Genomic DNA, 99403 nt, shown 5'->3' on the forward strand with positions numbered 1-99403 from the left:
CAGTGAAAAAGCTGACTCGTTCTACTGAATTTTATGCTCGGACGCTATTCTCGGTCAGCCTCCTAGGCGACAAGTGAGCGAAGCCCTGTGAGCCTACAAGTAGTAGGTGATCAGGGTGAGCGAACGCTGGCAACAACATATCATCTTGAAAGGCGATGGGTATATGAAACCCTGAAGGCCTCATTGCCAGAGGATGAGGCCTTGCTGTTTATGGATGCAGTCCATCCAACGCAAGCGACTAAAATCACCTCGGGATGGATTCGTAAAGGGGTTGATAAAATCATCAACACGACGGGGAGCCGTACCCGGTTAAACATTGTTGGTGCGATTGAACTGAACAACTTATCAGGGGCTGTTTTCGATCAGTTCAAGACCGTAAATGGTGAAGCTATTATCACTTTTTTTAGAAACGTTCGGTCTGCTTATGCATCAATGTCAGTGATCCATATGGTGCTTGATGGCGCTGGTTATCATCGCTCAAAAGAGGTCGTTGAGGAGGCTGAAAATTTGGGAATAAAGCTGCATTATCTTCCACCTTACAGCCCAAATCTGAACCCGATTGAACGGTTATGGAAAGTGATGAATGAACATGCCCGAAATAATCAATACTTCTCCAAGGCGAAAGATTTTCGACAAAAAATCAATCAGTTTTTTGATGAAACATTATCCAAAATAGGTGCTTCTTTAACCAGCAGAATTAACAATAATTTCGAGATGCTAAAGTCTGCATCTTGAATTCACTTGGGTATAGACGTCCACCAGCAGGGCATCAACATCCGCTTCCATCAGGAAGGGATACCGACTATCACTAATGAGTTACAAGGAGACGTGACATGGCCATAAAAGTGACCGGCAAAGCCACCCGCACCTACCTCGAAGACGAGAACTGCATTCTGGTGCATATCCCCATCAAATTTATCAGCCGCAAGGGCAAAAGCCAGATCACCACTCCCGATGGTCGTCCGGCACTGGAAGAAGTCGATCCAGCCTTGAGGAATGCTCTGGTCAGGGCACATCGATGGTTGAAGGCTTTGAAATCGGGCAAAGAGCAGCACCTGAAAATGCTGGCCCAGAAAGAAGGGATTACCAGTGTCAGCTATGCCTCCAGAATCTTACGCCTGACCACCCTGTCACCAGAAATTCAGGAGGCCATCATTGATGGCAGAAGCTTGGGTGGGCTGACGCTGGCTGATTTTATGAAGCCCTTCCCCCTGCTCTGGTCAGAGCAGAAGAAGGCTTTGGGGATACCGGAGGATTGATGTACACATTCTCTATTTCAAGCAACCTTAAGCGTTACTGAACGACCCAGTTTTTGTAGCATGTCCACCAATGCATCAATAGTGAACTTGCTGGCTTTTCCGGTCATCACATCAGAGACTCTGGGTCTGTTCACATTTAACAGTCGTGCAGCTTCTTCCTGTTTAAGCTGGCGATCCTTGATGGTGTTTGTGATTTCTGTCATTAACTGAATCTTCAGATCAGCTTTAATCTTCCCTTCCGCTTCTTCTTTGAGTTTTTTTGCTTCTTCAGGAGCAAAACCCAGATCAGCAAAAACGTTACCACCTGATGGTGTCGTATGTTGAACATTTCTCGCACTCATCCGTCCTTCCTCCTTTTACTTTGTTCTGCCAGAACCTGCTTGTAACGGCGGGTTGCCACCTGCTTGTCGTGCTTACTGGTTTGCTGGGTTTTCTTTTGAAAACTGTGCAGCACGTATACGGCTTCCTCAAACTTGGCCACATACATCACACGAAAAGCACCACCCTCTTCCGAGATGATAATCTCCCTGACACCCGCTCCCACTGTCTTGAAGTCCTTCCAGCGTTCGGGATCAAGGTCGTGCTGCACCCGGCTTAACTGATAACCCGCTTCTCGCCTGGCCATGTCTGGGAATTCAAGCAGGTCTTCCAGGGAGCTACCCATCCAGAGAATCGGTTTTTCGTTATCCAACAGCTTAGCGCTCTGTATAAAATTTTGTACATTTTAGAACAGAATAGTTCCTGTGTGGAGAAAAAACAGTAAAAAATAATCAAAAAGTTCGCTGAACGTTCCCTGCACATATCGCTAGTAAAGTGCAAACTAAACACCCGTTTGAATGACCAAAAACCGCCTGCAACAGACTGATTATAAAAGGGAATTCAAAGAGCGTACTTCAAAGTGGCCGAAGTACGTTATTTAGAGAAGAGAGAGAAAAAATAGCCCGAAAATGGCCGAAAATCGCCTTTTTCAAGAATTTCCCAGGTACGCAGTTATAAGACAGTGGAAGATTAAAAAACAGACAGGGAGCCAGAAAAAACCAACCCCCAGAACAACAAAAAGCCCTGCTTTCTTCGAGAAATACAGGGCTTTTTGAAGATGGCGCACTCGGAAGGATTCGAACCTTCGACCGCTCGGTTCGTAGCCGAGTACTCTATCCAGCTGAGCTACGAGTGCGTTGTTCTTTTTTCAATTCTGGCGGTGGGCGGGGAACCGCCCACAAACATTTATGATAAAGCCACGCCAACGCTCATTTATCACTGGGCGTTAGGCTACTCGCATTCCCACGCTCGAAACATGGGAATGCGACAAGGTTTATTGATAGCACTCCTTAACTTCTTTCAGAAATTCGGATTTGACCTTCAAATCGCCAGCCTCACTTTTACACCCCTTGATCAGCCACGGCGGTCTGGGATGATAAGGTACACAAGCAGGTATGTCTGCAATAACCCCCTTAGCCTCCCCATCCAAAACTTTGATTTGAATGCGCAAAAACTCACCCCAAGAACCGTCAAAACCAGTCAAAACTTGACTTACAACAACACGACTTCCTTTTTGCACCAGCTCTGTAGGTGCTCGTTCATCAGTAAGCTGAAACTTTTCGTTTCCTGCGATCATATATGCTCCGACATAGCCATTGTCATATGTCTTCCATAGCTGTTGATCTGATACTAACTCATAGCATTTACCATCTAAGTTACTGGCTATTGGTGAAGCACAACCAGAAAGCAGAGGAATTAATACTGATAACAAGAGCCTATACATCAGTCCAGATCTCCTGGCCAAAGCAATTGATACCCGGGGGTAGACTTAATTGCATGAAAAGCTCCAGTCCATTCAGCATAGTTTTCTGATAAAAATTGATTTCATAGAAATAATCTATAAATATGAAAGCTCCTCAAACTGTATGTCTGAGGAGCTTTCATATCAAATTTGGATCTCCTGCCGATACTACATCACATCCAAATCTTCCCGCTGATCACAACCTGAAACGGTGCCCTCATTAAAATAGAGAACATCTGAATCAGGAGGATAAACACTTGTGACCCATGTAGGTTGAGTCAGTGTGACTGGTGTAGGTATATCTACCAGTAAATTTGAAAAGCGATCATCTTGAATACGGACTTTAACATAAAAGTAATGACCGTATGATCCATTCGCACCCAGGGCAAACGCATGAACATTTCTTGATCAGTACTTGTTGAAATTTTTCTTGCCACACCCCCGTTGTTCTGGCAAATTCTCACTTTTTATGCCCTTTCAGTCTCTTCTCGAACGTACTCACCAGTTGCCTGATCCTCGGCAACCTGCCAAATGCACCCATATCATGGGAGAAGTCGTTTTCATGACCATTGTTGGTCTCCTCTGTGGTGCAGACGACTGGGATAGTATTGTCCAGTGCGCTGAGTGTAAAGAAGACTGGCTTAGCAAGTACCTCAAGCTGCCGGGAGGCATCCCATCTCACGATACATTCAATCGGATTTACGCACTTCTTGATCCAGCTGAATTTCGTGACCTGTTTACTCGCTGGGTTAAGGATATGCTGATTGATACACCCTTATCGGGCGTTGTTGCCATTGATGGCAAGACAGTTCGAGGCTCTCGAGATAAATCATCCAGTGCCATTCATATGGTTAATGCCTGGTCCACAGAAGCAGGTATCAGTCTCGGGCAGTATAAAGTCGATAGCAAGTCTAATGAGATCACAGCTGTGCCCGAGCTACTGGATAAACTGGCCATTGAAGGTTGTACGGTGACTGCTGATGCCATGAGCTGCCAAAAGCGTATTGCCAGCAAAATTCTCAAGGTCAAAGCAGATTATCTGTTAGCTGTGAAAAACAACCAGCGCAAACTTTATGGTGAACTGGATCGCTACTTTTCTACTTATTGGGAGAATAATCCGACCGATAGCCCAGATCAGTCTCAATATAGTGAGCAGCGCGACAGTAAACATGGTCGCAAGGAACACCGCCGTTGCTGGGTTCTTACTGACCTGTCATCTTGTCCTCAAGCAACTCAATGGCAGGCCAAGACGATTGCAGCCGTTCAGTTGGATTGTACAAAAGGGAACAAGGGGCGAAGCTTCATTCGCTACTTCATCAGTAGTAAGGTCATGACCGCAGAAGAAGTCCTACTGGCGACACGACTCCACTGGCAAGTGGAGAATAACTTGCATTGGGTGTTGGATGTTGCATTTTCAGAAGATCAGTCGCGAGTCAGAAGGGGCAATGCTGCTGAAAACCTGGCTATAGCAAGGCAAGTAGCTCTCAACCTTCTAAAACAGGATACCTCAATCAAGCTTGGTATAAAGAACAAACGCAAAACGTGTGGCTGGAGTGAGGAATACCTCTGTCACATCCTCGGATTGATCAAATAACGTTCATGCGTTTACCCTGCATTCGCACCCAGTATCACTTGTTCAACCATTAATTTAGTTCCTGGAGACAACTCTGCAATCAAGCTTTCAGTGTTATTCCATTCAGTTCGATTGGCTAATATATAATAGCTTCTTGCAACAGTATCTATTTTCCAAAGTTTCACGTTGTCTACAAGCGCCAAACAATGCCCATCGAACTTACTTCGATAAACTTTAGGTGCGCTGATACAAGCACTTAAAAGCAATGTCAGAATCACAACAAATATTGATTTCATGCTGTTACCTATTTGCACTTTGTGACCAAATTTGTTGATAACCTGTTACAGTATCAATTCGATGGTTTGCATTGACCCAATCAAACCAACTAGGGCTATTTACAGCTTCAGTATTTGGCCTTATGACAGAGAGCGCTCCACCTCCACAGATAATATCTAAATTTCCACAATAGCTTTTGCTACCTGCTGCAGGATATGCAAAACCAGGTAAAGATAATGTCGTTGCTCCACTGATCCAGCCTTGCCTGTACAAATTATTGACTCTAGCTGCACCTGAGTTATATCTCACATGGAGAAAGAAAATTGCTATCAATAGCTATTTGATTTGGATCTAAAGTACAGCCCTTAATCCACTTTGGAAGAGGGTGGTACGATGCGCAGGTGGGAATATCAACTATTTTCCCTTGGTGAAGTCCATCCAACACCTTGAGTTGAATTCTTAAAAACGATCTCGATCCGTTTCCTCCTTTAATTACTCTCTGTACCTCTAAACTTGTGTTTTTACCAATGACACCTACTGGACTATTATCATCGGTAAGTTCCGGCTTATCCTGATAACCTAATAAAAAGGGTCCCACGTATACGTTGTCATAAGTAGACCACAGTTCCGTTTCGAAATTAGTTCTGTAACAACTACCATCAATTTTACTAGCCTTGATAGTGCTGCAACCCAAAATTTGAGATGCTACGAGAACTAGAAATAAAGTTCTAAATGTATTCATAAATAATTCATACCATAAGAATTCATGAAGCCTGCTATTAACCAACATACAGGCTTCATGTTAATAATGACTGAAATCTAATTTGGCATTAATCTATCGTAATCTGGCACTGATTCTATTTTATGAAACAAACCACTCCAGCCAGATAATGGCGTTTCAACTGATGCTGTATCGACCCTTAAATAAGTTAACGCCCCACCACCACAAATAATATCTAAATTACCACAATAGCTCTGAGAACCAGCAGCAGGGTATGCAAAAGCAGGTAAAGACAAAGTTGTTGCACCACTTATCCAGCCTTGCCTGTACAAATTATTAACTCTAGCTGCCCCTAAACTATGTCCTGTTAAGTGCCCAGTGTGCCCGTCCTCGATTACTTGAAGGCTAACTGCGTCCAAAAGCCCTTGAGCATTCAACAGCGTGTCATTAATATCCCAAATAGCCCCAATCACTGGTCGTTTATTTCTTGAGAAGAAACCCTCAACGGTTTTCCTGGATTTCGAGAAAGTAGTCCCAGCCACCTCAAGTCCAACTTTAGAGTTCAAGGCCAGCAGCAAGTTTAGCTCTTGCAGAGTCAAACCATTTTTCTTAGCTAATCGCTCTACCTCTTTCGCAGCTTTATACTGTGCAATCTCACCTACTGCCTGCTGTGCTATCTGGCTAGGTTCTAACCCCCAAGCACTATGAGCAAACGCAAGGACTCTACCTATTTCAGGATCTTTGGCAGCAATAATATTAGTTGAGACCTGAACGGCTGCCTCACTCCAGCTTCCCGGACTCACCCCCTTAGGGTTGAAGGCCCAATATGAAGCACCCGCTACCACAGCTGCTTTAAATGCCTGACTTGAGCTTGCCCCCATAGCCCGGCTAAATTGGTACTGCCACGATGCCACGCCAGCAGGACCACCAAACCAACCGGCAAAGAACGTGCCTACCGCATTAACAACGTCGGCTCCAAAAATATCTGCCGCTACTCGAATTACCCCACGGATAACACGTTTAAATGCCTTACGGATCTTTTTAAATATTTTCCCAAAAATATATCCACTCGGGTCCACCGCATTCAACGGATTGTTCAGCACATAGCTGTAACGGTTAAAGCTCTGAGTATTGCCTGCTGCCTGGATGAATGGATCTGCTTGTAAGAAACGGCCCAATTTCGGGTCGTATACTCGACCGTTCATATGGATCAGGCCCACTTCGTCCAATTGCTCGTGGCCGGTGTAGCCTCTTGTCGTATAGTTCGTGTTGAAACCACTGAGCTGACTGTCCAGAAGATCCTGCCAGTTGGAGGCGTTCCTTCTCTGGCCGAATGGGTCAAAGCTCTGGCGTTGCAGCAGGGTCATGGCGTTGCCGTCCATGATGGTGTGGGTGCTGCCCAGGTGATCCTTGAACAACAGTTGCACGCTGCTTTCGGTACTGCCGCCGGACTTTTTGGTCGAGGTGTCAATCACCACACCGTTGATGTAACGCTTGGTCTCCTTATCGCCATTGGGTCGGGTGATAAATTCTACATTGCCCACGTAGCGGGTAATGGTCGTATTATTGCTCCCATCCGTATCTACCCGTTTGTAGCGGCTACGGTTGACGTCGTACTGGAACTGGGTGGTGTGGCCGCCTTTGGTGATCCGGGTCGGTTTGTCAAAGGTGCTGTATTCCAAGCTTCGGCCACCGCCTGAGGTCATATTGCCGTTGGCGTCATACTGATAACTGATGTTGCCCGTGCTGGTATGGGTCACAGCATGAATACCGGCCCCGTTCTGGCCGTAGGTGTAGTTACCCACTCCGGTTTTCGAGGTGATGTTGCCCAGACCATTGTACCGGTATTGATCACTCTGACTGCCTATGGTGGCACTGGTCACCCGGTTCAGGCCGTCGTAACCGAAGGTTTCGGTCAGGGTGCTGCCGGTGCTTTTGTCAATACGATGTTCCAGGTTGCCCACAGCGTCCCAGCTGTAACTGAGATCCTGAATGTTGCTGCCTGCAAAGCCAGTCTTCAACGTTTCCAGGAAGCCGGTGCGGGGATCAAAGTACTTGGTCTGTTGCATACCGCCGATGGTTTGCACGGTAGCATTGCCCCGAGCGTCCAGACTGTTGACCCGATACCATTCCCGGTTGCCATTCAGGTCCTGAATGACTTCCATGTAACCCTGTGCGTTATAGACGTATCGAATGCCACTGCTGGCTCCAGCGGCATCGCGCTTTTCTGAAACCCGACCAAAGCTGTCGTACTTCGTGGACTGGGTGTACATTTCCCCATCAAAGGTGGTGCCCGCTCCGGTGGGTCGACCATAGCTGTCATAGCTCAGCACCTGACCAAAGCCTGTCACGCTGTCGCTCACTTCCGACAACACACCTTTGGTGCCATCGTCGTAAGTCCAGGTGGTGTTGCCTTCAATGGTGTTGTTAGCTCTACGGTCGATGCGGGTCAGCTTCCGGCCCAGTAAGTCGTAGGTGAACTGGACTTTCTGGCCTTTGGCATCGGTTTGCTGGGTCAGCTGACCGAGTACATTGTACTGGTAGCTCCACTGTCCTTTGTCTGCGTCGTCCATACCAGTCTTGCGGCCCAGACGGTCGTAAGTGATGGTGGTCACGGCCTGGGCACTGGTGTCCGATGCGTTCTGAAGTGTGCGGGTCAGGTTACCCTGGAGGTCGTACTGGTATTCAATGGTGTTATTCAGATTATCTGTCACCTGAACCAGCTGGCCAAGGGCGTTATGGACTTCCGTCGTACGATGTCCCTTGGCGTTCGCTTTAACGGTGTTGTAACCACTGTAACTGGCGGTTTCACTGTCTCCGTTGGCATTGGTGACCTGAATCGCCCTGCCGAGAATGTCGTATTGAGTGCTGTTCCAGTAAACCGGGCCCCCTTCATAGTAAGGCTCACTGACTTTCACCGGACGGCTGAGGTTGTCGTACTGGCTGTCAACAATCACCTTCTTGCCATCAAAACCGGTAGCCACCTTTCGGATGGTTCGGCCAATCAGGTCCTGAATTTCCCAGGCAGCCGCACCACCCACAGGTGTGACCTGAGTCACCAAAGCCCCCGAGGTGGGACAGCTGACTGGCGCATTGCTACAGGTAAAGTAGGCATAATCTTTACCCGCACCGCTGGCATGGCGTTCAGCGATTTTGCGGCCCATAGCGTCGTAGGTAAGGGTACTTTCTACACCATTGATATCTTCTGAGCGGATGACACGACCAAAAGTGTCCCGCTCCAGCACACGCCGGGTCACCTGGTTCAGGGCATTAGTCTGGCTAACCGCATACAGACCGTCAGAACTGTAAGCAGTACTACTGGTGCGAGTAGTAATGCCATTACCGCTCACGGTGGAACTGAGTTTATTGCCCCACTCGTCATAGCTATAGGTGGTGGTCAGGCGGAAGGCTGCATCGTCGGGTTCCACGATTTCTTTGGTCAACAGGCCGGTCGTACCATGATACTGAAAGGCCGATTTCCGTACTTGGGTAGACGAGCCCTGCCGGGTTGTCACTGTGGAATTGAGCAGCCGACCAAGATGCCATTTGCTGGTGTTGTTGGCGTACTGGCTGACCGTGGTTTTGGTATTGCTGATCCCGCCTCCGGCGGTGGTGACCGCCATATTGGTCACATTACCATAGCTATCTACAGTCTGGGTGGTGGTCACAGTTTTTAACAGCTTGCTCTTTACCGCCAGGTCATAGCTTTTTTCAATCGTTTTTTTCAAATAGGGCTGATGGACCTTGCCGCTTTTTTTACTATCCCATTGATTGGTACTGTCAGAAAGCAACTGGCCGGAGGATGTTTTGACCAGGGTTCTTGAAGGCATTCCTATATAAGGGAAGTCCTGCCTATAAGTCGTTTCTGTCACAGTGCCGGTTTGGTTATCCGTGCTCGTTAACGTTTCAAAACCGAGAAATCCACGACCACCTCCCTGTATCCGGGCACCGGCATAACGATAACTGACAGAACTTTTAGCCGTACTGGCAATACTGCCATTGTTATTGGCTGCAGGCGCACTGCTGGCTACCTGACTCACCACATAGGTAGGCGCTGTAAAATCAAAGACTGGTGAGCCTTTGCCCCAGATATTTTTGATTCCGCCGGTACCACGAGTGTACACCCCGGTACCGATCAGGGACTGGTAGGTGATATCGGTTTCGGCCCCCAGACTGCTGGTGATCCGGGTGATCACATCCCGACTTTTACCCCCTTTTTTTGCCAGCTGAATATAGGCTGTACTGCCAGTTGCAGAACTCATAGCCACATTCAAAGGCATGGGAGCATCTAAACAGGATACTGGATAACATCCCCCCCAAGGCGGTGGCGGTGTTGGAGTAGGTGTTGGAGTAGGTGTTGGAGTAGGTGTTGGAGTAGGTGTTGGCGCTGAGCCACCTACATTGATATAATCCCGAGCCCCATCACCGTTAATATCAACAAAGTAATTGTTATCGCTGCCATAGTACTTGGCATTGATGGCTTTTGGGGCGTTATAGTTCTGGCCATTCCAAGTCTTGATGTAGGTGTTGCTATTCTTGGCGTAAAAGAGATCAGTCAGGCCATCGTGATTGTAGTCCACGAAACTCAGGCTTTCAGCAATCGCCTGGTCATTTTTGAGATCAAAACCCAACGTTTTACCTGGAGCAAATCCCCGGCCAGTATTCAGATAAAAGTACTTTCCGTACATCATATCCGGCAGACTGTCACCGTTCAGGTCAACAAATAGAGCGTCCTCTCCCCCGCCAATACCGGAAAAATGATAATAATTATTTGAGCTTCCAGTAGAAGCGTAAATATCCCAGCCTAACTCCATACGAGGCGTTTCCTGGCAGGTACGAAACTCCCCTTCCAGACACAAAGCATAGGACTTGACCAGATAATCAATACGACCATCGCCGTTAACATCCTGACGGAATTTGTCACTGACCTCAGAAATAAAGTTAGTCCAGAGCCCGCTGTTGTTTCCTGGGCCGATCAGATGAAACCGGTTGGTAATATTCTGCGGTGCAGAGAAAAGATATTGATAGGGAGAGTCTGCTTTCTTGTTTCTGCGGCTATACCTGACCGCTATCTGCTTTTCAGCCACTGACACATTCATAGCACTCAATGGCATAGTGCAACCTCTACCCGGTCTACACCCACCACCAGGTGGAGGCGTTGGTCTGGGACTTGGACTGGGGTTAGAGCTGGAATCACTTTTTAAAACAGGCTCAGGCTGTGCGGAACTGCCTGCTTTGCTGGCATCGGTATAGACAATGTCCATCATTCCGTCGCCATCCACATCCGCCAGGGTAGAGCTGGCAGAGGGTATGCCGGTATCGATATACTGACCTACGTAGTCTTGGCCGTCGGACAGGCGTATCTTCCAGTTACCATCCTTGTAGAGCAGATCGTGTTTTCCGTCGTAATTAAAGTCCGTCAGGTGCCAGTCCTTGTCCGCATTGATAATGCCGCTTCGATAGAAGGACTGACCCTTTTTAACCAGCTGACTACCGTCAGAGACATAGCTGTGAAGATGGTTGGTACCGACCACGATCAGGTCTTCCAGACCATCTCCATTTATGTCCGCAGCACGGGCTTTTTTTGTGCCACCGACCACCGCTGCTGTTTTGACTGTTTGATAACCAGCTTCTATGGTTTCCCAGTCAAAGCGAGTTTCAGGGAAGCAATGGCTGCTGTTGCACTCCTGAACGCTAGAAATTCGGCTAGTTCCCGTCACTGTGCTGATTTGGTAGCGGAGAATGTGACGACGCAATAACGCCCCAGAAACTTTGACTTCGATCGCTTCCAGCCGTTTGCCCAGAGTAGCTGATGCGCCTTCTGCATAAAAAACCGCTTTATCGGGCCTGCTGTCGTAATAAACAAAGCCCACCTGATGCTTGCCACCAGCGTAGGAGATGTTGTTGATGGCGTACTCACCAGTACTGTTATCTTCGGTATAACGGAAGGTGATCGCATTATTGCTATTAAGAACACTGTCCTGGATTTTATTAACAGCCCAGACCAAAGGACGGGTGCTACCACCGGCTTCGATACGAGCATCAGTCGTATTGCCGTACTCACTGACACTGCCATCCTTGCGCCAGATCTTGAACCATTGGGGATAGCCGGAAACTGCCCCATAAGACACAACTTTAGTCTGGCTATTGATTTCGGTCCGGTACTCAGTGCCATTAGCTCCATAGTTACCACTAACCGCCATCAGTCGTTGACCATCCAGACAGAACTTATTATGGCTCTCTGAGGTACTGTCATCTTGCTCCAACGTCGGACGACATCGGGTAATGCTGGACAATCCGTTCAGGCTCCAGCCCTTACCCAGATGTCCATTCCCACCCTGGCTGTCGTAACTGATTCCAAGCTGCGGTGTTAACCCGGCAATACCGGCAGGCAGGTTAATAGGAATAGAGTAGGTAGCACTGCCGGATTCATTGACTCTGAATTCACCCGCCGTTGAACCGGTCAGTTCTGGCAAGTCTGGCCAGGTCAGACCACTGCCTTGCCCCACGGATGTCATTGACAAGCCAGCAGATAACAAGACCCCCGCTAATATCGAGCGTTTCACTCTTCTTTTTCTGGCAAAGCCCGTTCGTATATAATCCAACATTTTTAGCTTCCTGCTAATTCCTGTTTTCTTTTTTTGCGTTTTCAAAGAACACCGTTTGCCAATACATCCTTTAGTGGAAACCGTGTTCAGACTTTTGTATCAACCTGTCGTCTTTTTCAGGCGTTCTCGTAATTGTTTCAAACGTGTTTGCAGATCGTTTTCAGCGTCACCGACTGTTTTTGTTTGGGCGTTTTGTTTGGGTTGCCCAGGCCGAAGAATGACTGGCTTGTCCAGGACGGGTTGATATTGATCCGGATTGAGCAACAATTGCTCCAGTTGACCGTTACGACTCAGAATGACTTTGTCCTGATCGATCCTCTTAATAATCACCCCTGAAGCCAACTCATCAGCTTCTCGAAACAAGTCATTACCCTGGCCGCTGCTGATAGAGATGGCAGACAGGTTCCGTTGCGTTGAAAAATAGATGGCCTCAAGAGTGTATGAGAATGTGGTAACCGGAGTAACACCTGGTAATACCTGAACGACCTCAAGGGCCTCAGGTGATTGATACACACCAAAAAACTGTGTATCCAGCTCAGCCAGAGGCAACGATTCATCTAAGGTTAATTCATCCGAAACCAAAGCCACGGGCACAACCCAATCTGCATCATGATTAACCAAAACCCAGTCTGCATGGAGTTGATAAGCCAGACTGGCCAGCAAACCAGACAGCAGAATGACGGGGAATAGCCAGACCGGCTTGATTCGCCAGCCTGTATTTTGAGTAATAGCTAAAGACATCATCCCATGACGCAGCAATATCTGACTCAGATACCGCCTTCATTCCTACATTGTATTTTTATTTGCTTTTTTAAACGACTAAAAGCATACGTCAAAAACATCTTATTACAAATGATAAACATTTTCTGTCTTTTATAATGAGATAATCAACACATTTACATTTGAAATTTGTCGTTCAGTTGAAAAGAACCGGTCAACTGAATTACCATTCCTAACCAATAATAAATACAAGCAAAGGAACATTAAGCTGTGGATCAAAGGATTGCCAGTGTCCGGCTGTTTCTGGTGCAGTCATTTTTTTTCAGTCTGCTGATCATGCAGAGTTTTTTTGCTGTTGCATCGGGCAACCCCTCTCCCAATGAACCTGACTCGAATATCCGTATCAACATCAAGAATGGCGAAATCCAGGATTTGATCCGCTGGGTGGCGGAGGCCTCAGGTCGCAACGTCATCGTAGACCCCCGAGTCAAGGGCAAGGTCTCGGTCATTTCTAATGACAGCATGTCACCCGACGAAGCTTATCAGGCGCTTTTGTCCGTCCTTCAAGTACACGGTTTTGCCGCTGTGGATAACAACGGCCTGATTAAGATTGTTCCAGAATCGTTAGCACGACAGAATGCCTTGCCCGTTGTGGATAGCAACGTGCGTAATACCGATGAGCTGGTCATCCAGATCATCAAACCCAATCATATTGCCGTCAATAAATTGCAGGCTTTGCTGCGACCTTTGTTGCCCCAGTCCAGTTATCTGGTCACTCATCCTGACAGCAACGCGCTGATCATTGCTGACCGTGCTGCCAATATCGTCAAGCTGCTGGGTATTGTTGAACGCATTGACCAGGCCAGTGAACGCACGATTGATGTCGTTGAGCTCAAATTCGCCAGTGCCCAGGAGGTAGCCAGGATGATTCAGGCGATCTGGCCTACTCAGGGGCAGGATAATGCGGCACAAAGCTATCAGCTGGCCATTGATGAGCGCACCAACAGCCTGCTGGTCTCCGCTGCTGCGACGGAACGAAAGAAGATCCGCCAGATCATCGATACCATGGATCGCCCTGCTGACAGCAATGGCAATACTCAAGTGATTTATCTGCACTACCTCAAGGCCAAGGAAGTGGCAGGCATACTGAAAGCGATGGTGGAGAACATCAAACGAGGTTCAACGGATATCAGCATCAGTAATGCCAGGGTTTCTATTGAACCCGGTGAGACGACCAATGCCCTGATTCTCACCGCACCACAAACGCTGATGAGCACCATGCTGGATGTGATCAAAAAGCTGGACATCCGTCGCGCCCAGGTGTTGGTGGAAGCCATTATTGTTGAAGTTAAGGACGAGAGTGCGTTGGAGCTGGGGGTGCAATGGTCCACCTCCGACTCCGCCAGAGACAGTTCTGGCGTTGTAGCAGGCACCCGTTTTTCTTTTGACGGTTCGGACAGTTTTGGTCAGTTCTCTGAAGGGAGCTTCGGCACCGGGTTAAGCCTGGGTTTTTATAACAAGGGCTCGCTGAATGCCCTGGTCAAAGCGATGGCGACGGACGACGCCTTTAATATTCTCTCTACGCCCACCCTGGTGACTCTGGACAATGAGGAGGCCAAAATCGTCGTGGGCCAGAACGTGCCTTTTATTACCGGCACCACCGGCGGTTCCGGGACCGGTGACAACCCCTTCCAGACCATTGAACGCAAAGATGTCGGTACCAAACTGGCCATCACGCCCCAGATCAATGGCGGTGACGCCATCACCTTGAAGATTCTTCAGGAAATTTCCAGCATCAATACTCAGACCCAGGCGGCTGATGTGGTGACGGACACCCGTTCCATTGAAACCAGCGTCCTGATCCGGGATGGGGATGTCCTGGTACTGGGCGGCTTGATCACCGATGAGGTGGTCAAGAATACCAGCAAAGTCCCCTTGCTGGGTGATATTCCCTGGCTGGGACGACTGTTTACGGCAGACCGCAACACCACCCGCAAGCGCAATCTGATGCTGTTTGTAAAACCCAAGATCATGAAAAACTTTGATGTGGCAACCAGCATTTCCCAAGGGCGGTATCGTTTTATCCAGGAAGCACAGCGACAGTTTGGTAAAAAGCTGCAAGGGGGTGAAGCACAGGAGGGTGACTACCTGATCTTGCCGGATGTGGAGGCACTCAAACCTGAAGCACCCACGTCGTTTATTCAAGACAGTCGCTCAGGGTAAAGGTTATGGCTGTTGTTTCATCCCATAAACCCGCACAGTCTGGATTCACTTTCATTGAACTGATGGTGGTTTTACTGGTTTTGGGTGTGATAGCCAGCCTGGTCACTCTGGCTCCCAGAATGAATCAGTCCCCTGCTGCGGTGCAGCAAGCTGAGCGCCTCGAAATTTTGTTCAAGTCCGTACGAGACAAAGCCTTCTTCCAGAACCAGACCTATGGCTGGGTTCTGAAGCCGGATGGTTATCACTGGCTCCGCTGGAACCAGGATGATGCTCGCTGGGAAGTCTGGGAGGAAGCCGAGTTTCAGTCGGTCACCTTACCTGAAGCTTGGCAGACGACGTTTGAGCAGGATTTTTCCAGTATCGCAACAAGCCAGCCAGAACCTGCAGTCACAGCCGTCATCTTCCCGGATTATCAGATGACGCCTTTTCGTCTTTCACTCTCCAATGCTGACCGTTCTCAAACTGCGGTGCTGACCACGGATGGTTTGAATGATGTTGCGATTCAATAAAGCAGAAGGGTTTACTCTGGTTGAGGTAATGGTGGCTCTGGCCATCTTTTCCGCAGCAGCCGGTTTACTACTGGTTTCAGAAGGCAACAGCACCCGCTCCGCTCGCTATCTGCACGAAAAGATTCTGGCCACTGAACTGGCTGAAAATATCCTGAACCAGAAGCTGGCTATTCCACTGAAAGTCAGTCCAGGCGAAACGAGTTATATGGAAAGTTATCAGGACAGGCAATGGTCTGTGCGGGAACGATGGGCAGCCACTTCCATGGCAGGCTTTTATCGAATCAAGGTGGATGTGTTTGCCAACGAAGCGCCTGCCGAGAATGAACCGCCCCTGTCTTCTCTGACCACCTTTATCAAGGAAGCCAGTATCAAGGAGTCAAGATCATGAAACCCCAAGGCTTCACCTTGATTGAGTTGCTGATCGCCCTGTTTATTTTTTCACTGATCAGTGGTGCGGCCTATCGACTCCTGGTCTCTGTCAGCCAGAGCCATCAGGCGACTGAGCATGTATTGTCTCAGATGGCCCAGGGGCAAAAAGCTCGACTGATTCTGGAGAACGACTTCAGTCAGCTGTCACCCCGAGCCATCCGTGATGCTTACGGTGAACGTCAACCGGCTCTGATCAGCATGCCTCAATCCGATTATCTGGTGGAGTTTACCCGGGCAGGCTGGCAAAACCCTCTGAACCAACCCCGCAGTTCAATGCAACGTGTCGCCTATCAATTAGTAAATGGGGAGCTGCACCGGCTTTATTGGCAGTGGTTGGACAGGGCGCCCAGTGCCCAGGTAAAAAACCAGGTGCTGATGACTGGGGTCAGTCAGGTCAGCCTGCGTTTTCTGGATCAACAGCAGCAATGGCATCAACAGTGGTCATCGGATCATGCGGGACAAGCGGCCTTAAGAGCCGTTGAAATGGCCCTAACCTTTCAGGACCAGCGAACTCAAATCATGACCTTTGCTGTTACATCCGGAACACTGCCTGTACAGGAGTCGACCTGATGTTAGCCCGTCAACAAGGTATTGCTCTGGTCTACGTGCTGTTGCTGTTTTCGGTGATCACGGTCATGGCTTCACAGATGATCATCGGTTTGATGAACCAGACCCGGCACAGCAGTCATTACCTGGAACGCTCCCAGGCCCGTCTTTACGCCTTGGGGGTGGAACAATATCTGGCGACGGTTCTGGAAGCCAACGCTCAGGACGATCTGAAAAAGCAGCGACGGGTCGACGCTTTGGCAGAAGCCTGGAACCTGACAGCCGTCGCCTTTGAACTGGAACAGGGCTCGGTCGAAATTTCCGTTCAAGATGAACAGGGTCTGCTGAATATGAATAATCTGGCAGCCCAGAATACTCTGGCGGTTCAGTCGTTGCGTATCTTTCAGAACCTGCTGGTTAATCATTCTATGGACCCGAATCTGGCGTATCGGGTTCAGGACTGGGTGGACAGCGACCGGGAGGTTTCCTCTCAGGGCGCGGAAGACAACACCTATCTACTGGCTTCACCGGCTTACCGGACGGCCAATACGACAATGACTTCCCTTTCGGAGTTGCGTCTTATCCAAGGATGGTTCAACCAGAGTAGTCATTCAGTTATGCCGGAGTTATCGGCACTACCCGATACCACCCGAATCAATATTAATACGGCCCCCAGAGACGTTTTATTGGCCTTGTCCAACCAGCTGTCTACAGCCCAGGTTGATGACATTATTCAACAACGACAGACCCAGGGCATTGACAGTATGGAAGCCTTGCTGAACATTCCTTCACTCAAACCTCAAGCCAACGATCTGCAAGCGGCTCCTCTGACGTTTTACAGCCAACACTTCAGCGCACGCATCAAGGCACGCTTCAGAGACACCGAGTATGAAATGCGCTCATGGTTTCAAGTCAGTGACCGGGGCGAGGTGTTTATCACTCACAGGGAAGTTGGCTCACCCATGAATCCAGTCTGGTCACAGGGAGTATCGGCCTTATGAATCAACCGTTGTTTATCCGCATTCCTCCGGATCAGTATCCACTGCATGAGCACACTCAAATTCAGTGGCAGCTGTTTTCAGAGGGCACGCCCTCTCACTCGGTGTCTATTTCCGAAATCACTTCACTTCGAGCCCAGCTCGATGAGCTCGAGATCAATGCATCATCCAACCTGGAAGTGATTATTTTTCTCACGGGCAGACTGGTTAATCATCAACGCAAACGAGTGAATAAAAAGCAACACAAGCATTTGGATTCTGCTCTGCCTTATTTAATGGAAGACGGTTTGACCGATGAGCTTAAGCAGCTGCATTTTGCCCAGTCGGTTCACGATCAACAGGGCAACGACATAGGTCTCAAGGTATCCAGTATCCGCCATGCAGACATGAAGCCACTGCTGAATTTACTGAACAGCCAGCAACTTTCACCCCAAATCATTGTCGCCGAGTCTGAGCTTTTCGACATGGATCATGAAGGCCTGAATATCTGGGTTGAACAGGGAGCGGCTCTGGTTCAGCAGCCAGATGACGGCTATCTGGCCATGACCACCACAGCGGTGCCCTTTGCCCTGTTGAATGCTCAAGAAAATGAGGAATATCCAGCTACTGCTCCTATTACCCTCTGGCATTCGGAAATAGAGGATCATGTCCAAAATGAAGCAGTAAACAAGGTTGCCAGTTCATTAGCGCAATTTGGCTGGCCTGTAGATAGTCGTACATTACCGGTAACACTCCTGACCCATCTGGCCCAGTGCTTTCTGTCATGCTCACCATCAACTCTCTGTAACCTTCGCTCGGGGGACTATAAAGACCCCAGCTTCCATCAAAACAAGCATCGCCTGAAAAGCCGACTGTTGATGCTGGCAGGCTGTTGGTTATTGCTTGAACTCGGTATTCGGTTAGGTGAAGGCGTGTATTTTCAACATCAGGCAGAACAATACTGGCAAGACAGTGCTACCCGTTACCTGCAAAGCTTCCCTCAAGACCGTCAGGTACAGGAAGCAGCCGAGGTACGCCCTGGATCAGTGGATATCCAGACACGATTACAGAGTCGTTTAAACGCAGCGACCATAGAACCAAATGCGCCTGCCTTTCTGCCATTACTGGCCAAACTCAGCAACACAGATGAGTCAGACTCTCAAGGCCAGATCAAACCGGAAAGTCTCAGTTTTAATCACTCACAACAAACACTGCAACTTGAAATGGAAACGGACAGCCTGGCCAGTGTCGACCAGTATCTGGCAACACTCAAACAATCCGGCCTGAAAGCTCAACTGGACAGTGCCAATCAGAGCGATAACCGGGTGATTGCCCGTCTCACTATCGCCCATCCACTATAGGAGAATAAGCAATGAAACGTTCTTATTCGCTCAAGATGCCGGATGTACTTCAAGCCTTAAAAAAGCACTTTGTACAACTCTCAAACCGAGACCAGAAAGCGCTGTCCCTGCTGAGCCTGTTTGTGCTGGCGGTCATGGTCTACCTGTTGCTCTGGCAGCCTCTGAGCCAATGGTCGGTGACGGCAAAACAAGACTTCCAACATCAACGCACGGTGAACCAGTGGGTTGCAGGCCATATTCATCAGGCCACGGTTCAGCCCGAGCCTGTGGCAAAGGAGCACTCAGATCTTCCCTCGCTGATCACCCAATCAGCTAAATCATTTGAGCTGTCACTGAGTCGTGTGCAACCGGGCAGTAACGGCCTGTCGGTTTGGCTGGAGCAGGCACCCTATCCTGCTTTGCTGCAATGGTTGGAAGAGCTGGAAATTAATCAACAGCTGAGATTTGAACAGGTTCGTATTGATCGCCTGGAAGCCGGAGGTGAGGTGAAAGCGTTTATTCATATCAGCAGCTAAAACCACTATGGATGATTCATCCACAAAAAACTTTCAAGGACGCAAGCAATGAAGCACTCTGGACAACACACGAAACAGCACGGCTTTACCCTGATTGAGATTATGGTGGTCGTTGTCATTCTGGGTATTCTGGCTGCACTGGTAGCCCCTAATATACTGAGCCGACCAGACCAGGCTAAAGTCACTGTTGCTCGTTCGGATATTGAAGCCATCGCTCAGGCACTGGAGCTGTATCGCCTGGACAACGGCCATTACCCGTCCACGGACCAGGGATTGGAAGCACTGGTTAAAAAACCTACTCTGTCACCCATTCCCCAACGCTGGAATCCGGAAGGCTACCTCAAGAAAAAGCCAATGGACCCCTGGGGTAATCCTTATCTGTATTTGTACCCTGGTAACCGAGGCACTTATGACCTGTACTCTCTGGCGGCTGACACCCGCGAAGGCGGCGAAGGCATCCATACGGATATCGGGAACTGGGGAGCCGAATCATGATTCAGGAAACGCCTCTGCTTAATGAACAAGACAGTCCACCGAAACGCCTGCCGTTTTTCTTCGCCAAGAAACAGGGCATTGTTATTGTCAGGGAGCAAGACAAGTCAACGGCCTATTTTCATCAGTATCCCGTTCCAACGGTTTTGACAGAGTTAATGCGCTTCAGTACCGAAGCCCTGCACTATCAACAGGTCAGTGAAGAGCAGTTTGCCGAACACTTGTCAGCCTGCTACCAAAACGACACCTCTGATGCACTGCAGGATGCTGCGGGTATTAGTGATGAGCTGGACCTCACCCGTCTGGCCGAAGCGGTGCCTACCTCTGAAGATCTACTGGAACAAAGCGACGATGCGCCTGTCATTCGACTGATCAACGCCTTACTGTCCGAGAGCCTCAAACAGGAAGCGTCCGATATCCATATTGAAACCTTTGAAAGCTTGCTGATCGTGCGAATCCGTGTGGATGGCGTACTGCGAGAAATCCTCCGGTTACAACGAACAGTGGCCGCCCTGCTGGTTTCCCGCATCAAGGTGATGGCAAAGCTGGATATTGCTGAAAAGCGCATTCCCCAGGACGGTCGTATTTCACTGAGGGTGGCAGGCAAGGAAGTGGATGTGCGTGTATCGACACTCCCTTCCAGCAATGGTGAAAGGGTTGTGTTACGTCTACTGGATAAAGCCAAAGGTAAACTCGACTTGAACCACTTGGGTATTTCTTCAACAGCCCTGGCTGACCTGAAGCAGCTGCTGAAAAAGCCCTATGGCATTCTTCTGGTCACCGGCCCCACCGGATCGGGTAAAACCACCACGCTTTACGCCAGTCTGACTTCACTGAATGACCAGTGTCGTAATATTCTGACCGTCGAAGACCCTATTGAATATCAGTTGCAAGGCATTGGCCAGACCCAGGTCAACACCAAAGTCGATATGACTTTTGCCCGAGGGCTCAGGGCCATATTGCGTCAAGACCCGGATGTTGTCATGGTGGGGGAGATCCGGGATCAGGAAACGGCGGAGATTGCTGTCCAGGCCAGCCTGACCGGGCACCTGGTACTCTCCACCTTGCATACCAATACAGCGGTTGGGGCACTCACCCGATTAAAGGATATGGGAGTTGAGCCTTTCTTGCTGGCCTCCAGCCTTGTGGGTGTGGTTGCTCAACGTCTGGTCAGGGTGCTTTGTCCGGATTGCAAGGAAGCCTACCCACCCAGTCCTGCCGAATGCCAACAGCTGTCTATTCCGTTTACACCAGAGCTGCAATTCTACAAAGCCGTTGGGTGCCCAGAGTGCAACCACAATGGCTACAGGGGAAGAACCGGCATTTATGAAGTGGTGACTGTCGATGAAACCCTGAAACAGATGATTCTGGAAAATCAGGGGGAGCAACGCATTGCGGACTATGTGCATCAACACACCTCCAGCATCCTGAATGATGGTCAGCGTAATGTCCTAAGCGGACTGACATCACCGGAAGAAGTCCTGAGAGTCACCGTCAACCAATAATACCAGCCGTCAGGGAAGGGAATAAACACACATGGCCGCCTATGAATTTATTGCCATCACTCCACAGGGAAAGCGGGAAAAGGGAACGCTGGAAGCGGACAGTTCAAGGCTGATTCGACAGCAACTGAGGGACAAAGACTGGTTGCCACTCTCTGTGCAAGCGGTAGCCGAGCAGAAGAAATCAACAGAGTCAGCTCAACCCTTGTTTCAACGGGGGTTATCGGCCACCGAGCTGGCCACCCTGACCCGACAACTGGCCACTCTGATTCAGGCGGCCATGCCGGTCGAGGAGTCACTCTATGCCGTAGCCGCCCAGCAGGAAAAACGACGTATCAAGAATACTTTGTTGGCCATTCGCTCCCGTGTGCTGGAAGGATATACCCTGGCGCAGAGCCTGGAAGCCTTCCCTGGCATCTTCCCGCCAATGTACCGGGCCACAGTCGCAGCGGGAGAGTCCTCCGGTTATCTTGATCGTGTATTAAACCAGCTGGCCGATTACACCGAAGCCCGAATGCAGTCGATCCGCAAGATCCAGCAGGCACTGCTGTATCCTTTAATCCTAGTGGTAACGGCCATAGCCATCATCAGCTTTTTGTTAGGTTATGTGGTGCCTGACGTCATCAAGGTGTTTGTAGACAGCGGTCAGACATTGCCATGGATTACCCGTGCACTGATACACACCAGCGAAAGTTTCCAGAGTTATTGGCCCTTTCTGTTGGGTATAACCCTGCTGCTTTTTCTGGCAGGGAAAAGTGCCCTGAAAAATAAAAAGCTGCACCTGCTTTGGCATCGTACATTGTTAAAGCTGCCCATGATCGGTAAGTTTTCCAGAACCGCCAATACAGCCCGTTTTGCCAGTACCCTGAGTATCTTAAGCCGATCAGGCGTTTCATTGGTGGAAGCCCTGACCATCTCAGCGCAAGTGATCAATAACCTTGCGATGAAACAAGCCGTTGAACAACTGGCCAGCCATGTTAGTGAAGGTACCAGCCTGAACAAAGCCATGATGGAAATCGGACTGTTTCCACCATTGATGGTACATATGGTGGCCAGTGGTGAGTCGACCGGCGAACTGGACCAGATGCTGGAGCATATTGCTCATAGCCAAAGCCAGGAGCTGGAGAATAAAACGGCGATACTGTTAGGGCTGTTCGAACCTCTGATGTTGGTTGTGATGGGTGGGATCGTCATGTTGATTGTGCTGGCAATTTTATTACCGATTTTAAACATGAACCAGTTACTGGGCTTTTGAAAAGGCACAGGCAGTGCCTTTAAACCTCTGCTTCATAGGAGGGTAGATCCGGCACCTCGGATTTAATGCTTCCGGCTTCGACCAGGGCTTTGCTTCCCACTGCCACAGTCTCCCCCTGGACAGTAATCTGACTACCATCTCTCAGGGTCACCTTGCTGGTGCCATTGCCATTTTTGGCTGTCACGGTGACGATGGTTTTTGCCCCTTCAGGAATCAGTGATTTGAACTGCTGCCAGATGTTGGTGGTGGCCATAGTGTTCTCCGATTAAAAGTGACGCTCGAGTTCTATACTTTGACTGACTTTTCCCTGTCGTGTAGTGATGCTGGAAGACAGACATAGAGCTCGCCAGTTACCAGGGACATCCTGCACCTCAAGCAACTGCCCAGGCTCAATCAGCCCGGGTGCGGTATTGCTGTCTGTCAGTGGCATCTCCAGGGTGGTGATACTTTGATGCCCACCTTTCGCCAGTTCATTCCTGCCTCGCTCAGTGTTTACCTGAGTTTCTGTCAGCCAGTCTTCCAGAATATCCGGTGCAGGATGATCACCTGCAGTGCCTTGGCGTTTGACGTTGACCGCGACACCGGCATGAGTCCCTGATACATAGACGGCATTGTATTCCGGTTCTGGTCGCCAACTGGCGCTCAGGCCGATGACCATGCTGGCCGGTATGATCTTGTCCATGGTGGCGCTGTCCCAGTGCCACGGACTGGCCGGATAGCGAGGCTTGATGTTCAGCTGGTCTGCATCCCGGGAAGGGATCACTACCGCACCGGCTGTGCTGGCCAGTCGGGTGACTACTGTCATGGCGGTTTCGCTCTGGTAGCTGAAGCTGCCCCCGGGGATAATCCAGTCGGGTGTGCTGTAATCATCCAGTTCGGGATAGAGCGCAGAAAAGCCAGTGTTGGCCAGTTCTTCAGTGATCGCCTGTTTTGCATTGACGTTGCTGCTGTTGGATTTGCTGCGCTGGGGGGCATAAGGTGCTGCCAGCAGTTGTGTACGACTGGTTCCGTAGACCGTGTATTGCTCTTGGCCGAATGCTCTTGTGTCGGTATAGCGTTCAATGATGAAGACCCATTTCCAGCCATTGATATCGACCTCGATTTGCTTGGGGCCGTCCTGATCGGACTCCACTAATGCCAGGCTACTGGCCCCCCAAAGTTCCCCACTGAGGCTCCAGCTGAAGCTGTCGACGTCGAGGCTGATGTCCATGTTGCTCATCTCTATCGGTGTCCTGTCGGGCAAAGTCACCACACTGATGGTATTCATAAGCAGATAGCTCTCCCTGATCTCGGGCTGTTCCGGTTTTGGCTTTTCAATGACATCAATCTCGCCACCGTACTGACTCTTGATGCCATCGTCCTTGGCTTTTCTGCCTGGCCCCCAGGACAGAATGACCGGCTCATCCTGGATGCGGTTACTGCTGAAGGCAGAGTGTTGCTGTGAATCTCTGGGCTGGATAGCCCGATTGGCAGAACGCTCGCCCAGATTGAAATAGACCGTTGGGGTGGTCACGGGTGAGTAACGTCTGGCTGCAAAGGTGAAGTTCAGCAGTGTAGGCCCTGACACCTGGTAGCCACTGACCATGATCTGATGTGCAACCCCATACTCATCGCTGCGATCAAAGCGCTCAGTGTTCTGTCGGTCTTTGTAAGTGGCCTGCTGCCACTGTTCACTGCCCAGCTGCTCCCTGGCCTGGATGCTTTGATCCTGGGTTTCTCTGATGCTGAATTCTTTAGCAGGCGGTTGCCGCCAGAGACCCTGTTGCTCATTCTTCCGAGCATCGGCTTGCTGGTGACTGATCCTGACCGATTCCTCCAATTCAGGCACCTTGCCCCAGAACAGCCCGAGCTGAGGCGCTTCCAGAATGTTCGCCTGGTGACTACTTTGCTGAATACGGGCCTGAACCGTCATCGAGTGCTGAAACGCACTACGGGCAGATATCTGGTAGGAGCTTCCTGTCTGCCACTGACTCTGGCAGGCACTCACGACAGTGGGCGGAGGAATAAAGGCATAGGTGGGCTGTGGATAAAACTCGAAGTGGGAGGCCGGTTGATAAGCCTCCCGGGTAAAGTTGAAGTCTTTTGTCTTGCTTGGACTCAGAGGGAAATACGCCACTTAACTCTCCGGCACAATTTCCGGTGTTACCGGACCATGAGCCAATGGCCGAGTGTAAGGCTTGGCCTTGAATTGGGCGGTGCCAATGGCCTGGATGCTGTCATCAAACCACCAGACGGGTTCTGTGCTGCTGCCGGTACCGGCTACGGTACAGAGGTAGACATAGCCCTGGAAGCTTGCCGGTCGGATCACATCACCGACTTCATAAACCGTATCGGCTTGCCAAACCTCACCGTAGTCGTCCACTGCCATGACAAACACAGCACTTTCATAGGGACTCGTATCCAGAGAGTAACTGCCACTATCACTGTCGCTAAGTACACTGTTCAAAACAGCATGCCTGATTTCCTGACTGCCATCCACTTCCAGCTGAGCTTGAGTAATAGCGAAGACCCGACGAGCCACCGGTTGATCGTCTTCTGTTACTGTGCCCTGGATGCGGGTAGTGTTGCCATTGCCGGGAATGATGATACCGCCGCCATTGTTTGAAGTCGGTGGACTGTTGGTATCGACCCAGATAACAGTGGTGTCGTCAGTATTAGTCCAGATCAGTTCACTGCTGACGCTTTGACGACTGGTGGTTATTTTCAGCGGATTGTTACTGTCTTCAAAATCCCAGTACCATAAGGTTACATAGGGACTGCCCGAGGTAGTAAGGGGAATGGCTGTTGTGTTGTATTGATTCATCAGCGTGGCTTTCAGAACCAACAGCCCCTTGGCATTGCCTAACGATGTCCCTTCCCCTCCCAAAATAGCCCTGAACCAGGTAGAAAAGATCATCATATTTCTATGGTGATAGAGGGTGCCGGTATCAACTGACTGTGTCACTCCGTTAATCTTTATCACTGTGCGTTCAAGGAATGAATTTCTACTGGGGTTGATCGTGACCACCAGTTCGAACAGTGCGTCAAAAGGGATAGCGTTCACACTATAGGTCCGAACTCCCAGTCCCCCGTTCTGGGTTCCGAATACTTTGATGACTCCATTCTCAATGTAGATATCCAGAATATAGGTTGAGCCCTGAGAAGAACCGCTCGAAAAAGTGCGTAATAGAGGGATTTTCTGATCAGACTGACTCGAGTCCACTTGAAGCAGGGCATAAAAGTAAAAGTCTTTAGTAGAGTAAAGGCCGTCATTATTATTGGCATTAACCTCCGGACTCTCCAGCCGTCCAAGGATATTCTCTTTAGAAAACCATATGCCCGCCATCAGTCCGCATCCCCCCGAATCTGCAGTGTGAACTGGTCACTGGTTTCGGTGCCCTGGCCAGCCAGCACAGTTCGGCAAATCCATACAGGAGCCAAGCAGCCATCGGTATTGAACCGGATCGCATTCCCTACAGCCCAGCCAGTCCCCCATCCTTCGGCCTTGATAGAGAAGTAAGGCGTACCCGTTTCCGGATTAATGGGAGCGGCATCGGCAGCCGTCGTTGCGGTATCAATAATCCCAAGTTTCTCTTCCACGACCTGGAAAGCGGTAGAAGAAGTGAAAATAATGGCCCACTTGCCGAAGATGGCTCCTTTGTTGGTGACCTCCAGGGGATAGTTGACGGTGTTGTACTGAGCGGTGGTGTTATCGCCGATGCGTTCATCCGTCCAATTGGGGTTGCCTCCGTCCCAGACTTTTTGACTGAAGAAGTGATGGACCCTGGCCTGCAAGTCACCATAAACAACAGCACTGCTGACTTGGGTTTCACTGGCCGGTAAGTCCCAGGGCACGGGTGCAATGATGGTGACCTCACCATTGATCTGAACATCACTGGCCACGCTCATATGTTCGACCCTGTCCTTGATCGTAAACGGCGCTGTCAGACTGTTGCCTTCTACATCCTGGAGCAGCAGTGGATCGGCAAAGGTGACTTTGCCTTCGGCTCGGTCTGTCGTGTATTGAGCCGGATCAAGAGCAGAACCCTGGCTGTCCTCCACGGTAATCTCGGCTTGGTGATCCCGGTTCAAGGTGACCACTCGGCCTGCCGTGGGTGTACCGGCGTCAGTAGACTGGGTATGGCTGATCACCACAATATCGCCCGGGCGATAAATCGGCACCTGGCCATTAGGCGGCAAACGTACCGGATCAAGACCGATCAGTTCAGCATCCAGGGGCAGGCTGGTTTCCACAATGCAGTTGTAGCGCACACTCTGGGGGATGACGTAGATGGGCTCGTTATCTGGAGAGCTGCCATCCGTGAAGGTCAACTCACACCAGCCAGTGGTGGTATCCATGGTACCCTGAACTTCAGAGGTATTAATCTCACCGTTGAAGTCTGCTGTAGCAGTGATGATCTCAGCATTATCCACACGCACAGCAGTGAGCTGCAGGCTACCGGCCCGGATGGGTGCGCCAGGGGTTCTGAAAGCGATGGCATCGACCTTAAAGCCGCCCGAGATAGTCGCAGCTGCCTGAATGTTGGCTGTGCTCACCGAGCCCGAAGGATAAACAGAGAGAGTGGCTATGCCACCGGTGTAATCCAGGGAGCCCACAGAGACACCGGCATTGGTCTGACTGCTGACGTCTTTGTACAAGACACCATCCCGGTCAAAGTAGAGCTCACCGTCCCATTCCAGGACGACACTGCCGGGCAACAGGGGATCTTCAATCAAAGGCAGCAGGTCGATGGTCAGTTCCGGCGCACTGAGGGTATCCGTATTCGCCTGGTGGCTAAGGCTGTTACTTTGTGCCTGGCTGGTGACCGTGTTTCCAGAGAAGACTTCTGTCTTGGTGGTGTTAGTGTGAATCAGCTTGTATTTGTAGGCGCTTTTTTTGAGCGTGTACTCTGGGTAGTTATAGTTCTCTGTCGCCTGCAGAGTAAAGTTGCCGGTTTGATAATCCAGAGTGCCGGTGATACCACGCCAGTTGCCACTGCCATCATCGTTGTAGCTTTTGAAGCGTTGGCTGGTCGTCTGGTAGGTGGTGTAGTCATCCTTTCTACGGTTGGCATGCTGAGGCACATTGCTCTGCCGCTCGACGGCAAACTGAATCTGAACCGATCCTGGCAATAGCGGCGCACCAGCAATGGTACCGGTCATTAAACCAGAGCCGTCTACAGCTACGTCAACGATGCCACCGGCCACTTCCCCTTCTTCATACTGGATCTCGATCTCGGTGCCCTGATCAGGCAGCGCATCCAGCACAAAGCCCAGCTCCCCAGAGGCGTAGTGTGCACTGCCTGATCCATCACCAGTCAACAGACCATTGCCCTGGTCGGTCAGAGTTTTGGTTTCACTGTTGCTGAGATAAGTAATAGTGATGCTGCCGGGTTTGATGCCAGACTTCTCAGTGGTGTGACGGAATGAAAACTTATCCACAGCGACCGAACCGGTTCGCAGAGTGATTTCATCATCAGCCTGGGAGATATAACTGAACACCAGCTTGCTGTCGGGATCGGGCAAGCCCTCAAGGGTCACCGCTACACTACCCGTGCTGAAATCCATAGTGCCGGACCCGGAGCCAGTCAACAAGCCATTACCCGGATCATTCAAATCCTGCCACTTACCCAGAGAGATATAACTGACCACCAGAGTGCCTGGTTTGGGCTTGGCCTCGGCAAAATTGAAGGTGTAATTAAAGCCCCGGTTCTGGGAAGTAATGGACACCGTTCCACTGATGGCCGCACCGGTGATGCCAGTGGCAGGCTGGTATAGGGCAGTGGCCGTACTGGTAAAGTAACTGCTGTTACGCCACACATTCAGCTCACCACTTTCATAGTCAATGGTCAGATTGCTGTAGTTGTTGGCCCCACTTTTGTGTACCAGCTGGCCGGTTTTATCGTCTTCAAAAGTGCCACCTTCCAGGGTTAGGGTTATGCTTCCCGGCAAGGCTCCGGTCTGCAAAAAGACCCGGCTCTGGTTACCGGAAAGATGCACAAAAGAAAGGCTGACATTTCGCTGACTGGAGGCAGTGGCCACCATACGCTTCGCCGTGTAGCCCCCGTACTGATCCACGACCGGGCTTTCAACCCTTGCGCTGGGAACCAGGGGTGAATATACGCTGTTAACCTTCAGGGTCAGGTCACCCTTATTGATGTCAGCTTTCGTGGCTTGAATGCCGTAGTAGCGGGAAGTATCTGCGATCTGTGTCGACTGCACAGTGGTTTTCGCTTCACTGGCACCTTCTGAACTCACCAGCATCAGAGTACCTGAGGGTGTGGCAATACCGCCGGGAAAGCGGTCAATCAGGGCCGCACTGATTTCCATATCCAGCCGCCGACGTTCAAAGTCGATATAGCTGCCACTCCCGTAGGCGTAAGTGAAGGTTTCAATGCGGTGCTCGACTTTGGTGATCCGGACATACTGTTCCTTGCTCGTATCGCTGTTATGGAGTCGATAGACTTCGCCGATTTCCGGCAGGGCTTTTTCTTCACGCTGAATACCGACAATGCTGCGCTGACCCACCAACTGATCACCCAACAGTTCGAAGCTGGCCGAGGTGCCGGGTACCACATAGGCTTCAATCCGATCCCGGGCGATACTGCGCTCATCCACCTGGCTGTCGGTGTTGAACAGCAGCACACTGACATTGTCGTCATCCGGTGCGTCGGTGAGAATAATGTGGCTACCCAGATAAGCGTCGTTATTATCAGTACTGATGCCGATATAGGCTTTTCTCAGGGCTACATCGCCGATGGTCCGGTCAATCCGAGAGATGTCCTGAAAAAGGTTATTCACATTGCCGTCGATCACCACACTGCCGGTGGCTCGACCTCCGCCATCTTCCTCATCACTGAGGCGCTGGCTTTCAAAGAGTTTTACATCATCGTTATTGATGGCCATCCATAGCTCCTCTTAAATATCTCCTGTCATCATTCAACGGTCAGTAGTCTGATAACCAAACTGTATTGATAATCGTCACCCGGGTAGGCATAAGGCAGAACCTGTCGTGCTTCGATGGGAGAGCCTGCACTGCGATCAAAGATCACTGAATATTGCCTTAAATCGGGAAGGGTCAGGGTCATAACCTTATTGGCGACCTGGCTCAATGCAAGCAGGTTGACCACCACTGATCTTGAGACCCAGGCAGCGTCCTCACCGCCACTCAGCTCGATAGGGCGGCCATAGCTTTTGCTTTGCTCCTGGATCAATAGCCCCCCGGTCAGGCTACGATCCTGGCTTTGTACCACCGGATTCCAGTCGAACTCATTGATCCATAACAAATCATCGGGCAGTGTGATGCTATCCAGTGTCATCAGGTTGACCTCATACCAGCATTTTTCAGAGCTTCCAGCAGACGCCTTTCGTCACCGGGCTTCACGCCAATATCCACTTGGCCACCTGGGTATTCCAGACGAATGACCTTATCAGGAGTGGCTCTTGTTCGGGCTGTAGACCCTTGTGTGGATTGGCGCTGGGATTGAGTATGCAAGTTTTCCTGACGAGCTTTTTCTTCTCTTTCTCTCCTGGCCGCTTCCTGCTCCTGCTGTTTACGTCTGGACTTGGTTTCTGCGTAGATAGACTGGTTCAGGCTCAAGGCTTTTTTCAGGTTGCTGATGGATTCGTTATCGCCCTGTTGTTTGGCAATGGTCAGCTGTGCTTCCAGTTCCTGTTTCCGTGCTTCAAACCGACGACGGTCAATGTCTTCTTGCTTGCCTTGCAGACGATCCAGTTCATCCTGCAGTCCTTCCAAGGTACCTCGAGTGCTGTCAGCCAAGCGTTCCATACTCGATTCGGCCTGTTCGATGGCACTGTTCAGTCGATCCAGGTCTTGCTGATTGAGCAGGTTCATAGAATCGGCAGCGGCCCTGCCCTGGCTGGCCAGAGTCTCCGCCGAAATCGAGCCGTCCTGGTAACCTTGCACCAGTTCTTCCAGAGCAATCTTTTGCTCATAGAACTCCGCTTTTACGGCAGCGGCATTGGTGGCGGTGTTCTGCATCCACCGGCCCAGACCAGTCACATCTGTGCCCACATTAGCCGTCTGTAGCTGGTGCAGCTCTTCTGTGGTTTCTGCCAGTGCAGCCTTGAGCTGACCAATCTCCCCCAGCGTATCGGTAGTGTCGATTTGAGTCGCTCCCTGCATGGTCAGAAAGGTGTCTTCTGCCTGGGCACTCAGACCGTAGAGTTCGGCGGTGATGCTATTGTAAAAGCCCACCAGTCCATCTAATGAGCTGGAGGTCTGGGCTGCCCCTGTCGCTTGCTTGTCACCCGCTTCTTCTACCGCATCTCCCAGTGACCGAGCCGCATCAGCCGCAGACTCTGCGCCTTCTTCCAGCTCAGCCAGCTTCTGTCGACTGGCTTCCAGGGCTTCGTTGTATTGTTCCTGGGTCAGGGTGCCATCAGCAAAAGCCTGAGAGAGTTGCACAGCCAAGTCAGACAGCTCGGTACGTGTTTCTGCGGTGTTGATCTGCTTCAGGGCGTCAGCGGCATCGATGAAGGCTTTTTTGGCGGTCTGGGCTGATTGGACATAGACGGAGTTCAATTTGACCACATCCTGCTCGATGGACTCTGTCGTTTTCTGGCTCTCGTTGCGGATGGCCTGCTGGATCGTTTGGCTGGATTGAAGCATCGCTTCACCCAGTGTCTGCCAGCTGTTGTTAATGTCCTGCACATCTTCTTTTACGGCTTCCCTGAAGCCCGAAGACACCGCTTTCAGCGATTCACTGAAGGACTGGAGTTTCTGAGCTGATTCTGTCGCACCAAACGTATTAAACAGACTGCTTAGCCCTTCCGAAACAGAAGAGAGCACTTGGCTGAATACCAGGCCAAAGGCTTTCACCGCCAGAGTAAAACCATTAAAGAACAACTGGACAGTATTACCCGTCAAAGTGAATGTATTGTTGAGACTGGCCAGGGTTGAGGCAATACGCTGGCTGGCAGACTGAATACTGGCCACCACACCTTCAAACGTCAGCCCGGTAAAGTTGGCCTTGATCGCCTCACCCATCTGCACAAAGGCATCACTGATGGATTGCGCCAGTTTCGACAAACGCCCATCTTCAGACATAACACTGATCTGGTCTGAAATGCTTTTAAGCTGATCCTTAGCGTAAGACAGAGCACCACTCTGGGCGACTTCATCCAGAAAGTTCTTCCAGCTGTCTTGCAGGTTGCTGACATAACCGGACAACAGGGACATATTTTCAGCGGCAGCCCCCGACGAACTCTTGCCAATCTCATCAATCAATAGGGCAATAGTATCCCTGCCCAACTTACCAGCGGAGGAAAGCTTCTGCAGCTCCTGAACATTTTTCCCCGTGGCTTTTTCCAGCAGCTCCCACACTGGAACACCCCGCTCAACCAGCTGCAGAATCTCTTCCCCCTGTAGCTTCTGCTTGGCCCAGGCCTGCCCCACTGCCAGCGAAATCCCATTCAGGCGTTCCATGCCACCACCCAGCTTGGAAGCCTGATCCACCATGGCCTGCATACTGCCGTCCATGGGATCAAGCCCGAACGCCTTCAGTCGAACAAAAGCATCCGCCACTTGCTCCAGCTGGTAAGGGGTCTCACGAGTGAACTGCTTGATCCATTGAATGGCTTGCTCCCCTTCAGCCACCGAGCCCATCACAGCATTGAGCTGAACTCGCAAGCGTTCAAACTGATCGCCCGTCCCCAGTAGTCCCTGAATGGCACGTTTGACGGTATACAAGCCAACACTGGCAGCTACCAAAGCCCCTAACCGCTGCGACAGACGACCCATACTGCCTGATGCTCGATCCGCATCTCGAGCCAACTGTCGGAAGCCAGAGCGTTTAAATGAGCGAGCAGAGGTTTTCGCCCTGGCATCCACTTTTTGCAAGACTGAGGCCGTCTCTTTCAGCTCCTTTTGCAGGCGCTGCTGCTGGGCAGAAAGATTACGACTGGAAAGACCCGCCTGTTCCAGACTGCTGCGCAACCCGGCCAGTTTCTGGCGCTGAGCCTGATAAGCACGACTGGCTGACACCACAGTCTTACGCGCAGACTCCAGGGAACGCTGAAGGGATCGGGAAGGCTTCTCAGTCTGCTGAAACTCCCTCGCCAGCTTCTCAACCCTAGCCTCCGCTTCCCGGTAGGCTTTGCCTGCATCTCGAACGCCTTCTGTCTGTTTTTGAAAAGACGACAGCAAGCGATCTTGCTTTTGAAAGTCAGACAGTTTCTGTTTTAGGGTTTGGGCTTCTTTACGGAGGGATTCGAGGGAGGAGGCAGACTGGAGGACAGTTTTGGATAAGGTGTCTTTGGCTTTTAGTACCAGCCTCAGGGCAGATTCTTTGATTGAAGTCATCGCTCCCTCCTTAGCAAGAAAAGGCAATATTCATGGTGTTAAAGGTATGCTTAAATCGTGCGGAATATCTAATAGGTTCATTTGAGCCATAATAGCTGTTATACACACTCGTCAAAGCTGGCCAATCAGCTAGAAAACTTTCTATGATTCAAGTCATTGAACATTAAAAGTATGTCGTATAGAGTTACTGCACAGTAACTACTGATGACAGCAAAATGGGTGAAAAATCGAAAAAAATCGGGGAAATTGGAGAAAAAATAGTCGAAGAATTTTTCTCCATTATTGGATGGTTTGACCCTCTCTCAAATCAGCCCCTTGATTGCATGAACTCAAAAAAACATGCTCGATCAAGCTCGAAGAAGGGCTTGAGAGAGACTCACGGCATTGACCTTTTGTACAGCTATAAGAGTCAATTGGAAAGCAATACTGTCATTAGTGTACTTGCATCAGTAAAAAACTCTGACAACGCCTACAAGAACAATCCAAAAGCTGACTTTAAAAGTCATATTGAAGACTTAGCTCAGGCGCTAGAATGCTATCGAAACTCAGAACTTAAATCTGAGCAAAAGCTTCAGTTCAATGGGGTTACAAAAGACAGAGACACAGGTGTTATATTTTGGCTTTCAAGTCATGATGATACTTATGATGATGTTGTTTCAAAGATAAATAATGTCCGCTTAGACTCTGACTTAGAATTTGATTGCATACATATTGTAGACAATAAACGGATTGACTTTGTTTATGATGTCATGACATGGCTCAAGAGCGAGTTTAATGACAAAATTATAAACTATTACTATCCTGAAACGTCATTAAGTTATATTGATAAGTCAATAAAGCGATATGGAAATACCTTGCCTGTTGAATTTTTAACATCCCCCGTTCTTCCATTTATTATAAAAGATGAGAATCCAGAGAAAAACGATGTTTTCTGTATTGCAAGCATTGATGGGTTTGACAAAGACAGTTTAACCAGATTAATTCAGGCTGCAAGAGAGTATACTCACGAAGTAACATGTGATTATTTGTTCTTGTTCCCTAACTATGTTCCATCTCAGCATGAACAATCTGTAATCAAAGCAAAACGTGTTTTTGATAAAGATATTTCAAAGCACATTACGGTTAAAAGTTTTCGACCAGATTACAGGAGTCTGAGTAATGGAAAATAAAGATGAGGTTCTATTACCTACAGGTGATTATTTACGTCAGTTGCTTGGCCAGTCAAAAGTAAAAGACAAAGAACTTAAAGAATTTTTGAGAAATAGAGGGGTATTCACAGGCTCTAGTAAGAAAGATCATATTGGACCTATTCTAATTAAAACGGGAATGTCTCCCGATGAATATATAGACTTAAGAGATACTTATCGAACTAAAGAAGAAAGTACAAAATCAAAGAGTAGATCAATAAACTGGCAGTCAGAAAAGAATCTTATTGAATCTATTCCAAATGAGATCGACTATGAATCTCTACTAAATGATGCATTTGGTGTTTACCAATTATCAAACACTTCAGGATTCACTGCTGCTTCAGGAAATCCTGATCATATCTATATGGATTTTGAAATCACAAGAAATGACGCCATTCAAAACTGGGGGGAAAGTAGTTCTAAGCATAAAGGGAGAGTTGAGTTCAAAAAAGATGCTAAAACTAAAGTAGTGAGTATCTCAATGACTCATACTGCACCAGAGACTAAAGCATACGCAAATAAAGTAACAGATAATTTAGTTAGGCATTTTAAGGACACAGGTCATATAGACCAAGAAGAAAAAATAAAAACAATAAAATTTAATGACTTTACAAATGAAAACCGTGTTAAATTCATGAATGAGTTAACTCAAAAGGTGTCTTACTCATTCATAGATTTCTTAGACACTAAAGACATTCACTTTTCTCCAGATAACTTAATATCTAACCCTCCTAGTGATATTGTATGGATGAAAGATAAAATTGAAGACTTAAAAATAAAAGGAAAAGGTCTTCACTCAACATTTTTCGTTCAAGAGACCAAGTTCCACCCATTCATTCAAATCTTTGGTCTAACATGTGAGTATAGTTTTGCAACACGCCTGTATTCTGGATCATGTAGAATATTATTTGAATTCTCTGACAAAGATGAAACAAATCAAAATTCAGAATTAACTCTAAATATCACGATGCTAAAGCTAGATTTGAATGACTCTGGAGAGCCTAAATCCAAGGTTAAGAAAGACATTATAGATTCTCTCGAAAAGTTCAAAATGGAAGCCTACGATAAGTTCAAACAATCGTAAGGATAGTAAAAATCCACAGAGGACAGTGACTTCGGTGCTGCCGCTGAAATTAGTATTATATAACTCAAATTTCTGAGGCTCAGACCCTACTGAGCCAGATCCAGCTGCATAAACGAACTCAGCCCATTCCCCGAAATCGACGTATCCGCCAGCACATCCACTTGTAAAGGAATGCTGGCGAAGTCATCGGAGATAAAGCCCAGGTTCTGTACTGGTGAGAACTTCACCCGATGCACCCGGATGTTGAAGGGCAGACCTTCCTGGGCATCGTTCAACCCTTCCATAAACAGGGTAAATTCCCGTCCAGACTCTACCAGAGCCTGCACCATATTGGCCTTGAGCGGGGTGTAGCTGACCTTGATGCCCTGGTCGTCAATATCTCCGCCCTCAATGACCTGAATGCCGGATTTCATTAGTTCGTAGTCGTCGCCTTCTACCAGTGTGGCGTCCTGGCTGTCTTTTACGGTAATGGTTTGCTTCAGATCCGGTAGTCGCTTGAAGGGAATCAGCTCACCGGCTACACCATGGGTCGTCAGAGCTTCATCGGTGACCGGTGTAGTTGAGGCTGCGGTGACATTACCTCTCAGGGCCAGGGAGATATTACTGGCAGTAAAGTCATGGGCCACCAGGTTGGCGGTAATGCCCGACACCCGGCTGATAACATTACGGTTTCCGCCACCGCCCAGATAGTTTTTCAGCTCTTTACGATCTTCTTCAAAACTGAAGTTAAATTCGCTGACATTGCCAATGGGTAACAGTGGAGCGGATTTGTCATAGGGCTGAATATGGATACTGCCTGCGCCGATAAAGCTGCGGTCGATAGTGGACATAGGAATCTCCTTCCTTGAAGAGGATTTAAAAGACGGTTTCGAGGGTCAGGGTGATATCTGCAAAAGACAATTGTCCCTGCCTGGGGGCGATATCAAATTGGGTTTCTGAGAAAGTCAGTTTTCGGCATTGCTCTGCCAGGGCTTTATCACTGCTCAGGGCTTGCCGAATCGTTCTTGTAAACTCCAGCAAGGCATAAGTCGCCCGGTCATTGGTGGGCACTACAGCACTGAGATTAAAAAGCCACTGATCTTTACGACGACTGCCCTGCTGTTGCAGCTCGCTGATCGACTCCAGCTGCAGTAAGATGGCTGGCGGCTTCAGATCCTGCTCAACCCCGGTGGCAGCATAGCCCAGCAATACCTGGCTACACACTGTCTCCAGAACACCGACCAAAAGGCCAACCAATCGTTGTTCTGGATTAAGCATGACCGGCTCCGTTTATGATGAAATTGAGTTCCTGCTGCATCAAAGTGGCAAACCGCTCCAGTAAAACCGGCTGGAGCTTTTCCAGTATCTGAATAGCACTGTTGAGGATCGGCAAAGTCTGCTTTTCCAAAGGCAAGCCCATCCACATCATGCGACCCGACTTTTTAGAGCGTTGGTATTTATGCTTCCAGTTGGCTTTGCGCTTGAAGACCATGGAGTGTGAAGCGTTGACCAGCTCCATCAAGAAAGCTCCTTCCCAGAAATGCCTGCCGGTTCTGACGCCTTTTTTCGTCTGTCTGGGCTTGCCCAGATAATGAGCCGGTATATCCCAGGCACCGATCCAGACCACCAGACTGTAGCCTTCACTCCCCCGCTCTCCTTGCTGAAGTAGATTCACCTTGACCCGACCCAGCTCTTTCAACTTTTTCTGGGTCATGTTTTGCTCTCGGGCTAATGCTCTCAAGGTTCGTCGCTCGGCAAATCGAGACAGCTTCCTCAGCGACCTTCGGATGGCAAGCTGGAGGGTTTCCGGTGTGTTCTGGAAGTAGCGGATCAGTTCATCAATACTGTCATCCAGTTCAAGCTCCAGCTTCATGGAGTGACCACCAGTTCATCTGACCATCGCCTTTCAGTTTCCGGTCAATGGTCCATTGCTGTTCTGCTGAAATCACCTCATCGCCCCGACTCACCTTTACATCCGTAGCCAAGGCCAATGTAGTGACCTCTTGCAACACCTGTTCATAAGGGCCGGTAGGCACTAGCTCATGGGCAATAATACCAGTCACTTCCAGAATACTGTCGTTTGACTGTTTCAGGGTGACCGGCTGACCAAAAGAGGCCAGCACCTGCCGGTTCAGATCCTTCAGTTCATCTTGCATTGGATCACGGCTCTTGGCTTCAGGCAGATGGGCAGCGGGTTGGACTGGGTGTGAACCTGTACACCCTTATCGAAGTCGATAATCTTCTGTTTGGCGTACCGGGGCAGGCCGATAGTATTGACGGTTTCGATAAAGTCCGCCGGAGCAAACCAGGTGCGGAAGATACCGGTACCTTCCGGGATCACATAAGCTTCATCCGGCTGAATAAAAGGCAAATCACCTACCTGTCCCCGGTACTCTTCCCAGTCGATATCACCGAACCGGAATCCGGCCTTGGGATCGTTGCGCAGCAGAGCACTGTCCTGGTGGCGATGGTAGGCATCTTTCACATAATCGTGCCCAACCAGACCGTCATAAAAGTCAGCACCACAAAAGCCCCTTAGTCCTGTATAGGGTTGCGCTCCCAAAGCCTTGTCTACCTTCCTGCGAAGAGCCACACACTCCAGCCGGACATCGGTCTCAGCCACACTGAATTTGAAGGTATGCGTCTGCTGGGTCACCCCGAACTCCTGAAACAGGTCATAAATGACACTGGAGCCATCGGCATCCAGAATCTGTCCCTTGATCGCGCCTAGCCTCAGATGCTCCAGAGTGACTTCATGATTGGCGTTCATATCCGACAGCCGCTGATTAACGACGGTACGCACACCTTCCAGAGCACTCTCCGAGCCAAAGGCCCGCACATTGCGCACCTCATCCGCAATGATGGTGGAGTCATAAGGGATATGGGGAATCACAAAGCTGCGTACCTTGCGTTTACCTCCCCGAGCCTGGGCAGCCGGAGCACCCCGCTCAGAGGTAGGCAACAGGATCAGCTCTCCATTCCGGGACTCCACAATAGCCGTGGTGGTATTGATACCACTTTCAGTAAACAGGCCCAGCTCCCCAATACGACCGGGTTTATAGGGCATATCGTTAAGGGTCGCAGTCAGACTGGTAAGACTGAAAGCGTCATTATTAAAAATATCCAGCAGGTTCATCCCTGTTCTCCTGTCCTGAGAATGATGTCCAGTGACGTCAGCTCACTGACAGCCGTCGTCTTTTGTTCGTCGGTAATCCCTTCGGGCCAGACCAGCAACTCCTGATCAACTTCTGCCAGCCGGGCAATAATGACGCCTTCCCCTCCGGTGGCATCCGTAGTGACATGATCCCAAAGCACACCAGCTGCCATTTGCAACCCCGTATCAGCTGCTGGGTCCAAAGGCCCATACACATCCGTGGATGTATTTTTGCCAAGGATGGTACCCGGCAGTAGCGTCAGATCGGCAGCCAGTTCAACCAGCTCCCGGCTGATGCTGTTGTTTCCTTCAGACACGATAAATTCGCCAGCATGCACTGGCTCTGTCATCACAGGCATGGTTGAGTTCCTTTGAGTGGGAAAGGGGATTATTAGAAAATGAGAGAGGAATCAGGCAGCCGACTGCCCGTTGCGCTTTCGGTAAACAGCCTGGGTATCCACCAGTGGCTGGATCTTTTTATCCTGGTGATCCGGGGTCAGCTGGTTATTGATGCTTTCATCATCCTGCAAGAGCAGATCAAACAGTTCAGTGCGTACCTGGGCTTCGGTCTTGCCAGACTGAATATATTTTCCGGCTCGATCTTCACAGTGCGCGGCTGCACATAGAGACTTAATGGTCTCACATTCCGCCAAACGCGCTTTGACGTCCTCAATACCCTGCTGCTGCCGAACAAAGGTTTCCGCCATTTCCGGGTAGCCTGCCTGATTGCACAGGGTCATCACCGCCAGCGCATGAGCACCTTTATTATCTTCAGATTCAAAACTGGCAGGTTGAGGCGGATGCATAAAACTGGAGAGATCAAAGTGAGCCGCCATTTTCACTGGCGCTTCCACACCATCAATCAGGCCATGACCTTCGGCTTCGGTGGCAGTGAACCAGGTCTCCTCGTCCATCAGTTTCAGCATGGCTTCCAGATCCAGTTCACACCGATTGCAATAGGTCTGGGCAATCACCTCCGTGGTTTTGTCCAGCATATCCGCCATTTTGCGCAACTCACCGGCATCACCACCGACCCAGCCGAAGGGGTTGTGGATCATCAGCAGGGCATTCTCGGCCATATGAACCGTGTCGCCTGCCATAGCAATGACACTGGCTATACTGGCCGCCAGTCCTTCAATACGGACATGGATAGAGGCATTGTGGTAACGCAGCGCGTTGTAGATGGCTACCCCATCAAACACCGAGCCACCGGGGCTGTTGATCCGAACGGTAATTTCATCTGTATCCAGATCTTTCAGGTTGCTGACCAGCTGCCGGGCAGAGAGTCCTGCCCAGTCGCCAATCACATCATAAATCAGCAACTCCGCCGGTTGGCCGGACTGGTTCTTTAATGTGTACCAGGCCCGGTTCTTATTGAGCGGCTTTTTGTTCATCGTTTTCAGGTTCCTCTTCCATGAAGGTGTTATTTGTTTCTTGAGTTCTGGCATCACTGTCGTATTGCAGTTCCAGCCCATCGGCCCGTTGATTGTCTGCTGCGATCTCATCGTCAATCTGCTCACTGTCGTAGCCTTGTTCAGACACTACTTCCGAGCGAGACTTAAAACCGCTGCGAACTGCCAGATTCTGGGACTGCACATCCTGAACCGGATGGATATAGGCCCAGCCCTGGGGAATCCATTTCACCTTGCGATAGTGAGTTGGGTTTCGATGAAAGTCCGGGGCTGAGATTGCCCCACTGAGTACGGCCAGTTCCAGCCACCGCTTCCAGACCGGGCGACAGAGCTGGAACACCAAAAGATTATGCTGGATCTGTTGAATACGACGACGAAACTCGTTGAGCACTACCCGTAAAGCCCGATCACTGACGCCTTTCATATCGCCGGACAGAATCTCATAAGGCAGGCCTATTCCAGCAGAGACCGCCATCAGCTGCTGGCGGATAAAATCCGGGTAGTTACTGGCCGCTCCGGGAGGCGTGTTAAACGTAATTTCCTCACCCGGCGACAATTCCTGCATAGTACCCGGCTCCATCGCCACCATAGGGACACCTTGCAGGTCATAGACAATGGGACGACCCGTCAACGGATCGACCTTTTCCGTTTCGGGAGCCGGTTTGGTAATAAAACCGGTGAACAGGTTGGCGATTTCCTGTCTCAGCAGGGTGGCGTCATCAAACTTGTCCAGGTGGTACATTCTCAGTAGCACCTGGCTCAACAGGGGTTGCCCCCGCAACTGCCCTGGCCGCAGCGGTTCATAAAGATGCATCACCTGATCGGCAGGCACCCGTCGCAAGTCGGCGGTATCCAATGTGGTGTAATCCGAAGGATGCTGCTTGTGCATCCAGTAGGCCACCCGCTGTCCGATGGCATTAAACTCAATACCGGCCCGGATCTTGTGGCCCTTTTTGAGATCATCGTTGTAATCCCAGGGGACAAACTCCGCTTCCAGCAATTGCAGTTGTAACGGCACACTCAATCCATCACCGGGTTTGCGGGGACGGAAGCGAACAAAACACTCTCCTGCTTCCAGTACCGAGCGCATGGCGAGGGCCTGCTGGCCGTAAAAATCAAGCTGGCCATCGGCATCGGACTCATCGGTCCAGTCCAGAAACAAAGCCTGTAGTTCTTTACGAAACACGTCATCTTTGGCTTCTGACTTGGGCTTAATGCCGGTGCCGACAATATTAGCAACCAGCTTTTCCAGCCCGGAAGCCGCCCAGGGATCATTGCGAATCGCGGCCCGGGAACGGTTGATCAGGGTACCAAGGTTTCCGGTCAATGAGTTATTGGGGCCGGTAGCAGGTGCGATCCAACTCTGACTTCTTCTCCCCTGGCCAGCAGAGGTATAAGCCAGGTTTTTCAGCTCAGGTAGCAGCCAGCCTGCGATGCGATGTCGAAGCTTCATTCAGATGCCTTTGCTGGAATAGATCCCGTACTGCCGGGGTCGCTTCTGCTGTTTAATCAATTCCCGCTCAATGGCCTGAAGTCGTCTTTCCATCTCGGAGAAACTGGCGTATTCCACCTTGCGGCCTTCGAACTCTACTGTGCGGGTTTCTCTGAGTAGCACAGCTCTCTTCAAAGCCTGGTATTCAGCTTCTGTGATCATGCGTTATCCATTTAAATAGCTGCTGCGAGAGAATCGCCGGGATCTGGTATGGGTCAAAGCTTCGGGTTCAGAAGCTTCTATCATAACTTCTGGCTCCGGACGTTGAGCGGCCAGCTGCTCCAGATTCAATCCCCGGTGTTGCTGCAAGATACGCACAGCAGTCAGAGCATAAACGCGGCAGTCCAAAGCTTCATTACGTTTCTTGCGAGCATCCCACTCAAAGTAAGCGACTCCATGCTTGTACTTGCGAACCTTCTCTTCTGCGGTGGCCTGCTTGAAGTAATCTTCATCGAAACAATCTTTCACCGGCCAGTGGCAGTAGCCTGCCCCCGGTTCCAGAATTCGGTAACGTTGGTAAATCAGTTCTTTGGCCGTGTCGGTGCCCACCAGAGTCAGGTAGACACCTTTCTTGTTCCGTGTCTTGGGGAAAGTGGCAATCGGTTTGCCAGACTGGGACGCCCCTTTAATCGGAATCAGCCAGTCGGCACCCTGCTTGCGGGAAAAGGCATAAACCTCATCAGTAAAGTGACCGCCGGAATCCATACAGATCTGGGCCAGGTTCATCAAGACGCCGTCCTGCCGCCGGTAAGCGGTTCTGAGTTTGTCCGCCAGAATCTTCCAGATTTCGGGTCTGCTCAGATCACCATAGAGCCGGATATAATCAATGGACCAGCTCTCCTCACCGGCACCCCAGCCCACCACTTCGTACTCCACCCGGTCATCCTGAACATCGATGCCACAGGTCAGTACTTCTACCGGCCAGGGTACTTCAGCGACATAATGCTCACGACGCTGGTAAAGCAGCTCATAATCAACGCTTTCACCGGCTTCCTGCCAGGTCTGGCCCAGTACCGTATTGGTCCAGTCTTTTAATAAAACAGGGTCATCCTTGGCAGCCAGGAAATCCGCCACCGCCTCTTTCCAGCTGTACCAGCCGTTGGGGCTGTAAAGTGAGCTCAGATGATAGCCCCGGATCTTGCCGTCACTCTCTGCGTTCTGGGGCTCCCACCGCCCATTCTCCAGCAACCTAGGCTTATCATGTTCCTGCATTTGATGCTGACACTGGATGCATTCAAAACAAGCCGTCTCCGGGTTCTGGTTTTCAAACTTGATCTGCTGCCATTCTATGGGCTGCCTGTGTCCACAATTCACACAAGGCACATAGTATTGCCGCTGATCACTGGACTGGTAGGCCGATTCAATCTTGCTGGCTCCGGCAATATTGGGTGTGGAGACCATTAGAATCTTGCGATTACGGGAAAACGTCGCAGTTCGTTTAATTGCCAGATTGATAGGGCTACCTTCCCCATCCACATCATCTTCGTAGGCATCTATTTCATCCAGAAACAGAAACCGGGCAGGCATGGAGCGTAGCCCTGTAGCTGAATTAGCTCCGGTGATGATCAGCACGCCATTGGGAAATTCCTTCACCAGTTGAGTGTTGCCAGAATCTCGTGAACGCGCATCCTTGACTCGCTCACGAAGCACGGGCATCTCCTCAATCATGGGGGCAATACGCTGCTTGGAAGTCCGCTTCGCCATATCCAGCGTCGGCAGCACATACATCATGGGGCCGGGGGTATGGTGGATTACATAGCCCAGCCAACAGTTGCCGCTCTCAGTTCCTCCCACCTGCGCACCTTTCATGAATGCTACCCGTTCCACATCGGAAGAGGGGGACAGGCAATCCATAATCTCTTTGAGGTAGGGTGTCCGAGAGGTTCGCCAGCGACCGGCTTCCTTGGCGGCTTTCATAGGCAGAATGCGGTATTCATCCGCCCACTCCGATACCATCAGTCGTGTATCGGGCTTCAGACCCGCAAAAAAACCATCCAGGTAAGGTGAACTCATGGTCGACTCAGCTCGTTTAGAATGGTTTCAAGTTCATCCACCAATAACTGACGAATCTTTGCTGGATCACTCTCTGCAGCCAGGACATCCGCCTGCCGATCAGGAATGCCCAGCAACGCATCCCTCACCATCCTGCCCGCACTGAACGCTTCTTCCTTGACCCTGGCTGCATCGGTCAGCTTCCCTGTCTCTTTTTCGTATTCAATCTTCGCCATCTTGGCCTTGAAGGCTTCCCGCATAGTGCGAGCTGTGACGAAATCCACCGCCTGTCGTGAATCAGTGGGCGCTGCGGGTAGAACACTCTGGCGTGGAGGTTCGGTGCGCAGGACGGTAGAAGGCTCTGACTGGGCATCAATGGCCGCCAGAGCCGCTTGCGGGTCAACCTTCCCTTTGACCAGCTGGATCTTGCCAGCCTTGACCAGCTTGCTGACATATTGCCGACTCCAGCCTTGCTTTCTGGCAAATTCTGACTGCGAAATGAGTGCCATAGCTGTCTATATGCCTCCTCTGTCCCGCTGTGGCCGGATATGCCCTCCTGTGTCCGACAAGCTATTGATTATTAATAGCTTTTTCTTGATAACCAGCAGTTATAGAGCCTTACTGTACCTAACGCCAACAAGCATCAAAGAAAGGAAACAGGCATGAACAAGAAGACCGAACAAGCCCTGGAAGAAATCGCCCAAAAGACCCTGCTGATGGACACCCTCAAAACCCGCGATACCCCGGGAGACTTCACAGATGTCGCCGTATGGCAAGTCAGAAGGGCTTTGGAGCAGGCTTATCAACTGGGCCTGAAACAGGGCAAAGAACAATAACCCCCGAAAGGAGAAGCACCATGAAAACCACAAAACTCACAGCCACCCAAGAGAGCGTTCTTAAGCAAGCGGCTGAGACAGGAAACCTCCACGCTTCCATGCTTGCCTTAAAAGGTGGAGCGCGGAAGAAAGTGTTGGACAGCCTGACCAGCAAGGGCTTTCTGATTCGCATGAAAGAGGCTGATACCTTCGACATCAGTCCCCAAGGCAAGGCAGCTATTGGCCTCCCCGCTGATGATCAGCCTGCCCCCAAGATCCGGCTCGGAACCAAACTCCACAAGGTCATTAAACTGCTGGCTCGGCCCGAAGGCGCTGCCATCCACGAAATCATGAAAGCCACCGGCTGGCAGCAGCACACGGTTCGCGGCACTCTGGCTGGAGCCCTGAAAAAACGACTGGGGCTGACCATCGAATCGGAGAAGCCTGAAGGCAAGGACCGCATTTACCGAATCACCGCCGGGCTGGATGCTCTCTTTCAGGGAGAAAGCGCATGAGCACCCGCTCCCGAATCGCAAGGCGACTGGCTAACGGTCGCTATTGCTCTATTTACTGCCACTTCGACGGGGATCAGGTGGGCAAGGTGCTTCAAGAGCACTATCCCACCGAAGCGGACGCCAAGATCATTGTGAATTTTGGCGACTTGTCGTGCATCTCGAAAGACGGCGTTGATGCTTATATGGATCGAGGAGAATCATGGGCCAAGATCCGGCCCCGAAACAGCGACGACCTCCAGAGCCTGATTGCTCTGGCTTGGGAGACTGGAGCCGAGTACGTTTACTACTGGCAGGACGGTGGTTGGCAGACCCTTTCCATGTGGGGGCCTCGATCATGAGAGACCCCATACTACTGGCCGTTGAACTCTCAAACGGCCATTTTATGTCCTGCCGCCTGCTCCATCCTGACCGGCATACACTGCCTACTCTCAATCGCTGGTACCGGGAAATGATTGAGGCCATTTTCCTGATTGAGCTGGGCAACCTTCACGCCATCAACCGCACCCGGGCTGTTGCCATGCACAAAGACTGGGGAGAGCCCTGGCCCGACCATCAGCCCCGGTTTTCACCCAACATCAAACACCTTGAAGCCCTGGCCAGAACTCTCAAAGTCAGAGACACTCTGCTGAACCAAAACAATCAATGGAAACACCTTGGCAGCACCTCAAGGGGGTAGACAATTCCTCACCTTGCAGGGTTGACATTCACGGTTGACAAGCTGCCTTTTGTCAACCCAGTTGACAGCCTGAAAGCCCCGTCTTGACTGGCCTCCATCGAATTTCGCCACCCAGTGTCAACCCCGATTTTCACTCTGTCGCTGGTGCTATTCCGCGCTGATGCATACCCGCACTAGAAGACACCGCCCAGGGACCCCGAAGCAGTCGCCAGAAGCCCTCTATCAAGCGTTCTCTTCAAACTCGAGACGCTCCCTACATTTAAAAAGAAGCTCTCAGATCGGCTTAAATTGAGTCTCAGCCTTTCCATGTTCTTGTCACCTTCTCCAGCCCCCGGCTGGCAATGTATCCGCCAATGCCCAGCTGGATAATGCTGAACAGTTTCAGTTCCACGGCTTCTGTGAGGTTTGGTGCTGACCAACCCATCCAGCGACACACGACCAATGCCGTAAAGATCAGCATTACCATGGGTCGCCAGTTTCTTTGCAGCCAGCTTTCTCCTTGCGCCTCGGCTTTGACGACACTGGCTTGTTGTTCCAGTTCGGCCAGCTCTCCGCTGAGCAGCATCTCGGTCAGTTCAACCTTGGCTGCTTTGGCTTTGTTCGCATCGGGAAAGAGCTTGTCGATGACCTTCCCGATCACCGGAATCGCAGCCACCAGACTCACCGCTTGCCTCCCAGCAATTTTTCCTGTCTGAGCCAGTGATGCACATCAAAGTTGGGACAGGTCTTCACCTTGCTGAAGTGGTGATGGCCGTGCACGACAGTGTTTGGATAAAGCGCCTGATGACCTGCCACCAGAAACTTCAGCATTCGCTTCTGATCTGGAGTGAAGTTGTCTTCCGGCTGGTTGTGTTCATCCAGACCACCCACCAGACAGATGCCCACACTCTCGTGGTTGTGGCTTTTGGCATGAGCGCCCCAGTCATCCATGGACCGACCCTGCTTTACGGAACCGTCCCGTTCAATGACCCAGTGGTAACCAATATCCAGAAAGGCTCGCTCCATGGTGTGCCAGCGTTTAATGTCGTCAAAGGTCACATGTTGGTTGGCTCGGGTATCCGAACAATGAACGACGATGTAATTGGTTTCCTTACGCTTGCCCATCACTCATCCCCTGAGTTTATGATTTGAGAAAGTAAGACAGCAGCCCAATAGCTGCGGTCAACACAATCCAGCCGAACCGTTCGATATAACCCAGCATCACGCCCCGGCGACTGGCCTGAAACTCCAGCTTCCGGATACGCTTTTCCTGCTCATCCAGACGTTCATCCTGACGGGAAAGGTTGCTGGTCTGGTGTGTAATCCGCTCCTCGATCATGGCCAGGCGAGACACTGCGTCGCTCAGCTTGTCGAGCTTTGAATCAATCTGATCCAGTCGCCTTGAGAGATCGTCCATCACGGTCTTCCTTGACCTGAGCAAAGGTCAGATTGTTGGATTCAAGATATGCTTCCTTGCCGGTGTACTCCTCCCAGCGACGAATGATCACATCGACGTATTTGGGGTCCAGCTCTGTGAGCCGGGCACTGCGGTGAGACTTCTCACAGGCGATCAATGTTGAGCCGGAGCCACCAAACAGATCCAGCACGATGTCATGAGTCTTGGAAGAATTGCGGATAGCCCGTTCCACCAGTTCTACCGGCTTCATGGTAGGGTGCAGGTCGTTCCTGGCAGATTTGCTGTAAAACCAGACATCCCCCTGGTCCCGGGCTCCACACCAGAAGTGTTCATTGCCTTCCTTCCACCCGTACAGGATCGGTTCGTACTGTCGCTGGTAATCGGAACGTCCAAGGGTAAACGTGTTCTTGGCCCAGATGATAAACGTGGACCATTTGCCACCCGCTTCCCGAAAGGCTTTCTGCAAAGTATCCAGTTCAGACGACGACATGCAGATATAAATCGCGCCCTTGCAGACCGCGAGCAGGTTGGTCATGGCAGCCAGCAGGAAGGCATGGAACTCAGAGCCCAGGTTATCGTTTTTGATCCGGCGGTCTTTTTTGGATTTGGTGTTTTTCTCAGGGTTGGCGTAGTCGACGTTGTAGGGCGGATCTGTGAACACCATATCCGCCAGCTGGCCTGCCATCAGGGTTTCCACATCGGCCTGCTCGGTAGCACTGCCACACAGTATCCGGTGATTGCCCAGAATCCAGAGGTCACCGGCCTGGCTGACAGGATGTTCTTCCGGTTCAGGAATCTCATCATCGTCGGTCTGGCCTTCAGGCTCGTCCACCAGCAGCAGACCTTCCAGTTCTTCATCGGAAAAGCCCATCAGATCCAGGTCAAAATCCAGGGCATCCAGCTCTGCCAGCTCCTGCTTGAGCAGGTCTTCGTCCCAACCTGAGGTGGCTGTGATCTGGTTGTCTGCAATCACCAGTGCCCGACGCTGGGTTTCACTCAAGTGCCCCAGCACGATCACCGGCACGGTTTCCATCCCCAGTTGCTTGGCCGCCATCAGACGACCATGACCGGCTACGATGACATCGTCACTGCCCACCAGCACAGGATTGACAAACCCGAACTCCTCGATGGACCGGGCAATCTGGCTCACCTGTTCATCGGAGTGAGTCCGGGCATTGTTGGCGTAGGGCACCAAGCTGGCGACCGAGCGATGTTCGATGGCTTCGACAAGGATTCTGGACATGATTCTTCCGTGATTTCCAGAGACAAAAAAACCTCAGACCGGGGAGGTGTGAGGTTCAGGTGCAATTCGCTTCGAGCTTAGCGTTAATTCTTGTCAAATTTGGCGAAAGTGTCCAATCTTCCAATTACAGACTTTAAGCGACATTGACAGACAAACACGGCTCTAAACACCCTGAACGGGTCAAATTACCCTGATTTTTTTTGCAAGATGTGGATAGAAATCCGGTTTATGGCCTTGCACCAGTGCCCATAGGCTGTTTTTCGATTCACACCCAGATCCTTAGCAATCACGCGCCAGGGCAGTCCCGAAGCACGAAGCCAGATCAGTTTGCGCTCCTCCTCTGTGACCCAGCGAAGCCAGCGCATGCACTGCACCATGCAGTCGATCTCATCCTCAGAAGGCTCGGGCAGTCTAAGGATCTTGTTTTCACCCTGGTAGACTTCCCAGCGGTTGGGATTGATTTCGGGCCAGAACGCGGAGTAGCGGAGATTAATTCCTGACGACACTCGTCGTGCCACCAGCCAGGCTTCCCGATAGCGATTGGCCAGTTCGTTGATGTCCATTTGGGCCTCCTCCCTGAGTCGATTTCCAGCCGGAAATATCACGTGTCAGTAAGGTTGGAAATTTAAGTTCCAACCTTACTTATATAAGTAAGGGGTTCTGGAAATTGGAAACGGGTTATTTTTCAATAAGTTACACGTTTCCAGAGCCACACCATTTCCTGGAAATTGGAAATACGACACATGTCATTCAATTTCTTATATTTCTTCATGCTTTCAGCCTGTTAGAGCACCTTCTTAAACCTTTCTCCGTTTCCAAAACTCTGGAAATGTTCTGGAAATGCTGGAAATTGGAAACGCTCTGGAAACGCTCAATCAGTCATTTTTCAGCCGATCAGCACCCTCTTCGATCCGGCCTTTGCCATCAGCAAATGGTCCCCAGGGTGAGTCCAGCCACTTATGTTCTTTTGATCCCATAAGTGTACCCTTGACCACTCTTGGCGGACGTTCACTCAACAGTTCCTGAACCATATTTTCCAGCTTGTGACGAGGCATATGATGGAAGGCTTCAGGAAGGCGATGCCGGTGCTTGAAGACACCATTGACTCCAGTATGAGTAAAAGGATGCCCACGACTGGCAGCCATTCTGATGCCGCCAGCCAGCACTCCCAGCAGGTCATAGGTAGAAGGCTGCTGACCTTTCATCCTTGCGGTCAGATCTTCCAACAAGCCGATGCTGTTGCGTTTATAGGTCCGGATTGTCCGATCCGCCGGGCCATTGGATTTCACCACCGCTCCCTGGTAAAAACTTCGCGGCTCGGGGATCAGGTTCAACGTCTGACAGGTTTGCTGCACGACCTGATCCTGGGCAGGCCAGAGGGCGTAGGCCATTCGAACACCGTCCACCAGCGCACTACTGCCTCGGATGGCATCCCTGGCTTGCTCTGCGTTTTCGATGGGTTTCTGCCCTGGAGGTTTGCGCATATGGTGAACCACAATCACAGTGGCTCCAGTTTCACTGGCCAGGTTTGCCAACAGCCCTGTCAGGTAGCTGCCCACCGCAGGATCGGCATTCACATCGGCATGGACAAAAGACGATAAAGGATCAAAAACCACCAGTTTGAGATCTTCAATGGCCTGTAACTGCCTGACCATCTGGGTAAACTCTGTTGTTGTTCTTGGCCCTTCCGGGGTTTCCCTGACCATAGGGAATGGCCCACCTGCATTGGGTAAGGGAATGATGACCAGCTTCTCAGGTGACTTCAGTCTCAAGTCAGTTGGGTCCAGTTTTTCCAGGCGGCGATGCACTTCTGCCTGATCATCCTCAGATGTGAAGACGACTGCGGTTCCGTGCTGTAAAACCTTGCCACCAAATACTTCGACCGTGAGACCGTCGCAGCAGGCAATTTCCAGCGCCAGTTTCAGGGTGAGCATCCCTTTGCCGGTATCACCCATTGCAGCAAGAATGGACACAACCCCCAATGGAAACGAGCCTTCAATAAGAAAATGCTGTTCAGGAGCCTTGCCTTTATAACGAAGCGCACTCCAGTCTGACAGCTGCAGTCCTGCTGACTTAATTGTCTTGCGTTCGGTGCTGGCTAGCCAATGATCAATATCAAAGCTTTCCTGAACAGCATCCGCCGCATCCCATTTCTCGGGTTTGTCTGCTGGTGGCTTCACTATGATGACGGATAAAGCACCCACATCAGCGATGGCTTTGGCGGCACTGAAGGCATATTCCAGCCCAGCGTCGTCATTATCAGGCCAGAGAGTCACTCGCTTGCCCTTGAGGGGAGACCAGTCCGTCTTATCTGTAGGTGCCTTGGCACCGTTCATGGCAGTTGTAGCGCAATAACCGCTATCAATCAGCGCCTGGGCTGCTTTCTCTCCCTCCACCAGCAACACTTCGTCTGCTACCTTGATACCTGGTTGGTTGTAGAGCGGTCTGGGGTTAGGGGCTTTGGTTTTACGGGTCTTTACATCCCAGGGTCTGAACTCTTTACCCTCTGGTGTATCGTACCGATAGACACAGGCAACCAGATTACCTTCGGCATCGTGGTAGTCCCACTTGCCGGTATGGTGACCGAGATCTTCATACTCTTCCTGGTGGTTAGCAGTAGCTGGTGGAGTGAATGACGGCATTCCCAGCCAGTCCGCCATAAACTGGATGATCTCGGGAAAATCCCTCTGGGCATCCAGCTTCTGGTGTTCTGCCGTGAGGCTGATAATGTCACCGCCTCCACCGCTTTCAAAGTCGTGCCAAAGCCCACTGCTCAGTTCCACTTCCAGACTCTTGCCTTTCTTGCCCTGGATATTACCCAGCACAAACTTCTGGCCTCGCTTTTTTCCATTGGGAAATAGCCAGGCCAGGTACTCTGGTAATCGCTCCTGAATACGACGTTTAACGTCTTCTGCATCCAGCTTCTGCGTCGTGCCCTGCTCAGGAGCATCGTTAAAATCAAGCCATTTGTTCTTCATCATCACAGTCCCTGTCGGGGAAAAGCCCACCAGCGGGTGGGCATCAGAGCCTTAATCCCACTGGTTGTTGTAGCTTTCAGCCGGATGGGGAGCTGAGTCCGGAGGACTGTAGAGCTGTGATTGCAACTGTGCCTGAGAATGACCACTCTGCTGACTGGCGGGTGGATGACCCTGGGGAGCCGTCTGGCCAAACATCAGCTGAGCATACTGCTTATGCTCAGGTGTGATGGCCTGCTTGATGACATTCTTGGGCTCGTCATACTGATCCTTTTCTGTACTGATCTTGGCGACAAACTCAATACCATCCAACTCTGACAAAGACTGCAGCTGTCGGGCTTTATAAGCCGGTGGACTGTTATCTTCTGCCTTGATATTACGTGCGGATTGCAAAATACCCCGGACAAATGACCGGCCCATATTTTCCCACTCAGGGCCTTTGGGGCTGTGCATCCCGATCAGGGACCAGATCTTGCGCCTGGCGTACTGGCCTTCCAGCACGGTGAACTCGGCATTAAGGTAGATGGCTCCGGTATCACCGCAAGTGGCGTAACCACCCGTCCAGCCCATTTCAGGATTGTCGTAGCCTCCGGGCTTGAGGGTCATGCGTACCTTGACCAGGGTGCCTGAAGGGATGACATCGTAGCTGCCCTGGTCGGTGGCATCGTTAAAGTCATTCCAGCGTGTCATGGCTCTTTGTTGGCTCATGGTTATTTCTCCGTTCCTTGAGATTGGGATTGAGTTTCAAACTGGACTGGCTGCCTTGATCCGCTGCGGATCTTGGTAAACAACTGTCCGAGGTGAGGCGGTTCGAATACATCCAGGCGTCCGCTGCGATCCTTGGCCGGGTAGCCATAGGGGTTGAGGGTTTGACAAATAAAGGTACGACGCAGGCTACCTTCTTCATCAGGCAGGCTGGCCAGAGTGATGACTTGGTCAACGATGCCGGGCAGCTCCAGACCGGTTTTACTGCCCTCGATCTGGGGCTGGTGGAGCTTGCGGTTAAAGTCGTCCACCCGCTCCTCGAGAATGGCAACAAAGACTACATTCTTGCCCCGGGCATGCTGTAGATGAGTTAACGCTGCGATCATTTCCTGCCCATGCAGACCATAAGCTCCCCGAGTATCCGGTTTGCCAGTTTTCTCGGAGAAAGCCTGGGGCTGGCCCTTGCACCACTGAAAGCAAAGCCGCCCCAGCACCGTGATGGAGTCAATAAAGTAGGTGTCGTACTTCTCCAAGGATTCAGGGTCACCGTACTTGCGACACACGGCTTCATAGTGGGCTTTCGAATACACCTGATCGTCCCGAAGCGCCGGGTTGGGACCCGCCAGGTAGACGGCAAAGTTTCGGAACTCCGGCCAGGTGGCCGGGCGAAGAGTATCGCCAGGCCACTCCTGAACCGCTAGGTCACCGGCTTCCAGATCCACAAACAAGGTGGTGTCCGGGTTGAGGCTCAGCAGCTGGGTGGTTTTACCCACCCCACTGTTGCCCAGCAGCACACACTTGATGCCCTTGTGCTCCTGGCTGCGTTGCTGTGAGTTGAGAATGGGAAGGCTCATTTCGAACCTCCCACCAGCTTGTAGGTGCAACGTCCAGGCTTCACTTGCAAGGCTGGCTCAAAGGATCGACGAACTTCCTGAGGCCAACAATCAAACTTCTTCTGTGGCACTGAGTAATGAACATCCAGGAACTCAGAAGGATCTTCTCCCTGCTCCTGAATCCGCTGAGCTATGGTCTTCAGTTTTTGTTGATCCCAGCTAACTTCCCTGGGCAGATCCACCAGCACTCGTACACCCTCATCTTCAAAGCTGATTTCACCAAACTCCTGCTGCAGTTGCGCCCGAGCCTGTGAAGCCTTGAAAACGTATTTGTAGGCGACCACTGACTCCAGCCAGTCTTTTTGCAGCTGGAGTTGCGCCAGGGCTTTATCCGTATCCCTGACCAGCGTCGCCAACTCTTCTCCGGAACGGGCTGCCAATTCAGCGACGCCCAAACCCTGGATGTTTTCCAGCTCACTGCTCATGACTCACCCTCCTGATCCACCACCGGTGAGCCTACTGCGTTATAGAGCCGGGACTGCTCGTACTCCAGAACATCTGACAACCGATACAAGATTTTGGACCCGATTCGCATAAAGCGGGGACCGGTGCCATCCTGACGCATTCTGGCCAGAGACTTGATGCTGATATTGAGACGCCTGGACAGCTGGAGTGAGTCCAGATGAGCCACCCGGGTTTCAGGTGTAGGACAAAGTGTAGGAGCAACGGCTCCTGGTACTGAGTCTTGCATGATGACCTCCGTGCTTTTCGTGTTCATGCAAGACTGATACTGGGGGAGTGACTGTAGGAGAAGTGTAGGAGCTGTAGGAGAAACTGTAGGAGGACGCTTTTTTCTGAAATTAATGCAAAAAAAACCGGCTCAGGGGCCGGTATTGATGTCATTGTGATTGGTTGATCACACTTCGGATGTCTGAAACATCTCCAGCTCTTCAAATGCTTTCAACCAACAGCGCCCTGAAGCACCCGGTTCATAAGCAATGAATTCCCTCCAGCGAGGTTCTTTATGGAAGAACTGGCTGAGATTGCTGGAACTGGACTCTTCCAGGAGTAATTGGGTCAGAATTCGGGGAGCACTTCTTTTACCGGCCTGTACCAACTGATCCACCAGCTGGCATCGAGCTGGTCCACCTTTCAGTAGCCAGGGATCATGGCCTAACACCCTCAGTATTCCGTTATGCTCATCCCAGATAATCCCTACCCGCTCTAGTCGTGCCTGATCCGGATCAACGTACGAAAGAAACCGGTTATAGTCGACAGCGAGTGACCCTTTAGGCAATAACTCATCCAGAGGCAGCAGCTGAAACCCCGGAGGTAAAACCATATACCGGGACTTGGGCTTTTGCCTGGAAATCACCACACAGGACGACAAGGGTTGAGCAAACAAACAATCCGCAATATCGTCAAAATTCGGGTTCAGCTCTCGAATCAGTAATACCGTGACGCCTTTAATCTCTCCCAGCTTCCAGACCCGGTCATCCAGTAGGGGTTCGACTTGGTCCAGATTGAGCTTTTCAGCCAGCCACTCCGGGAACCACTCCATCCGGAATTTGTACATCCTCAACTCATCGTCCGTGACCTTATGGCAGCCGTTGTAATAGTAGACAAACTCATCCTTGACCCTGTGCACCTGACGATAGCCGTCCTGCAGATCATCCGGGTAGTCCACCATGATCAGTCGGTCATCGGCAGGGCCTTTCGGGATAAAGGCATTATTGCCAATGATGTCCTGCCAGCACTCAGGGTAATAGAACTTCAGCTCACTGATCCGTTCTTTATTCGTAGCTGCCTCAAAACAACTTTGTAAGAAATCAAACGCTTCTCGCTTCATTACCCTTGTCCTTATCTTTATCCTCCAGAAGAATACCCATCTGCACCAATAGGTCATGGTTCAGGTAACGCTCACGCTGCGACAAGTCACGCAGGGAGCAACTATTGGGCGCACTGAGCCGTACAACAATGGTTTCTTCCGGCAGATCATCAGTAGCTTCACAATGAAAGGCCAGGGTAACGCTTCGTATTTTGTATTTCCGGCTATCTTCCAGGCTGACACCGTTATCGTCCAGATTCTGATAGGCATCGGAACGAAAAGCTTTTCTTGGGGTGGCTTTATAGACAGTAATACCTTGTCCAGGACTGACCTGGGTATCGATCTCTTTGACCACCGCTTCCTTGATTCCGAACTTCAGCTCGAAGCTGTCCTCAAAGTTGGGGCGCTGACGGAAGATCTCCAGATTAACCGGCCTGAGCTTCAGCTTTTCAGGACTGTCTTCCTGATCCAGGACCGACTCACAGAAGGTTTGCTTCAGCACGTCACGAATGACTTTCTGATCTGCATATAACTCGATGATACCGGTCTCCGGCTCATAAGTGACCGCATACTCACGAGCCGGGTGGATGGTTTCCAGAATGACATCCTTGCCTTCTTCATCGAGCACCTCAAAACTGACAGGTAGGCCTTCCCGGTAAATAATAAACTGCAGCACAGTGACCAAAGCATGATGCTCACTATGACGTTGTCGTTTCTGCCGCCTGACCACCAGCTTGTCATTATTGAAATGAGCTCTCAGCTTCTGCACAAAATCAGCCAGATCAACATCTTTGTCCAGGGGTACTGGAGCAGTGAGATAGTAGCCATCCCACATGCGACCATGATGCCGGTGATACTCCACATAGCGGATCTCTTCGGCCTTTCTGAAATCGCTCTCATTAGCCGCCAGAAGTCGGAGCGCATTGTCGTAAGGGTTGCTGGTGGTGTTATGGGACAGGTCACTCATAACCCGCTGCCCGACCTCACTGGCCAGACCTACAATCCGCGTAGCCAGGTATTCCAGACGAGCCTGGTCGTGCTCATCCAGCTTCAAGACATGTTTGTAGACTTCTTTGGGAGTAATGATTCGGGTAGTACCCGGAGAGACGGCTTTCAGGTCAATCTTGCAGAGTTCGAAAAAGGTATCTGACTCAAGATCAACGCCGTGCAGTACTTGATGGACTGCCTTCATACTGGCTCCTTGCCATGGCGTAAGTTGATCCCTAACTTCAGGTGGAATGATCCAACTTATAGACAATTGATTTCATGGTCAATAAATCCCTTTGAAAGACAATCCCATCTAAACGAAACAGATGCAGGACAGATCAGGACAAATTGCCCTTTTACAAAAACCACCGAGCTACCAACAATAAGGAGTAGATCCGCACCACCCAGGGATGGGAGCACAACCATGAACAAAACCCCATCAAGTCACCAGCCGCACCCCAATACCCTGGCTATCTGCCAGATTCTGGCTGTCGGTATTGAACGTCGCCATAAAAAGCAGCAGGAGCCGGAAAACGCCGAAAGAGAGAAAGAACACTGGACTAATGCCGGAACCAGAGCCTGTATGTCTCATAAGGTTCAACGACAGGAGTCCAACAATGAAGAATGAATTATCCGAACAGTCAAGCCTGGCAGCCAAGGTGGCGGCTATTCAGAAGATGTCCACCAAGGCACTGCTGGAACTCTGGCCGAAACTCTATGGCACCGATGCGCCCAAGCTGAATAAACGACTGCTACGACAAAGATTATCCTTTCGGATTCAGGAGCTGGAACTGGGGAGTCTTTCCGAGAAACACAAGAACCGATTGCAACGGTTGCAACAACCCTCTGCTAAAGACAAGCCTGTGCCCAAGGCCAGAGTCAACAAGCCACCAGCAGGCACCCGGATTACTAAAGAATATGAAGGGGAAACCCATGAGGTGATAGTCACCAAAGAGGGCTTTGAGTATCGAGGGCAGATGTACAGGAGCTTGTCTGGGATCGCCAAGCTGATTACTGGAAGTCACTGGTCAGGGCCGGTGTTCTTTGGATTGAAAGGAAGCAGCCATGGCCAAAAGTAAAAGTAAGATCAAGGACATCAAACGTTGCGCGGTCTACACCCGTAAATCTTCCGAGGAAGGGCTAGAGCAGGAATTCAATTCACTCCATGCCCAACGGGAGGCCGGAGAAGCCTACATCACTTCCCAGAAACAGGAAGGCTGGATTCTGGTGCCGGATGAGTACGACGATGGTGGCTTTTCCGGGGGCAATATGGAACGGCCTGCGCTTCAGCGACTGATGAAAGATGTTGAAGCCGGGAAGATTGATGTGGTGGTTGTTTATAAAGTCGACCGTCTCTCCAGATCACTGGCTGACTTTGCCCGGCTGGTGGAAGTGTTCGACAAGCACCAAGTTTCGTTCGTGGCGGTGACCCAACAGTTCAATACCACCAGCAGCATGGGACGGCTGACGTTAAACATTCTACTGTCGTTTGCCCAGTTTGAACGGGAAGTGACTGGCGAACGAATCAGGGACAAGTTCCTGCTCTCCAAGAAGAAAGGCAAGTGGATGGGCGGTACGCCTCCATTGGGCTATGACGTGGTGGATCGCAAGCTGATTCCCAATGAAGGGGAAGCGGTGATTATCCGGGAAATCTTCAAGACCTTTATTGAAACCCGCTCCCAAATTGAAACCGCCGAGCGGATGAACGACATGGGTTTCCGCACCAAACGACTGCCTCGCAAGGACGGCAAAGTAGCCGGTAGTAAGAAGTTCACCCGCACCGCCATCTACAAGCTGCTGAAGAGCCGCCTCTATATTGGTGAGATCGGCCACAAGGGAGAATGGTATCCCGGAGAGCACAAAGCCCTCATCAAACTGGAGGTCTGGGCAAAGGTAGAGGCCATTCTTCAGGGCAACAGCTCAAACCGGCAAACAGACAGCCGACACAGGCGCAGCCCTTCGTTTCTGCGGGGTTTTCTGTTCGGACCAGAACAGGAAGCCCTGATACCCACGGCCACCCGCAGCAAGGGCAAACTCCACCGCTACTACGTCAGCAGCATGGCCCGGAAGCACGGTCACAAACACTCACCCCTGCCTACAGTGCCTGCGAAAGAGATTGAGTTTCTGGTAGTGGAGCATCTCCGGGATTTACTGAAGCAACCGGAGATCATTTTCACCACCTGGCAGATGCTAACGGATCAGGAAACGCTCAATGAAGATCAGGTCAGGGAAGCCCTGAACGATCTGTCGGATATCTGGAACCTGCTGTTTCCAGAAGAGCAGCGCCGTTTGATGAAACTGCTGGTCAGTCGTATAGATGTCCACCAGCAGGGCATCAGTATTCGCGTCAATCAGGAAGGGATACCCACCATTACTAACGAGTTACAAGGAGAAGTGACATGGCCATAAAAGTAACCGGAAAAGCCACCCGCACCTACCTCGAAGACGAGAACTGCATTCTGGTGCATATCCCCATCAAGTTCATCAGCCGCAAAGGTAAGACCCAGATTACCACACCGGATGGTCGTCCTGTGCTGGAAGAGGCCGATCCAGCTTTGAGGAATGCTCTGGTCAGGGCGCATCGATGGTTGAAGGCATTGGAGTCTGGCAAAGAGCAGCACCTGAATACGCTGGCCCAGAAGGAAGGGATTACCAGTGTCAGCTATGCGTCTCGAATTCTGCGCCTGACCACCCTGTCACCAGAAATTCAAGAGGCCATCATTGATGGCAGAAGTCTGGGTGGGCTGACACTGGCTGACTTTATGAAGCCTTTCCCCCTGCTCTGGTCAGAGCAGAAGAAGGCATTGGGGATACCGGAAGACTAATCGGTTTTCTCTGCCGCCTTGGTTAGTGCCACTGCAATGCCAGCGGCCAAGACAAAACCACCCAGATATTTCAAAGCCGTAGGTTTTTCTGCCAGAACGGCAACTACAGCTACAGTCGCGACCCCTGCGCCGACACCATTTCTGACTTGAGCTGAGGTAACTTTCAGCCCACCAGCCCATTTAATGAAATGCTCACAGTTCTTTGTCCGAACACAGTAGTCCCATGAACCAATTTGTGTCCGAGCTCTACCCAATAGTTCAGAAAGTGAAGTATTGAATTGAATGTCCGCTACATAAGTCTTTTTACCTTGGGTAACCACATCCCATGTTTCTTCTTGCACAGTGCCTGTTCGGTCAGTAGCAGAAATGAGCATGTATTGTCCCTTGCCACATTTCCGGTCAGAAACAAGTGACCAATGCTGATAAGGCATAGGGCCAAAATTGAAATCGGTGACTACAACATCACCTGGTTGTACTACCATCTGTTGCACACAACACTCCCTTGTGATTCGGTTTTTTAATTTGCTCTCCCAGTATCTGTATGGGCGACAGCTTGGAATTACAACCCCGAACAAGAATGACTATAAAAAGGTTCGTAGAAGGTTCCCCACACATACCGCTACAAAAGTGCAAACTAAACACCCGTTTGAATGACCAAAAACCACCGGCAACACACTGATTATAAAGAGGAAATCAAATAGCGTACTTCAAAGTGGCCGAAGTACGTTATTTAGAGAAGAGAGAGAAAAAATAGCCCAAAAATGGCCAAAAATCGGCTTTTTTAAGAATTTTCCAGGTACGCAGTTATAAGACAGAGGATGATTATAAGGCAGGCAGGGAGCCAGAAAAAACCAACCTCTAAAACGACAAAAAGCCCTGCTTTCTTCGAGAAATACAGGGCTTTTTGAATATGGCGCACTCGGAAGGATTCGAACCTTCGACCGCTCGGTTCGTAGCCGAGTACTCTATCCAGCTGAGCTACGAGTGCGTTGTTCTTTTTTCAATTCTGGCGGTGAGGGAGGGATTCGAACCCTCGATACGTTTCCGTATACACACTTTCCAGGCGTGCTCCTTCGGCCACTCGGACACCTCACCGTCGCTGTCGTCCGCGTCTGTTGCTGCGAACGGAGCCGTACTTTATAGCAGGTCTGCATGAAAGGCAAAGCCAAAATGCACTTTTTTTCCGTTTTAAGGGCAATTACTTAACAGACAAACGGTTCAGTCTGAATCGACGCCTCAGAATAGCCTCAAACCACGAAACAGGCAGCAGTCTTTTCAGACCCGGTAAGGCTCTGCTGCCGTTACCGACTCTCAAAATACCCTGATGACCTGGCGACTCCAACCATTTCGCGATCTCTGACGCCACTTTTTCAGCCGGCGTAGGTCTGTCCTGAGAAGCATTCGCTCTCGCCCTGACACCCTCTTCAATAGGAAAATACAGAGAGCCCTTTGCAAACACCCGATCCAGGGCAATATTAGCATTCTCAGCAAATCGTGACTGAATCGCTCCGGGGAGGACCGTCAGTACTTTAATGCCAAAAGGTTGAAGTTCCATCCTAAGAGCATCAGAAAAAGCATTAAAAGCAGCTTTTGAGGCACAGTAAAGTCCGGAGAAAGGCGTCGTCACCTCTCCTGAAATACTGCCAATATTGATGATGACCCCTTCTTTATTGGCACTCATCTCTTGGATGACCTGGTTAGCCAGCAATACCGGAGCAAAAACATTGGTCTCAAACTGTTTCAGAAGTTCTTCACGGGGTAACTCAGCCACTGCTCCCATGCCACCATACCCGGCATTATTGATCAGGATATCCACCTTGCCATCCTCTGCCCTTATCTCCTCCAATACCCGGGTAATCTGCGCTTCATCGGTCACATCCAACTCTGCAGTTTTGATGCCTTGTTCGGACAAAGATTGAATCGACTCCAGATTTCTGGCTGTAGCCCACACTTTATATTTTCTTTGATTCAACTCCAGGGCAAGCGCAAGGCCAATGCCGGAGGAACAGCCAGTAATCAGTACATTTTTCATTGCTTTATTCTCTGGGGGGCTACAGGACAACAGCCATCCCGAACAGGTTACCTATAATAACGCCACAATAAACTCATTTTCTTCTTGCAGGCCAACGTGAACGTCAAGGGTCTCTACCTCCCTCTTCTGCCCTACTTTGTACTTTCTTACTCTTTACCTTTGACATTGCCCTGAGTGATCCGCATTTTTTTATCAGCAACCCTGATACAGGCTCCGTGCATCACTACTTCAAACGAAAAGGTGGAAGGTTTTCTCTTCATAAAACGCTTAAGACCACCCAATCTCATGCATTCGGCTGGTCCATGGTGCCTAACAGTCAGGAACTGGCCATCTTCCACTAATTAAACACCGTCGTGTATTTTCAGCACAACTTGATCATTCTTCAATATCATCGCTGAAAGCCTGTTCAGACTCGATGGCGATATCACTTCCCAAATCTGCGGTTTCCAGCGTCTGTCTGGGTAGCTCTTTTTTAACCCGAACACCTAACGTTAAGAACTGATCGGCCTGAGAGATTAGATTACCCCGGCCATGTTTCAGCGTGCCCATTGCATCATCATAAGTGCCTCTGGCACTAGTCAGCTGCTGATCCAACTTTTCCATCTTCTCTACAAAAATACGAAGTTTGTCGTACACCTGACGAGCCTTGTCTGCCAGCTTACGGGCATTGGCATTCTGCCTCTCAATAGTCCAGAGGTTAGAAACTGTTCTGAGAGTGGCCAGAAGTGTTGTGGGCGTTACCACGACAATACGTTTCTCAAAAGCTTCATTGAATAACTGCTGGTCATGCTGAAACGCCACCAGAAAAGCCGGTTCAATAGGCATAAACATGAAGACAAAGTCCGGAGCTTTTATCTCTGGTAGCGAGGGGTAATCTTTTTCGTTGAGACTGCGAATGTGGTTTCTGATGCTCTGTATATGCCGCTTCAGAGCCACTTCACGCTCGGCATCCGTTTCAGCATTCACATAACTCAGGTAGTCCACCAGAGACACTTTGGAATCGATAATCAGATGCTTTTCTTCGGGCAGGTAGACGATAAAATCCGGTCGCTTGTTCTGGCCTTCTTCATCTTTAAAATTGGCTTCCCGCTCATACTCCTGCCCTTTGATCAGACCACTGCTCTCCAGAATCTTTTCAACCTGCAGTTCACCCCAGTTACCCTGGAGTTTCTTGTCGCCTTTCAGAGCTCTGGCCAGGTTGCCTGCTTCATCCGTAATTTTCTGGTTCAGATGATACAGGGTCTCCAATTGCTGTTTGAGCGCTGCTCGACCTTCGTTGTCCGCTTTTCTGGCTTCTTCCACCTTGTTTCGAAAATCACCCAGCTGTTCTTTGAAAGGTTTTAACAGATTTTCCAAACTCGCCTGATGCTGCTGTGAAACTGACTTGCTCTTGGCTTCCAGAATTTCATTGGCCAGATTACCAAACTCTTCCTTGAGCGCCTGTTTATTCTCTTCTAACTGACGCAGTGACTTTTCGTTTTGCCGTTGTTGCTCTTCCAGCCTGACCTTCAGTTCCCGGACCTGTTTTTCTGCTGTAAACCGGGCTTCCTGCTCATCCTGCTGTTTAAGCAAACCATCCCTGAGCAGTTCTTCTCTTTCCTGCACCCGACGCTTCTCATTATTCAGAAGCGCTTCAAGCTTTCCTTTTATAATGTGCAGGTCACGATTATCCTGTTGCAGTTTGTTCCTTTCACTGGAAAACTGACCCTGCTCTGCGGTAAGTTCAGACATTCGGAGTCCCTGTTGCTGCACCTGTGCAGCCAGCTTTGCCATTCCGGCAGCCGCTCTTTGTCTGGCAAACAGCCAGGACAATCCGGAACAGATCAAGACCAACAGAATGGCCACAGCCATTTCACTTGAAGACATGCACGCACTCTCATCAGTACAGGGTAAATAATCACAACCAGCAGTGACTTGATAATCACTGATAGTATTTATGCACATTACGGTATTTTTACCGAAATCAACAGGGTAGCGCTGTCTGACCACAGAGCTTGTCAGAGTAATGGCCAAACCTTTCAGCTGATTGGTAGTTTATGAACAAGAACCAGATTCAGGAAGCCCTCGTCACGGCAATGGAGCAGCAATGGCATTCCGCATTAAATGCCGCCAACCAGGCCCACAAGACCGCCAGTGACAGTGAAAACAAGCCGGAACACCAGTATGACACGCTGGCCCTGGAAGCGGCCTACCTGGCCCACGGCCAGTCTGAAAGAGTGCTGGAACTGGAACAGAACCTGTTGAAGGCTCGAAAGCTCATCATGAAAGAGTATTCAGTGGACGATCCCATTGGCCTGTGTGCTCTGGCAGTCCTTCAGGATGCAAAAAAGCATGAAGAGTACTTTTTTATCAGTCCTGTCGGAGGAGGTATGCAACTATCGATAGCGGGAAAAACCATTACCGTCATCAACCCCGACGCACCGGTTTCCAGAAAACTGATCGGTAGCTATCTGGGTGATGAAATAGAACTCCCCACAGGACACTGGCAAGAAATAATAGCCCTCTATTGAGCACGACAATGACGTCACTGAAACAATTGATCAACAACAAACTGATTCAGCCTGTTATGGGGTTGTTGAAACAGGGTCTGACTCCGGAAGCACTCGCCAGTAGCCTGGCTTGTGGTGCAGTCATCGCCTCTTTTCCAATCTTTGGTATTACAACAGGAATTTGTATCCTGGTAGCTGCCATATTTCGCCTGAATCAGGTCGCTATCCAGATCGCTAACTACTGCGCCTATCCTTTGCAGTTTTTATTATTCATTCCTTTTTTAAAAATGGGAGGATGGCTTTTTGACCTGCCAGCGCTCTCTATTAATCCGGCCGACGCTTTTTCACTGGCTGGTGAGAACTTTGGCCTTTTTCTAGAGCAATATGGCATTGCTCTTCTTGCTGCCTGCGCGGCCTGGCTGCTGCTGGCCATCCCTGCAGCTTTTGTGCTCAGCAAAGTGCTTTCTGTCATACTTCGCAATACATTAACCCGGACTTCCCCCCATGAGTAAAGAGATTGAAGCCGTACGCCAATGGCTTAAAGAAGTAGTGATTGGTCTGAATCTCTGCCCTTTTGCCGCCTGGCCAGAGCAACACAATCAGATTCGTATCACCCTTTCAACAGACACCACAGAAGAAGCTCTATTGGAGACACTGCAGTCTGAGCTGACGCTTGCAGACGAAACACCTGCCAGTGAACTGGAAACGACCCTGATAGTCATTCCGGACATGCTTCAGCACTTTGATGACTACAACCAGTTTCTTCATCACGTAGACGCCCTGCTGCGGGGCTTTCACTGGGAAGGAAAATTTCAGGTAGCCAGCTTTCACCCTCAATACTGCTTTGCCGACACCCATCCGGAAGACGATGAGAACCTGACCAACCGGTCTCCTTATCCTCTCCTGCACATTATCCGGGAAGATAGCTTGGAAAAAGCGATTGCTAACTACCCGGATCCTGATGGTATTCCTGATAGAAACATTGAACAGATGAATACTCTGACAATGGATGAAAAATTGAAGCTATTTCCATACCTGTTTGCCAAAGCCGATAAAGATTGATCTGCAAATTTGTCTGAAACGGGTTGATCGGAACCGGCAGAAATAGAAGACAGAAGGGTTAATATTGATCGGTAATTTCAAACTGGTCTTTAAACAGTTTCCAGATACCCGCATCGGTTTTAACCCACTCTTCCAATGAAATGCACCCCTTTCCCATATTCATGGTCCAGTTAGCACCCAACTGGACTTTCGTGTCGTCTATTTGCTTCAGCCAGATTTGGTGATACTCAAGGCTTGTGGCACCTGACTGTAGAAAGGGGCGCCAGAAATGATCAATACTCTCATGGTTATCAAATGTGCCCATAGGCTTAGCAATTAACTCTGCCTCAGGCAAGTAAGCTGAAACACAGTAATCCACATCACCTTTATTGAAATGCTTGACCCATTGTTTACTGGCGACCAGCACTTCTGTCAAAACATTATGATTCATCATCAACACCTTGCATCGAGTGGCAGAGGTGACTGAAGTCTAGCTGCTATTTCTCCATCACAACCCTTTCAGTCTTCTCCAATATGAAATGAGCCTCACGCTTTTAGATCTATCGTTCATGATTACTGGATGAAAATAATCATGAATACGAGGCTCATTAAGCCCCTTCAGCAAGTACGAGATCTACTCGATAAGGCTCCAGTGCTAGCAGCCCGGATGGGAATCGAAAGATGAGTGCTATCAATGGGTTGAAGAGGTTCTGAGGCACTTCCCGCCTATTCTCGATTTTTAACCGGACAGCAGTGATACTCTATAGCTCTTTTAGTCATTGATAACATCCTTCCTCGTACTTCAATAAAAAATTCATCTTGTCATACATCTGTGCATAAGCGAGCAGGCTCATCATCAGAGTCCAGATACCAAAACGGATCCTCGTTAGGAGCCAATGATGGCGAGGATTGCTCGTCGTATTCTGTCTCAAAATAATTTTCACCTGCAAACTGGAGATTTGGCTGATAGAAATCAGTCCGTTGAGTCGGTGGAAATGCTTCTCGCGTTCTGTGTGATGACTCTATATTGTCGGGACGAGAGCGTTGGTCTGATGCCATGACATTTATAGGGTTCATCGGTATAGCTTGTTGACATGCACCAGGCTGGATATTATCAAAAGGAAAACGAATAATCCCAGGAAGTGGCAGCAACTGAGGATCTGATCGATAAGGTAAATCGATCTGGCCTAATTCAGGTGTGTGTATATGATTATTCTGTCTTGCTGCCGATTTTCCCCAACGATAACCCACGTAGATAGCAACTGGGATACCAACTGTTAGCAGAACTAATGAAACACCGCCGGTAACGGCTGCGGCAAAGCCAAAAATATTTGATTGGATTTCCTTTAGGACGTTGTTTTTTTCTGTCTGGTTTGCAGACATCTCTAATAAACGTCTTTGTTGATAATGCTGAATTCTTTCTTTATCTTGCTGGAAGATCAGCACATCATGCCATTCGTCTTTACTTGAAAAATGCTGCTGGATATCCAGAATATTTGGTACCTTTTGCCTCAAGTAAACTGGAAAGTAGTTTTCAAGAGAACCTTTTTGACCATCAATGATACGATGTGGGTTAGGCGTCCAATGATAGCTATTGACGTCTGCGGGCCATTGCCAGGATTGGGGATCTGCGCCCTGTAACACTATTGCCAGTTCGAAGGTTTCCTCTTCTTCGGTATTAATCAAAAAGTTAAGCTGGTATCGACCTTGCTCTGGAAGGTATTGAAATTCATGCTTACTATTAACCCAATAGTGAAGCGGAACTGACTCTGCAGCCAGCCTGGTAACGATCAGTAAAAGTAAGATGGCTTGGAAAAATGCATGGACTGCTTTGATCATAACCCAGAGAGCCTAAAGTCATTAAGTTGCATATGAGTTTAGTCAATGATAAAAACGACAGCTAAACCCTTTCCAATACAACCCACCAAACTTAAGACATTTGTCACAAGCCTTAAAATTCCATAGGATTAGCCTTGAACTTCCATTGGAGAAGTTCAGACACCTTCTGCCAATGCAGTCATAAAACAATAAGAAATGAGCTCATCATGAAAGCTGTACGAAAAGCCACATTAATCTTTATGCTGCTCCCATTACTCATTCCCAGAGCATTCGCTGAAGGCTCTCAATTCGCTGAGGGCTCTCAATTCGCTGAGGGCTCTCAATTCGCTGAGGGCTCTCAATTCGCTGAGGGCTCTCAATTCGCTGAGGGCTCTGGCCCGCTGTTTGGTAAAGACTGGATTCCCGAAGGGACACATTTCCCCAAAACCTGGGGGCTGTCTCTGACAACTCTGTCCATGCAACAAAAAAGTAAGCTGGACAGTGTCGTTTTTCAGGGTAATATCAGCCAGTATATTACCGACCTGCAATTCAACAACGTGGACGACAAAAGCCTGACATCCAACCTGAGACTGGATGCCTGGGTTTTGCCCTTTCTCAACCTCTATGTGATGTACGGTTACATGGAAGGAGAAACAGAGGTCAATACCACCACGGCTTTTGATATCACACCCAACTTTCCTGGCGGGGATCGAACAGACAACACCACAACCCAGCAAAAATATCATGGCAGTAGCTGGGGATTGGGAGCCACCCTGGTGTATGGTAAAGGTCCCTGGTCAGCCAGCCTCGACGTGAATGCCACACGCACTGAATTGAATGTTGTCCGATCAAAAGTCAACGCCATTATGGCAACACCAAGGCTGGGCTATACCACTCGCATTGCAGGTATTCCCGTCACCTGGACTGCAGGCGTCAGCTACCTGTGGCTGGATCAGCGAATTACTGTAGAACAAGTTCTACCGGGGCTGGACACCCCCATGGTGATGGAAATGAATGTCGAAGCGGATAATCCATGGAGTCCGCTATTGGGCGCCAGTTTATCATTCACAGAAAACTGGCAGGCTGTTTTTGAGGCCGGGTTTGATGGCCGCAAAACGTTGATGGGAACCCTCTCCTATCGTTTTGATTAAGAGTTTCTATATCTGAGCAAGCTCTTTCTGATACCTGTCTTCCCACCGCAAGGAGGACAGGTAAAGCAAAAATGCCACTATCACAGGCAATCACAGGCAATCACAGGCAATCACAGGCAATAAAGCCGGAGACAACAACCACCCTCTGACACACAGCCACTCCAGAACAATGGGAGTCACTCCTCCACAAACCGCAAATGCCAGGTTATGGCAGAAAGCAATACCACTGTATCTTGCCTGAGTAGGGAATAACTCAGTCATAGAAGATTCATAGACCCCCATGACCATGCCGCACCCCAGCAGCAGCGGTATCAAAGCCAGAATGGGAGAAAATGCCTGACAGCTCATCAGACAAAAGCCGGTGGGCAAGAGCATAAAAATAAAACAGCCGAGAGAAATCATAGGCAACCTGCCTACCTTGTCCGACAAGATAGACATGATCAACGTCACACCGGCTAACACCAGAAAGGCAGACCTGCTCATTGAAAAGGCAGCTTCAGAAGGGTGCTGGAGAAAGGCCTGCTGATATCTGGGTATAAAATAAAACGGATAGACTAACGGCTGGCAAGGCAGCCACCAAAGTCCCGAGCCCTAAACTGGAGAACATCGCTGCTGCCAGCGATGCCATTCCGGCAAAAGAAGGTTTTATCATTTCCACTTTCCGCTCTGAAAAAAGCAATAGCGCTTAAAAAGCTACTTTCAAAGCATGCCCTGAGTTTCTTGCCGTCCTTCACAGTTATGTTTTAAACAAGATAACTCACTTCACAATTTGACAAAATAGTATCATCACTGGAGCGACTGATTTAATGCTGGATGAAAAACAAGATGCCGCTGATTAATTTGAAGATCTTCTAAAACTGTCCTGACCGAGAAGGGTTCAGGCCAATCAATCTCCAACCGTTCAATCTTCTCTAATTTACTTAATCCAAAATGCTGTTGTCTTGAATGAGTAGAAACATAATTATTTTCAAAACGCACTTCCCGAAACTGTGCCCCATTTTGAGTATAAAGCCGTATTTTTGCTCCAAGCGCTTCCGTATTCCCCGGCGGGCCTATCAGCCGGATTGAAAGCCAGTGGTTTCCCTTTGGATTGGCATTTTCAAAAAGGTTTGGAGAACCTTCCCAGTTACTCACTACAACATCAATATCACCATCCTGCTGGTAATCAAAACAACTGACTCCCCTGCCATCTATGACTTGACTCAATCCAGCCTCAACAGCTTGTTCGCTAAATTTCATGTTACCAAGGTTAATAAACAGTCGTGCTCTTGATTGCTGAAACTCACTGTGATTATTTAACACCTGAGTAGCCAGAGTCTTGTAACTTTGGCTGGAATAAGTGGCTGTTTTCGGTACATTGCCATAACCGGTGGCATGAAATATATCCAGCAGCCCATCGTTATTAAAGTCAGCCGCACAACTCCCCCAGCCCCAACCGCCATCGCGAAGACCCGAATCGTTTGTAATATTCTTAAACTGATACTGTCCCTGATTTTGATACAACCGGTTACCGGTGTAACTGCTGCTTTGACTGAGACTAAAAATACTGCTTTCGAACCAGTCCAGATCGCCATCATTATCAAAGTCTGCAATAGCAGCGCCCATACCAAAACTGCCATGAATCTCCCTGATATCCGTAACATCCTGCAGTTGACTGCCCGTGTTTTTCCACAGCTGCGTGGTAAAAAAATCGGCCGTCATCAAAATATCAGACACTCCATCCTGATTGATGTCAGCAAAATTAGGGGTAAAGGTAAAATCGTCTCCGCCAAACACGGGCGCTTCATGCTTCTGGTGTATCAAGCCATCGTTTAAAGTCACCGGTCCATAGCTGTCTCTTAACTCAGGGAGCTTTGAAGAAGCGGGCTCCATCTTGCGATACCCGGAATTGCTCCAGATTTGCGGCTGCCTGACTGACTTATATGTGCGCCAGAATGCCATCACAGTATCCAGATCTCCGTCCTGATCAAGATCACCAAAACTGGCATTGAGTGCGGGCCCAGAAACAGCAGAAAAAACAAAAGCCTCAGGAGCGTCTATAAAGTCGTAAATGATCTGTGGATAAAATCGTCCATCATTGCCCAGGAAAAGATCCGGACGATAATCACCATCCAGATCGGCGACCAATGGCGTAATAGCGCCTTCCAGTTCAATATTTTTCAATGACAGATGTTGTTGATCAAACTGTCCATCCGACTGCTGAAAATAAACCCAGACTCTGTTGTCATTATCAGTGAAGACCAGGTCATCCAGACAGTCTTGATTCAAATCAGCAGAGCTCACGCCCCCCCAGTTAATCACATCCATAATCCACCCCGGCTTTATAAGCCCGACTTTGCGAATGTGATGAATACCCTTTTCAACGCCCACCTCTCTAAACCACTGTGTGTTCTGACCCGGTTTTTCTCCAAGGGGAGCCGCACACTTTTCAAACGATGGAATGAGAATCTCAGCTTTATTAACTGACGGCTCTTGTTTATCTGAAGACTGTTTTCCAGAAGTCATTGTCTTGGTAAGAGGCGTTACAATCGGCTGATCATCAATGAATACCTTCAGGCAGGATGCATCGAGCAAACAGGGATCAGTTAATGTTTCCAGAAAGTCCGAAAGTTGCATTATTTGCTGATCAGTGAGCGTTGCTGGCAACAATTCCTGAAAGGGAGACTGCAAGGCTTCTTTCTGAATGGTCTCGAATGATCGCTTCAAATAAACGACATTCTTATTTTGTTTATCAACAGTCTCAGTTTTATGCGGCTTTTTCCTGATATGAGTCCGGATCGCTTCTGCAAGCGTGGTAGCACTGCCATTATGAAAATAAGGCGCTGTCCGGGAAATATTCAACAGGCTGGGTGTTCTGAACGAAAAAGCGGGACGACCTGGTTCGATATTACTCCGCCCGTAATCCAGCCCCCTGCCATTCACCCCTGCCCCCAGAGGTTTCACCCCTAGATTGTAGAATGCTTCATCTGAAAAGTGCTGCCCGGAGTGACACCCTGAACAACCCCCTCCCCCGTCACTGATTGATGTGAAGAATAACCTGGCTCCAGCCACTTCGGACTTCGAGAGAGTATTTTTATCATTGAGAAAACCAAAGAAACGATTATCAATAAACACTAGCTCTGCCTGATAAACTGCCAGTGCCTGCGTCACCGCATCAATCCGGATAACCTCTTTACAGGGCACCTTTTCATCTGCCGGAGGAAAAGCGAGCCTGAACTGAGTACACCACTCTTTATTCGAAGCTAACCGATCAACAATCAGATGATGTATCTCGATATTATTATGACTGCCGTCGTTCAGTCCTTTCATTTCAAAGGGAGACACCATCGGCAGTCGGGCCTGAGCCTGTAACAGGCTATCGGTTTGATAACGGGTCGGTGAAAGCTCCGAGTATCCGCCACCCACTTTGATGCCCCTGGTGGACGTTCCACCTCCCACATATTGAACCCTGCCATCCCAGAACAGATTCTTTCGATACAGGGAAGTATTGAAAACAGTGGGCGAATTACGGGGAATCAAATGACGCTCATAGTCGTCTGGGTTCTGCTTTAACAATTGATCCAGTCTTTTCTGACCTGTCAGAAAAGGGTCATTGACCGAAACCCCAACAGGTAAAGCCAGGCTATCTGCACCACCCTGCTCCGGATGATGGCAGGTTGAGCAGGCCACCCGACCATCAAGACTGAGGTCCGGACTGAAGAAAAGCTTCTTTCCAAGCTGGCTGAGTTCTGAATCAATCCCATCCCCTTCCAGATCGGCCGCGGGCCTGGCTGATAGCTGATAAGGTTTGAGCCAGTCCTTCAGCCACTGACTGCTTGCTGAGTCCTGGGCGCTGAACACACTCGCTGATCCTACTATGAGAATCAGCATGCTTCCCTGTCGTACCATGCTTTTCCTTCGCCCGTTTAGTTTTGCCCTTCTCCTATAAAGCTACTGCAATGGACAGCAAAATTTAACCCCCCACAAATAGATAAAAACTATCATCGAGATTTTAATGATCAATTATACCAATCAAACGGTTAGGCATATTCTTTCCATGTCGCCACCGAAAACGGACTGGCAACCCAACAAAATGACTGAAAAGTATTTTGATTTACCGCCCAGAAACTGTGGCCCCTGATCCGAATACTTTTATTGACAACCTGTCATTTGAAAGCAAATGACTCATTGCAAGAAGGAAAACACCCTGTCCCTCGTAAACACTCTATTGATCTGGCAGGCATTGTCTCCCATGTCACGTTGATCGAGTTTGATAACCAGTTAAGAGCAGACGAAGTCCTCCAACCCAAACTGCGCTCTTTGAATAATGTCACTATCATCACCAGCGCAATGACGACAGAAGTGCTCGGTGACGGTAGTAAAGTCAATGGTTTGATTTATAAAGACCGCAACACCGACGAGAACATCAGCGTAGAACCGGAAGGTGTCTTTGTTCAGATTGGCTTAATACCTAATACCGAGTTCCTTAAAAAAACGCTGGAATTAACTCCACGAGGTGAGATTGTTGTTGATTCCCGGGGTGAAACCCCTATTCCAGGTATTTTTGCTGCTGGTGAAGTAGCAACAGCACCTTATAAGCAGATCATTATTGCTATGGGCAGTGGTGCTAATGCTTCGCTGGGAGCTTTTGATTATCTGATCAGAAACAGTTTTGAAGGTGATACTGCCGAAACGGCCTGAGCTATTAACTGTTAACTATCTGGCCAGTTAACAACATCGTTTTTCTGCCAGGCCTGGCACCTTGATTCCTTTATTTTACCGTTCTTATTAACACTTCTCAGCCCTACTCCTGGTAATGAAAAATAAAAAGGAACTACTTCACAAGAAAACACATCAGCTGTCTTAGATTATGAAGCCGTTACATCTTCTTGATTTTCATTTTTCTCTCATTAACAATCAGTTCTCCAGAATGACTTTATTAGAAACATTACGTCAATGATCTGATAATTAATGTTCGTTGTTATTAAAGTAGGGAGTGTTGTATCTGGAAATAGAATAACTCCTCAAACAGCCTGCCACACAGTGAGGCCTGTTTAAGAGTTACATTGGAAGTATTGTTCAGGATACAAAATGAAAACAAGAATAATGAAACCTCTGGCTGTCGGTGTTATGGCACTGACACTGGCCGGTTGTAAAGTCGAACTATCCGTCGATGGAAACAACCACTGGGTCACCGATCCGGTCACAATTGGTTTGCCACACCTGCCCCCCAGTCTGCAAACGGTTTCTTTCGAAGGTACTGTTGAGCAGAAAGGCAATAGCTATGTCTTTCCCCATGGCGTTTTATACGACATAGGTAACGGCCGATACAGTTACATATCTACGACCGGTGAAGATGCTGAAATCCAGTTCTCCATATCCCATGGAAAACTGACTCGTTACGGGACTCTGACAGTATCGAATGTGGCAACCGACCCTCTTTATGGCCAACAATGGCATCTGAGCAACGCAGGACAAAGTGCGTTTTCTCAGAACCAGAAGGGCATGGACGCTTATATTGAATGGTCCAAAGCCTATTTTGGCTATGACGATGATTACATTGCTAACAACCCTCAACGCTACACCTTCAATGCAGATCTTCGTGTCGCTGATCAGGATATGAACGCGGGCAGCGCTCACGCTATGGGCTATACAGGTAAAGGTGTCGTTGTTGCTGTCACCGACACAGGACTGGAAGGTGCTCATGAAGACCTGGTAGACAACTACCGGGAGGAAGGTTCTTTTAACTTTGTTGAAGCTGATTCCAACGACCCAACCAATATTTATGACAGCCAAGGGGACCATGGCACCAGCGTAGGTGGTTTGATTGCAGCCTCTGCAGGTAATGGTCTGGGGGGGCGTGGTGTTGCACCTTCAGCCACTCTGCTAGGTCAGAACTTCCTTCTGAATCAGACAGACGAAGCCACTGCCACGATTCACGGCATGTACGAAGGCGCGGATCAGGACGTTATCAACAAGAGCTGGGGTTCAACCCTGTTCGTTCAAACCAATGGCGTTATTCATAATGCTGAAGTGGATGGCTACATTGATGCTTACCCAGCCCTGAACCTAAGAGATGGCAAAGGTGCTGTTGTCGTAAAATCATCGGGGAACAGTTTCGATGATTCTGATCTGTCTCAGCGTTACTTTGGCCTGGGTCTGGGGCTCTGTGATGTTAACGGAGCCAATGTCAGTGGCCTGACCTGCTCCAATGCTTCGATCAACTCCGGTAATAACCATCCATATCAAATAGTGGTCGGTTCCAACAATGCTGACGGAACTCATACCAGTTACTCTACTGCCGGTTCAGCGGTGTGGGCTTCTGCCCCTTCAGGTGAGTTTGGTTTCCGTGAACCCGCCATGATCACAACAGATCAGAGTAACTGTGAAATAGGCTACAGTGGTTCAATAAATGAGAACTTCTATCTGAATGCTTATCAGGGTTACCCTTACGGCAAGATGTACCCACTGAACGGTGTCAATTCAGAGATCAGCATCGAGCTGGATCCTGGTTGTAACTATGTCCAGACCTTCAATGGTACTTCTTCTGCAGCACCCAATACTTCTGGTGCAGCAGCGTTGATCCTGGAAGCGAACAGCAACCTCAGCTGGCGCGATGTGAAGCGCATTGTTGCTGCTACTGCAGATCAGATTGTGCCTGAAGATCCCCAGGTTATTCTGCCTGTAGGCGACAGTAACTATGTAGCCCATGATGGTTGGGTGACTAATGCCGCCGGTTACACTTTCAATAACCTATTCGGGTTTGGCCGGGTCAATGCCGGTGAAGCTGTGAAGATGGCTGAAAACTACCGCGACTACCTGGGCACTTACACAAGCTCAGGCTGGATTGATGCAAAAGCCGGAGTCACAGTACCTGACAACAATGCCCAAGGGGTAACGCATAGTATTCAGATTGATAACAAGCGCGGTGTGGTTGAAGAAGTTCAGATCCGCATTACCTTATCTAATGACAGTATTGCCACAGATATTCAGAAAGCAGGTCCAAAGACAGCCTCTACCGTTGGCAGTGATACGGCGTTCGAACTGACTTCACCTTCTGGTACCAAAAGCATCATGCTGACGGCGCGTACCGGTACCTTCGCTTCCTATGACTGGGCTTTCGGCGTGACTCCGGCTGACGAGACGCTGATGTACAAGGATATGATGCTGCTCAGTAACGCTTTCTACGGCGAGCCAGCAGGCGGCACCTGGACTCTGCGCGTGATCGACACCAATGGTAAGGACATTCCTTCTCTGAACCCTGAAGTGACTTTCGTGAACAATAACGTAGATTCTACACTGGATACATGGGGTATTACTTTCTATGGCGAGCACTTTGCCAATGAACTGGTAGGGGAGAAGTAACCATGGGAATCAATAAAATGAAAAAAACCAGCCTGATACTACTGGCCACATGTGCAGTCTCCACTGCAGCAATAGCCAACCAGGAATTTAACGTCGACTCAGCCAAAAGCCAGTCGGTAAATTCTCAGCCAGTCACACAAAACGTAGTTAAGCTGAATAATCGCAACTTTGTGGTGAATGCACCTGCTGTCCGCGCGGCCTCGTTTGCCAGCGCAACGGCGGCGGCTCCGGCCAAACCTTCTGTCACCAAAGGTATGACTCTGACCAGCTCACTGACAGGACAACCTGTCAAAGTGACCGGACGCTTCACCGTTCTTTTGGATAAAGGCGTTGATGCATCTGAGTTTGCGACCAGACACGGTCTGAGTCTGTACAAACAGATGGGAAGCTCACGTCTGGCTATCTTTGAAGCGGCTGAGTCCGTCGATCTGCTGGCACTGGATGCACAGTTACGAGAAGCGTCTGAACTGTCTTCAGTAAAAATCGAGTTGTTGGAAAACCTGAATCAGCCTCTTTAAGATCTGACTCACCCAAGCCTGGCTGATTTCAGTCAGGCTTTTTTATGTTCAAACCGGTTAGAGTTTGTCTCGACATATATTCCTGATTAAAACAGGGGCTCCGTTCACCCTGAGCCTGTCGATTAGATCCCCCCTAACAAGACATATTTCATTTCCAGGTACTCATCCAGCCCGTACTTTGATCCTTCCCGACCGATGCCAGACTCTTTGATGCCACCAAACGGGGCGACCTCTGTGGATAACACACCTTCATTGACCGCAACCATTCCATATTCAAGCGACTCTGTCACTCTAAATACACGACTTAAATCGTTGGCATAAAAGTACGCCGCCAAGCCATAGCGGGTATCGTTAGCCATAGTGATCACGTCATCCTCATGGTGAAAACGGAATACGGGAGCTACCGGACCGAAAATTTCTTCCTGATAACACTTCATATCCATGGCTGCATTGGCCAGGACAGTCGGCTCGTAAAACAGGCCTCCCAAGCTATGAGGTCGGCCTCCTGTCAGCAGTCGGCCTTTCTTGGCCAGTGCATCATCCACCATACTCTTGGTCTTCAACAGAGCCGCCTCATTAATCAGAGGCCCCTGATTGAAATCTCCATCAAGGCCGGGCCCAACTGTCAGTTTGGAGACCGCTTCTGCAAACTTCTCAACAAACTCATCATAAATACCCTCCTGAACAAACAGACGGTTCATACAGACACAAGTCTGACCTGAATTTCGGTACTTGGATGCAATAGCTCCCTGAATGGCCTGTTCAACATTGGCGTCATCAAAAACAATGAAAGGCGCATTGCCACCCAGCTCCAAAGACACTTTTTTTACCGAGTCTGCACACTGTTTCATCAAAAGCTTGCCAACCGCCGTCGAACCAGTAAACGACAGCTTTCTTATGATAGTACTACTGGTTAACTCAGCACCGATCTCCTTGGCATCACCTGTGACAATATTGATAACACCTGCAGGAATACCGGCACGTTCTGCCAGTTCAGCCATGGCGAAGGCAGACAAGGGAGTCAACTCTGAGGGCTTGATAATAATGGTACAGCCTGCAGCCAGTGCCGGAGCGACTTTTCTGGCAATCATGGCATTAGGGAAATTCCAGGGCGTGATGGCCGCCACCACGCCTACCGGTTCCCGGGTGACCATAATCCTCTGACTGCTTCTGGTCGCCGGTATCAGATCACCATAAGCTCTTTTGGCTTCTTCTGCATACCACTCTATGAAAGAAGCGCCATAGCCCACTTCAGCCTTTGATTCTCTCAGTGGCTTACCCTGCTCAGTCGTCATCAATGTGGCCAGATCGTCCTGATTATCCAGAATCAGTCTGTACCATTGCCTGAGCAGGGTAGATCGCTCTGCTGCTGTTTTTGCCCGCCAGTCATGAAATGCACTTTCTGCTGCCTTGATTGCAGTACGAATATCTGAAGCTCCCAGCATGGGGATATAGGCAATCACATTGCCAGTGGCTGGGTTATGTACAGGGAGGGTTTTATCAGCGCTGACCCACTCACCATTAACGTAGGCTTGCTGTTTAAAAAGACTGGTATCGTGCAATTTCATGGCTAACCCCTTTAAAGCGATTAGCCACAGCATAACTCAACCTGAGTCAGGCTTAACTCATTTAATTTAAAGTGTTTTGACGCCTGTAATCTTGAACTGATTAGGTCGGTCACCTATCTGGGTTTGCTGCAGGTAAAACTTCCAGTCTCTCCGTTGGCGAAACCCCATAACAGTGGCATAGCCATAATACTCATGACCCATTCGAAACTGGCCCTTATTATTATGCATACCCCAAAGCACACTGTTTTGAAGGATCTGCTTTGACATGGGATTGTTACTATTTCTCATGGGCTGAAAATGCCACTATTGAAATATCACGGCCTGTAAATTATCTACAGCCGCTTTGTACTCCCTGTTGAGCTCTGACACCAGATCAGCAACAGGCTGCACTTTTTTCACAGAACCTATGCCCTGACCTGCTCCCCAGATATCTTTCCAGGCTCTGGCATCAGAACCGGCAAAGTTAAAAATTTCCTGACTGGGTTCAGGGAGATTTTCAGGGTCCATACCCGCTTTACTGATGCTGGATTTAAGATAATTGCCGTGGATACCGGTAAATACAGGGGTATAGACAATGTCACTGGCTACTCCATCCACCAGCATCTCACGATAGTCTTCTGGTGCATTGGCTTCTGGCGTAGCAATAAAGCTTGAGCCCATATAAGCCAGATCAGCCCCCATGCTCTGAACCGCCAGAATATCGCTGCCGGTGGCAATGGAGCCCGCCAGAATAATCATGCCATCAAAGAAGCTTTTGACTTCATTCACCAATGCAAAAGGACTCAGGGTTCCTCCATGCCCTCCTGCACCCGCACAGACTAAAACCAGCCCATCAACACCATGTTGATGAGCTTTTCGGGCATGACGGACATTGATGACATCATGCAAAACAATGCCACCATAAGCGTGTACTGCCGCGATCAATTCCGGAGAGGGCGCTCTCAAACTGGTAATAATCACAGGCACTTTATGGTGAATAATGGTGGCAATATCCTCCTCCATGCGAGGGTTGTCAGGCTGGATGACAAGATTGACCGCATAGGGCGCCACTTTGCTGTCTGGAAATTCAGCCTTATGCGCTTCTAATTCGTTATTAATGCGGGTCAACCAGACATTCAGCTCCTCTTGTGGGCGGGCATTCAGGGCTGGAAACGACCCAACAATGCCGGCTTTACACTGGGCAATAACCAGCTCCGGACCAGAAACAATAAACATGGGTGAGCCAATAACAGGCAGAGACAGATGCCCTTTAAGAGAAGAATGCAGTGCCATGGGTTTCTTATCCTTTTTCTTGATGAACCCCTGAAGACTATGCCAAGTGATCATGCCTTGTCATTTACAATCGCCGATAACAACGAGGCATCTTGAAAGGCGACGGGTATAGTATTCTCCTGCCATCTCCTGCTATGGTATTAGCCACCCCGCCCACCTTCTCTATAACAAATACAATAAAATCTGGGGAAGTCATGACACTGGTCCAACGCATATTTTCAGCTCTCATCATCACAGTCATCGTTCTGACCCTTATTGGAGTCTCAACCTGGTTTTATCTAAACCCTACTCCACCAAGGCAACAGCTGTTTGTAAACGGCACGATATTGACCATGGATAAAACGAACTCTGTCGTTGAATCCATTTTAGTAGAAGACGACAGAATCATTGCCACGGGCACTGAGGAAGCCATGGAAGAGCTGGCCTCTTTTGATGCCGAAACCATTGATCTGGATGGATTAACATTACTACCTGGCTTTATTGAAGCCCACGGACATTTTCCGGGCAGTGGCTTGAATGCCATGGCTTCGGATTTAAACAGCCCTCCTATGGGTGATGTACTTTCTATCTCTGACGTAAAGAAGAAACTGAGAGACCAGGCTAATACTCTGGAAGACGGCGAATGGGTACTGGGTTTTGGCTTTGACGACACACTGATACTGGAAAGGCGCTTCCTGAACCGGGATGACCTGGACAGCATCTCCACCCGTCAGCCTGTCTTTGTCATGCACATTTCAGGTCATATGAGCATAGTTAACAGTTATGTTCTGGATCAGATGGGTATTGATGACAATACACCTAACCCTGAAGGCGGGGAGATTGTTCGCGACGCCAAGGGTCGAGCAACCGGGCTATTAAAAGAAACCGCCCAGGAAGATATCCGTTATGAAGCCATGAATGTCGGCCCTTCCAGACTCTTTGATATGTTGGCCGACAGCGTTCGTGATTATCTTCTTCAGGGTGTTACAACGGTTCAGAGTGGTTTGACGCCACCAGAACAATTAACCTCGTTAGGGTATCTCGTTACCGCAGGTCTGATACCTCAACGGATGGTTTTCTGGCCCGATGAAGACCTGGCTCTGGACATTGAACGGGGTGATATCAGTCCAATCAATAACGATAAAGTTACCACCGGAGCCCTTAAACTGGTCACCGACGGTTCCATTCAGGGATATACCGGCTTTTTGTCTCAGCCTTACTACAAACAACCTAAAGACAAACAACCTGCATATCAGGGCTACCCCAGCCAGTCAGCACAAGCACTGAACAAACAGGTTGCACTGTGGCATGAAAAAGGCTGGCAACTGGCCCTGCATGCCAACGGTGACGCAGCTATTGATCAGGTGTTAACTGCCATTGAACAGGCTCAGAAAAAACACCCCCGCCAAGATACCCGTCATATTATTGTTCATGCACAAACTGCACGACCTGACCAGTTGCAGCACATGGCCAGACTCGGTGTCACCCCCACTTTTTTCCCTTCCCATATTTTTTATTGGGGAGACCGACACAAGGAGTTGTTCCTGGGTCAGGACAGAGCCCACCAAATCAGCCCGCTGAAAACGGCCAGTGATCATGGCGTCCGATATACCATTCATACTGACACACCGGTAGTCCCCATCGAGCCGCTTCGACTGATCAGCAATGCTGTAAACCGGAAGACCAGCCAGGGCAATATTCTGGGAGAAGAAGAAAAAATTTCTGTCATGCAGGCACTGCGTGCCACGACGATTGATGCGGCCTGGCAGGTATTCAGGGAAAAAGACCTGGGGTCAATCGAAACAGGAAAGCTGGCGGATTTTGTCGTACTTTCTGATAATCCCCTGGAACATGCCCAACAGTTGGAAACACTGGACGTTGTGCAAACCTGGATCGGAGGAGTAAAGCGTTATGACCGGGACGAATTCAGAGCAAGAAAGTGAATGGCTATCCGATCGGGAAAGTTTGTTTAAAAGTTATGTACCAGAGATTCGCCAGATGGCACGTTCTCAAGGTGATCAGGTGCCAGAATGGAGTGAACTGAATGATCAGCGTCATCGGTTTATGGCTGACTTCCCTGACGGCTCTGACCTCCTGATCTTTGCCTATGGATCATTACTCTGGAAACCACTGCTTCGCTTCAGTCATCAGTATCATGCTCTGCTTTTGAACTATCATCGTCGTTTTTGTTTGGATATGACATTTCTCAGAGGCAGCCAGAAAACCCCGGGGCTTATGATGGCACTGGATAAGGGGGGTCAGTGTGAAGGCATCTGTTACCGTATCCCTGCTGCCCTGGTGAATGAAGAGCTGCACATTCTCTGGACAAGAGAATGTTGCCTGAGTGGCTACATTCCCACCTGGATTGAACCAGATATTCAAGATCTGGACACGCTTTTACCTTGTATGACCTTTATCGTTAATCATGATACTCCCCGTTATACTGATCAGCTGTCCAAACAACAAACGGTTGAGCGAATCAAAACCGCCGTTGGCCAGTTTGGCAGCAATCGGGATTATTTTGATAACACGCTTGCCCACTTGAGAGAATTGAACATTCATGACGCAGAGCTGGAGAGCCTGAACCAGGCTCTCCAGCTTACTCAAAAGGAATAATGCAGGGATAGAGTCAAAACCGGATACCAGCGAAAGCTGCTCAACTCATCTTCAACCCGCTTTTGCTCTGCAGCAAGGTTTTCACTCAAACCGGTAATACTGGAGCCAGATGAAGTCTTCAGACTGATATCAGGCTCCCCCTGATAAAGCACCCCCAGATCGACACCGTAATAAAAGTCAGACTGACCAATCTTCCCCATAAAGCCTGCCCCCAGATAGGGACTGACATCTCCAAATTTCATTTCAGACTCAAGATTCCCAATCTGGTCGGTGGTATAGGCCGTGCCATTAATGGTTATGACCCCATTCTGGCTTTTTGCTCTGGCATCCAGTTGATTCCCGTTATAGAAAGCCCCCATGGCAACAAAGAAATCATTTTCCCAGGGGTGCCAGTCCATGGTGACTCCCACTGTACCCAGTTTCAGATCACCCTCGTAAGTAAGACCATTCTCTTTGAACTCATAACTGCCCGAATAACCATTCAGCTGCAGCCTTAAACCAAACTGATCGTTCATCTGGTTAGTAAATACTATATGCGCCCCCAGAGAACTCACCCCGAGCCCTGCTTCGGTGGTTTGTGCTGAGGAAAAAAAGGAGAGGAGCAAAAGCCCGGTAAGGAGGATCACTTTCTGCATCTGACTGTCCCTGTCTGACGTTCTATGATTTCCTAATGAATAACAGATAAAGCGTTCATTAACAATGAACCTTCTCCACCCGGTTTATTAATTCGAGTCTATCTTGTATCAGAATTAACACGGCTGATCTGGCAGAAGAAAATAGCCAATAGTGAAGCCAAGTGTTAATGCTCATACTGACTCCGTTCATTTTGATGTAATGCACTTCAGCAGTCCCAGTGCGAACGGTATGAGTTATTTTCAGGTTATGTACGGTCCAACCCGGAAAATTCATAAAGCCGCTCCGGTCAGACTATAGACTGCGGAAATACTGAGATATTCGTTTGCTGATGTGAACGAAAAGAAACAAACATCGCTCGTCGGCTTCTCGCTAGCTCTTTCTCCGCCGTGACAGCATTTTCTCGTCAGATCCATGCAATAAGCATGAATATGACGAGAAAATGTGTCAGCCGAAAAAATAGCAGAGCGAGAAGCTCAACACTTTATGAAATTTCCGGGCTAAATAATGATGATAAAACGCGTTTCAATAAAAGAAGTGCTTCTGGCAGTTCTGGTTCTTTTTTTATCTAGCACTTCCGTATTATCTTTAGCCGATGAGCCGGGTACGCTGGTGATTGGCAATAGTGCTGACCCCGATTCAATCAACCCTTATAACTCACAAACCATTGTGGGCCACCACATTCAAAAAAATCTCTTTGAAGGGCTGATTGTTAAAGATAGAACTGGTCAGTTTATTCCTGCTCAGGCTTCTAACTGGAGTCTGTCTGAAGACGGCAAAACCTATACCTTCCAACTGAGGCCTGACCTTAAATGGAGTAACGGAGCCCCCCTGACTGCAAAAGACTTTGTGTTTGCGACTCAATATGCCATTAATCCTGATAACACCTTCATTCGTGCCCAGATTTTTGAAACCCTACATGTCACCCATGCTACCGATATTATTCAGCGCAAAAAGCCCGTCGAAAGTCTGGGCATCACCGCTGAAGATGCCCAGACCTTGAAAATACAACTCAGCAAACCTGTTCCTTATGCCCTGGACATCATTGAATACTTACTTATGCCTTTGCATCAGGCATCCATTGAGAAAGACCCTAAACGCTGGGCGCAACCTGGGCACCTGATTTCGAACGGAGCCTATCAGCTCGACAGCTGGGTCATTAACGAACAGGTGACTGTTGTTAAAAACCCTCACTACTGGAATCAAGAAAAAACCAAAATAGACAAAGCCGTCTTTCTCCCACTGCAATCCGATATTGAATTCAAGCGTTATCAGACAGGAGAAGTTCATATCACCGCCAATATCCCTCCAAAGCTTTATCCAAAGCTAAAAAAAACCATACCGGAACAACTCCGCAGCCACCCCACTCATGCGATTTATTATTACACCCTGAATATCAAAAATGAGAAGATGAATAATCAGCCTTTGCGCCAGGCTTTATCACTGGCAATAGACCGGGAATTAATTACCGACAAAATCACCCGTCAGGGAGAAACACCCGCATTTACCTTTTCATCCAGTCACTTCAATGATTTTGAGCCACCCGTGTTACCCAAAGCCTCGCTTTCAAAACCTGACAGAATCAAAGAAGCCAGACGCCTGTATAAAGAAGCCGGTTACGAGCCTGAAAAACCTCTAGAAATTGAAATTCTTTACAACACAATGGACAAGCACAGACAGATTGCTCTGGCCATCAGTGATATGTGGAAAAATACTCTGGGCGTTAAAACCCGCCTGAATAACATGGAATTCAACAGTATGCTGGCAGAAATGCAACGAGGGCAATTTCAAGTGGCACGGGTGACGTGGTCAGTCGTTAGCCCCGAGCCCTGCCTGGTTCTGGAATTATTTAAATCTGATTATGCCTTTAATGAAGGACGCTATCAGAACCCGGAGTATGACCGACTATTGGAGCAGGCTTGTACCGGTATCCCCAGCCCTGAATTCAGCCAGGAACGAAAGGCTCTTTTTCAACGACTGGAAAGAACGCTTGACGAAGATGTTCCGGCCATTCCTATTTATTTCAATACCCAGCACCACCTGGTAAAGCCAGAAGTGAAAGGATTTCCTGAAAGCGGCGTAATAGATGATTATTTTATCAGAGAGCTTTCTCTTGAAATAAGCCCGCCACGTTAGGCGCTCACCAGACTTGTTTTAGTGGCTTTTGAAAGGGATACTAGGCGGCAGGAATAATAAATGTGCGAGGATGAACAGTGAAAAAAGGAATATACCCTGCTGTCGCCATTGCCAATGCTTTTTTGGAAACTGCCCAGCAAAAGCAGGAAGATATCAGCCCAATGAAGTTGCAAAAGCTGGTTTACTTCGCTCACGCCCTTTCTTTAGCTGTTTACCATCGCCCTCTGATTGATGAACCGGTTTATGCCTGGAAATTTGGCCCGGTCATTAAAAGTGTTTATAACGAATTCAGAGCTTATGGTTACCAGCCCATTCACAGCCTGGGCACTCTGATTAGAAAAATAGGCTTGGCCAGAACCAGTGATGAAGGCCCCGGCTTTGAAGTCTGCATTCCCAAAATAAACCCCCATGACCATAATGTCCGAAACCTGATTGACCAGATCTGGGAGCTTTATGGCGGACTTTCAGCTCACACTCTCTCTAACCTGACCCACAAACCGGGCAGCCCCTGGGAAATCACTCGCAATGAACACCAGAATGGTGAAATACCCGATTATGAGCTGAGTCTGGAATTGATTGAAACGTCCATGATGAAAGAGCTGGGACTGATGCAGGAAGAGATCGCCTGAACATGACTTCGCCGTTGCAGGATGCAGAGCAAAAAAAAGAAGCCACCAGCCAGCCCTCTGACATTGATCAGAAAACGCTTTGGAAAGTTCTAAACAAATACTCCGAGAATCTCAAAAAGGTTAATGAAACCTCTTCAGAACCCGATGATGACGAACTGTTCAGAGAAGAGAAGAAAGTTGAGATTAAAAATCTTTCCCAGGAAGGTATTGCTGAGCAACAATACAAAGTATTACTGGCTCAGGAAGAACTGAAAGAAAAGCGTCTTCATAACACCCGACTGGAAGACACCATTGAACTGAGAAAAGGGTTTGCCAGAAGAATTTTTATTTTTGTTGTTCTGTCGTCTATGGTAGTGGCAAGTATCGTCATTGCCAGCGCCAGCAAGGTACAGATTCAAAGAGCTGACAATACCTGGATTGAGCTCTTCTCATTAAGCGATAACGTACTGATGACTTTAATTACTGCCGCCACCGTTAACCTGATGGCAGGCCTGATCATCATTGTTAAAAACCTGTTTCCTGAAGATAAGAACAAGTAATCATTAAAAAAATACCTGTTCCAGATCCAGATTCAGTGTGCCATTTCAAGATCAGAAACGATAATTAACCCCTACCCACACCTCTCTTCCAGGTTCATTCACTTGTTTGGCTGCAGGATCAAAGGGGTCGTGGCTGGCACGGTTCACATGCTGAGCATAAGCTTTATTAAACAGGTTCTGAACGCCGGCTTCCAGCTTAAAACCCTGCTCTAGTTGATACCAGCCATACAAATGAACAACGCCGTAGCCATCGGTTTCTCCGGCATCTAATCCACTCTTGATATCCACCTTGTCTTGCTTTGTCGCCAGCTCCCAGCGAGCGCCAAATAACCACTGGGTCGCATCGTAATCCAACTGAAGATTAAACTGGAGAGGCGGGATCTGAGGCAGATCTGAGCCATTATCGCGATCTTCCCCTCGGGTCCATGCCATTCCGGCTGAAGATTTAAAGCGCCCATAGGCATAACGAAAATCGACTTCAACACCAAAAAGTCTGGCTTCTATGTTCTTGTAGATATAGGCGCCCGAATCTGACTGGGTTCTGAGTATGTAGTCCTGTACTTCATCGACATAAACAATGGCGGACCATTCTCCAGCGCCCGTATCGTAGCGATAACCCGCATCGAGCTGCTGATGTTTTTCCGGCTTGATGTCCGGATTCCCAACCCAGTCATCGCTGCCATGACAGCAAGATCCCCTTGAGGCAATAAATCGCTCACTGGTATCGGCTGTTCTGATGCTGCGGCTCCCCCGAAGTTCAATCGACTGACGATCGAATAATTCATGTTGCCAGGCCAACAAACCACTCAGGTTTTGCTCATGCACCTTGTCAGCCTCTACACCATAATATTGTTTGTACAATGAATTAGGGCTGCTATGGCCGAGTACAGAACTGCTGGCTTTGGTGGCTTCAGCCTGTAAGTCATCAAACCGCAGCCCCAGCCGCAATGAATCCTTTTCACTTAAACTGAAATCAAGCTCTGCAAATACTCCCATCTGGCGATACTCAACGCCTGGCCATATGTGCGACTGCCAAGCTTGCCCCCCTGTCTGTCGATTGACCTTATAACGTTTGGCATCACGGTCATTTGCCTGATAATCCAGCCCCAGCTTAAGTTCGGCATCATCATAGTAGATTTTACCCAACAGCCTGCCTCCCCAGGTGACTGAATCAGAAGGTGCTCTCATGCCGACCGGGGATTTTGGTTTGCGAACCCTGACTGAATAGTTATCCATAAGATGTCGTACGTCTGCATGCCAGCCCGAGAGCTCTATGGCATCCAACCCCAAGAAGGCTTGATCATGCTGAAGCTTCAATCGCCAGGTATCTGCTTTAGCCCAGGGCGCATCCATACCATTACCGGCATAATAGATGTCGTCATCTCGGGTCGACTCAATATTGGCTTCCAGCCGAGTGAAAGGCATGATTTCGCCTGACACCAGTACTCCTCCGCTGGAAGACTTGAACGCAGAACTGACTCTCTGGCCATTACCATCTTTGTAATTTCCAGCGTCCTGATAATCTCCATAAGCCCGGAGATAGGCAGACTCGCTCCCCAGAGACACATCAGCAGACGCCTGTTTGTGTTCAATGTTGCTCGTATAACCCAATCCCAGATTACCCGTGTAAGAACGAGCACCAGTACCATCATTAAAACGAGGAGTCTCACGCTCAAACAGCACTGTGCCACCGGAACCACCAGAGCCATAGATCACACTCTCATAGCCTCGCAGCACCGTCACACGATCATAACCCTTGAGACTGGTGTAAGTGGTGGGAGGATCCATTCGTCCCGGACAGGCCCCCAGAACAAACGCGTTGCCCGTAATAATATTTAACTGGCTTTGTTGCTGCCCGCGAATAATGGGCTCGAAACCTTTGCCGCCTTTTCTGGATACCGCCACACCGGTTTCTTGCCTGAGTAACTGGCCAGCGTCTGTGACAGGACTAAAAGGTTTATCCAGCTTGATCATGGACTCAGAAGGCGATGTATCCATCGTCTCTGTAACGTCTATATCCAGTTCAAACTCAGTCGCAAGAGCGATGGGGGCGATCAACCCAATACAAAGAGAGGAATACTTCATTAAACTGTTTCCGAATGTATTTTTATTAGGTTTTAAAAATGCAGTCAGTATAGGCAAGGCTCAGTAAGCTGCTGAAAAACCTGAAAGGTTGCCAGCCTGTTCATTGCCTTACTTCAAAGTAGGGTTTGTAAAAAGAACATTTTTTACCGGCGGAAGGTTTTTGATCAAAGGCAAAATAGAAGTCCATATCATCGGCTCCCCTTCCCAAGGCATAGGCGCAGCGACAAATCACATGCACGGACTGTCCGGATAAAACAGGTTTGCCATCACTGAAGGCTTTTTCCCAGCTCTTTTTTTCTGGCAACCAGACATACACATGACTGGTTTTGTCCTTTATTAGGGGCAGCTTCATGCTGACTGATTCAACACCATGCATCTGCGGCTGTAACTCCTGCAACGCTTCCCCCGGAACACTGGGAGACATTTGCAAAGACCAGCTGATGAATCCCTGTTTCCACATAGGAGAGAGCCTGAGACCTTTTTCGGACTTGGGGCCTCTGCCGTTCATATTGACCAACTTCTGAAGCCACTGCTTTCCGGTCCACTCATGATTATCCTGGATTAAACCCCATATGTGTTTCAGCCAGACCTGATAAACACTATCACTGCTGTCTTCTACAACACCCGCTAATACTAATGCTGCACGAATAAAGCGCCTTTTTTTACCGCTGGTTTCCTCAATCAGGTACAGTTCAGCCCAGTCCAGCAAGGAGAATATGGTCTCTGCTAATACTTCTTCTCTCACTTTCTGATATTCAGCAACCTGAACGCCATTTGAAACTTCCGAGAACACCGGCATTTCTGTTGTTATCACTTCCTGAAGATCGACCAGAATCCTGGCTTTCCAATCAACCTCCCAGGCCAGATAGGCATAACAGGCCGCCTGAAGAGAAGTCTCGCTCAGCACTTCACACTGAATTTTCCGAGCTTTGTCGCTGGCTTTATAAACCAGTCCGTCCCTGAAGGAGAACCCTCTAAACATGACAGGCTTAGCATGGCTTAGCTGAAAAATACTGATACTGTTTTCATCAAAGTCTCCCAGAGAAGCAGGTAATACAATGGCTTTTTCTCCCTCAAAAACGGCTTCCATCAGTCGTTTGCCAAGATCTTTAACCCCCAGGGTTTCCAGCTTTTCCAGAAGCCCGGCATGCTTGTACTCCAGCGAGCAGGCCTGATAGGCAAACCCAAGCAATAACAAAAATCCTTCATCAGATAATGGCGCCTGGGCAATGTGTTCGTCACTGACCCCTTTGGCCTGCCAGAGCTGATAGATCATTGTTAGCACTTTTTTCTGCAGCTGAAGAGAAGCACTGTAAAAATCTATATTCTTGAGACTTTGCAGGTGGAGCTGCCCGATGACTGAAGAGGGCTCATCAGCCCCCTCAAGAAGCTTCATCAGTTCTTTGGCACTGAGAGAATGAGAGACTGACTCTGATCTTTGCCACCAGCCAAAGGCCGGGAAGCGAAGGGTTTCCTGATGCTTCTGGCTGATATTGATCAATAGGGGAAGCATGGCGGCAAACCTTTTATCCGTCAGAAGTTCGAGACACAGAGCGTTCAGAGGGTGCCCAGCCAATAAATCACAACTGGACGACAAGGGTTGAGTAGATGACCAGACTGCTGAATCAGCTCTATTCTTTTTCAACGCTTCCAGTTCCAGTCGGTTATTCTCTGCCTGCTTGATGAACTTACCAAAATACATCCCGGCTCCAAAAGCAGCCAGCCAGAACGGAGGAAAGACCCAGGAAGTCAGTAACCCCAAAGCTTCAACGAACGCAGCCGCCAGAGGGCCTCGGATGGTAGAAGGCCCAATATCCTCGGGATCCCCATTGGCCTGCTGGTCCTGTGGTGAATCCTGCTGATTCGAAGCATCATCATCGGGAGAAGAATCTTTCGGCGTTTTTTTCTGATAGCCTGTTCGTAAGTCCTTTCCACCCTGCAGGAAGTCCATAGGCATATCAGGCCCACAGCCTGCCTCCACCATAACAATAGGAGGAGGCTGAAACGGTCGCATCAGATCTAGCAGTTTTCCCTCTGAATAATAGTTAAGCAGTAGCTGCTGAATATCCAGATCAGCCTGACTCTCAGCATCAATCAAAACGATCTCATCCGTCCCCACTTTCTGCTCATGCGTTCCAACTTTGTCTGATGCTGGATCAGCCTGAAGGGGGGCATCGTCAGTATTTGATTCACTGATTTCTCCCGAATTCGTGATCAGTGGCACTTCCGGGCTGACGTCTTGAGATCGAGCCCCTGTTGTTTGCCCGGTGATCACTCCCTGAGGCGTCGATCTAATACCGGGTGATACCAATGTGCCTGAAGTGACATCACTGTTATCGGAAACAGGAACTGGGGTTGAAACGGATTCAGAGGTGACCGGTTTTTCATCTTTTTCAGGCCTACCCGCCTCTTTTTCAGGCCTACCCGCCAATGTATTAGCTGCGGACGCACCAGAAGCCTCTGTATTCACTCCCACGCTTCTAGTCGTAGTCTTGGTATTAGTCGATGCATTTTTTGTTTTGGGCCTGGATTGCTTCTGTCTATCAAGCTCATCTTTTAGCTCTTTGACTTCTTCTTTATGACTCGCTTTCTGCTGCTGCAACTCCTCAGTATGCTTTTGTCTCTGTTCATTTTTTTTGGCCTCATAACTGACTTTGTTCTGCTCCATCTCTCTCTGGATTTTTTTCTTTTGTTCTTTCTGCTTTTCGGCTGTCTTTTTGGCTTCACCCAACTGATTCGTGAGAGTTCGTACTTTTTCCTGCCACTCTTCAACAATGTGAGTCGAATCATTCTCTTCCAGAGATTCTTCAAGCTCGCTCACCCTCTGCTGTGCCGCAGAGGCTTCTTCCCGGGCCTTGTTGAGTTCACTCTGTAACTGATCTACTTGCGCATTGGCAGCTTTCAGCCTCTTCTCAGCCTCACGCACTTTTTCTTCTTGCTCCTTCAGTTTTTGATCCAATTTCTCCTGCGTGGGCCTTGCCTGAAGCTCCTTACGCTCACCTTTCATCTGCTCTAACTGCTGCTGCAATCGGCCTGACTTGTTTTGCTCAGTTTTCAACTCCCCCTGAGCCTTCGTTCGCTCTCTTTCTGCCCTGTCAGCTCTCTGCTTCTCCTTATTTTCTCTCTGTCGAGCGCTCTGTGAGTTCGACTCAGCTTTGGCTTTATCATCTGCCAACTTTTTCTGCTGACTGAGCAGTCCCTGAGATTTCTCAGCTTCTTTTTGTAAGGCTTCTTGTAAGGCTTCTTGTAAGGCTTCTTGTAAGGCTTCTGCTTTTTTCTCTAACTCGGCTTCCAGCCTTTTTATTTCCTTTTGTTTGCTGTCGATCTCCTGGTCTTTTTCAGCCAGAACTTTTTCATGGTCTTCGACAGAAACACCTGCATTGGGCACACCTTCGTCAGTGACTGTAGTGTCAGGAGCTGGAGGTGCATCCAGCTGTTGATTGAGTTCACTTATTTTGTCGTTCAGCTCGGAAATTTTCTTTTCTTTGGCTTCCAGTTCTTTATCAAAAGCTTCTTGCTTTTCTGCCAGCTCGGCCTGATGACTGGTAATAGGCATCATTCCGGTTTGATGAGACAGTTGCTGCTGCAATTGCGCCAGTTGCTGACTCATTCCAAGCCCTTGCTGGTGCATCTGGGCCACCTGCTGCTGAAGACCCCCCATATGTTGTTGATAAACCGGGTAAGGAACCATTCCCCCAGCGGCCATTTGCTGTGGAGGTAAAGTAGGTATGACAGGAAAAGGCAGCAGAATCGGAGAGGTGGTTACACCGGGGGCGGAATGAATTGTTTGCGGCTGCTGAATCAACTGACTGACCCAATTTATATCAACAGGCACCTGGTTGACGAATATGGCTTGAGGCGTTTGAACAATTTGAAACTGTTGTGCCGTCCAATCATTCACCACAATTGTAATATGCTGTGGGTTAGCGGAACCCGGCGGATTGGAGAGGATTTGTATTAAACCGTTGGCTAAACGATTATCTTTTTTCAGGTCCCATGCATTGGCTGTTGAGACAACCACAATAGCCGTAGTCAGACAAAATCCATTAATGATCTGTCTCAGTGGCAAAACGTTCCACAAACGCCACCGGACAATTCGGGCTTTGCCACTCATACAGCCACCAACCTGATCACCTCAGTCTCTGGTAAAAAATCTGGGACGACTGTTGTCGACTCCAACTTCCAGAATCTACTCATTTTGCCCCAGACAGTTCAATAGAAGGAAAATGAGTATAGGTGACGCAAATAAAGTTTCAGACAACATCGACCCATAAGTTTTAATTTCATTTTTTTTATTACTAGAAACAGAAGGTTCCCAATCTGCTCTTAATTTAGACCCACTGTTCTTTCTTTCACCTTTGTTTTATTTTTTCTTTGTGCATATTGCTCTATCGTTTCTCCCACCTTGTAGTCTTCCAGAAGGAAAGGCTCTGATTCATTACAAGGCTCTATCATTTTAATTTTTCGCTGCATCATCTTCTGTAATAACGCCATCTCACCTTCAAATTCTTGAGCATGATCATGGTAGCCCCCACCGAGAAGATGCCGGAACTCGTGTTGGGCAACAATGGCGTCCAGTCCATTCAGCTGCCGCGTAAATTTTCGTCCCTGAGGGTCAAGAGCTTCAATAGTAATACTGTTCCAGGTAGACACCTTGCCAAATTTTTTACCTTTTGAACTTAAACAACCATGCCAGAAACAGCTTCTTCCTTTTGAAACTTGAGTAATCACCGGGTTAATAAAAACATCAGAGGGGGCTGTTGCATTGACCATAGGGGGAGGCCCTATAAGAAAAATCTGTAAAGGCTTCCCTACCTGATTGGCCGAGATACCTCCGCCAATATTTGTAGCCATGGCGGCATGCATGTTTTTTATCAGAACATCTATTCCAGGGTCGGGCAGACGTTTTACCGGTTGTGTGGGCGAATTCAATACGGGTTGGTGTTCGGGGTTTTCAAACTGAAAAATAGTGTAACGCCTGGATGTTTCTGTTTTCTTTCCGGGCTCTTCTACTTCAGCCGCTTTCTGACGCTGAGAATCCAGTACCGGCTCAACAGGCTCCTTCTGCTCTATTAAGGTGACGGGATCACCAAGATAGCTCTCGACATCTTCTTCCGTCGTTTCGAACAGATAGGCAATCATGGCAAAAATGCCCAGAATGACTGCCAGAATCACCAGGAATCTCCTGAAATTCACGTCTCACTCTCCAAAAGATATTGAGTCCTTCAGGATAGACCAAGCACTCTCTGTTGAGTTGCCCTGCCGTCTGAATCAAATATATGAACTAGTATTCTGATGCTTTTTTAACAATCAGACAGGTAACAATATGAAGCTGATGCGACTTCTTCTGTTGGTATTAAGCTTTAACGCTCTTCAAGCTTTTTCATCCAGCCATCCCACAGAATTAAATACCTGCCTGGTGATGCAAGCCGGTGAAAAATATTGGCACTGGAGCACTGAGCCAACTGCAGATTGCAGCGAAAAAACCTCAAATACAGGAGAGAAATTATTTCCTTCAGCCGACCTGATTCATCCTCTGTCATTTATTTCAAATTCGGAAGAGTTACCTGAGAACAAGGTCTGTATTTCTGAAAAAGAAACCAACAATCTCATTGTCTGCACTTCAGAAGAGTGTCAGTGCGCTTGCTTTTATAAAGATGCTGAAGGGCATCTCATCAGTGGAAAAGTCAGTTCCATAAACAATAAAGACCACTGTTTAACGGAGGCAGGCGCTCAACATCATTACTACCTTGCCTTTGCCAAAGATCAAACAGTATTAGCCTCCAGAGATTGGAAAAAACACTTCAGTGCTGCCAACAGCACTTCTCAGGGCACAGTAAGCGCTAAAACAGTCGCCTTGGGATCAGCCATGCTGGCTGTTAGTCTCAACTCAGCATTTAACATGATTTTTGAGTGGAGCCCCCTGGAGCTGGCCATAGGCGTGAGCTATTTCTTCGTGCGTTTTGGAGTCAGCTATGTGGGCGGTAAGATTCACCCAAGGCTTGGAGGCATATAAAAACAATATTGCCAGGAGCCTTTTGCAACGGTTTCCCCTGGCATTTTGCTTCTCTTTATGACGGCTTGAGCTTCAGACTTCGGACAAAGCCAGACGTTCGGCGTTTCGTTGTTCTTGTAGCCTTCATCAGGCTGAACATTAAACAGCTTCATTGCAAGATAAGTGCCCAACCCTATGAAATCATATTTTCTGACTCATTGCTCGGCACTCTCGGCAACTGCTCCTGCGTTACCCTACCTCCTGTACCCATGCAGTCGTGACTGCCTTGCAGGACACCAGCCCAATATACCCATCGCCTTTCAAGATGCTACGTTGTTGCCAGCGTTCGCTCACTTGTCGCCTGGTAGCATCTTGAAATCCAATGGGTATAAACCAGAAATATTCGATTCCATAGGGCTGGGTACTTATTGCTCTTTGTAGAACACCATTATTCCATTTTAAGAAAAATGCAAGCGATCCCTTCGGTTTCTACACATCCTCAATAAAGTACAGGCAGGCATTTCAAAACCAAAAAGCCCAACACTGAGGCTGGACTCTATAGAGCTGAAAAGAAGGGAAATCAGGGACGATCGCCCTTAGCAAGACGCGCATTGATAGCTTGTACAACCGCAGGAAGATCCGCCACCGAATCAATGACATAGTGAGCCCCTGCCGCTTTCATCTTGGCCTCAGCCGGTGCACGACGTTTGGCCACTTCGGCTTCTGACATGGCTTTATATTCCGCTTCGGTCGCTCCAAACTCGTTACCGGAAACAGACAGACCCACTGTCCACATTCCAGCATTCAAACCTTCTGCAATACCAGAAGTGGCATCATCTACCTTGATGCAGGTAGCGACATCATTTATAGCCAGTTCAATAACATTCTGTAAAGCCATCCAGGGACCTGGGCGGGAGCCTGCAGCCAGGTCATCACTGGCTACCACAGCATCGGGCTTATAACCTTTTTCTGCAGCGGCTGGAATCAGAGCTTCCATAACGGACCTTGGGTAACCGGAGCAGGAACCCATTTTAATCCCTTCTGCTTTAAGGCCATTTACTGCATCCAGAACGCCTTCAATAGGATCTGCAAACAGTGTTACCCGCTCAATCTGTAGAGGCAGGAAAGTCTGATAGATTTCCTGAGCATCTTCCTCAGTGAAACTGCGGCCAAACTGGTCCTGCCAACGCTGAGCAATTTCAGGTGTTGCCCCTAGCGTACGAATATGTTCTATCTTGCCCAGGCCCATAGGGCCACGGGCTTCTTCCAGTGTAATGTCAAAGTCGTATGAGCGGCGAAAAGCATCCACAAAGATTTGGGTAGGAGCAAAAGAACCAAAGTCCACAATAGTACCGGCCCAGTCAAAGATAACTGCTTGTACCTGTTTCATATTTTAACCTCTAATGCTATTCACTCATCATCAGAATGTGTTGTGTATTTCACCCAGAGCGCTATGAGCTTAGCAAGGATACGCCTGTGACCCGCGCTTTTATGGAAGCGGCTGATAAGCTGGTACAGTTCGCAAAAAAAGCAGACTGAATAGTCTGCTCGAATGATGCACTCCCCTTACAAATTAATCATTACTACTATACGTCGAAAGACTTATGAATAAGGTAAAATCAGGCTTATTTCTATATGAATGACAAGGCTAGATAAAAAATAAGAATGCTTTGATGTTGTTCTGGCAAAGGAAAGAGCCAGTCCGATTGGTGTTAAGGATGACTAAAGCCTTTTTCAATAATAAGGCTACCTCCACTCCCTGCGGATACCTCCCTACTTCACCTGAATAACAGCCCTGGAAACTCTGCATCTCAAAGGAGAGGAAAAACTAAAACAATCTGGATCCATTGGACGGTGTAATACAGTGAAGTATGTTCTCAGACTCTTTTCTACGTTTTTTCTTTCCCTGTTGATTTCCGGCTGCTCAGGAGGCGGTGGTGGAAGTAATGATGGGGCTACAGATAATGGAGGGGGACTCCAGAAGATTCAAGTCCTCCTCCTGTTGAAAACACTTCGGATATTCAAGAGGTTTATACCAATGGAAGAGCCTTTGCTGCCTTGAAAAAGGATGGCAGTGTTTCTGCTTGGGGAGAGCCAACTGCCGGAGGAGATACAGAATACGGCAGTGGTGGTGATCTATCTTCAGGAATTGTAAATATCTACAATAACAGTGCTGCTTTTGTAGCGTTAAAAGGTGATGGCAGTGTGGTTGCATGGGGAGAGTTCTGCACAGATAAACACCCAGTCTTCAGAAAAAACCCTCTCGGCTTCCCGCTGATAAACTTCCGGCTCCTGATAAACGCTAAAGGGTAGGGATTGAGCCTTATCAAGAGTGGCGCTGGCGAGTACCTCATACTGCTTCAACAGTTTGCTCATGGGAATCTCCAGAAAGCGGAAAGCGTCTTGGGCTTGGATTATTCTTATGAAAATGACTGTTTAATGCTGCCCAAGATTACACTGGCTCACCTTTCCAGACCAGCACCTAAAACGCATCGTCGACTCAGCGGTAAATGGTCAGAAGTTTAAAAAATAAGATGGGCCATGCCAGCAATAATAGGAAGAGTGACCAGAGTCCGAAGAATAAAAATCACAAACAATTCCAGCAGAGAGACAGGAATTCGACTTCCCAAAAGCAGGGCTCCCACTTCAGAAAGATAAATTAATTGAGTCAGAGATAATGCAGCGATGACAAAGCGCGTCATTTCACTGCTGATTGAAGCCGCCAGAATGGAAGGAACAAACATATCAGCAAAACCGACAACCATGGTTGTTGAGGCAATATCGGCTTCAGGAATCTGTAACAACTGCAGTAACGGTAAGAATGGTAAACCCAGATAGTGAAAAATCGGCGTGTACTCTGAAATCATCAAAGCGACCGTACCCACCCCCATCACTACCGGCAAAACACCCAATACCATGTCGATGGCATTTTTACAGCCGTCGGCCACAACCTGCGCGGGGCTCCCGACTCTGGACGCTTTATGCAGGGCCAGGCGTAAGCCCCAACTTAAGCCGCCAAATCCTTCTGGAATCGCTTCTTCGTCTCCGGTACGACCTTTACCTGTAATAAATAGATCTTTCTTCCGTGATAATGGGGGTAATCGAGGCACAATGACTGCAGCTACCACACCGGCAAGACAGACCGTTAAATAAAAAGGTGCAAACAAGTGCTCCAGTCCGACCTGGGCTATCACCACCAGCGAGAAGGTAATGGATACGGCTGAAAAGGTGGTACCAATCACTGCTGCTTCCCGCTGGGTATAATGCGCCGTTTCATACTGTTTGCTGGTCATCAGTATCCCAACGCTCCCGTCTCCCAGCCAGGAGGCTATACAGTCTATGGCAGCCCTTCCGGGAAGATTAAAAAGCGGCCTCATCACCCGGGTCATTAATGTTCCCAGTAACTCCAGCAAACCAAAGTTCATGAGCAGTGGCAGTAACAGCCCTGCAAATAAGAACACGGCAAACAGGGTGGGCATGAGTTCATTCAGAACCATCCCTCCGGTTGATTCTGACCAGATAGCCTCGGGCCCTACTCTAAAAAAGCCGATCAGGACAAAGATCATCCCCACTACCCGAATAAGACACCATATCGGACTGATATCAAACAATCCCGCCAGAAAGGGACGATCGATAATCCAATGAGGACTGAACCATTTGGCCAGAAGGGTCAGCAGGCAGGACACCACCAGAACCAGGGTGATAATGGCGGGTAGAAATCCGGATAACATCGACTTCAGCAATCCGGCCAGAATAGCCACTGGAATGGTATATTCGCCTTCTATCATCACAGGCATGACAAATAGCAGCAGACCCGCCAGAGATGGCAGTAAAAAAGTCAACCAGTGGTAAAGACCTGGGATCTGCTGATAGTTCTTGGCATTAAATGGCTTCATAGAGACTTGAATTGAGTGCTGATGTTAACTGGATCGGCCAGACCCCAGCCTTCAACAGGTCAGGGATTTCTGACAATCTCTACAAGACGTTACTGGATTCGACGAATCTCCTGCAATTTTGCAGACAACCTTCACTTATCACTGTCGCTCAGGTTTTTAACATCCACGATCGTTATAAAGTTTTTCAACTGACTGTCTGAGAAACGATTCCCATCCTTTAGATATTGGCCGATGTCCGAGGTAATTTCATTGCCCAGTTTCAACAAGGCGGGCCCAGGCTGAGGTATTGATCACTAAAAAAGCCACTATCAGGGCGGCAAGGTATTTCATTCTCGGTTACTCCTGAAAAAGACTGAAATCAAAGGAATGGTTGTTTATATAGATGACCGCAGCCATTGCTGCATCAGTTGCAGTTCTGGCATTGGTCGCTCTGGCCCTGCTTATTGCCATCTAAGGACACTGAAAAACCGCAAGGCTAACTCCTCCGTTAGCCTTGCTAAACCCGACTTGAGAACTCTTGTTCTCAACAGACATTGGCAACGATTCCTCCTAACAGAGACCTGAGCCCTGAGCCCGATTTTTGTCTCGACAGAAAAAAAATCTGCAGACACAGACTCTCTGGAAAGACTCTCGCCTCAATCACCCCTTATAAATGAAACACCAGTAGATTATTCTTTTACAGGGATGGGAACGTATAGGATAAACAGTTGAAAAAATGGACAACCATTGTTGCCTTGCTACTTCTGTCTGGCTGCAAAACAGACACACAAACAGCAAGCTGCCCTTATCAGGATCGACAAGAAACGTCCGCCAATGCCGGCTGCCTCATGACTCATGATGGGAAAGTGGCCGTTGTAACCCAGAGAGTAAACGGCAAGTACAACCTGCCCGGCGGTACCGCAAACAGCGACGAGACTTCAAGCTGCACAGCAATGAGAGAAACAGAAGAAGAAACGGGTCATCAGGTTTCTGTAGAAGAACTACTGCAGGAATTCGACAATGGCTTTCGGCTCTATGCTTGCGGCAGTAATAATCCGGCTGAAGCCTTTTCTCCTGTTAACACCTATGAGATTTCATCTGTACAATGGTTAAAGCCGGAACAGATCAATCCGGATCAATGGCGGTTTCCCAAACACTTTGAAAAACAGATGGAACTGATTCAGCAGCAGACGGCCAATGAATGACATTTGTCGCTTATTAGGCTGAAAAGCCATAGTTATCTGGCCTTCAGAGTGCCTGCTTTCAGCTCATCCCGAACCTGCATTAATATACAACCCAGGTAGTTATGACCACGCCCATCACTGCCTATACCCCAGTTCCAGTCTTTAGGGGCATTCTCATAAAGCAGTTTGTTTCCTGTTCCCGACAAACTGTCTCTGAATTTCTTATCCTGCTCGGCCTTGGCCCGAACCGCTTTCATCATGGCATTCATTTTTTCACCATTATGCCAGGCGGTAGGATTTTCCCATTCATGCTGTCTGGCATTTGCGTAGTCCAGCGCATCTCTCGGCCCTTGCTGCTGCAGGCTAATAGTTTGTCGATAATGACTGCCTTCAGGAAGCTTTCAGGCCTGAAAGCTATGCTCTGTCGTGGGTAAAATAGCTGCATCGGAAATTGCTCCGGAAGCGATCAGTTTCTACCGATGGGCCTTGGCAGCACTGCTGCCACACCCTCTGATACACGACAGCTAGAAGACACTGACTTCTGCCCACCTGATTTTTTTATTTATGCCCAAGGCATCATCGCTGCTACCACGCTATTTCCCGCGTTTTTGCTGGGTTCATCTGACCCCATTACGCGCCACAGTGATCCCCTGATTGCTTATGCTGGAATACTGGCTTCTATCCTGGCTCCTGCATTATGGGTTATAGCACTCGATAAACTGAGCGCACACAATACATCGATGTTCATGAATCTGATGCCTGTCTTCACAACATTAATCGCAGTAGTATTCCTTTCTGAGGAACTGTTTAGTTATCACTATCTGGGCGGAGGACTGATGCTGGCAGGCGTTATTCTTTCTCAAACCTGGCATAAACCTCTGAGAAGCTCCACATTAAAAACAGCAACACCCTAACTCTTTTTTCAATCGGGCCGGCACTCGCAGCTGGCCCAACGCTTCATTATTGCTTACTCACATGCATTGTTAGAGTTTGTCGCCAAAACTCGCTAATATTCGCCCCCACCTTTCAGATTGGCAATCACTATGTCCGGGAAACGACCCGCTGCCCAGTTGCACCCCCGTAACCGTCATCAGGGACGTTATGATCTTGATCAGCTTTGCTCATCTTACCCTGAACTTAGAAAGTTTGTGAAAACCACCCCGAAAGGGCAAAAGACGATAGACTTTGCCAACTCTGAAGCCGTGATTCGTCTGAATCAGGCACTGCTCAAGCATTATTACAACGTGCAGCACTGGTCGATTCCTAAAGGTTATCTGTGCCCTCCCATTCCCGGACGGGCAGACTATATCCATTATGCCGCCGACTTGCTGGGATCGCTGAATCTGGGACAAAAAACGGTTAAGGTTCTGGATATTGGCACGGGTGCCAACCTTATCTATCCGATCATTGGTAGCCAGGCTTATGGCTGGCATTTTGTTGCCAGTGATATTGATCCCGTTTCTGTTGAATCCGCCAGGGCAATCGTCTCAAGCAATAAGAATCTGTCCGGAAAAATCAGGATCGAGCATCAACACGACAAAAACAGTCTATTCAGACACATCATTCAGCCTTCTGATCAATTTGCACTGACCCTCTGCAACCCTCCTTTTCATGCTTCGAAAAAAGAAGCCGAAGCAGGCACTCAAAGAAAATGGAAAAACCTGAAATCCTCAGCTGTAAAACGTGGAGGAAATACCAGGATACCCGATAAGAAATCACTCAACTTTGGTGGACAGGCCAATGAGCTCTGGTGTGAGGGTGGAGAAATCCGCTTTTTGAAAAATATGGTCAGAGAGAGTGCTGAGTTCTCACAGCAGGTCTTCTGGTTCACTACGCTGGTTTCCAAAAAAGAGAATATCGCTTTATTACGAAAGCTTCTGGTTGAGGAGGGAGCCAATCAAGTGAAAGTGAAAGTGAAACAAATGAGTCAGGGGCAGAAAATCAGCCATATGCTGGCCTGGAGTTTTATGTCCAGGGAAGAGCATAAATTGAAGGGTTGAAGCTTCCTGAAACAACTTGTTTCCCTTTTTTCTCTCACTGAAATGTAATCTGCAGGTTTAAATCTCGTTCCCACTCTGGAGCATGGGAACCAGAGACACCTGTGCAGTTAAGCCGCATCCCCATACCGTTCGCACTGAGCCTGTCGAAGTGCCTTGCCCACATCCTTCGACAAGCTCAGGATGACCGAAGTGTGTGTTTAACATTGACGATGGTTGCACGAGTGACAGTGGAACGAGAAAAAGCTGGAAGGCTGGAAGGCTGGAAGGCTGGAAGGCTGGAAGGCTGGAAGGCTGGAAGGCTGGAAGGCTGGAAGGCTGGAAGGCTGGAAGGCTGGAAGGGAAGTTTTTGTTG

General features: G+C 49.2%; 93 protein-coding genes, 3 tRNA genes and 1 pseudogene. 39 read left to right on the top strand and 58 right to left on the bottom strand.

The features are described 5' to 3' along the window. The first annotated feature begins 126 nt into the window (after positions 1-126). Together GZ78_RS09895 and GZ78_RS09900 are read left to right on the top strand one after the other, a co-directional pair. Positions 127-735, top strand: a complete 609-nt coding sequence (locus tag GZ78_RS09895) for an IS630 family transposase (RefSeq protein ID WP_269078762.1) — start codon at positions 127-129, stop codon at positions 733-735. A 98-nt stretch (positions 736-833) separates the two neighbouring features. Then, positions 834-1259 (top strand): hypothetical protein, encoded by a 426-nt coding sequence (locus GZ78_RS09900; protein ID WP_051786016.1) that lies wholly within the window; start codon positions 834-836, stop codon positions 1257-1259. 17 nt (positions 1260-1276) lie between these two features. Here the strand turns inward: GZ78_RS09900 and GZ78_RS09905 are convergent, their stop codons facing one another. The 4 genes from GZ78_RS09905 to GZ78_RS09920 all read right to left on the bottom strand — a co-directional run bounded on the left by GZ78_RS09905 (position 1277) and on the right by GZ78_RS09920 (position 3021). After that, positions 1277-1600: a helix-turn-helix domain-containing protein gene (locus GZ78_RS09905; protein WP_034835111.1), complete on the bottom strand. Its 324-nt coding sequence runs from the start codon at positions 1598-1600 to the stop codon at positions 1277-1279. Continuing rightward, the gene (locus GZ78_RS09910) at positions 1597-1950 is read right to left on the bottom strand and encodes a type II toxin-antitoxin system RelE/ParE family toxin (protein WP_034835113.1); all 354 of its coding nucleotides are present in this window, start codon (positions 1948-1950) and stop codon (positions 1597-1599) included. The genes GZ78_RS09905 and GZ78_RS09910 overlap by 4 nt, the downstream gene beginning before the upstream one ends. A gap of 406 nt (positions 1951-2356) precedes the next feature. Next, positions 2357-2433, bottom strand: a tRNA-Arg gene (locus tag GZ78_RS09915). Between the two features lie 138 nt (positions 2434-2571). Next, a complete protein-coding gene (locus GZ78_RS09920; protein WP_034835114.1) occupies positions 2572-3021 on the bottom strand; it encodes a hypothetical protein in 450 nt (149 codons plus the stop codon). 487 nt (positions 3022-3508) lie between these two features. Here GZ78_RS09920 and GZ78_RS09925 point away from each other — a divergent pair, with 487 nt between their 5' ends. Then, positions 3509-4633, top strand: a complete 1125-nt coding sequence (locus tag GZ78_RS09925; RefSeq protein ID WP_034835116.1) for an ISAs1 family transposase — start codon at positions 3509-3511, stop codon at positions 4631-4633. Between the two features lie 11 nt (positions 4634-4644). Here GZ78_RS09925 and GZ78_RS09930 read toward each other — a convergent pair whose 3' ends face one another. From GZ78_RS09930 to GZ78_RS09945, 4 genes are all read right to left on the bottom strand, one after another. Then, on the bottom strand, positions 4645-4908 hold the full coding sequence (locus tag GZ78_RS09930) for a hypothetical protein (protein ID WP_152558650.1): 264 nt from the start codon (positions 4906-4908) through the stop codon (positions 4645-4647). 278 nt (positions 4909-5186) lie between these two features. Then, positions 5187-5678: a hypothetical protein gene (locus tag GZ78_RS09935; protein WP_236631523.1), complete on the bottom strand. Its 492-nt coding sequence runs from the start codon at positions 5676-5678 to the stop codon at positions 5187-5189. Positions 5679-5707: 29 nt separating this feature from the next. Continuing rightward, positions 5708-12217, bottom strand: a complete 6510-nt coding sequence (locus GZ78_RS09940) for an RHS repeat-associated core domain-containing protein (RefSeq protein WP_081869773.1) — start codon at positions 12215-12217, stop codon at positions 5708-5710. Positions 12218-12316: 99 nt separating this feature from the next. Further along, complete coding sequence (locus tag GZ78_RS09945; RefSeq protein ID WP_081869774.1) at positions 12317-12961, bottom strand: type II secretion system protein N; 645 nt, start codon at positions 12959-12961, stop codon at positions 12317-12319. Between the two features lie 246 nt (positions 12962-13207). Between GZ78_RS09945 and gspD the strand changes: the two genes are divergently transcribed. From gspD to gspF, 10 genes are read left to right on the top strand one after another with little or no spacing between them, the layout of a single operon-like run. After that, positions 13208-15160 carry a type II secretion system secretin GspD gene (gene gspD, locus GZ78_RS09950; protein WP_051786017.1) on the top strand — a complete coding sequence of 651 codons (1953 nt, stop codon included), beginning with the start codon at positions 13208-13210 and terminating at the stop codon, positions 15158-15160. Between the two features lie 5 nt (positions 15161-15165). Continuing rightward, positions 15166-15669 (top strand): type II secretion system minor pseudopilin GspH, encoded by a 504-nt coding sequence (gspH, locus tag GZ78_RS09955; protein ID WP_034835126.1) that lies wholly within the window; start codon positions 15166-15168, stop codon positions 15667-15669. Next, a complete protein-coding gene (gspI, locus tag GZ78_RS27360; protein ID WP_081869775.1) occupies positions 15650-16057 on the top strand; it encodes a type II secretion system minor pseudopilin GspI in 408 nt (135 codons plus the stop codon). The genes gspH and gspI overlap by 20 nt, the downstream gene beginning before the upstream one ends. Then, complete coding sequence (gene gspJ, locus GZ78_RS09965; protein WP_051786019.1) at positions 16054-16668, top strand: type II secretion system minor pseudopilin GspJ; 615 nt, start codon at positions 16054-16056, stop codon at positions 16666-16668. Before gspI ends, gspJ begins: the two co-directional genes overlap by 4 nt. Continuing rightward, the gene (gene gspK / locus GZ78_RS09970; RefSeq protein WP_034835127.1) at positions 16668-17645 is read left to right on the top strand and encodes a type II secretion system minor pseudopilin GspK; all 978 of its coding nucleotides are present in this window, start codon (positions 16668-16670) and stop codon (positions 17643-17645) included. Before gspJ ends, gspK begins: the two co-directional genes overlap by 1 nt. Further along, a complete protein-coding gene (gspL, locus tag GZ78_RS09975; RefSeq protein WP_034835128.1) occupies positions 17642-18982 on the top strand; it encodes a type II secretion system protein GspL in 1341 nt (446 codons plus the stop codon). The genes gspK and gspL overlap by 4 nt, the downstream gene beginning before the upstream one ends. Before the next feature lie 11 nt (positions 18983-18993). After that, complete coding sequence (gene gspM / locus GZ78_RS27365; protein WP_081869776.1) at positions 18994-19497, top strand: type II secretion system protein GspM; 504 nt, start codon at positions 18994-18996, stop codon at positions 19495-19497. Positions 19498-19545: 48 nt separating this feature from the next. Then, positions 19546-19992, top strand: a complete 447-nt coding sequence (gspG, locus tag GZ78_RS09985; protein WP_034835129.1) for a type II secretion system major pseudopilin GspG — start codon at positions 19546-19548, stop codon at positions 19990-19992. Next, positions 19989-21494 carry a type II secretion system ATPase GspE gene (gene gspE / locus GZ78_RS09990; RefSeq protein WP_034835130.1) on the top strand — a complete coding sequence of 502 codons (1506 nt, stop codon included), beginning with the start codon at positions 19989-19991 and terminating at the stop codon, positions 21492-21494. The genes gspG and gspE overlap by 4 nt, the downstream gene beginning before the upstream one ends. Before the next feature lie 31 nt (positions 21495-21525). Beyond that, the gene (gene gspF / locus GZ78_RS09995) at positions 21526-22746 is read left to right on the top strand and encodes a type II secretion system inner membrane protein GspF (RefSeq protein WP_034835133.1); all 1221 of its coding nucleotides are present in this window, start codon (positions 21526-21528) and stop codon (positions 22744-22746) included. Positions 22747-22765: 19 nt separating this feature from the next. On the opposite strand, the gene GZ78_RS10000 is transcribed toward gspF, so the two are convergent. From GZ78_RS10000 to GZ78_RS27370, 6 genes are read right to left on the bottom strand one after another with little or no spacing between them, the layout of a single operon-like run. Further along, positions 22766-22999: a hypothetical protein gene (locus GZ78_RS10000; RefSeq protein WP_034835134.1), complete on the bottom strand. Its 234-nt coding sequence runs from the start codon at positions 22997-22999 to the stop codon at positions 22766-22768. Positions 23000-23011: 12 nt separating this feature from the next. Further along, entirely contained in the window at positions 23012-24862 is a 1851-nt protein-coding gene (locus tag GZ78_RS10005; protein WP_051786021.1) for a hypothetical protein, read from the bottom strand. Next, complete coding sequence (locus tag GZ78_RS10010; RefSeq protein ID WP_034835137.1) at positions 24863-26071, bottom strand: hypothetical protein; 1209 nt, start codon at positions 26069-26071, stop codon at positions 24863-24865. Beyond that, the gene (locus GZ78_RS10015; protein WP_034835138.1) at positions 26071-29631 is read right to left on the bottom strand and encodes a hypothetical protein; all 3561 of its coding nucleotides are present in this window, start codon (positions 29629-29631) and stop codon (positions 26071-26073) included. The genes GZ78_RS10010 and GZ78_RS10015 overlap by 1 nt, the downstream gene beginning before the upstream one ends. Before the next feature lie 29 nt (positions 29632-29660). Next, positions 29661-30044: a hypothetical protein gene (locus GZ78_RS10020; RefSeq protein ID WP_034835140.1), complete on the bottom strand. Its 384-nt coding sequence runs from the start codon at positions 30042-30044 to the stop codon at positions 29661-29663. Next, complete coding sequence (locus tag GZ78_RS27370; RefSeq protein WP_051786022.1) at positions 30044-33049, bottom strand: tape measure protein; 3006 nt, start codon at positions 33047-33049, stop codon at positions 30044-30046. The genes GZ78_RS10020 and GZ78_RS27370 overlap by 1 nt, the downstream gene beginning before the upstream one ends. Positions 33050-33264: 215 nt before the next feature. On the opposite strand from GZ78_RS27370, the gene gapS4a reads away from it, so the two are divergent. Together gapS4a and gapS4b are read left to right on the top strand one after the other, a co-directional pair. Continuing rightward, entirely contained in the window at positions 33265-34218 is a 954-nt protein-coding gene (gene gapS4a / locus GZ78_RS10030) for a GapS4a family protein (RefSeq protein ID WP_034835141.1), read from the top strand. Next, a complete protein-coding gene (gene gapS4b / locus GZ78_RS10035) occupies positions 34208-35320 on the top strand; it encodes a GapS4b family protein (RefSeq protein WP_034835143.1) in 1113 nt (370 codons plus the stop codon). Before gapS4a ends, gapS4b begins: the two co-directional genes overlap by 11 nt. Positions 35321-35406: 86 nt before the next feature. On the opposite strand, the gene GZ78_RS10040 is transcribed toward gapS4b, so the two are convergent. The 11 genes from GZ78_RS10040 to GZ78_RS10090 are packed head-to-tail and all read right to left on the bottom strand — an operon-like array spanning position 35407 to position 43858. Continuing rightward, positions 35407-36150 (bottom strand): phage tail tube protein, encoded by a 744-nt coding sequence (locus GZ78_RS10040; protein ID WP_034835145.1) that lies wholly within the window; start codon positions 36148-36150, stop codon positions 35407-35409. Positions 36151-36175: 25 nt separating this feature from the next. Further along, positions 36176-36577 carry a hypothetical protein gene (locus GZ78_RS10045; protein ID WP_034835146.1) on the bottom strand — a complete coding sequence of 134 codons (402 nt, stop codon included), beginning with the start codon at positions 36575-36577 and terminating at the stop codon, positions 36176-36178. Then, positions 36570-37172 (bottom strand): hypothetical protein, encoded by a 603-nt coding sequence (locus tag GZ78_RS10050; RefSeq protein ID WP_034835148.1) that lies wholly within the window; start codon positions 37170-37172, stop codon positions 36570-36572. Before GZ78_RS10050 ends, GZ78_RS10045 begins: the two co-directional genes overlap by 8 nt. After that, positions 37156-37455 (bottom strand): hypothetical protein, encoded by a 300-nt coding sequence (locus GZ78_RS10055; RefSeq protein ID WP_034835149.1) that lies wholly within the window; start codon positions 37453-37455, stop codon positions 37156-37158. The genes GZ78_RS10050 and GZ78_RS10055 overlap by 17 nt, the downstream gene beginning before the upstream one ends. Next, on the bottom strand, positions 37440-38435 hold the full coding sequence (locus GZ78_RS10060; RefSeq protein WP_034835152.1) for a major capsid protein: 996 nt from the start codon (positions 38433-38435) through the stop codon (positions 37440-37442). Before GZ78_RS10060 ends, GZ78_RS10055 begins: the two co-directional genes overlap by 16 nt. Then, a complete protein-coding gene (locus GZ78_RS10065) occupies positions 38432-38812 on the bottom strand; it encodes a head decoration protein (protein WP_034835154.1) in 381 nt (126 codons plus the stop codon). Before GZ78_RS10065 ends, GZ78_RS10060 begins: the two co-directional genes overlap by 4 nt. Positions 38813-38863: 51 nt before the next feature. After that, positions 38864-39847, bottom strand: a complete 984-nt coding sequence (locus GZ78_RS27375) for a head maturation protease, ClpP-related (RefSeq protein WP_051786023.1) — start codon at positions 39845-39847, stop codon at positions 38864-38866. Next, a complete protein-coding gene (locus GZ78_RS10075; protein ID WP_034835155.1) occupies positions 39825-41318 on the bottom strand; it encodes a phage portal protein in 1494 nt (497 codons plus the stop codon). Before GZ78_RS10075 ends, GZ78_RS27375 begins: the two co-directional genes overlap by 23 nt. Further along, positions 41319-41519, bottom strand: coding sequence for a phage head-tail joining protein (locus GZ78_RS10080; RefSeq protein WP_034835157.1), 201 nt, complete (start codon positions 41517-41519; stop codon positions 41319-41321). 3 nt (positions 41520-41522) lie between these two features. Then, on the bottom strand, positions 41523-43370 hold the full coding sequence (locus GZ78_RS10085) for a phage terminase large subunit family protein (RefSeq protein WP_034835159.1): 1848 nt from the start codon (positions 43368-43370) through the stop codon (positions 41523-41525). Further along, positions 43367-43858 carry a hypothetical protein gene (locus GZ78_RS10090; RefSeq protein ID WP_034835160.1) on the bottom strand — a complete coding sequence of 164 codons (492 nt, stop codon included), beginning with the start codon at positions 43856-43858 and terminating at the stop codon, positions 43367-43369. Before GZ78_RS10090 ends, GZ78_RS10085 begins: the two co-directional genes overlap by 4 nt. 153 nt (positions 43859-44011) lie before the next feature. On the opposite strand from GZ78_RS10090, the gene GZ78_RS29830 reads away from it, so the two are divergent. The 4 genes from GZ78_RS29830 to GZ78_RS10105 are packed head-to-tail and all read left to right on the top strand — an operon-like array spanning position 44012 to position 45355. Beyond that, on the top strand, positions 44012-44185 hold the full coding sequence (locus GZ78_RS29830) for a DUF6900 domain-containing protein (RefSeq protein ID WP_169741417.1): 174 nt from the start codon (positions 44012-44014) through the stop codon (positions 44183-44185). A 20-nt stretch (positions 44186-44205) separates the two neighbouring features. Beyond that, positions 44206-44679 (top strand): DUF3489 domain-containing protein, encoded by a 474-nt coding sequence (locus tag GZ78_RS10095; RefSeq protein WP_051786024.1) that lies wholly within the window; start codon positions 44206-44208, stop codon positions 44677-44679. Next, the gene (locus GZ78_RS10100) at positions 44676-45017 is read left to right on the top strand and encodes a hypothetical protein (protein WP_034835163.1); all 342 of its coding nucleotides are present in this window, start codon (positions 44676-44678) and stop codon (positions 45015-45017) included. Before GZ78_RS10095 ends, GZ78_RS10100 begins: the two co-directional genes overlap by 4 nt. Beyond that, positions 45014-45355, top strand: a complete 342-nt coding sequence (locus GZ78_RS10105; RefSeq protein WP_034835165.1) for a hypothetical protein — start codon at positions 45014-45016, stop codon at positions 45353-45355. Before GZ78_RS10100 ends, GZ78_RS10105 begins: the two co-directional genes overlap by 4 nt. Before the next feature lie 295 nt (positions 45356-45650). Here GZ78_RS10105 and GZ78_RS10110 read toward each other — a convergent pair whose 3' ends face one another. The 12 genes from GZ78_RS10110 to GZ78_RS10165 all read right to left on the bottom strand — a co-directional run bounded on the left by GZ78_RS10110 (position 45651) and on the right by GZ78_RS10165 (position 55527). Next, on the bottom strand, positions 45651-46019 hold the full coding sequence (locus GZ78_RS10110; protein WP_034835167.1) for a 3TM-type holin: 369 nt from the start codon (positions 46017-46019) through the stop codon (positions 45651-45653). Beyond that, positions 46016-46459 (bottom strand): N-acetylmuramoyl-L-alanine amidase, encoded by a 444-nt coding sequence (locus tag GZ78_RS10115; RefSeq protein ID WP_034835170.1) that lies wholly within the window; start codon positions 46457-46459, stop codon positions 46016-46018. The genes GZ78_RS10110 and GZ78_RS10115 overlap by 4 nt, the downstream gene beginning before the upstream one ends. A 16-nt stretch (positions 46460-46475) precedes the next feature. After that, positions 46476-46751 (bottom strand): flagellin, encoded by a 276-nt coding sequence (locus GZ78_RS10120; protein WP_034835171.1) that lies wholly within the window; start codon positions 46749-46751, stop codon positions 46476-46478. Continuing rightward, entirely contained in the window at positions 46717-47994 is a 1278-nt protein-coding gene (locus GZ78_RS10125) for a site-specific DNA-methyltransferase (RefSeq protein ID WP_034835172.1), read from the bottom strand. The genes GZ78_RS10120 and GZ78_RS10125 overlap by 35 nt, the downstream gene beginning before the upstream one ends. 185 nt (positions 47995-48179) lie before the next feature. Continuing rightward, positions 48180-48557, bottom strand: a complete 378-nt coding sequence (locus GZ78_RS10130) for a DUF6362 family protein (RefSeq protein WP_034835173.1) — start codon at positions 48555-48557, stop codon at positions 48180-48182. A gap of 312 nt (positions 48558-48869) precedes the next feature. Continuing rightward, positions 48870-50975, bottom strand: a complete 2106-nt coding sequence (locus tag GZ78_RS10135) for an AAA family ATPase (RefSeq protein ID WP_034835174.1) — start codon at positions 50973-50975, stop codon at positions 48870-48872. Between the two features lie 48 nt (positions 50976-51023). Beyond that, the gene (locus tag GZ78_RS10140) at positions 51024-51677 is read right to left on the bottom strand and encodes a hypothetical protein (RefSeq protein ID WP_201772696.1); all 654 of its coding nucleotides are present in this window, start codon (positions 51675-51677) and stop codon (positions 51024-51026) included. A 2-nt stretch (positions 51678-51679) separates the two neighbouring features. Next, complete coding sequence (locus GZ78_RS10145) at positions 51680-52528, bottom strand: ATP-binding protein (protein ID WP_034835176.1); 849 nt, start codon at positions 52526-52528, stop codon at positions 51680-51682. Further along, positions 52525-52992 carry a hypothetical protein gene (locus GZ78_RS10150; protein ID WP_034835177.1) on the bottom strand — a complete coding sequence of 156 codons (468 nt, stop codon included), beginning with the start codon at positions 52990-52992 and terminating at the stop codon, positions 52525-52527. The genes GZ78_RS10145 and GZ78_RS10150 overlap by 4 nt, the downstream gene beginning before the upstream one ends. Next, complete coding sequence (locus tag GZ78_RS10155; protein ID WP_152558652.1) at positions 52989-53258, bottom strand: helix-turn-helix domain-containing protein; 270 nt, start codon at positions 53256-53258, stop codon at positions 52989-52991. The genes GZ78_RS10150 and GZ78_RS10155 overlap by 4 nt, the downstream gene beginning before the upstream one ends. Before the next feature lie 165 nt (positions 53259-53423). Continuing rightward, entirely contained in the window at positions 53424-54356 is a 933-nt protein-coding gene (locus GZ78_RS10160; RefSeq protein WP_034835180.1) for a hypothetical protein, read from the bottom strand. Beyond that, a complete protein-coding gene (locus tag GZ78_RS10165) occupies positions 54337-55527 on the bottom strand; it encodes a hypothetical protein (protein ID WP_034835182.1) in 1191 nt (396 codons plus the stop codon). Before GZ78_RS10165 ends, GZ78_RS10160 begins: the two co-directional genes overlap by 20 nt. Before the next feature lie 219 nt (positions 55528-55746). Here GZ78_RS10165 and GZ78_RS28865 point away from each other — a divergent pair, with 219 nt between their 5' ends. Genes GZ78_RS28865 through GZ78_RS10185 form a run of 4 tightly spaced genes read left to right on the top strand, consistent with a single transcriptional unit; the run spans position 55747 to position 58147 of the window. Beyond that, entirely contained in the window at positions 55747-55950 is a 204-nt protein-coding gene (locus tag GZ78_RS28865; protein WP_034835183.1) for a hypothetical protein, read from the top strand. After that, positions 55940-56401 carry a DUF2924 domain-containing protein gene (locus GZ78_RS10175; RefSeq protein ID WP_034835185.1) on the top strand — a complete coding sequence of 154 codons (462 nt, stop codon included), beginning with the start codon at positions 55940-55942 and terminating at the stop codon, positions 56399-56401. Before GZ78_RS28865 ends, GZ78_RS10175 begins: the two co-directional genes overlap by 11 nt. Continuing rightward, positions 56388-57731, top strand: coding sequence for a recombinase family protein (locus GZ78_RS10180; RefSeq protein ID WP_034835186.1), 1344 nt, complete (start codon positions 56388-56390; stop codon positions 57729-57731). Before GZ78_RS10175 ends, GZ78_RS10180 begins: the two co-directional genes overlap by 14 nt. Beyond that, positions 57722-58147, top strand: a complete 426-nt coding sequence (locus GZ78_RS10185; protein WP_051786027.1) for a hypothetical protein — start codon at positions 57722-57724, stop codon at positions 58145-58147. Before GZ78_RS10180 ends, GZ78_RS10185 begins: the two co-directional genes overlap by 10 nt. On the opposite strand, the gene GZ78_RS10190 is transcribed toward GZ78_RS10185, so the two are convergent. The 6 genes from GZ78_RS10190 to rmuC all read right to left on the bottom strand — a co-directional run bounded on the left by GZ78_RS10190 (position 58144) and on the right by rmuC (position 62045). Further along, the gene (locus GZ78_RS10190) at positions 58144-58629 is read right to left on the bottom strand and encodes a lecithin retinol acyltransferase family protein (RefSeq protein WP_034835188.1); all 486 of its coding nucleotides are present in this window, start codon (positions 58627-58629) and stop codon (positions 58144-58146) included. The genes GZ78_RS10185 and GZ78_RS10190 overlap by 4 nt on opposite strands. Before the next feature lie 429 nt (positions 58630-59058). Further along, positions 59059-59135, bottom strand: a tRNA-Arg gene (locus GZ78_RS10195). A 19-nt stretch (positions 59136-59154) separates the two neighbouring features. After that, a tRNA-Ser gene (locus tag GZ78_RS10200) sits at positions 59155-59242 on the bottom strand. A gap of 103 nt (positions 59243-59345) precedes the next feature. Then, positions 59346-60179 (bottom strand): SDR family oxidoreductase, encoded by an 834-nt coding sequence (locus GZ78_RS10205; protein WP_034835189.1) that lies wholly within the window; start codon positions 60177-60179, stop codon positions 59346-59348. A gap of 146 nt (positions 60180-60325) precedes the next feature. Next, entirely contained in the window at positions 60326-60466 is a 141-nt protein-coding gene (locus GZ78_RS30275) for a hypothetical protein (protein WP_236631524.1), read from the bottom strand. Positions 60467-60554: 88 nt separating this feature from the next. Next, entirely contained in the window at positions 60555-62045 is a 1491-nt protein-coding gene (rmuC, locus tag GZ78_RS10210) for a DNA recombination protein RmuC (RefSeq protein ID WP_034836372.1), read from the bottom strand. 170 nt (positions 62046-62215) lie between these two features. Between rmuC and GZ78_RS10215 the strand changes: the two genes are divergently transcribed. The 3 genes from GZ78_RS10215 to GZ78_RS10225 are packed head-to-tail and all read left to right on the top strand — an operon-like array spanning position 62216 to position 63730. Continuing rightward, a complete protein-coding gene (locus GZ78_RS10215) occupies positions 62216-62689 on the top strand; it encodes a hypothetical protein (protein WP_034835191.1) in 474 nt (157 codons plus the stop codon). Between the two features lie 8 nt (positions 62690-62697). After that, the gene (locus GZ78_RS27380; RefSeq protein ID WP_051786029.1) at positions 62698-63180 is read left to right on the top strand and encodes a DUF2062 domain-containing protein; all 483 of its coding nucleotides are present in this window, start codon (positions 62698-62700) and stop codon (positions 63178-63180) included. After that, complete coding sequence (locus tag GZ78_RS10225; protein ID WP_034835193.1) at positions 63173-63730, top strand: DUF1415 domain-containing protein; 558 nt, start codon at positions 63173-63175, stop codon at positions 63728-63730. Before GZ78_RS27380 ends, GZ78_RS10225 begins: the two co-directional genes overlap by 8 nt. Positions 63731-63788: 58 nt before the next feature. Here the strand turns inward: GZ78_RS10225 and GZ78_RS10230 are convergent, their stop codons facing one another. Next, the gene (locus GZ78_RS10230) at positions 63789-64163 is read right to left on the bottom strand and encodes a Cif family virulence factor (RefSeq protein WP_051786030.1); all 375 of its coding nucleotides are present in this window, start codon (positions 64161-64163) and stop codon (positions 63789-63791) included. Between the two features lie 368 nt (positions 64164-64531). Then, positions 64532-65548 carry a hypothetical protein gene (locus GZ78_RS10235; protein ID WP_034835195.1) on the bottom strand — a complete coding sequence of 339 codons (1017 nt, stop codon included), beginning with the start codon at positions 65546-65548 and terminating at the stop codon, positions 64532-64534. A gap of 206 nt (positions 65549-65754) precedes the next feature. On the opposite strand from GZ78_RS10235, the gene GZ78_RS10240 reads away from it, so the two are divergent. After that, a complete protein-coding gene (locus tag GZ78_RS10240; protein WP_034835196.1) occupies positions 65755-66678 on the top strand; it encodes a hypothetical protein in 924 nt (307 codons plus the stop codon). 90 nt (positions 66679-66768) lie between these two features. Here GZ78_RS10240 and GZ78_RS10245 read toward each other — a convergent pair whose 3' ends face one another. Next, a complete protein-coding gene (locus GZ78_RS10245; protein WP_034835198.1) occupies positions 66769-67161 on the bottom strand; it encodes an MFS transporter in 393 nt (130 codons plus the stop codon). Between the two features lie 303 nt (positions 67162-67464). Continuing rightward, the gene (locus GZ78_RS10250) at positions 67465-70548 is read right to left on the bottom strand and encodes a cytochrome c peroxidase (RefSeq protein WP_034835201.1); all 3084 of its coding nucleotides are present in this window, start codon (positions 70546-70548) and stop codon (positions 67465-67467) included. Positions 70549-70881: 333 nt separating this feature from the next. On the opposite strand from GZ78_RS10250, the pseudogene GZ78_RS10255 reads away from it, so the two are divergent. The 3 genes and pseudogenes from GZ78_RS10255 to GZ78_RS10265 all read left to right on the top strand — a co-directional run. Further along, positions 70882-71358, top strand: a pseudogene (locus tag GZ78_RS10255) (FAD-dependent oxidoreductase); the annotation flags it as partial. Between the two features lie 390 nt (positions 71359-71748). Further along, positions 71749-74022 (top strand): S8 family serine peptidase, encoded by a 2274-nt coding sequence (locus GZ78_RS10260; RefSeq protein WP_051786031.1) that lies wholly within the window; start codon positions 71749-71751, stop codon positions 74020-74022. Positions 74023-74024: 2 nt separating this feature from the next. Next, positions 74025-74540, top strand: a complete 516-nt coding sequence (locus GZ78_RS10265) for a hypothetical protein (protein WP_034835204.1) — start codon at positions 74025-74027, stop codon at positions 74538-74540. Between the two features lie 122 nt (positions 74541-74662). Here GZ78_RS10265 and GZ78_RS10270 read toward each other — a convergent pair whose 3' ends face one another. The 3 genes from GZ78_RS10270 to GZ78_RS10280 all read right to left on the bottom strand — a co-directional run bounded on the left by GZ78_RS10270 (position 74663) and on the right by GZ78_RS10280 (position 77434). After that, positions 74663-76108: an NAD-dependent succinate-semialdehyde dehydrogenase gene (locus tag GZ78_RS10270; RefSeq protein WP_034835205.1), complete on the bottom strand. Its 1446-nt coding sequence runs from the start codon at positions 76106-76108 to the stop codon at positions 74663-74665. Positions 76109-76174: 66 nt separating this feature from the next. Further along, on the bottom strand, positions 76175-76375 hold the full coding sequence (locus GZ78_RS10275) for a hypothetical protein (RefSeq protein WP_152558653.1): 201 nt from the start codon (positions 76373-76375) through the stop codon (positions 76175-76177). Positions 76376-76411: 36 nt separating this feature from the next. Beyond that, entirely contained in the window at positions 76412-77434 is a 1023-nt protein-coding gene (locus tag GZ78_RS10280; protein WP_330217605.1) for an NAD(P)H-dependent flavin oxidoreductase, read from the bottom strand. A gap of 140 nt (positions 77435-77574) precedes the next feature. On the opposite strand from GZ78_RS10280, the gene GZ78_RS10285 reads away from it, so the two are divergent. Both GZ78_RS10285 and GZ78_RS10290 read left to right on the top strand, forming a co-directional pair. After that, positions 77575-79302: an amidohydrolase gene (locus tag GZ78_RS10285; RefSeq protein ID WP_051786032.1), complete on the top strand. Its 1728-nt coding sequence runs from the start codon at positions 77575-77577 to the stop codon at positions 79300-79302. Beyond that, positions 79271-79975 carry a gamma-glutamylcyclotransferase gene (locus GZ78_RS10290; RefSeq protein ID WP_051786033.1) on the top strand — a complete coding sequence of 235 codons (705 nt, stop codon included), beginning with the start codon at positions 79271-79273 and terminating at the stop codon, positions 79973-79975. The genes GZ78_RS10285 and GZ78_RS10290 overlap by 32 nt, the downstream gene beginning before the upstream one ends. Here GZ78_RS10290 and GZ78_RS10295 read toward each other — a convergent pair. Further along, on the bottom strand, positions 79963-80610 hold the full coding sequence (locus GZ78_RS10295) for a hypothetical protein (RefSeq protein WP_034835210.1): 648 nt from the start codon (positions 80608-80610) through the stop codon (positions 79963-79965). The two genes, GZ78_RS10290 and GZ78_RS10295, sit on opposite strands and share 13 nt — an antisense overlap. A gap of 505 nt (positions 80611-81115) precedes the next feature. On the opposite strand from GZ78_RS10295, the gene GZ78_RS10300 reads away from it, so the two are divergent. The 3 genes from GZ78_RS10300 (at position 81116) to GZ78_RS10310 (ending at position 83912) form a co-directional block, all read left to right on the top strand. Then, positions 81116-82744, top strand: a complete 1629-nt coding sequence (locus GZ78_RS10300; RefSeq protein ID WP_051786034.1) for a peptide ABC transporter substrate-binding protein — start codon at positions 81116-81118, stop codon at positions 82742-82744. Between the two features lie 77 nt (positions 82745-82821). Then, a complete protein-coding gene (locus GZ78_RS10305) occupies positions 82822-83373 on the top strand; it encodes a Panacea domain-containing protein (protein ID WP_051786035.1) in 552 nt (183 codons plus the stop codon). A 2-nt stretch (positions 83374-83375) separates the two neighbouring features. Further along, positions 83376-83912, top strand: a complete 537-nt coding sequence (locus GZ78_RS10310) for a hypothetical protein (RefSeq protein ID WP_034835212.1) — start codon at positions 83376-83378, stop codon at positions 83910-83912. A gap of 51 nt (positions 83913-83963) precedes the next feature. Here the strand turns inward: GZ78_RS10310 and GZ78_RS10315 are convergent, their stop codons facing one another. From GZ78_RS10315 to GZ78_RS27385, 3 genes are all read right to left on the bottom strand, one after another. After that, positions 83964-85997, bottom strand: coding sequence for a TonB-dependent copper receptor (locus tag GZ78_RS10315; RefSeq protein WP_152558654.1), 2034 nt, complete (start codon positions 85995-85997; stop codon positions 83964-83966). 100 nt (positions 85998-86097) lie between these two features. Then, positions 86098-90111, bottom strand: coding sequence for a coiled-coil domain-containing protein (locus GZ78_RS10325; RefSeq protein ID WP_034835215.1), 4014 nt, complete (start codon positions 90109-90111; stop codon positions 86098-86100). 212 nt (positions 90112-90323) lie between these two features. Next, positions 90324-91193, bottom strand: coding sequence for a peptide deformylase (locus tag GZ78_RS27385; RefSeq protein ID WP_152558655.1), 870 nt, complete (start codon positions 91191-91193; stop codon positions 90324-90326). A gap of 130 nt (positions 91194-91323) precedes the next feature. Here GZ78_RS27385 and GZ78_RS10335 point away from each other — a divergent pair, with 130 nt between their 5' ends. Beyond that, positions 91324-92013 (top strand): hypothetical protein, encoded by a 690-nt coding sequence (locus GZ78_RS10335; RefSeq protein WP_034835217.1) that lies wholly within the window; start codon positions 91324-91326, stop codon positions 92011-92013. A 559-nt stretch (positions 92014-92572) separates the two neighbouring features. Here GZ78_RS10335 and phnX read toward each other — a convergent pair. The 3 genes from phnX to GZ78_RS10360 form a co-directional block, all read right to left on the bottom strand. Continuing rightward, positions 92573-93382, bottom strand: coding sequence for a phosphonoacetaldehyde hydrolase (gene phnX, locus GZ78_RS10340; RefSeq protein WP_034835219.1), 810 nt, complete (start codon positions 93380-93382; stop codon positions 92573-92575). A gap of 797 nt (positions 93383-94179) precedes the next feature. Then, on the bottom strand, positions 94180-94368 hold the full coding sequence (locus GZ78_RS28870) for a hypothetical protein (protein WP_152558656.1): 189 nt from the start codon (positions 94366-94368) through the stop codon (positions 94180-94182). Positions 94369-94514: 146 nt separating this feature from the next. After that, entirely contained in the window at positions 94515-95888 is a 1374-nt protein-coding gene (locus GZ78_RS10360; protein WP_034835226.1) for a YjiH family protein, read from the bottom strand. Positions 95889-96595: 707 nt separating this feature from the next. Between GZ78_RS10360 and GZ78_RS27390 the strand changes: the two genes are divergently transcribed. Beyond that, positions 96596-97072, top strand: coding sequence for an NUDIX hydrolase (locus GZ78_RS27390; protein ID WP_051786038.1), 477 nt, complete (start codon positions 96596-96598; stop codon positions 97070-97072). 32 nt (positions 97073-97104) lie between these two features. Here the strand turns inward: GZ78_RS27390 and GZ78_RS10370 are convergent, their stop codons facing one another. Further along, entirely contained in the window at positions 97105-97419 is a 315-nt protein-coding gene (locus GZ78_RS10370; protein ID WP_081869785.1) for an NADAR domain-containing protein, read from the bottom strand. Between the two features lie 111 nt (positions 97420-97530). Here GZ78_RS10370 and GZ78_RS10380 point away from each other — a divergent pair, with 111 nt between their 5' ends. Both GZ78_RS10380 and rlmF read left to right on the top strand, forming a co-directional pair. Next, positions 97531-97965 (top strand): DMT family transporter, encoded by a 435-nt coding sequence (locus GZ78_RS10380; RefSeq protein WP_051786040.1) that lies wholly within the window; start codon positions 97531-97533, stop codon positions 97963-97965. A gap of 129 nt (positions 97966-98094) precedes the next feature. Then, the gene (rlmF, locus tag GZ78_RS10385) at positions 98095-99051 is read left to right on the top strand and encodes a 23S rRNA (adenine(1618)-N(6))-methyltransferase RlmF (RefSeq protein ID WP_034835229.1); all 957 of its coding nucleotides are present in this window, start codon (positions 98095-98097) and stop codon (positions 99049-99051) included. The last annotated feature ends 352 nt before the right edge of the window (positions 99052-99403 follow it).

This window comes from Endozoicomonas numazuensis (assembly GCF_000722635.1).
Taxonomy (GTDB): Bacteria; Pseudomonadota; Gammaproteobacteria; order Pseudomonadales; family Endozoicomonadaceae; genus Endozoicomonas_A; species Endozoicomonas_A numazuensis.

Coding starts and splice junctions, on each gene's coding strand:
- GZ78_RS10280 (WP_330217605.1), bottom strand. CDS start 77,434: ATGATCACTTGGCATAGTCTTCAGGGGTTCATCAAGAAAAAGGATAAG.
- GZ78_RS09935 (WP_236631523.1), bottom strand. CDS start 5,678: ATGTTGGTTAATAGCAGGCTTCATGAATTCTTATGGTATGAATTATTT.
- GZ78_RS10040 (WP_034835145.1), bottom strand. CDS start 36,150: ATGTCCACTATCGACCGCAGCTTTATCGGCGCAGGCAGTATCCATATT.
- GZ78_RS10300 (WP_051786034.1), top strand. CDS start 81,116: ATGATGATAAAACGCGTTTCAATAAAAGAAGTGCTTCTGGCAGTTCTG.
- GZ78_RS09945 (WP_081869774.1), bottom strand. CDS start 12,961: ATGATGTCTTTAGCTATTACTCAAAATACAGGCTGGCGAATCAAGCCG.
- GZ78_RS10120 (WP_034835171.1), bottom strand. CDS start 46,751: ATGGACGATCTCTCAAGGCGACTGGATCAGATTGATTCAAAGCTCGAC.
- GZ78_RS10310 (WP_034835212.1), top strand. CDS start 83,376: ATGACTTCGCCGTTGCAGGATGCAGAGCAAAAAAAAGAAGCCACCAGC.
- gspI (WP_081869775.1), top strand. CDS start 15,650: ATGATGTTGCGATTCAATAAAGCAGAAGGGTTTACTCTGGTTGAGGTA.
- GZ78_RS10010 (WP_034835137.1), bottom strand. CDS start 26,071: ATGGCGGGCATATGGTTTTCTAAAGAGAATATCCTTGGACGGCTGGAG.
- GZ78_RS10000 (WP_034835134.1), bottom strand. CDS start 22,999: ATGGCCACCACCAACATCTGGCAGCAGTTCAAATCACTGATTCCTGAA.
- GZ78_RS10015 (WP_034835138.1), bottom strand. CDS start 29,631: ATGGCCATCAATAACGATGATGTAAAACTCTTTGAAAGCCAGCGCCTC.
- GZ78_RS10250 (WP_034835201.1), bottom strand. CDS start 70,548: ATGCTGATTCTCATAGTAGGATCAGCGAGTGTGTTCAGCGCCCAGGAC.
- GZ78_RS10180 (WP_034835186.1), top strand. CDS start 56,388: ATGGCCAAAAGTAAAAGTAAGATCAAGGACATCAAACGTTGCGCGGTC.
- GZ78_RS10090 (WP_034835160.1), bottom strand. CDS start 43,858: ATGGCACTCATTTCGCAGTCAGAATTTGCCAGAAAGCAAGGCTGGAGT.
- GZ78_RS10185 (WP_051786027.1), top strand. CDS start 57,722: ATGGCCATAAAAGTAACCGGAAAAGCCACCCGCACCTACCTCGAAGAC.
- GZ78_RS27380 (WP_051786029.1), top strand. CDS start 62,698: ATGACGTCACTGAAACAATTGATCAACAACAAACTGATTCAGCCTGTT.
- GZ78_RS28865 (WP_034835183.1), top strand. CDS start 55,747: ATGAACAAAACCCCATCAAGTCACCAGCCGCACCCCAATACCCTGGCT.
- GZ78_RS10105 (WP_034835165.1), top strand. CDS start 45,014: ATGAGAGACCCCATACTACTGGCCGTTGAACTCTCAAACGGCCATTTT.
- GZ78_RS10150 (WP_034835177.1), bottom strand. CDS start 52,992: ATGAGCAGTGAGCTGGAAAACATCCAGGGTTTGGGCGTCGCTGAATTG.
- GZ78_RS10055 (WP_034835149.1), bottom strand. CDS start 37,455: ATGCAAGATGAACTGAAGGATCTGAACCGGCAGGTGCTGGCCTCTTTT.
- gspJ (WP_051786019.1), top strand. CDS start 16,054: ATGAAACCCCAAGGCTTCACCTTGATTGAGTTGCTGATCGCCCTGTTT.
- gspH (WP_034835126.1), top strand. CDS start 15,166: ATGGCTGTTGTTTCATCCCATAAACCCGCACAGTCTGGATTCACTTTC.
- GZ78_RS10065 (WP_034835154.1), bottom strand. CDS start 38,812: ATGCCTGTGATGACAGAGCCAGTGCATGCTGGCGAATTTATCGTGTCT.
- GZ78_RS10240 (WP_034835196.1), top strand. CDS start 65,755: ATGAAAGCTGTACGAAAAGCCACATTAATCTTTATGCTGCTCCCATTA.
- GZ78_RS10260 (WP_051786031.1), top strand. CDS start 71,749: ATGAAAACAAGAATAATGAAACCTCTGGCTGTCGGTGTTATGGCACTG.
- GZ78_RS10265 (WP_034835204.1), top strand. CDS start 74,025: ATGGGAATCAATAAAATGAAAAAAACCAGCCTGATACTACTGGCCACA.
- GZ78_RS10315 (WP_152558654.1), bottom strand. CDS start 85,997: ATGAAGTATTCCTCTCTTTGTATTGGGTTGATCGCCCCCATCGCTCTT.
- rmuC (WP_034836372.1), bottom strand. CDS start 62,045: ATGTCTTCAAGTGAAATGGCTGTGGCCATTCTGTTGGTCTTGATCTGT.
- GZ78_RS09925 (WP_034835116.1), top strand. CDS start 3,509: ATGCCCTTTCAGTCTCTTCTCGAACGTACTCACCAGTTGCCTGATCCT.
- GZ78_RS29830 (WP_169741417.1), top strand. CDS start 44,012: ATGAACAAGAAGACCGAACAAGCCCTGGAAGAAATCGCCCAAAAGACC.
- GZ78_RS10020 (WP_034835140.1), bottom strand. CDS start 30,044: ATGACACTGGATAGCATCACACTGCCCGATGATTTGTTATGGATCAAT.
- GZ78_RS10080 (WP_034835157.1), bottom strand. CDS start 41,519: ATGATCACAGAAGCTGAATACCAGGCTTTGAAGAGAGCTGTGCTACTC.
- GZ78_RS10115 (WP_034835170.1), bottom strand. CDS start 46,459: ATGGGCAAGCGTAAGGAAACCAATTACATCGTCGTTCATTGTTCGGAT.
- GZ78_RS10140 (WP_201772696.1), bottom strand. CDS start 51,677: ATGAGCCAACAAAGAGCCATGACACGCTGGAATGACTTTAACGATGCC.
- GZ78_RS10165 (WP_034835182.1), bottom strand. CDS start 55,527: ATGAAGGCAGTCCATCAAGTACTGCACGGCGTTGATCTTGAGTCAGAT.
- GZ78_RS10155 (WP_152558652.1), bottom strand. CDS start 53,258: ATGCAAGACTCAGTACCAGGAGCCGTTGCTCCTACACTTTGTCCTACA.
- GZ78_RS09905 (WP_034835111.1), bottom strand. CDS start 1,600: ATGAGTGCGAGAAATGTTCAACATACGACACCATCAGGTGGTAACGTT.
- gspL (WP_034835128.1), top strand. CDS start 17,642: ATGAATCAACCGTTGTTTATCCGCATTCCTCCGGATCAGTATCCACTG.
- phnX (WP_034835219.1), bottom strand. CDS start 93,382: ATGAAACAGGTACAAGCAGTTATCTTTGACTGGGCCGGTACTATTGTG.
- GZ78_RS10230 (WP_051786030.1), bottom strand. CDS start 64,163: ATGATGAATCATAATGTTTTGACAGAAGTGCTGGTCGCCAGTAAACAA.
- GZ78_RS10125 (WP_034835172.1), bottom strand. CDS start 47,994: ATGTCCAGAATCCTTGTCGAAGCCATCGAACATCGCTCGGTCGCCAGC.
- GZ78_RS10380 (WP_051786040.1), top strand. CDS start 97,531: ATGGGCCTTGGCAGCACTGCTGCCACACCCTCTGATACACGACAGCTA.
- GZ78_RS10060 (WP_034835152.1), bottom strand. CDS start 38,435: ATGAACCTGCTGGATATTTTTAATAATGACGCTTTCAGTCTTACCAGT.
- GZ78_RS10275 (WP_152558653.1), bottom strand. CDS start 76,375: ATGTCAAAGCAGATCCTTCAAAACAGTGTGCTTTGGGGTATGCATAAT.
- GZ78_RS10245 (WP_034835198.1), bottom strand. CDS start 67,161: ATGAGCAGGTCTGCCTTTCTGGTGTTAGCCGGTGTGACGTTGATCATG.
- GZ78_RS10205 (WP_034835189.1), bottom strand. CDS start 60,179: ATGAAAAATGTACTGATTACTGGCTGTTCCTCCGGCATTGGCCTTGCG.
- GZ78_RS10235 (WP_034835195.1), bottom strand. CDS start 65,548: ATGATCAAAGCAGTCCATGCATTTTTCCAAGCCATCTTACTTTTACTG.
- GZ78_RS10325 (WP_034835215.1), bottom strand. CDS start 90,111: ATGAGTGGCAAAGCCCGAATTGTCCGGTGGCGTTTGTGGAACGTTTTG.
- rlmF (WP_034835229.1), top strand. CDS start 98,095: ATGTCCGGGAAACGACCCGCTGCCCAGTTGCACCCCCGTAACCGTCAT.
- GZ78_RS10145 (WP_034835176.1), bottom strand. CDS start 52,528: ATGAGCCTTCCCATTCTCAACTCACAGCAACGCAGCCAGGAGCACAAG.
- GZ78_RS10335 (WP_034835217.1), top strand. CDS start 91,324: ATGAAGCTGATGCGACTTCTTCTGTTGGTATTAAGCTTTAACGCTCTT.
- GZ78_RS09920 (WP_034835114.1), bottom strand. CDS start 3,021: ATGTATAGGCTCTTGTTATCAGTATTAATTCCTCTGCTTTCTGGTTGT.
- gspM (WP_081869776.1), top strand. CDS start 18,994: ATGAAACGTTCTTATTCGCTCAAGATGCCGGATGTACTTCAAGCCTTA.
- GZ78_RS10175 (WP_034835185.1), top strand. CDS start 55,940: ATGAAGAATGAATTATCCGAACAGTCAAGCCTGGCAGCCAAGGTGGCG.
- GZ78_RS10215 (WP_034835191.1), top strand. CDS start 62,216: ATGAACAAGAACCAGATTCAGGAAGCCCTCGTCACGGCAATGGAGCAG.
- GZ78_RS10130 (WP_034835173.1), bottom strand. CDS start 48,557: ATGGACATCAACGAACTGGCCAATCGCTATCGGGAAGCCTGGCTGGTG.
- GZ78_RS10075 (WP_034835155.1), bottom strand. CDS start 41,318: ATGAAGCTTCGACATCGCATCGCAGGCTGGCTGCTACCTGAGCTGAAA.
- GZ78_RS10095 (WP_051786024.1), top strand. CDS start 44,206: ATGAAAACCACAAAACTCACAGCCACCCAAGAGAGCGTTCTTAAGCAA.
- GZ78_RS10295 (WP_034835210.1), bottom strand. CDS start 80,610: ATGCAGAAAGTGATCCTCCTTACCGGGCTTTTGCTCCTCTCCTTTTTT.
- gapS4b (WP_034835143.1), top strand. CDS start 34,208: ATGGAAAATAAAGATGAGGTTCTATTACCTACAGGTGATTATTTACGT.
- GZ78_RS09940 (WP_081869773.1), bottom strand. CDS start 12,217: ATGTTGGATTATATACGAACGGGCTTTGCCAGAAAAAGAAGAGTGAAA.
- GZ78_RS10225 (WP_034835193.1), top strand. CDS start 63,173: ATGAGTAAAGAGATTGAAGCCGTACGCCAATGGCTTAAAGAAGTAGTG.
- GZ78_RS09900 (WP_051786016.1), top strand. CDS start 834: ATGGCCATAAAAGTGACCGGCAAAGCCACCCGCACCTACCTCGAAGAC.
- GZ78_RS10160 (WP_034835180.1), bottom strand. CDS start 54,356: ATGAAGCGAGAAGCGTTTGATTTCTTACAAAGTTGTTTTGAGGCAGCT.
- GZ78_RS27370 (WP_051786022.1), bottom strand. CDS start 33,049: ATGACTTCAATCAAAGAATCTGCCCTGAGGCTGGTACTAAAAGCCAAA.
- GZ78_RS10290 (WP_051786033.1), top strand. CDS start 79,271: ATGACCGGGACGAATTCAGAGCAAGAAAGTGAATGGCTATCCGATCGG.
- GZ78_RS10190 (WP_034835188.1), bottom strand. CDS start 58,629: ATGGTAGTACAACCAGGTGATGTTGTAGTCACCGATTTCAATTTTGGC.
- GZ78_RS10270 (WP_034835205.1), bottom strand. CDS start 76,108: ATGAAATTGCACGATACCAGTCTTTTTAAACAGCAAGCCTACGTTAAT.
- GZ78_RS10050 (WP_034835148.1), bottom strand. CDS start 37,172: ATGAAGCTGGAGCTTGAACTGGATGACAGTATTGATGAACTGATCCGC.
- GZ78_RS09930 (WP_152558650.1), bottom strand. CDS start 4,908: ATGAAATCAATATTTGTTGTGATTCTGACATTGCTTTTAAGTGCTTGT.
- gspG (WP_034835129.1), top strand. CDS start 19,546: ATGAAGCACTCTGGACAACACACGAAACAGCACGGCTTTACCCTGATT.
- gspK (WP_034835127.1), top strand. CDS start 16,668: ATGTTAGCCCGTCAACAAGGTATTGCTCTGGTCTACGTGCTGTTGCTG.
- GZ78_RS10100 (WP_034835163.1), top strand. CDS start 44,676: ATGAGCACCCGCTCCCGAATCGCAAGGCGACTGGCTAACGGTCGCTAT.
- GZ78_RS10360 (WP_034835226.1), bottom strand. CDS start 95,888: ATGAAGCCATTTAATGCCAAGAACTATCAGCAGATCCCAGGTCTTTAC.
- GZ78_RS27375 (WP_051786023.1), bottom strand. CDS start 39,847: ATGAACAAAAAGCCGCTCAATAAGAACCGGGCCTGGTACACATTAAAG.
- GZ78_RS10285 (WP_051786032.1), top strand. CDS start 77,575: ATGACACTGGTCCAACGCATATTTTCAGCTCTCATCATCACAGTCATC.
- GZ78_RS30275 (WP_236631524.1), bottom strand. CDS start 60,466: ATGAGATTGGGTGGTCTTAAGCGTTTTATGAAGAGAAAACCTTCCACC.
- GZ78_RS10085 (WP_034835159.1), bottom strand. CDS start 43,370: ATGAGTTCACCTTACCTGGATGGTTTTTTTGCGGGTCTGAAGCCCGAT.
- gspE (WP_034835130.1), top strand. CDS start 19,989: ATGATTCAGGAAACGCCTCTGCTTAATGAACAAGACAGTCCACCGAAA.
- GZ78_RS28870 (WP_152558656.1), bottom strand. CDS start 94,368: ATGAGCAAACTGTTGAAGCAGTATGAGGTACTCGCCAGCGCCACTCTT.
- gspF (WP_034835133.1), top strand. CDS start 21,526: ATGGCCGCCTATGAATTTATTGCCATCACTCCACAGGGAAAGCGGGAA.
- GZ78_RS10045 (WP_034835146.1), bottom strand. CDS start 36,577: ATGCTTAATCCAGAACAACGATTGGTTGGCCTTTTGGTCGGTGTTCTG.
- GZ78_RS10135 (WP_034835174.1), bottom strand. CDS start 50,975: ATGATGAAGAACAAATGGCTTGATTTTAACGATGCTCCTGAGCAGGGC.
- gapS4a (WP_034835141.1), top strand. CDS start 33,265: ATGGGTGAAAAATCGAAAAAAATCGGGGAAATTGGAGAAAAAATAGTC.